A 115,343-nucleotide genomic window follows, 5' to 3' on the forward strand; every position below is an offset into this window, starting at 1 on the left:
CCCTCGTTAAGGAACTCGGCAAAATGTATCCGTAACTTCGGGAAAAGGATAGCCATTTTTGGTGAAGCTACAAGCTAGCAGAGCTGAAGAAGGCGACAGAAGAGAGGCCCAAGCGACTGTTTACCACAAACACAGGTGCATGCGAAAGAGAAATCTGAAGTATATGTGCTGACACCTGCCCGGTGCTGGAAGGTTAAGAGGAGGGTTTAGAAGTAATTCGAAGATCTGAATTGAAGCCCCAGTAAACGGCGGCCGTAACTATAACGGTCCTAAGGTAGCGAAATTCCTTGTCGGGTAAGTTCCGACCCGCACGAAAGGTGTAACGACTTGGGCACTGTCTCAACGAGGGACCCGGTGAAATTGAAATACCTGTGAAGATGCAGGTTACCCGCGACTGGACAGAAAGACCCCATGGAGCTTTACTGCAACCTGACATTGGTTTTTGGTAAATAATGTACAGGATAGGTGGGAGACTGAGAATATGGTACGCTAGTATCATAGGAGTCAATGTTGGGATACCACCCTTTATTTACTGAAAATCTAACTGAATGAATAACAAACATCAAGACAGTGTCAGGCGGGCAGTTTGACTGGGGCGGTCGCCTCCGAAAGAGTAACGGAGGCGCCCAAAGGTTCCCTCAGCGCGGCAAGAAATCGCGCGAAGAGTGTAAAGGCAGAAGGGAGCTTGACTGCGAGACGGACAGGTCGAGCAGGTACGAAAGTAGGGCTTAGTGATCCGGTGGTACCGAGTGGAAGGGCCATCGCTCAACGGATAAAAGCTACCCTGGGGATAACAGGCTAATCTCTCCCAAGAGTCCATATCGACGGGGAGGTTTGGCACCTCGATGTCGGCTCATCACATCCTGGGGCTGAAGTAGGTCCCAAGGGTTGGGCTGTTCGCCCATTAAAGTGGTACGTGAGCTGGGTTCAGAACGTCGTGAGACAGTTCGGTCCCTATCCATCGCGGGCGTAAGAAACTTGAAGGGAGCTGCTCCTAGTACGAGAGGACCGGAGTGGACGAACCAATGGTGTACCAATTATGCCGCCAGGCGTACAGTTGGGTAGCTACGTTCGGAAAGGATAAACGCTGAAAGCATCTAAGCGTGAAACCAGCCTTAAGATGAGGTTTCTCATAGAGTAATCTAGTAAGACCCCTTGAAGAAGACAAGGTAGATAGGCCAGATGTGTAAGTACAGTAATGTATTTAGCTGACTGGTACTAATAGGTCGAGGGCTTGACTTAAACAAGCGAAGCAAAGAAGCGGACTGAAAGGAAAGCTGATTTGAGTAAGACGTTTAGTTCCGAGCGAAAGTGAGGAACATCTTATAAAAATGTAGTTAAGATTAATTTCAATTCTTCTGTATAGTTTTGAAGGAACATATCTAAAAAGAAAGTTCACTTCAAAAGAATCTGGTGTCGATAGCTATAGGGTACCACCTGTTCCCATACCGAACACAGTAGTTAAGCCTATACACGCCGAAAGTACTTGGATGGAAACGTCCTGGGAGGTTAGGTAGATGCCAGTTATATTCCTTGATAGCTCAGTTGGTAGAGCAATCGGCTGTTAACCGATCGGTCGTAGGTTCGAGTCCTACTCAAGGAGCCAAAATTGGGGCATAGCCAAGTTGGTAAGGCACGGGACTTTGACTCCCGCATGCGTTGGTTCGAGTCCAGCTGCCCCAGCCATATGATCCACTAGCTCAGTCGGTAGAGCACCTGACTTTTAATCAGGGTGTCCCGCGTTCGAGTCGCGGGTGGATCACCATTCATGGCGCGTTGGTCAAGTGGTTAAGACACCGCCCTTTCACGGCGGCTTCACGGGTTCGAATCCCGTACGCGTCACCATTTATGGGCGATTAGCTCAGCTGGGAGAGCGCCTGCCTTACAAGCAGGATGTCAGCAGTTCGATCCTGTTATCGCCCACCATATATGGCCCGGTAGTTTAGTTGGTTAGAATGCCGCCCTGTCACGGCGGAGGTCAGGGGTTCAAGTCCCCTTCGGGTCGCCATTATGGCTCTGTAGCTCAGTCGGTAGAGCAGAGGACTGAAAATCCTCGTGTCAGTGGTTCGATTCCACTCGGAGCCACCATTTACTGCTGGTGTAGCTCAATTGGTAGAGCAGCTGACTTGTAATCAGCAGGTTGGGGGTTCAATTCCTCTCGCCAGCTCCATTAGTTTTAATATGCGGGTGTAGCTCAATGGTAGAGCCCTAGCCTTCCAAGCTAGTCACGTGAGTTCGATTCTCATCACCCGCTCCAAAATGTTATGCCGGGGTGGCGGAACTGGCAGACGCACGGGACTTAAAATCCCGCGGATAGAAATATCCGTACCGGTTCGATTCCGGTCCTCGGCACCATTTTTTAAAATGGTGTTTTGTTTTATCTAAAATTAAATATGCGGTTGTGGCGGAATCGGCAGACGCGCTATCTTGAGGGGGTAGTGAGCTACGCTCGTATGGGTTCAAGTCCCATCAACCGCACCACTAGCTAATTCAAAAGGTTCAATGCTTTGAACCTTTTTTTGTTGGGCTAAAAGAAGTCATCTTTGAGTTTGTCTTGAAAAATAAGTTTAAATTATTTTTTAAAATCTTTTAAGGTTACGTTAGGAGCATGATATCTGCGGAAATAATGTGTATGTGAAAATTTACTGAAAAAAATATTAACGATTTTAAAGCGTATTAAATGATGTAAGATTCGATAGGATATATAAATTGATAATATTATATAAATATATTGCAATGAAACCCCTGAGATTAATGGAAAAGAAGAAAGAATACTACTAAATGTGTGTTGGATGAAATAGGTTGAATTTGGAACACTTGCTATATGGTGAAAAATTACTGCTAAAATTGGACTAGATTCAATTGCCAGATGTGGGTAATAATTTATACAAGCCATACAATTGTCACATGAATAGCTTATTTTATACGGCCAATTATATATGTCTTTAAAACTAATTTTTTTAAAGTAACAATACTAGCAATTTCTCTGGTGACCATGTTAATTGCGATTTATATTCAATAGTCATCTGAGTATTTACCTCGAGGCTTTAAGAGGAGTCTATGTTCTTGATATGAAAATTGCCTATGTATTGTTTCATATTGCATTAGAAAGAACTTCCCTTAATATATGGGAATATGATTTTCAAACAAAAAAGATTAATCAAAGTATACATGGGTTTGACCCTATTATTTCTAATGCCCCTGAAAGCCTTATTGAAAATGGTTATCTTCATCTTGAAAGTGTAAAAGAATTTGGGAATATGTATGCTAAGCTTTTTGAAAGACAAAAAATGTTGAGGGAATTTTTAAGCTTATGGATCCCAAAAGAGAGAGGTATTTCTATGAACATATACGTTATATAGTTGTACTAGATAAAAATAATGTGCTATATAAAGCAATTGGTGTTTTCGATGATGTAACAGGGGAAATGCAAATTTGAGCCTGTAGAATCTACAGATAAAACATATAAAGAGAAAATACAAGCTTTGGGACCATAAAATTTTATAAAAGAAATTGCAAATCAGGTTATAGATAATGAGGAGGTGAAAAAAATATTCAATTATTGGATAGACAAACGTTATTAAACTAAAAAAAAGAGGGTACGAGTACTTTAAAATTTAAATATATGTGGCATATGGTAAGTAGCGAATTAAAATGGTTTTTATTCCAATCGATATAACAGAAAATTCAGAAAATTGTCCCTATACATTTTTTTATTTATATGACCTAGATGAAGAAAAACGTAAGAAAAATGAACTAGAGAAAAAAGCCAATACAGATGCATTAATGGGTGTATATAATATCAGTGATGCTAAAGAAAAAATAGATGAATATCTTTATTTAAATGCTAAAGGAAAAATGCATGCTTTTTTTATGGTGGATCTTGATAATTTTAAAACGGTAGATGATACATCGTCAAGCGGATGTTGCTCTGTATAAATCGAAAGAAAAGGTTAAAAATCAACTTAATTTATTTACTAATACTGATTAAGACATTTAAATATTTATTTTGTAGTTAAACTTATTTTAAAAAGTAAAAGTAAAAAAAAGTGTGAAACCTAATTATAAAATATACTAACTATTTATAATAAAAAAACTAAAAAATTTTTGAAAAAATTTTAAATATTTTAAGGAGAGCGCCATGAAAACTAAAAAATATTTTGCAATGGAAGATATTTATTTTAATGATCAACTTTTATTAAAAAAAGGACGAGAAGTTGGAATTCGGGAATACAAATTTTTAAAAGAAAAAAAGTTATTACATTTAGTAAATTCTGGCCGAAGTTATAATGAAGCAATAAAGCAAAGTAAAAATTTTGGGAATGCTTTGACTAATAACTCAAATAGATTTGAGTGTATGCCTAATAGCAATTCGAATAAAATATATTATAAAAACCCATATGAACTTGGTTTAAATAGTAGCAGAAAAAAATTTTTTAATACAATAGAGAGTCAAAATAAAATGATATCAGAAAAAATCCCCAATATAGATTTTGACTTAATAAAAAAATCTAGTGATTGTATTATTGAGGCTTTATTAAAAAGCCGTGAATTAATATGGGGAACACATATATCTGCATTAGCAAATTACATAGATTGGCTTTATTCACATACAATTAATGTGACGATTCTTTCTACCACTATTGGCTATAAAATGAATTTAAGTAATAACGCATTAGAGAATCTAATAGTATCATCGCTACTGCATGATATAGGAAATATTCTTATACCAAAATCTATTTTAAATAAGACTGGATCATTAACAGAAGAAGAATGGAAAATTATTAAGCAGCATCCTCAAATAGGATATGATATGTTACTTGGCACAGATTTGCCAGCAGAAGTTATTATTCCAGTATTACAACATCATAAACGTATTGACCAAAGTGGTTATCCTGAAGGTAAAGTTGCTCATATAAGTTGTGCTTCTCAAATTATAGCAATAGCAGATTCATTTGATAGTATGACATCTACTCGTCCATATAGAAGTGCTATGAGTACAAGTGAAGCTTTAAATGATATGAAAAATAAGGAAGGAATTAGTTATGATAAAAATTTATTGCAGGTATTTTTTAGTTTAATTAAATTTTAAGTTATCTTGTAAAATGGAGCCGAATTTATGAAAAATAATCGTAGTTTATTAATTATTATTATCTTGGTTGTAGTAGTTTCATTTATCTTTGTTGGCTTTGCATATACATCCTTATATATTATGAAGAATATGGTTACCCGCGGAATTGAAATGCAATTAGTAGAAGTGGCAGATCAAGGGGAACAACAATTGCAAAACAAGGTAGAAGGTCATTTTAAAGTTTTACGTACATTGGCTACAGAATATTCGCAAAGAAATGCAGACGAAGATTCCATAAAGTTACTGGATTTTGAAGCAGAAAGAAATCAGTATATTAGAATTGGTTTTATTAATTCTAATGGAGTCGCGAAAACAACAGATGGTGAAGAATTTTATGCAGGAGATAGGCAATATTTCCAAAATTCTCTTGCAGGACAAGAATCAATTTCTAATATATTAGAGGATAGATTAAATAATGATAAGAAAAAAATAGTAGTCTTAAGTGTGCCAGTAGTAAATGGCAATAAAATGCAAGGTGTGTTATTTGCTACATTAGAAAAATCTAGATTTAATAGAATAATTAATATGGATTTTTATAAAGGGAAGGGATATGCATTAATTATTAATAATGATGGAGAAATTGTCTTCAACTCTTCTAAGTCTGAATTTCGAGAAAATTTGTTTAATTACTTAGAAATGGATAATTTAAATAAAATTGACAAAGAAATTGCTAAAAATAAAAATGGAATAATATGTGAGAAAATTGGCGGTGAAGAAAAATTTATTGGATATAAAAATATTCCCAATATGAATAATTGGAATTTCATAACTGTTATTCCTAAAGAAGTAGCTTTAGGCGAAATGGCCATAATTCATAAAAATACGGTAATATTGATATCTCTCCTTATTGTTATATTTTGGTTAATATCATTGTATAATATATATAATAAATATAAAGTTGATAAAATTATTTTTGAGCATGCGTACAAGGATTCTTTAACAGAAATAGGAAATAGAAATTGTTTTTTTAAAAATTTGTCAGAGAATTTAACTTTATGTACATCTAATAGTATTTTAGTCGCTTTTGATATCAGAAACTTCAAAGTTGTAAACAGTGTTGGAGGATATAGTACAGGAAATAAAATATTAGAAATTATTGCAAAGGCTTTAAAGACTTTGTTTTCAAAAGAAGCGACTTATGCTCGTTTTTCTAGTGATAATTTTTATATCTTATTTTATAATTGTTCTTCGCCTAAAGAGATTGAGGAAAAATTAAACATATTTGAATCTTTTGTTTATAATAATTTTAAAGATAATAATATTAAAATAAACGTTTCATTCAACTATGGTATTTATCAAAGATTTAAACCTAAAGAAGATGTTCTTCAGGCGATTGACAAGGCTGACCTAGCACGCAAGCATGGAAAAATAATAAATAGTAAATATATTTTATTTGAGGATTATTTAATTAAAAGTATAAGAGAAGATTATATAATTGAAGAAGAATTAAAAAAAGGTCTTAAATCTAACCAACTAAAGATATATCTACAGCCTAAATATAATTTTTCTGACTTATCATTGAATGGGGCTGAAGCTTTAATTAGATGGAATCATCCTAGCAAGGGATTTATGAGCCCTGAAAAATTTATCCCAGTTGCTGAAAGAACAGGACTAATTATTGATATAGGACGTTTTGTGTTTGAACAGGTTTGTAAATTTCTTTATGAATGTAAAGTTAATGAATTATGTGTTTATCCAATAGCAATTAATTTTTCTTTACCAGAATTGTACCAAAGCGATTTTATAGATTACTTAGATAAGACTATGAAAAAGTATGCGATATCTGGGGAAATGATAGAAATAGAAATAACTGAGTCTACTATTATTTCTGATATTAGTGCAATAAATAATATAATTTTTCAATTAAAAAATTATGGCATAAAAGTTTCTATGGATGATTTCGGAACGGGGTATTCGTCACTTAATCATTTAAAAATTATTCCAATAGACTGCTTAAAATTAGATAAATCTTTTATAGATACTGTTGAAAAAGATAACAATAGTAAAAACATTATTAAAATAATTATTGATTTAGCTAAGTCTTTAAATCTTAAAACGGTAGCAGAAGGGATTGAGACTAAAGATCAAGTTGAATTGTTAAAAAAATTAGGTTGTGATTGTGCACAAGGATACTATTTTGCGAAACCTATGCCATTAAGTGATTATAAGAAAATGTTGTTTAAATTGAAATAAATCAAATTATTTTTAGATATAATCGTAATGCTGATGGTATTGAAGAAAAAACATTATCATTATATGCCTGTGGAATGAGTCAAAGAGATATTGCTGAACAAATCAAAAATCTCTACGATGTAGAAATATCTCCGGACCTTGTAAGTGAAATTAGTGAGAAAAATCATGCCCGATGTAAATGCTTGCCAAACTAAACCTCTTGAATCAATTTATCCGTTCGTTTTTATGGATGCTATACATTATAAAAGAAACCATCAAATCGTAACAAAGGCAGCCTATGTTGTCCTTGGAAGGAAATAAAGATATTCTTGGTTTCTGGATCGGAGAACATGAAAGTCCATCATGTGTGAGAGGTTGAGAAGAAAATTGGGATTTATTATCGGCATTTTATGCATACCCCCAAAGATAAGGCGAATAATATAACAACAAATATAATTGAAGGACTTAATCGGCAATTTAGGCAAATAACAAAAAATAAGCCATCGTTTCCGAATGACGATAGCTTAAAGAAGATATTATATTTAGCATCAAAGAAAATAGTCGAAAGATGGACACAAAGATGTCGAAACTGGGATATGGTGTTAAATCAGTTAAACATCTTGTTTGCAGATAGATTTGCTGGATAAAATGCCTTGAAAATAGTATATTCCAATGGCTATAGACTCTATTCACACTACCGTATGAGAAACATAGCAAGCGAATTTTATATCTGTTTTATATTTAAGAGCATATGTTAGCTTATAGTTGTTGCCTGTTTGGAAAATCAATTTACACAAAATTATTTGGGCCACCTTACATAGTTTTTTTTATAGAATATTCAAAGATGGACAGGAGTTCGATTCTCATCGTCTCACTAAGCATATGTACAAAAAGAACAGGTGCACCTCGACGTGCTCCTCGTAAATTACTACTTTTTCAATATAAGTCTGGATGATCTTTTTTAGGTCATCCGGATTTTTGCTTTTTAATGCGGCGATATCATTTTCGAGATAGGCGATGACCTTTGATTTGTCTAATAACAGAGATTTCAATTGTAAAAGATAGTTTTCGCTTGAGGAAACATTGAGATTGAATGCTGTAAAATCCAACCACGGAATACTGGAAATATTGAAAACATGGAGCGGAATATTATCTTGTGGAAAAAGAACCCCACTCGAACACTGTGATGTATCTTCTTCATAGAATTAAATCATCTTTACTGACCGAGGTCAGTAGTGGGGTAAAAAAAGATGCGTAGTTTCTACGCAATTTTATGGTTGGGCAATAGATAATTTGAATACTCCTTCCTCGATTCCCAGAATTCGTTCCAATATGGATTCAGTAACTTTTACTTTGTTGCTAAAAAAATCGGAAGGTTCTTTGAGATAAGAGGCTTCCCATAAACAATTAATTGTGCTCCAGAAAAAAGCAATGGTTTCGTTTATGAAAAACACTTGCATGTTCCCCTCCAGATTCCCCTGCTGGATTATGTCAGCAAGCAGCGGGTTAAAGACGTTTTCGAGCAACTGTTGCCAGGATTTGTAGAGTAAGTCGAATTGTTTTTCGGCCCATAGTTTGTCAAAAAGAGCATCAAGCGGACTGTTCGGTGGCCCAGCGGGTGCAAATGGTTTCAAGAATACCTTGTACGCTTGCAGTATTGCCCGATAAAGATTTTTATTTAAATTTTTCATCCCATTCTTCAAAAAAGTTGAAAATGGCACTTTAGAATCGAAAGTATTTTGTATGTAGCTTGATTAATACTATTTTCTTTAATTATTTGGTTTTATAATAGTTTCTTTGAGTGTTTAGGGTGTGGCTATTGCCATTTTGCGACGGTTATTTGAATAATATTCATTCGTTGGAACTTGAATTTCATAATATTCGCTTTAATTAATTAGATTTTTTTTATTTGATTGGAATTAATTGATAGGATAGATAACTATAGCCTTTGTATTTTATTACGGTATATGGAATGTGCGTATAAAATTTATCTTTATCATAAGAAATAATCTTAGGAAAAGTTATTTTTAATATCAGATTATATTTTTTATAAAGGCGACGTAGAGTATTTAATAAGTTTTCAAAATTTTCTTCAATATAGTGTTCATCATCATAGGTTAGGGGAATAAAAAGATCTTTTTCAGAAAAGTTATTTGCTATAAAAGCTGTTAATCTTATTTGAGCGCTACGGTTGTTAAGCTTTTTTGTTAAAATAATAAGTTGTCCATATATTACGTTAAATATTTTATTAAGTAATTTATTTGCTTATTGTACAATGATTTTATAATAAATTTGTAATAATTTTCCTGAATTTAAGATAGTTTTACACAAGGTAAAGAAGACATAGGACGAATCAAATTTGCATTGCTTAGTTTTTGGTTAATTAAAATGTTGCTATTTATAAATAAAACCGTGATAAAAATATAAATTATCAATTTAACAATAGTAATAATAATAATTTTTTTTAATAAATTTATAAAAACATTAAAAAGGAGTTTTTTATGAAACATAATGAGTGTGAATTAAACATTCCTTACCCACCTATTGAGGTAGAAGAAAAAAATTTTAGGTATGCTCAACTATTGTTAGAAGATTATGCAGGGCCTAACGGTGAACTTACAGCATTAACTCAGTATTTTTATCAATATCTAATAACCCAGAATCAATACAGCGATTTTGCAGATCAAATGGAATGCATTTCAATTGTTGAAATGAAACATATGGAGATATTGGGAAAATTAATTGTCTTACTTGGTGGTAACCTTTTTTATGGTACCTATGATTGTGGAAAATATACATTTTGGTCCGGATATAATATTTCTACAACTGAAAACATAAGAAATTTTTTAATGGAAAATATCGAAGGTGAAAAGCTAGCTATATAAGCTTATCTAAAACATATATCAGAGATAAAAGATTGTAAAATACGGGAGATATTAAAACGTATAATAAAAGATGAAGAAAACCATATTCGTATTTTTAACAGCTATTTAAAATATTTTGAATAATGAACAACAGAAAATTAAAATATTTATTAGTAGTTGATCTAGAATTTAATTTTAAAAGTTTTTTAATGATGAATATGGTAAAAAGCTTAAAAATAATATATTACTACCAATAATAGAAGGCTATATTAAAAAAATATCCAAAATCAAGATTTAACTTAATTCTTGATTTTGGATATTTTTTTAATAATCTCGCCCGTAGATGTTAATTTTAAATATGTTATTAAATAATTTAATTTACATAAAAACGGCCCTTACTACATGACCTTAAATTACTATACTATGGTAAAAGAAAAATTGATTTAAATTTTATGAATTAATTACGTGATAAAAATTTTATAAAACGGGCGGGTTTTTTATATTAATAACATAATTATAAAAAATAAAATTAAAATAATATTAAATGAAGTGATAAAACTAATAGATTCAATAGAAGTGACCCCATTTTGAAAGGGGTTAGCAATGGCTTCAAAACAGTTTCAAAATCTAATATTAATACTAATGAATATGTGTGTGTTGATAAAAATAATCTACATACAAATAAGGAAATTTTAAAATAGCATAAAAGAATTAAAGAGATATATAGTATAAGTTCCATTTTGGCGGTAGCAATGTAGTGGGCATTATATTAAATAATTTGTAAAAGTTTTTAAATTTAGTTAATGCAGATATATTAATAAACTATAAATTAAAAAAATAGCAAATAATTAAAGCAAATTAGAATTTAAATATATGCTTTTTTTTAATGACCTTTTTACGCATTCTAGAGTGTTGGACATATATATTATTCAAAAAATATATATACTCATTGCTGGATAGAAGATATTATTATATAGTTTTTTCATAGCATAATTAAAAATGGACAGGAGTTCATTTTCTTCGCCTCCACTAGCATAAATGCAATTTTGGAAAATTGATTTAGATATAAGAAAAGGCGTTAAGACTTTTTGGTCTTAACGCCTTTTTGGTGTGTAAACAAAGAATTTGTTTATATAAATATAGGGAAAAGTGAAAAAGAAATTTGAGGCTTTATAGCCAGAAAGAACTTCACTGCAAACCGTCTCTCTTGGCTCCTAGCTCCTTAGAATTATGAAGCTGTAACTGCTCCACCATTCACATGTAATACTTGCCCAGAAACATAGGTAGAATCACAGCTAGCTAAATAAACATAGGCAGCGGCCAGTTCATAAGGTTGACCAGCCCGTCCAAGCGGCGTATCTGCACCGAAGTTTTTTACTTTTTCTTCAGTAAAGGAAGCTGGTATTAGGGGAGTCCAAATAGGTCCTGGTGCAACTGAATTTACACGAATTTTCATCTTTGCCAACGACAAAGCCAATGAACGTGTAAAGCTAACAATTGCCCCTTTACTCGCTGAGTAATCTAGTAATATTTCATCACCTTTATAAGCAGTCACAGAGCTTGTATTAATGATCGAACTATTTTCAGGTAAATGTGGTAAAACTGCTTTAACCATATAAAAAAAAGAAAATAAGTTGCTTTGAAACGTATTTTCCAACTGTTGCGCAGTTATATCCAGAATAGATTGCTGTGGAAATTGAACCGCATGATTATTCACCAAAATATCTATTTTGCTAAAAGCCTGCATTGTGTTTGCAACAACTTGCTGACATTGTGACTCTATTCTCAAATCCCCAGGCAGCAAAATGCACCGTGTACCTAATGTTTCAATTCGCTTTTTTGTTTCCTTAGCATCCTGTTCTTCATCTAAAAATGCAATTGCAATATCAGCGCCTTCTTTAGCATAAGCGTAAGCAACCGCTCGTCCAATTCCACTATCACCACCTGTAATAATAGCCACTTTGCCGCTTAATTTTTCACTACCTACCTGACTTCGGTCCTCAGAAACTGGCCGTGGGTTCATCTCAAATTCAAAGCCCGGCTGTCTACTCTGATGTTGTGCGGGAAAAGCAACGGTACTATTTGAATCATCAACTGACATCCAACACCACTCCTACATATTTTTCAAATAGTATAAGCTATTTCGAACTATCTATACATATTGCTTTGTTTCATTAATATCCAATGAAACAAAGCAATATGTATAGATGAAAGAATTTATCCGTGACGAGCTATGTCATCTAATTGATTGGAAGGGGTCTCCTCTTGGCTTTTAATAATGGAGGAACCTAATTTTGATATTAAATTGATACTGGCATATGATTATCATCAAGAAGTAAAAACATTATTTGCGGAGTATAATTCTAAGTTTAATAAATTGTATCTACTATAATAGTTGTATGAAAACTATGATATAATTATTTCATGTAATGTAAAAGATTCCATCAAAAGGATAGTGGTTTGATTATGAGGCGAAATATGAAGGGGATATTCTTAATATTCGTCATGGCGGTTTTTCTGGTTACTTGTGGACAATCAACTATCAAAGCATCGCAGCATGATGAGGGCGAGATATTAAATCTAACTTTTACTCGCTTGGAAAATGATCATCAAGCGAAAATTGGTGTATATGCGTTGGATACGGAAAGCAATAAAGAGGTGTCTTATCATGCAGATGACAGGTTTGCATATTGTTCCACTAGTAAAGTTTTGATGGTAGGGGCGGTTCTACGACAAGAATCCTTGGAAGGAATCAAAAAAACAGTTTCGTATACGCAGAAAGATGTTTTATCCTATGCACCGATAACTTCGAAGTATGTTGAGACTGGAATGACTCTGGAGGAACTTTGTGTAGCTGCTCTACGAGTTAGTGATAATACAGCAGCAAATTTATTGCTAGCTCATATTGGGGGAACAGAGGGATTTAAAATGTCATTGCGCCAAATTGGCGATATGGTTACTGAGCCCGCAAGAAATGAACCAATGCTGAATGAGGCGGTTCCTGAAGATTTGCGTGACACCAGTACACCACATCAATTAGCAGTGGATTTTCAATCGTATATACTAGGAGATATATTGACTTCAGAAAAGAAAATGATGCTTATTAGTTGGATGGCTGGAAATAAGAATACAGACACATTGATTCGGGCTGGAACGCCAACGGATTGGCTTGTTGCAGATAAAAGTGGTACTGGCGGTTATGGAACAAGAAATGATGTTGCAATAATTACCCCACCGGGGCGTAAACCGATCATCCTTGCAATTCTTACTACGCATAACGATAAAGAGCTAAAAGCGGATGATCAACTGGTTGCTGATATTGCAAAAATCGTATGTGAACAGTTTAAAAAATAGATTTTCGGGTGAAAGTATACAACAAAATTTCATATTGTATTGAATTTAAAATACTTATTTATGCATTAATGCATATTGAAACATGATTGCATAAATAACAAGTGGGTAATCTGGAAAATCAATTTAAATAATATAGGAGAGTACATATTATGGATGGAACAATTCGCAGTAATATAAAAATAGGTGCAAGTGTTATGGTAGTACAGAAACAGGATCAGAGAACAGGCAAGCTTACTATGGGAATCGTTCAAAGGATACTTACAAATTCACCAAACCATCATCGCGGGATTAAAGTAATGCTTGAAGGTGGTATTGTTGGTCGGGTAAAAAGTATTAATTGATATTGGCACAAAGGGGAAGTAATTGTATATGAATGTTCAAATATTTGGAACAGCAAAATGTTTTGATACAAAAAAGGCGCAGCGTTACTTTAAGGAACGGAATATTAAATTTCAGTTCATCAACTTAAAGGAAAAAGCTATGAGTAAGGGTGAATTTAATAGTGTAAAGCAGGCAGTCGGTGGGCTGGATTCTATGATTAATGGGGAGTGTAAAGATCAAGATACGGTAGCATTAATCAAATATATTACCGAAGAAGCAAAAGAAGCAAAAGTATTGGAAAATCAGCAGGTATTAAGGACTCCGATTGTTAGGAATGGCAGAATAGCGACCGTTGGCTATAGACCGGAAGTATGGAAAGAGTGGAAATAAAAATCCTGTCTAAACTTGGTGTGTTAAATTAATATTTCTGATTTTATATTTTTCGAAATATATGCTTCGTCTCCACCGGTAATAAAGTAATTTGGGGAGTTTGCTTTAGAGATAAGATAAGGCGTTAAGAGTTTTTTGCTATTAACGCCTTTTTGTGTGGTTAAAAAGGAGATGTTTTGGTAATATGAAGGATTATTTTGTATAAATATAGAAGGGTAATTATACAAAATAATTAGATATTAGACAAAAAGAACCGTCGCCTTGTCTATATAAAAACGTAGAAATATTAGACTGTATTTTGTCTATAAAATCGAAATATAAGAGTGAAGGTTAGATGAAAACATTATTTGACAAGAACAGTATCGGGAAACTTAAAGAACAGGTTAATCCGGCCGACGACGAACGGAATTTTGGACAAGGAAGGGAATATGTTTGTAAAACTATTTAAAGTCTATGATGATTTGGAACCATTCCACTGGTTTGGCCTATGTTGTTGAAGCAAAGAAACCTTTCCCAAGAATGTTAGGAATTTATGATGATTCTTTCCTTAGAATCATATTTAGCCCTAAAGATGGGAATTATAGGGTATAGCCAGTTTTCAGCAAGTGTTTGCTTACGTCTTCGGAGGATAAATAGCATAATGAAATCATAAAAAGGAGAAATTCTATGAATGATTTAGAAGCAATTACAAAAAGAAAATCTCGTCGTAGTTATTTAGGAACAGCGATAGAGGATAAAAAACTAAATGTTATTCAAAATTTGATAGAGAAATATAATAAGGATGCGAATTTATCAATTCGAATAATAAAGGATGGAAGTGAGGCTTTTAATGGTATCAAAAAAAGTTATGGGTTATTTTCCGGAGTGAAAACTTTAATAGCCTTAATTGGGAAAAAAGATGATATTCATCTAAAAGAAAAAATCGGCTATTATGGAGAACTCTTAGTCGTTGCAGCTACAAAACTCAATTTAGGAACATGTTGGGTGGGCGGTACTTTCGATAATAAGAGTAATATCTTCACAACCATGGAAGATGAATTATTAGTGATTGTCATTACAATTGGGAATGTAGCAAAAGAGACACTAAAAGAAAAACTTGTGCATAAAGTTGCTACACGGAAGACAAAGACACTTAACGAATTTTATACAACTGATCTGCCTGTACCAAAATGGTTTATTAATGGACTTGAAGCTGTGCAAAAAGCCCCATCAGCCCAAAATAGACAACCAGTAAAATTCGAATACAAAGAGGGGGAGATCCAAGCCTTTGTAGAAGATTCCTATAAGTTTGATTTAATAGATTTAGGAATAGCTAAAGCCCATTTTTCAATTGCAACCGGGGGACGTTTTGAACTAGGTAATTGCGGCAAATTTATAGCAGCAAACTCCCAAATGTAATATTTTGATTTGATATATCGTTCTTTATTAATTATGGTATCAACATTTGCGTAGTTGTTATCCCAAAGGAAAAATGGGAATCTTCCGTTTGGTCGTTGTTGCCGCTTCATCAGGCAATAGAATAATATAGTTAAATTTGCGGGATTTAAAAAAATAGATAATAAATAAAACAACACTCTATAAGATTATAGAGTGTTGTTTTATTTATTATCTATTTTTTAGTATCGAAGATATACGGGTAATATATTTTTAGCTATAAATGAAATCATTTACTGCTTGTAAAGATTCTTGTGATCCTACGATAACAAGTCTATCACCAGTTTTTAGAAGTTCATTGGGATCAGGGGCAATATACACTTCCTTTTCTCTTCTTATTGCGATGATTAATGATCCTGTATTTTGCCTAAAGTTAATACTCTTCAAAGATTTACCGACAATTGAACAATTGGATGTTAATTGAATTTCAAAAGGATTATAAGGATTAATGTTTTTAAGACGATCTGAATAATTAATTATATCACTGGTAACTTTACGAAATCGAAGGTCAATTTTTTCTTTTTCTTTTAATAGCATTTCTAATTCTTGTTTTAATGAATAAGTTAACTCCACTTCTTTTTGATTTGTGAGAAATAAAAATGCTTGTTTTTGCGAAATTACTTCTACTTCTTTTCCTTGTGATACTGATAAAACATTTACTTCTTTTAAAATTGCTATCGCTTTGCGTATAGTTTCAGAGGATACTCCATAATGTGCTGATAATAAGGTTCTGCCAGAAATTTTGTCACCAATAGAAAATTCTTTATTTACAATCCGTCTTGCAATATCTATTGCAATAGACTGATATATAGGTAAACTCATTCAAATGCCTCCAGATAGAATAAATAAAAACATTCTAATTATACCTTATTAAAAATTTTATACAATAGTTTTTATATGATTCAGTTATAACTTTGCCTAAAGAAATAATAGAAATAATTAAATAACTTTTTGTTAGATAAAATAAAAGCAATACCTTAAAGAAGGCATTGCATAAATATATTTAAATTAAATTATTTTCTTTTAAAAATTCTTTAGATACGACAGATGGATCTATTTGAAGCTCATCAACTTTATAGTTTAATTCAATCATAACATTATTATTTAAAACTGCTCCTAGCTTTTCAATTAATGGCGTAATTTCGGGATATTTTTCTAATGTATCGTTATTTATAATCGGTACTGCATAATAGGGAGGAAAGAAATTTTTATTATCTTCTAAAATAACTAGGTCGAATTTTTTTATTAAACCATCAGTAGAAAAAGCATCTATGATATCAATCTCATTATTATTTAAAGCAATATATCGTGATGCCCCATCAAGTCCAATTGTTCCAGAAAAATTGAATCCATAAGTTTCCGTTACTCCAAGTAAGCCATCTTTTCGATTTAGGAATTCTAATGTTGCCCCTGCTTTTAAAGAGGACGCTATATTTGATAAATCACTTATAGTTTTTAAATGGTATTTTTGTGCTGTATCTTGGCGAACAGCCATCGTGTAAGTGTTATTGAATCCCAAGTGATTTAATATTGTCATATTGTATTTTTGAAATAAATCTTGTTTAGAAGTCAAATAAACTTTTTCTATATTATTTGTAGGTGTATAGCCTAAAATTTCACCGTATATTGTTCCGGTATAGTCAACGTACATATCTATATTTTTAGATTGTAATGCACCAAAACAAACTTGTGTGCCACCTAAATTAATTTCTCTGCTTACCTTTATGTCAGTATTAGCTTCAATTATATCTGCAAGCATGTTTGCAATGATGTGTTGTTCAGTAAAATCCTTACTCCCAATAGAGAGCGTTTTCTGATGGGAATTATTTGCACTATCTGACGATAAAAAAAATATCCCTACTAAAAAAATAGAGGTAAAGATTAAAATCATCTTATGATACAATCTTTTTTCTTTTAAATTTTTCATTGACTTACTTGGTTGATTCTGTAAATTTATTGGAGTTACGAGTTTTTCTACAATATTGGCAATATAATCAACTGCAAGTGCCAAAAGACAGGCAGGAATTGCTCCAGCTAGAATTTGCAAAGTATTTACAGTACGAATTCCTGAAAAAACAAAATAACCAAGCCCTCCTGCGCCAATAAAAGCTGCAATAGTCATTAACCCTACGGCTGTTACGGATGAGATTCTTACACCAGACATAATTACAGGAAGTGCTAATGGAATTTGAATTTTATATAGTACTTGAAATCTAGTAAGACCGATACCCTTGGCGGACTCTAATACTTGTGGGTTAATATTGATAATACCAGTGTAAGTACTTTTTATAATTGGTAGGAGTGAATATAAAGTAACTGTAATAACAGCAGGAATTGTCCCAATACCAAAGAGTGGTATCGCAAATCCTAATAATGCCATAGAAGGAATTGCTTGAATTATATTTGCTGCGCCTAGGATAGGTTTATCTAATTTTTTTATATAGCAAATTAAAATTCCTGTAGGAATTCCAATGAGCGTAGCTAACATAACTGAAATAAATGTCAACTGTATATGTTCCATTAATAAATTAAATATCTGCGATTGATGATTTATAAAGTATTGGATTAATTCCATATTATATCACCTTCGCTTCTATATATTGCTGACTAAATGTTGTAACCAAACTACTATTAGTAATTATACCAAGCAAAACTTTTTTTTCATTTAAAACAGGAACTGTCTCTAATCGATACTTGTTTACTAATTCCAAGATGTCAACAATTGTATCATGAGGAGATGCATAAACTATATTAGTTTCCATAAATGCACTTGCGGGTTGACTTTTATCTTCTACGGATCTTATACTATTCGCCTTTAAAATGCCAATCAATTTTCGGCAACTATGCTCAACAATCATTAGACTGTCAACATGTGATGAACGCATTCTTTCCATGCATTTAAATAGAGAATTTTCTGGTGTACTAGTAATAGGGTGCTCCAGCATAATATCGGCGGCTTTTATATATTCAGGAGAATTCCAGATTCTATTTTTGCCTACAAATGAAGATACAAAAGAATTTATTGGATTTTTTAAAATATTTTCAGGTGTATCATATTGAATGATGCTTCCTTTTTCTAAAATGCATATTTTATCAGCAATTTTTATTGCTTCGTCCATATCATGAGTAACAAAAACAATAGTTTTCTTAAACTTTGATTGCAATATCAATAACTCATCTTGCAAACTATTTCTTGTAATAGGATCTAATGCAGAAAATGGTTCATCCATTAATACTATTTCTGGATCATTTGCAAATGCGCGAGCTATCCCAATTCGTTGTTGTTGACCGCCACTTAGTTCATTTGGATATCGATCAAGATAACAGTTTGGATCTAGTGCAATCATTTCCATTAAATTTGCTGTTTTATTTATAATTTTCTTTTTTTCTTTTTTCTCTATGTGTGGAATTAATTCAATGTTTTCTCGAATTGTCATGTGTGGAAATAATCCGCCTTGTTGAATGACATATCCTATATTACGACGTAATGTTATTACATCTAGTGTAGAAATATCTTCATTATTAATAAATATCTTTCCATGGGTTGGCTTTATAAGACGATTAATCATTTTTAGCGTAGTAGTTTTTCCACATCCACTACCGCCGATAATCGCAATTAAATTTCCTTTTTGAATGTTAAATGAAAGATTGGATAATACAACAGAGTCTTTAAAAGTTTTATTAACATTTTCAAATTTTATCAAATGGTTACCCCCTTAAAATTAACTAACTAACAATCCAATTATAACATAAAGTTGTTAGTTAATCAATGTAAGCTATTATTAAATAAAGTGATATGTCTTGATTAGGAATAATTATTTTAAAATGATTCAATAATATATATAGTTATGAATTTCCATTATGGGGGGATTTTTATGCTAAAAAAATTTTTAAAAAGTAATAAAAAAGAAAAGTATAGCAATGAAGATTCTGTTGCAATAAATATAAAACAACCTCTTTCTACCTCTTTGGAAAAGAATATTGAAATTTTCAAATCAATTTTTATTGATGATGAGACGATAAACTTTCGTTGGATTACAAACTCTCATAATCAAATTCTTAAATATTGTCTAGTTCAAAATGATGGACTCGTTAGTTCTGTTATTATAAATGAAAATATTATCAAGCCTTTAATGGTATCGGATGTATTACTTACCAAAGGAAAACAAATAGACACTTTGATTCAACAAGTTCTTTTAGTTAATCAGATAAAAAAAACAAAAGATTGGCAAGAAATTATAGAAGCTGTTACTTATGGGGATACAATTTTATTTATGGAAGGCGAGAAAGAAGCACTTCTGTTAAATAGCAAAGGTTTTAGTATACGTTCTATTGATGAGCCTTCTGGTGAAAAAATTATCAGTGGTCCTCGCGAAGGATTTTGTGAATCTTTAATGACGAATCTTTCATTAGTTAAGCGTAGATTAAGAACTAATGAATTAAAAATAAAGTTTCAGAGTCTAGGTGTAAGAACTCATACACAAATCTGCATTTGCTATATTGATAGTATTGTAAATAAAAAAATACTTGATGAACTTGAAAAACGGATTGAAAAGATTAAAATTGATGGGGTGCTAGATAGCAATTATATTACGGAGTATATAAATGATTCTAGATGGTCTCCTTTTAGGAGTACAGGATATACGGAACGACCAGATATTGTGGTTGCAAATCTTTTGGAGGGCCGGATTGCTTTATTTGTTGATGGATCGCCGGTTGTATTAACAATTCCTTATTTCTTTATTGAGAACTTCCAAAGTAATGAAGATTATTATATGAGCTTTTATTATACTTCCTTTGAAAGAATATTAAGAATTGCTGCCTTTATTTTGACGATAACAATTCCATCCTTTTATATTTTACTTGCTGCATATAATCACGAAATATTGCCGACGGTACTATTAACTAATATTGCTAGAGATAGTTTAGATGTCCCTTTACCTGCAGGACTAGAGGCTATTTTGATGTTACTCGTATTTGAAATTTTAAAGGAGGCTGGCATACGAATCCCTTCTAGTATTGGACAAGCACTAAGTATTGTTGGTGCTCTTGTTATTGGGCAGGCAGCTGTAGAAGCTAGATTAGTATCTGCCCCTATGGTTGTGGTAATTGCAACTACAGCAATTACTGGGCTATTAGCTCCAAGACTAAATGCGCCGATTGCATATGTTCGATTGATATTACTTGTTCTGTCATCAACGTTAGGTTTAATAGGCTTTATCTTGGGGCTTTCCGGTTTATTAATTCATTTACTAAATTTGCATTCATTTGGCATTCCACAAATCCATGCTATAGATAAACTCAATTATCAAGAATTAAAAGATATTTTTATAAGGGGACCTTGGTGGAAAATGATCAATCGTCCATTAAACTTATCAAAGAATAAAACACGGTTGAAAAATAGTGATAGAGGTGAGTTCGATTAAAAGGTTATTTAGTATTCTACTTATCGTTATTTTTTGTTTCTTGCTTAGTGGTTGCTGGAACTATAATGGATTAAATGAGATTTCTATTGTTGCAGGAGTTGCGATTGATAGAAATATAGAAAATAATAATTATCTGCTAACTATAGAAATCTTTGATTTATCGGGGAAAGACGGGGTAAGTAAAGCTAAAATTATTGAAACGGAAGGTCAGACGATTTATGAAGCGATTAGAAATGCGAAAAAAAGTTTAACGAAAAAACTATACTTTTCTGATATGCAGCTTCTTGTGATTAGTAATCAGATTGCTAGTGAAGAAGGGATACAATATCTTTTAGACTGGTTTATAAGAAATGAAAAACCGCGGGAGACCTTTTCTATAATTATTTCTCAAGAAAAGACTGCAAAAGAAATTCTTACGGCAAGTGCAGTTGATCATAAAGTTATTTCTGAAGAAGTAGAGAGAATTCTTGATTTGGATAATAAAGTGACAGCTTCGACAAAAAACATTGATATGTATAAAATTGTAAATGAATTAGAAAAAGAAAACTCTGTTTTTGTTTTGCCTGCTATTCACTGCGTGACAAATCAAGATAAAAAAATTGTTGAGGTTAATGGGGTGGCAATTTTTAAAGCAGATCGGTTGCAAGGATATTTATCGCCGGAAGAAACACGTTATTATCTTTTCGCTGTTGACGAAATTAAGGGAGGCATTTTAACGTTTCCGTTAAATGAAAAAAAACAAGATACTATTTCTTTTGAAATATTTAAAAATAAGACGAAAAAATCATATGCTTACGATGGCAACCGACTTAAAGTGTACTTAGATATTAAGACAACAGTATCAATTGGTGAAAATGGTAACGATATAGATCTATCTAAAAAAGAAAATATAGATAAGATAAAAACTGTCGCTACAATGGTATTTTCAGATAAATTAAAAACATTAATCGAAAAAGTAGATAAAGATTTTGCTTGTGATGCATTTGAATTTGGGAAAATGGTTAAAAGAAAGAGTTTAGTATCATGGTCACAATTAAATGAAGATTGGAATGAATATCCGAAAAATATAGAGGTTGAAATAAGACCAGAATTTGAAATCATAAATACAGGATTAATTAAATAATGAAATATTGATAAAGTTAATAGCAAATGAAAGAGGTATTTTTATGCAAAATGATAGAATCTCAATGCATCAAGCGATTTGTATGATTATATTATTTTTATTTGGAAGTAGTGTTTTATTAGGAATGGGAATCGGTACAGGCGGGAATACTTGGATTGCAGTAATGACAGCTGCTATTTTAGGGGGTATACTCGCGCTTATATACGCTAGATTGATTAGATTATTTCCTGAACAGAATTTTTATGATATTGCACAGCTGGTATTTGGAAAATTAATTGGTAAAATTATAACTGTGTTGATGATGTGGTATGCAATTCATCTAGCGTCATTAGTGTTAAGAAATTTTTCGGAATTTATCAATATTGTGACTTTGGAAGAAACGCCACAGATTGTAATAATGATAGCAATCCTTGGTGTCACTGGATATATGGTTGTTAGTGGAATAGAGACCTTTGCCAGATGGGTGATGTTTGCAATAATTTTTGTAGTGATGGTTTTTTTATTTACTGTAGTTTTATCTATTAAGGATGTAGAAATATCTCGTCTTTTGCCTATGCTAACATATGATTTGAGCACTATAGGTTCAACAACGTTAAAACTTTTTATATTTCCCTTTGCTGAAACAGTACTTTTTTTAACATTAGCAGATTCTATTAAAAAAAAGGATAATCCATATAAAATTTATTTATATGGAATTTTTTTAGGAACTTTGCTTTTGGCGGGTACATTTTTACGTAATCTTATAATCTTGGGGCATCCCATGTTAGAAAAATCATATTTTCCTGCCTATATGGCAACGAGAATTCTTAATATAGCTGAAATTTTTTCGAGAATCGAAGTAACGATATTTTATAATTTTTTATTAGCTGGTATAACCAAAATATCAATTTGTTTATTTGCTTCGATAAAAGGAGCTGAAAAGTTATTTAATACATCTAAAAACTGGAAAATGGTATGCTTTATTTCGCTAATTGTTTTATTATTGAGCAGATTTCAATTTAAGAATTTTTTTGAGATGTTGAGTTTTATTGATATTTACCAGTACTATGCAGTTTTTTTTCAAATTATTATTCCTTTGTTTGTATGGATTGGTGCTGAGATAAAGTTCTATAAAAATAATAGAGCAAGTATTCAATAAAATAAGATTTTCATAAATTTCAGAAAATACCAGATGAATAAAGTTTCGTCATGGAGGAAAATTTTATGTTAAGAAAAGGCTTAAATATAAATACAGATGTAATATTTACATCATTAGAACGCAATATTGCTCAACTAAAAAGTATATTTGCTGATGATGCTACAATTGGAATGAGATGGATAACGAATTGCAATGATACTACATTGAAGTATTGTATTGTACAAAATGACGGTCTTGTGGATTCTAAAATAATTAATAATAATATCATAAAACCACTAATATCATCTAAAGTTTCTTTAAAAAAAGGAGAGCAAATAGATGTATTAATGCATCAGGTTATTTCAATCAATCAGATAAAGAAAACAACGCAATGGAAAGAAATTATTGAGTCAGTTACTTATGGAGATTCCATACTTTTTATAGACGGTGAAGCAGGAGCTCTTATTTTAAATAGCAAGAGTTTTAGTACGAGGGGAATCACTGAACCTTCTAATGAAAAGGTTTTACTAGGTCCGAGAGAGGGCTTTTCTGAAGCGTTGATGACTAATCTTTCAATGGTTAAGAGAAAAATACGAAATAATGATTTAAAAATGAAATTTCAAAGTTTTGGTGTGCAGACACATACGCAGATTTGTATTTGTTACCTTGATAATATCGTTAATAAAAAAGTACTTGAAGAGCTTTATCGTAGACTTGAAACAATAAATATTGATGGTGTATTAGATAGCCATTATATAACAGAATTTATTCAAGATTCAAAACTGTCACCGGTTAATACGATTGGATATACGGAAAGACCGGATGTCGTTGTGGGAAAGCTGTTAGAAGGAAGAATTGCTTTATTTGTTGATGGATCGCCGGTTGTATTGACATTGCCCTATTTATTTATTGAAAACTTTCAAAGTAATGAAGATTATTATTTAAACTATTATTATGCATCATTGAGTAGGATATTGAGAATATTTGGATTTATTCTGAGTGTCACTCTTCCTGCATTTTATTTGGTAACCGTTGCATTCAATCAGGAAGTATATCCAACTACTCTTTTGATTAATCTCGTTAGAGAACGTACTGGAGCACCTTTACCAGCGGTGATAGAACTTATTGTTATGCTCATCTTATTCGAAATTTTAAAAGAAACTGGAATACGAATTCCTACCGGAATTGGACAAGCCTTGAGTATTGTTGGAGCAATTGTTGTCGGGCAAGCGGCAGTAGCTGCAAAACTTGTAGCTGCTCCAATGCTTATTGTTGTTGCTCTTACAGCAATTTCTGGATTTTTAGTACCTAAAATGAATGCTTCTATTATTTATGGAAGAACATTGCTGATTTTATTATCATCTACATTTGGATTATTAGGTTTTGTTATCGGCTGTTCAATGATATTAACACATCTTTTAAATTTACATTCCTTTGGAATACCTCAAATAATATCTATGGATAATATGAAGTATCAGGAAGTTAAAGATACTTTTATTAGAGGTCCTTGGTGGAAAATGATTAAGCGTCCTTCAAGTTTAACTGAAAATAAAAAAAGACTGAATGGTGATAAAGGTGAATGTAATTAAAAAATTAATTAGCATTATGTTAATCATTGGGATATGCATTCCTCTCAGTGGCTGCTGGAATTATCGGGGATTGGATACACTATCAGTTTTCACAGGGATAGCCATTGATAGAAACGAGGAAAATAATAATTATAAACTAACGATAGAATTTATAGATTTTTCAGAAACAAGCAAGAAAGAACCCAGTAAATCTCAACTAGTTGAGGTAGAAGGAAGAACGATATTTGAAGCAATTCGAAATGCAAAAAGAAAATTAGCAAAAAAATTATATATGGGTGATATAAAGGTTGTTATTATTAGCAATCAAATTGCAAGAAAAGAGGGGATAAATTCCATTTTAGATTTTTTTGCCAGAGATGCGGAGATGCGGGAAACAATAATACCGGTTCTTTCGCAGGAAAAGACTGCGAAAGAAGTTTTAATGTCAAATGGTGTTGATAATAAAATAGTTTCCGAAGAGCTTGAAAAAATTATAAGGAGTGGATGGAAAACAACAGCCTCAAGTAAAGGTGTTAATATTTGCAAAACTTTTGATATTTTACATGGTAAAGACGAAATTCCATTAGTTTTACCTGCTGTCCGCTGTAAAAACAATAAAGAAAAAAAGATCGTAGAATTAAATGGAACTGCTATTTTTAAAGGAGATAAGCTGAAAGGATATTTATCTCCAGAAGAAACATATACTTATCTTTTGGCTACTAATGAGATAAATAGAGGTATAATCACAGTCCCTTTAAACGATAGTCAAGATAAAATTGTCCTTGAATTAGAGAAAAATAAGACGAAAATGTCATATTCTTATAATGAAAACCGTTTAAAAATTTTTTTGGATATGAGTAGTGTAGCAAAAGTGAGTGAAGTAAATTTTGATATTGACCTTTCAAAGAGAGAGACTATCGAAGAATTTAAATCCGCGGCTAAATTAGATTCTTTGCAAAGGTTAGAGTCACTAATAAACAAAGGAAAAAAAGAATTAAATTGTGACCTTTTAGGAGTTGGAACAATGATTCACAAAAGTGATCCAGAGCTATGGTACAAGTTAAGAGAAGAGTGGGATTACTATATTCAAACCATGGAAGTCGAAATAAGACATGAATTTGTCATAACAAATACAGGGCTAACGAAATAAAGAGGGATCAGAAGTGATGAAAGAGGTATTGTTATGCAGAGTAAAATAACATCAATGAAAACAGAAATTTATATGATGGTATTGTTTTTACTTGGGAGTAATTCTGCTATAGGGATTAGTTGGGGAGTAGGGCAAGACAATTGGATCTCGATAATACTTGCATTAGCATTTGGAAGCATTTTTATTCTTATGTATGCTAGAATTAATAGTTTATTCCCAGGAAAAAATTTATATGATATTACGGAATTGATATTTGGAAAAATAATTGGAAAAATAATTACTGCTTTAATAATAGTGTATGCGATTTATCTTAGCACTATTGTTATTAAACTTATTTCAGAATTTATTAAGATAGTGACCTTAGTAGAGACGCCTGTGATTCCTATTATGATTTTACTTGTTATCGCTGCTACTTATTTAACTTTTAGTGGAATAAACACTTTAAAAAAGTGGAGTATATTTGTTTTTCCAATATATTTTCTTATATTGCTGTATATACTAATCGCATCTATGCCAGAAATGAAATATACCAACCTTTTACCAATTTTTGAACATAGTACAATTGACATTGTAAAGGCAAGTTTAAAGATTCTTTCGACTACTTTTATCGGAACAATATTATTTTTAACATTTGAAGATTTTATTAGAAATCGTGAAAATCCTTATATGATTTATTTTTTTGGCTTTTTTATTGCCATGATAATCTTTATCGCTATATTTTTAATTAGTGCTATGGTTTTAGGTATTCCTATGTTGGAAAGTTCTTATTTCCCAATCTATACTGTAGCGAGATTGATCAGCATTGGTGATTTTCTTTCAAGAATTGAAATGATTATTTTTTTCAATTTTCTATTAGCATGTATTGCTAAAATATCAATTTGTCTATCGGCAGCAGTAAAAGGAGTGAAATGTTTATTTGATAATAGAAATGAGGGATTAATTTTATTCATCCTGAGTATAAGTGTTTTAGTAATAAGTATTTTAGGGTTTAATAGTATAATGGATTTATTAAAATTTTTGGACGTCTATCAAATTTATATTTTGTTCTTTCAGATGCTTATTCCTGTTATGATATGGATTGGTGCCGAGCTAAAAGTAGGAAAATAAAAAGAGGATAAATAAGCATATAACGGGTTGGAGGAGGTTGCTTTTTAGATTACAAATTAATTGTATCGGACTCAGTGACACTCCTAGTATTTTTAAGAACTTCAGATGATTGAGGTTCTTTTTTATTTTGTAAATATAATTTTTACAAAATACATCAAAAATTTTGATCTGAAAAAATATAAATCAGAACAACTTACTCCGTATATGAATATATTACAATATAGTCATATACAGATTGGAAATAAATTAGCGTGTAGCTAATATAAAAAGGAGTTTTTACTATGAGTAAAATTGAAATTTTTGATCCTGCAATGTGTTGTTCAACAGGAGTATGTGGTCCGAGTGTGGATAAAGAATTACTTAGAGTTGCGACAGTCATTCATAATATTGAGAAAAAAGGAATAAAAATTACGCGTTATGGATTAGCAAGCAATCCACAGGCGTTTATCAATCATACTAAAGTAAGCGAGATGCTAACAAAGTACAATGAAAAGGCTTTACCAATTACTATGGTAGATGGCGAAATTGTTAAAAGTGGAAAATATCCGACAAATGAAGAATTTTCTAAATGGACGGGTCTGCCAGAAGAGGAGTTTGCAAAGATGGCAAAGCATAAAAAGTCTAGTGGGTGCTGTGGCGGAAAAGGCTGTTGTTAAAAATTTTTAGGAGGATAAGCGAGTGTATAAGCAATTTGAGATAGATAAAATTTCACTAACAAAATACTTGTTTTTTACCGGTAAAGGTGGCGTAGGAAAAACATCTGTAGCTTGTGCGACAGCATTAACATTAGCCGACCAAGGGAAAAAGATATTTTTAGTGAGTACTGACCCTGCATCAAACTTGCAAGATGTATTTGGAATAGAGTTATCAAGCGAAGGAACACCGATTCAGGAAAATTCGAACCTTGTAGTTGCAAATTTAAATCCAGAGGCAGCAGCGAAAGCATATCGTGAATCAGTTATTGCCCCATATAAAGGAAAGTTGCCAGAAAGTATCATTAAAAATATGGAAGAACAACTTTCTGGTTCTTGTACAGTAGAAATTGCAGCATTTAATGAATTTTCGAACTTTATTACCGATCAAGCAATGCAAAAAGAATACGATTACATTATTTTTGATACAGCACCTACAGGACATACACTTAGGATGTTGCAACTACCATCCGCGTGGAGCAATTTTATTAGTGAAAGTACACATGGTGCTTCTTGTTTAGGTCAATTATCTGGGCTTGAAGAGCGCAAAGAGATTTACAAACAGGCAGTAAAAATGTTAGCAAATCCTGAAATGACAACCTTGATTTTAGTGACAAGACCCGATGATACACCACTAAAAGAGGCAGCTAGAGCATCTATGGAGTTAAAAGAACTTGGTGTTAAAAATCAATGTTTAATTATCAATGGCGTTTATCTGCCTGATATAGAAAATGATAAAGTTGCAGAAGGAGTGTACAGAAAACAAGAAGCAGCATTAGAAATTATTCCAAAGGAAATCTGCGAATTAGCTACGTATATGATTCCACTTAGGTCATATCATTTAACTGGTATCAATAATATTAGAAAAATGTTAAAAGAAGATACTTTAGATTCTGTAAATTATACTTTGCATAAAGAAAATCCATCATCCTTGAAGAATTTTATTGATGATCTGTATCATTCTAAAAAGCGTGTGGTTTTTACTATGGGGAAAGGTGGCGTTGGCAAGACAACGCTAGCGGCTACGATTGCAATGGGGCTTTCTAGCCATGGAGCAAAAGTCCATTTAACAACGACAGATCCAGCGGATCATTTAAAATTTGTTATTCAAGATACAAAACAACTCACAATAAGTAAAATAGATGAAAACTTAGCATTAAAAAAATATCAAGAGGAAGTACTAGGAAAAGCACGGGAAACAATGTCAGAAGATGACCTCGCTTATGTAGAAGAAGATTTACGCTCCCCATGTACACAGGAAATTGCAGTGTTTAGAGCCTTTGCTGAAATAGTGGAAAAAGCAGATGAAGAAATCGTTGTCATAGATACTGCACCAACGGGGCATACCTTATTACTGTTAGATGCATCGCAAAGCTATCACAAGGAAGTAGAAAGGACGCATGGGGATATCCCTGAATCGGTAAGAAACCTCTTGCCGAGATTGAGAGATGAAAAAGAGACTGCCGTTGTCATTGTAACATTAGCAGAGGCAACACCAGTCTATGAAGCGATGCGTTTGCAAGCGGATTTGAAACGTGCAGGAATTCATAATAAATGGTGGATAATCAATCATAGTATGTTAAAAACAGGTACTAAAAGTCCATTATTAAAAACAAAAGCTATGGGAGAAATCCCGTGGATAAATAAAGTAAATGAGATTTCAAAAGGAAATTTTGCAATTATTCCTTGGAAAAGCGAAGAAATTAAAGGGGAACATTTGTTAGATTTATTGAAATAGAAAAAGTAAGGATATAGCTGTAAATGCTATATCCTTACTAGAATTATACACATTGGAAGTGATGAGATGAAATATGTAGATGTCCTAAAAGCGTTGGCAGATCAAAATCGCTTAGCTATTCTATGTTATTTAATGAGTGGGAGTAAATGTGTTTGTGAAATTGAAAATATTTTACCGATTTCTCAGTCTGCCACATCAAAGCAATTAGGAAGACTTAGAATGGTTGGGCTAATTGATGCGGAAAAAAAAGGACAGTGGGTGTATTATCAGCTAGTTTCAAATATATATGAGCTATATCCATTTCTAAAAGAATTATTAGAAGGAGTAGATGCACAATATAAATTTAGTAAAAGAGGAAAACAAATGGATTGTAGTGAGAATTCTTTCCATTAAAACTAAAGGAAACACCTTGAGTGATAAAAAAGTTTTGTGTTAAATTTAACTCCAAGTGATAAGTAGTTTTTGCAAGAGGTTAGTGAAAAAGATGAAGGTGTAGTGTATTTATGTAAGCCAATAAATCAACGGGTATCTTTCATATAATGATTGCAATTCATTTATATTTTGGAATCGTAGTTGGATAAATAAAATATAGAGAGAATAAAAACGCCCAGTATAATAAAATATTTGGGCGTTTTTGTATAGCTACCTTTAGAACGAAGGCAGTTCAGTTAAGATCAATCACGAATAAAATTTGTATAAATGCCGACTTCCTGAGTTGGAAGAGGCACACCCGCTTTTAACCCAGCTTCTTTGCATCTCAAGTAGAATGCCATATTTCTCGCCAAAGTCCGCATGGTTTGTAACCCTTCTAAATCTTTTTTGACATCTTCAGGCTTTGCACCGTGTACCATATTCCAATATTGTGAAGCGATAATTGGCATTTGCATTAAAGTAAAATATTTATTTAATTGGTCAAATGCAGCTGTTGTTCCTGCACGACGAGCAGATACAATAGCTGCGGCGGGTTTAAGATAAAATATTTTTTGCCCAGAACAATTAGCTGCGTAAAATATGCGATCCATAAAAGAGGTTATTGCACCACTTGCAGCTGCCCAATGTACAGGAGAACCAAATATATATCCATCAAAATTATTGGCAATCGCTAAAAATTCATTAACTTTATCATTAAAGACACATTTGCCAATTTTAGCGCAGGTTTTACAAGCAATGCAGCCGGAGAGTGGTTTTATACCAAGCCAGAAAATTTGTGTTTCAATACCTTCACTTTCTAATGTAGTTGCAATTTCTGCTAATGCGGTATAAGTACAACCTTTTTCATGAGGACTTCCATTCACTAATAATACCTTCATTTTAATACCTCCATTATTATCTTATCATTTTATTTAAAAGTATATTACTTAGAGTAAACTATAAGTCAAGAAAATATAATATATATAAATAATTCATCTTAATAATAATTATTAACTTGTAATTCGTATTATTTGGTATTATAGTAAAAGAAGAGTATATAGTAAGGAGGATAAAAAATGGGTGTTTCATATACAGAGGTAAATTATAATCTATTATTAAGGGATATTGAGCAGAATTGTTTAACGGAAGAATTTTGTGGAGTATGTAAGGATAAAAACTGTTTGATTGGCTATACGAAGGCTTGTATTAAGGATTCTTTAAAAACTAAAATGACTTTTGTTCAGAATGGGGTAGAAACTATTCCGCATGATTTGCGTTCATTCGATAATGATGCGGCTTTAGATGCAATAGCCCATATTTTACGACAATGTAAATCGTGTGAAGAAGATCATTTTGAGGATTGTCTAATCAATGTAATTCGCAGTTGCTATGAGATAATTGTATTTGGAGATTCACTGAAGTATCAAGGGAGTATCTTTATGTACCTAAGTGCAATTCAAAATGATTTCCCTGAAGAAGCCGAACATATTTTAAAGACTTTTCAAGCTTATAAAGGATGAAGCTATAGTAGGTTTCTCCTTAATAACTTAATTAATAATAAAATGAATCGAAAGTAAAAGAGCAATTATATTTGATTCGTTATTAATAATATGGTAATAGTATATAAATGACCTGTCGAAATGAATAAAATTGCCACCAACTTAGATTTACCATTTAAGCTGATGGCAATTTTATTTTTATTCAACTATTATTTTTAACTCTATAAAATATTTTACTTTTTTGATACGTAGAAGGTTAATTTTCTGAAAATTTTATCAATTTATCTTGTAATTATGTATTTTTTGAAATTCTCAAGGGAAAAGAAAGAAAAAATGTCGTTTATATGAAAGTTTAGAAGGAATTGTAATAATATTGTAGAATATGAAAAAATAACTTAAGTTTAAGTGTAAAATGAGTAAAGAATTTGTAGATACGATTGTTAGTTTAAAAATGAAAATAAGGGACATCTCAACTTAAAACAAATATGGCAGGCGTACAAATATTTAAATATTTAGAGAGGTAAAGTAGAAATTAATATTTATCTAGAGTAGTCCAGAAGCTAATAAGAAATATTTGTTTTTGTTAGAAAGTTATATGGGGAGATGAAAAAAATGATTATTTTTACTGATTTAACAGGGCGGTGTCTTAATGATACAGATATTTTTCCTAAATTAAAGTTTTGGATAGAATGCAATAAAGCAACAAAGGCTTCAATTATTTGTAAAGATAGTAGCAGCACTGAAAGTATAGTAGAGATTCCTATCGGGAATAGATGGATAACAGCAATATTAGACTCTTTTGAAGAAATAAATAAAGCATTTGAAAAAGAAATATAAAATATTTTATTTTCTGGAATTCTGCATGTACATAACAATTTTCTAATTTATAATACTTAAAGAATACAAGTTGCAAAATTCTAAGGTTTTATGTCTTAAATTTATTTTAAATAATAAAAAGCACCACTAAAAGGTTAGCTATATCATGCCTAACTTTTAGGGTGCTTTTATTAACTTTATTTATTATAGGTTTCTGTTTGGGGAGAAGTAGCTGGATTTTGAGGCGAGGGCTGATTATTTTTGTAATTTATAATTCCTACAGCGATGACAATAGTTAAAATACCAACGATTATACATTGTACAATCTTTTGTAAGATTGGTTTTGGCAGATTCATAGTTAGTCTCCTTTTTCAATATCCGTAGCTTTCAGCAAGGATAATAACTTCAATACGATCTTTGAGTCTTTGTTGCCCGTGGAAAACATAACTGCAACAAATTCTATCTTTAGACATGCAATATAAAATCACCTGCCTTCTATTTAGTATAATTATAAATCCTTATAGAAATAGTTACAAGAATAAAAAAATATATAAAATAGCCTTTACAAAGTAAATGATATATGATAATATAACTGAGCGGTTAAGTTTGCTGGTGTAGCTCAATTGGTAGAGCAGCTGACTTGTAATCAGCAGGTTGGGGGTTCAATTCCTCTCGCCAGCTCCATTAATTTTAATATGCGGGTGTAGCTCAATGGTAGAGCCCTAGCCTTCCAAGCTAGTCACGTGAGTTCGATTCTCATCACCCGCTCCAAAATGTTATGCCGGGGTGGCGGAACTGGCAGACGCACGGGACTTAAAATCCCGCGGATAGAAATATCCGTACCGGTTCGATTCCGGTCCTCGGCACCATTTTACGTTAGTAAGATGGTGTTTTTTATTTATAAATAAATACGTAATGCGGTCGTGGTGGAACGGCAGACACGCTAGCTTCAGGCGCTAGTGAGAGCAATCTCGTGGAGGTTCAAATCCTCTCGGCCGCACCAGATAGAGAATAAAACCTACAATGATGTAGGTTTTTTGTTTTTTAGTAATAAAATGTAGACGATATCGATATGAAAAAAGAGGGAATTTTACAATTAACAACGAAATAAAGAATAGTACTTTGATGCCCCAAATATACATACTTAGTTATATTCGTTTGATAAAGAGTTTCCAGTATATAGAGATGAGGAGAATATGGAGGAGGAATTCAAATGGAGGTAGGAGAGAAAAAGCAGTATTCAAATGAGGAGATTTTGGAGGCGTTTAAGATTGTTCTTCCTTATATGAATAAAATTGTTCGTGAAGATATGGCTGTTGGGTTAACAGACTTAAAGGAATACCTTGGTTATCATCGCGCGAAAAATTTCGAACTTGATTTGCCGGCTGGTAAACCGATTGCGGGGATTCCAACAATTGCGAAATGTATTGATTCAGGAAAAGAAACTTTTGAAGATATACCTAAAGAAGTTTATGGTTATCCTATAAAGACAGTTTTTACTCCGATTTATGGAAAAGATAAAAAGGTTATAGGAACTTTAAGTTCAGGGATTGATACGGGAGACAATAACGATTTGATTAGTACTGTTGAAAACCTTGCAACTTCAACGGAGCAGGCTTATATTGCTGTAGAGCAAGTTGCAATGAGTGCAACTGAATTGGCACAAGCTGGGCAAGAGGCAATCAAATTAGCAAATGAGTTAATGGTAAAAAATAATGAAACGACGCAAGTAATTGATTATATTAATACGATTGCTCAACAAACTAATTTATTGGGTTTAAACGCGGCAATTGAGGCTGCTAGAGCAGGAGAACAAGGTAGAGGCTTTGCTGTAGTTGCAGAAGAAGTGCGTAAATTAGCTGAACAATCGCAGGAAGCAACGAAAAGAATTCAAAAAACTTTGCACGAAATGAGCCAGGCTGTATCTTCGATTGCACGTGCAATTGAAGGAACAGGTGCAATTAGTGAGGAACAAGCTGCATCTACAGAAGAAATTACTTCTAGTTTAGAAACGGTCACAAAGGGCGCAAATGATTTAAAAGAATATGTAGAAAGATTTAGATAGAAATATAAGCAATGTGATATTTTGTAATCACATTGCTTTTTCTTTAGGGATAGCAAAGAAAAATTAAAGAATAATTTTAATAGTATATAGTATTTTTTAAAAGAATTTACAAATAAAGAGAAAAGTAGTGTACAAATAAATATTTTTGTTGTATAATATAGGCGTACCTAAAGTAAATGGGCTATATTGGTATCTCATGATTTATATGATGGGGGGAGCAGTATGGCAATAAAAAGCATTGAAATGGACCGCAAGGATAGCGCCAGCTATCGTAATCTTTTGAAGAGTCATGGATTCATTTCCGCAAGTTATTTATCAGTCAGTGGGTTTGATGCAAGTAGGTTAAAAAAGCTTGCTTTGCAAGGTAAACTGGATGCAGTCCGTTGTGCTATCGGGAAATCGATAAGATGGTATTATTGTGAGAAGCAGGCTGAACTGGCTCATTTACGCGGCGAGGTATAAGGTATAATAAATAAAAAATTATAAAAATAAACATATGTTATTTATAGAATCGGCAGTCGTCGATTCTCTTTTTTTACACTTAATATTAAAAATAAATGATTTGTACATAATATAAAGTAAGACTTGATTCAAGTGGAGTTTTCATTCCATTTGAATCTTAGCAGACCTTATCCAGAAAGTTAGTTATTTGTAGGGTATAGCTCCTATTTATAGAAGTTAGGAGTCGTAGAGCGGGATAGTTATCGGATAAACTGATAATAATATGTTGTAAAAATGGAGGCTATTGTGAACGGACCGTCAATTTATTTCATTGGAATTCTAATTGGGATAGCGCTTGGAATTGCGTATTTATTTATTACTTTATTATGTAAAGTTTTCCCCTGTTATCGGAATAAAACATTAAAGTCGTTTTTTTGGTTAATCAATATTATTGCTGTAGGTGGAATAATATTGACAAGAGGAAAGCTGGATGTATTTCCTTTTCAAGGGTTGCTCAGCCAAATAACGATTCTTTGGTTTATGGGGCAATTAATAGGGCTGTTTATGCTACCTTTTTATCATGGGATAAAGCGAGTTTATTTGCGGAATTTGCTTAAAGAGAATGATGCTATAGATTTAAGTAGACGAAAATTTATACAAGGGGCGGCGGTTTCTTTGCCTATTATATCATTTGGGTTAAGTGGATATGGTACTTTCTTGGGCGGAGAAAAAGTAGAGTTTTTAGAACATGACATTTTAATTAAAAATTTAGACGTTCAAAATGATGGATTAAAGATAGGACAGATTAGTGACGCACATATTGGATTATTTTTTTCTGTTGAAAAATTATCACAGATTCTTGAACTGTTATATAAAAAAGGTGCAGATGTAGTTGTTATTACCGGTGACTTGATTGATGATGTAAAAATGATTGATGCCTTGATTGAAGTTTTAAATGGATATATTTCTAAATTTCGTTACGGAATTTATTTTTCGTGGGGAAATCATGAATATTTTCGCAATTTCCCTAAATTAGAAACAGCATTTCAGCATAGTGAAGTTAAAGTATTGAGGAATAAAAACACACTACTTATTAATAGTAAAAAACCTGTTTATTTATTAGGCATTGATTATCCTTGGAGTGAAACGGCAAATGAACAGATTGTAAAAAGTAAAGAAATGCTAGATTTAGCCTTATTGGGGGTTACGGAAAACTCGACAAAAATATTATTGAGCCATCATCCCGTTGTTATAGACTATGCGTATGAGAAAAATATAGATTTAACGTTAACTGGGCATACCCATGGTGGTCAGGTGGCTATTGGAAGACAACCTCTTTTACCAGTTCGGTATAAGTATATGCGCGGAATGTATCAAAAGGAGCAAATGTATGGGTATGTAAGTACTGGCGCCGGAAGTTGGTTTCCATTTCGCTTAGGTTGTCCAGCTGAAATTAGTTTGTTTACGCTAAAAGTTTTATCTGATAGCTAACGGAGTCTGTTAATTACATTGGTACGTTATCTTATAAAAATAAAAACTGCCTAAAGGCAGTTTTTATTTTTATAAGATGGAGATGTTATGGATAGTATGGGACTGGTTTGCAAACATATTTTGGTGAGCAGGTGTAATAGTCGCGCCAATGATGATGAAACGAAACTGGCCGACAACCAAAATTATTGAATAGCGAAGCGGCAGCAAGTGTACCTAAGGTGAGAGGAAAAAAACCGAAAAATTGACGGTCATTCTCTCTTAAATCGTTTTCATTATAGTCAATGAGTTCTGGATTATCTTTAGATGGCATAGTCATCACTCCTTGTAAAGCTATAAAGTAGACTTGATTCAGGGTGAGTTTTTACTTCATCTGAATTTAGTCGTCCTTATCCAGAGACTTAGTCACTCATTCGCGCCCTGTGGTGTAACTCCAGTTTAGAGAATCTGAGAGTCCTAAAGCGAATTAGTCCTTGGATAAATTCTACTTAGTTACTTTATTTTATGCAGTAGATGATGAATATGGAATTCAAAAAAAGAAAAAAAAGAACTTGTTAAAATTCATATGAAGATAACGAGTTCTTCTGATTTTTGTGATTAAGGGCACTTTTTTATAATGCGGATATAATCAATCTTACCCCTAGAGCAAATACCGCACAAGATAGTAAAATAATAATTACTTTTGATTTTGTTTTGTTTGATAATTTTGCACCGATTTGAGCACCAATCACTGCACCAATGCCGATGCTGAGTGCGGGACCGACTAAAATATGATTTAATATATAATGTGAGATTACGCCAGTAAATGAAGAAACGGCTAAAACGCAGTGTGAGGTAGCTGTTGCGACATGGGTTGGAAAGCCTAAAGCGTAAATCATAAGAGGCACGTGAATAACTCCTCCGCCAATACCTAAAATACTAGATAGAAAACCAACACCTGCACTGATAATGATACCTAGCATACGGTTGTAAGTAAAAGTTTCTTTATCGAAATCCGCCGCCGCTTTTTTTGAGGACGATTTTGTATACATGAGTATAGCCATGAATAATAAGAATACCCCAAAGACCATATTAAAGGTAGTACCTGTAAAATAGTCGGCTAAATAACTGCCAAGAAAGGCGCCGGGAAGAGTTGCTAATGCAAAACGAAAGGCTGCATCATAATATACTTTTTTTTGTTTAATGTAGGCGATAGTTCCCGATAGCGCATTGAAAAATACTACTGTAAGGGATGTACCAATTGCTTGTTGGGCAGGAAAGTGCAAAACTAATAAAAAGATTGGAATGAGAATGAGCCCTCCGCCAATACCGACAAGTGTACCAAAGGTTCCTACCCCTAATCCAAGTAGAAAGAACAATAATAATTCCATAACAAGACTCCTTTCGAAGAGAATAAAATTTAATTTTCTAAGTTAGAACTCTTTAAAATAAATTAACTACATTAGCATACTACTAATCATTTGAAAAGGAAAGAAAGAATGTGGAAAAGAGATAAATATTTTAAATGTAGAAATTTAATTTCAAGAGATTCTTTCTATTTATATATTGTTTTACAGATAATCTAGAGGTATACTTCAATAAGAATTATTTATCATTTTGATATTAAGATAGAATCGGCTAAAAATTTTTAGGTTTATCAGATGGTTAAAATGTGATAAAATTTACATTTTCAGCTAGTGAGAGTTAGTCGTGACGAAGATTTTGAATGTGAGTGACTAGGATTTAGATAAAGTCAAAAAGACAACTTAATCAAGGTTTATTTTATGGAAAAAGGCAGGTTGTTTTATGAAAAATTTATTGGTAGAGATGCAGCAATGGGTCAGGCAGTATATTAAAAGCTTTTATACAGATGATGCGGACATTCAGGAGAATATTATACGTAAAGAGGAACATACGGATTATGTTGTGAAAATTAGCGGAGAATTGGCGAAATATTTAAATTTAAATGAACATGATATATTATTAGCGAAAATGATTGGTCTTTTTCATGATATTGGACGGTTTCATCAATATACCGTTTATCGAACATTTAATGATAGAATTTCAGTAAATCATGCGTTGTATGGGTTAAGTATTATTAAGGATTTACCATTACTTAAACGATTGGATCAAGAGGATTTGCAGGTGTTTAAATTTGCTATTGCAAACCACAATGCAATCAATATTAATGAAAGTGGCAATGAGAGAGAAGTTTTTTTTGCTAAAATCATTCGTGATGCAGATAAGCTTGATATTTATCGCGTACTAGAACCTTTGATTATGCCTGATGATGGTAGTGAATATAGCCCCATCTTTGTGCAAGGTTTTTTAAAAGGAGAGCAATGCGACTTTGCGCATATGAAGACTACGGCTGATCGTAAATTAGTACGTTTGCTATGGATGTATAATATAAATTTTTCGTGGACGATGCAAAAGTTAATAGAGCGGAAGTATGCAGATGAGATTATCAAAAAACTCCCCAATAATGAAATTACTAAAAAAGGTGAGGCTGTTTTAAGGGCCTATATGACGAAAAAAGCAAAAGGGTTTTAGGAATAGAAGGAAATTTACATTTTATCTCGAATATTAACCTTTTATCCGACAGCTAACGGTAGCTAGTTAAATATTATATTTTTGGCTTATGAAGAAAAAACAGCATTGGTAATTCAGGATTGGTTTTTGTCTGATAACTAATGCGCTCATCTAACGAAATAAGCGCTTCATAGATCCCCGCTTTTTAATAAAGGGGAGTTATACTCGCAGAAAACAGATGAGCGGTTAATTTCATAGGTAAGGTCAACTAAAAATTAGATGGAGTAAAAAATCCGATTGAGTTAAGTTTTACTTTATTGGGTTTGCTGCATTTTATATTTTGGATTTATAAATAAAGGAGCAGTTTTTATGGCAGAAAACTATACGATTGCAACAAATTTTGTGCAAAATATTGTTGAGGAAGACTTAAAAAATGGTAAATACAGTGAGGGGATTCATACGCGGTTCCCACCGGAACCAAATGGTTATTTGCATATCGGTCATGCAAAATCTATTTGCCTAAATTTTGGTTTAGCAAAATATAATCAAGGACTATGCAATCTTCGCTTTGATGATACGAATCCAACAAAAGAAGATGTAGAATATGTTGATTCTATTCAAGAAGATGTAAAATGGCTTGGCTTTGATTGGGAAGATCGAATGTTTTATGCTTCCAGTTATTTTGAAAGAATTTTTGAATTGACGATTGGTTTGATTAAAGATGGAAAAGCGTATGTATGTGATTTGTCACCAGAACAAATGCGTGAATATCGTGGGACTTTAACGGAGCCTGGGAAAGAGAGTCCATATCGCAATCGCAGTGTAGAAGAAAATTTGGATTTATTTATGCGGATGAAAAATGGAGAATTTGCCGATGGAGAAAGGGTACTTAGAGCAAAAATTGATATGAGTTCACCAAATATTAATTTGCGTGATCCAATTATTTATCGAATTTCTCATACGAAACATCATCGTACAGGAGATGCTTGGTGCATTTATCCAATGTATGACTATGCACATCCTATTTCTGATGCATTAGAAGGCATTACGCATTCGATTTGTACTTTAGAATTTGAAGATCATAGACCACTCTACGAATGGACGCTAGAAGCTTTAGGCTTTGATGCAAACACTCGTCCAAAACAAATTGAGTTTGCTCGCTTGAATTTAACAAATACCGTAATGAGCAAACGTAAATTAAGAATGCTTGTCGATGGTGGGTATGTAACGGGGTGGGATGATCCTCGCATGCCGACTATTTCAGGACTGCGCCGCCGTGGGTATACACCAGAATCAATTCGCGATTTCTGTGACCGTATTGGCGTTGCAAAAAGTAATAGCCTTGTTGATGTTGCAATGCTTGAGCATTGTATTCGGGAAGATTTAAATAAAACAGCAGATCGTGTAATGGCAGTGGTACGTCCATTAAAATTAGTTATTGAAAACTATCCTGAGGATAAAGTGGAATACATGATGGCTGAGAATAATCCGGAATGCCCTGCAATGGGGAAACGTATGATGCCATTTAGTCGTGAGATTTATATTGAACAAGAAGATTTTATGGAAGAACCGCCAAAGAAATTTTTCCGTTTAAAACCGGGTGGAGAAGTTCGTTTAAAGCATGCGTATATTATCAAATGTGAAGAAGTAATCAAAGATGAAGCTGGCAATATTGTTGAACTTCGTTGTAGCTATGACCCTGATACTAAAAGTGGAAGTCAACATAATAGTGGACGCAAAGTAAAAGGGACACTCCATTGGGTATCTGCTCGTCATGCCTTGCAAGCGGAGGCACGTTTATATGATTACTTATTAATGAGTGATGATGAAGAAAATACATCAGATTTCTTGGCGCAATTAAACGAGAAATCAGTTGAAGTAATAGAAAACTGTATGGTTGAACCAAGTTTAGCTTATACTGCTCCAGGTAATCGTTATCAATTTTTACGCCAAGGCTATTTTTGTGTAGATAAAGACTCTACAAAAGATAAACTTGTATTTAACCGCATTGTTGGGTTACGTGATTCTTGGGCAAAGGCAAAGAAAAGCTAAACCAGATGCCACAGGAAAGAGTGTGATAATATAAATGGCAAAGATACCAAGAAATTTAACTGATAAGGCAATGTTTGCAGATTACAAAGAAGTAGAAACTTTTGAAACAATGTTTTCTACCGAGGAAGAGCCTCAAGCTAAGCCTAAAGTTAAAGGTAAAGACAAAGAGGATTTGTCAATGGCTTTTTTAACGAAAGAGTTGCAAGAGAAGATTGGCAAAGCTTTATTAGAATTAAAATTAGAGTTGTACAAAGAAGGTATTGTAGAATACGATATAAAAGTAGTGCGTGAAGGGAAAAAGATTCTCTTAAATGCAGTACCACTTAAGAAAAAGAAGAAATAACTATGATGCTGACTATTTTAGCTCTAAATTGCTTAAGATAGTCAGCTTTTTATTTGATGATTTTTACTTATTTATTTAATGGAATAAATGGGTAGATTCACACAAAAATAAAAATTTTATTTCTTTGGTTATAAGATACTTTCTTTTATAGAGGGAACCTAAAATCGGCTAAGTTTCCCAATAAGTGTGGCTAAGGTTTAGATGGGGCAACAGTTCCACCTGAATCAAGTCTACTTTATAGATAAGGTGACAATGAAATAATTTATTAGGAAGTGGGTAGTTTGGAAAACAATGCATTATTAGCAGTGGTAATATTTGTTACTGCATATACATTGATTGTATCGGAAAAGGTACATCGTACTGTTGTAGCTTTAACTGGTGCAGTAGCTATGATACTCTTAGGAATTTTGAATCAAGATATGGCAATTCATCATATTGATTTTAACACCATTGGCTTATTGATTGGCATGATGATCATTGTAAATATTACGAGTGAGACTGGTTTATTTAATTATTTAGCGATATGGGCGGCGAAAAAAGTAAAGGGGGAACCTATTCGAATTTTAGTCGTCCTAAGTCTGTTGACTGCGCTCTGTTCTGCGTTTTTAGATAATGTAACGACGGTGCTTTTAACTGTCCCGGTTACGTTTAGTATAACTTCACAATTGAAAGTTTCACCTAAACCATTTTTAATTGCTCAGATTCTTTCCGCAAATATTGGTGGGGCGGCGACCTTAATTGGAGATCCGCCGAATATTATGATTGGTAGTGCGGTAAAGGAATTGGACTTTTTATCGTTTATCGTCAATTTAGGTACTGTATGTACGGTTATTTTAATTGTTACATTGTTTCTTTTAATGATTCTTTATCGGAAAGATTTACATACGACAGATGAGTTAAAAGCAAAGGTTTTACGTTTGAATGAGAAGAGTCAAATTAATAATCCTAAATTATTAAAGAAATGTTTGTTTGTCTTAGCTATTACGATTATGCTGTTTGCTTTGCATAGCCAGTTGCATTTAGAAACGGCAACAGCAGCTTTAACTGGTGCAAGTGTATTAATGGCGATTACGATTTCGCGTGATGAAGGTTTGCTTGCAAAAGTTTTTAGCAAAATAGAATGGTTAGCGATTTTCTTTTTTGCAGGTTTGTTTATTCTTGTTGGGGCTTTGGTTGAAACCGGTGTAATCGCGATGTTGGCGCGTGAAGCAATGCAAGTGACAAATGGTGATGTTAGCGCTACAGCGATGCTAATTTTATGGATGAGTGCAATTGCATCTGCTTTTATTGATAATATTCCATTCGTAGCAACGATGATACCGATGATTAAAGAAATGAGTACAATGGGACTTACGAATCTTGAACCTTTATGGTGGAGTTTATCTTTAGGCGCTTGCTTAGGTGGAAATGGTACCCTAGTTGGTGCAAGTGCGAATGTTGTAGTTGCTAGTATGGCAGCGCAAAAAGGACATCAGCTATCATTTGTAAAGTATTTGTTGATTGGCTTTCCGATGATGATTATTTCCATTATTATTTCGAGTATTTATATCTATTTTTGGCACTTATAAAATAAGGCTTGATTCAAATGGAAGTTTACTTTTATCGGATAAATAAAAAAGCTACGCTAATAAAAAAGCTACGCTAATAAATTAGCGTAGCTTTTAATTTTATAAGTAGTAGTATTTATTTTATGGAGTCGAAAATTCGAAGTGTTTTTTCATTTGGAGCTTTGTCTATAAGTGAAACCGCATAGATTGCAAGCATGGAGAAGAAAAAGCCAGGAACGATTTCATATAGTCCAAACCAACTAAATTGTTTCCAGATTAGAACAGTTAATCCACCGACGATGATACCAGCGAGGGCACCATTACGTGTAATCTTACGCCAAAATAATGACAATAAAATTACTGGACCGAACGCGGCGCCAAAGCCTGCCCAAGCGTAAGCAACCATATCTAAAACAAGATTATCAGGGTTTAAGCCAAGACTGATTGCAATAATTGAAATTACGATTACAGAGGTACGACTTGTCCATACTAATTCTTTATCTGATGCTTCTTTGTGAATTAATGATTTATAAAAATCTTGTGCAAAAGCGGATGCTGCAACGAGCAATTGTGAAGATGCAGTACTCATAATTGCAGCAAGTACGGCTGAAAGAACAAGACCAGCAACAAATGGTGAGAATAATTGATGTGTCATTACCATAAATACTGTTTCTACATCAGTACCCTCTAAAACAGTTGGTAGAAATACTCTACCAACTAAGCCAACAAGCACGGAAGCTATAAGCGATAGAACGACCCAAGTCATGGCAATTTTTGTTGCCTGTTTGATTTCGTCTGATGAACGAATTGCCATAAAGCGTACGAGAATATGTGGTTGACCGAAATAGCCAAGACCCCAAGCTAATAATGAGATAATTTCAATTACACTAAACATTGAACCGTCTGGCTTAGAAAACGGGTTGAAATATTCGGGGTTAAGTATGTAAATTGCTTCATAAGTTGGACTAATGCCACCTAACATATATGCGCCAGCTAACGGAACCATAATAATAGCAAAAAACATCATTACGCCTTGAACGAAGTCCGTCCAACATACAGCCATAAAACCACCGACAAACGTATAAAAGACGACTACGAATGCGCCTAATAGCAAAGCGTATTCATAAGGTATACCAAATACGGTGTTAAAGAGTTTACCTCCCGCAACAAATCCGGAAGATGTGTAAATAATAAAGAAGATAAGAATAAAAACTGCGGAAATCACTCTGAGAATACTCGATGTGTCATGAAAACGATTTTGTAAATAGTCTGGCATTGTTAAGGAATCATTCGCAGCTTCGGTGTATTTACGTAACCTTTTTGCAATGAATCTCCAGTTTGCATATGTCCCCAGTGCTAAACCCAAAGCAATCCATCCTGCGCCTAAACCGGCAACGTAGGCATAGCCAGGAAGTCCCATGAGCATCCAACCGCTCATATCGGATGCTTCTGCACTTAAAGAAGTAACCCATGCGCCGAGTTGTCGGCTTCCTAATATGTAATCGGACATTTTCTGTGTACGGCGATAAAAGTATACGCCAATTGACATCATTACAGCCAAATAGAGGATGAATGATAGGATTACATGAATATTTTGATTTTCCATAAAAAGAACGTCCCCCTTAAAAACATTGACATAAAGATTATTGCAAAGAACATGAAGTAGAGTTTTGACCCGATGACTAGGATTCAGATGCAGTCAAAATGCCACCTGAATCAAGTCTACTTTATTATCTTGGCAATAAAATTTATGAAACATAGTAAATATTATATGTAATTTGATTACATAATGCAATGGGAGAAAACACTTGTCGCGCTTACAAGAATAAAGTAAGTTTTAATTCAAGTTAAATTTTAATTCCAGTATAAAATGAAATGCAGAGATACTTAGTCAGAGAAAAGGGATTTTTTTTACTGGTATGTCATAAAGAATTTTTCTTATGCTATAATGAAAAATAGTAGATAGTTAAATGATGAAAGAGTTTGAGGTGAATTTATGAAACGATTACTTTTTGGTGGCGAATCTTTTGTTACAGGAAAAGACTCATTAGAATATTTAAAAAATATAACAGCGAAAAAGGCTTTTATTGTAGCGGGAAGTAATTCGATGATGAAAAATGGTGTTATCGGAAGGATTGAAGCTCTTTTACAAAAAAATGGAGCAGAAACATTGGTGCATTCGGGAATTAGCAAAAATCCCGATACCTTTTGTGTTTTAGAAGGCGTTGAAAAAATGCGGCAATTTTCACCTGATTTGGTCATTGCGATTGGCGGTGGATCACCGATGGACGCGGCAAAAGTGATGACGGTTTTTTATGAGAATGATGAATTAAACTTTGATAATGTACTAGAAAAAGGGCTACCAGATAAACGCAAAAAAGTAAAATTGATTGCGATTCCGACGACCTCTGGAACAGCAAGTGAAGTAACAAGAGCTGCGGTAGTAACCTTTAAAGAAAAAAATATCAAAATTGGGTTAAAGACAGATGCATTTATTCCTGATCTTGCAATTTTAGATCCAGTACTTACGTTATCCATGCCTAAGCACATTGTTGCTCAAACGGGGATGGATGCGATGACCCATGCGGTTGAAGCGTATTGTAATGAAAACCTTGATGATTTTACCGAAGTAATGGCACGCGGAGCAGTGGAAGGGCTCTATCGTTATTTGCCGATTTCCTATCAGGAAGGAACCGTAGAAAGCCGGGAAAAGGTACATAATTATCAATCTCTAGCCGGCTTTGCATTTACGAATGTGGGATTAGGGATGGTGCATGGAATTGCGCATGCGATTGGTGGACAATTTAATGAAGGGCATGGATTAATTAATGCTGTTGCGTTGCCTTATGTTCTTGAATATAATCGTCAGCATAGCAAAAAGGTTGCTGACAAATTAAATATATTGGCCAGGGCGATTGGCGTAGAGGATTTTGTTATGGCAATTCGTCAATTGAATAAAGTGCTGAATATTCCAAATTCATTTAAGGAAATGGGAATTAAACAAGAGGACTATTATGATAATTTTACACTATTATTGGGCAATGCACTGCAAGGTTCAACGAAATCTAATCCTGTAAAAATAAGTGAAGCAGATATGAAGGAACTTTTAAAAGAAATTTATGCAGGTATACACTATTGAAAAGTTATTTAACGGAATCTCAAAAAAAGTGTAAATCTCTTATTGACAATAGATGAATTAGTGAATATAATAATCACATCAACAAGATATTTGATGGCAATGAAGCCTTCTTACAAGTTACAGAGTATGATTTGTGACTGGTGAGAAGGCTTTTTCTTGTTTGTGAGATTTTGTTGATGGTAAAGGAGGCTGATAGTTATCATTATTTTTTACAAAGGAATATGTGTAGACAATGGCGTCTGGTAAATTAAACGGAAAGTTTAATTTATCAGACGTTTATTTATTTTAAGAAAAGAGGGAATGAAGATGAAAAAGTTATGGTCAACGATATTTAACACTTTGGTGTTATTTGTGATGACAGTTTCAGTTACATTTGCTGCCGACGGTGAGGCTGTGATTGATACAGGAGACACCGCGTGGGTATTGATTAGTGCAGCATTGGTATTCATCATGACTCCAGGTCTTGGTTTTTTCTATGGTGGTATGGTAAGAAATAAGAATGTATTGAGTACAATTATGCAAAGCTTTTTTATTGTTGGACTTATATCAGTTGAATGGGTTTTAATTGGCTATACATTAACTTTTGGCGATGATATTTCTGGATTTATTGGTGATTTATCTAAAATTGGTTTAAGTGGGATTGATGTTCATACAGTGATGGGAACAATCCCTGAGTTTGCTTTTGTTGCATTTCAATGTATGTTTGCAGTAATTACGCCAGCATTAATTACTGGTGCATTTGCAGAAAGAATGAAATTCTCCGCTTTTGTGACATTTATTTTGCTATGGGCTATACTTATTTATAACCCAATGGCACATTGGGTATGGGGCGGCGGTTGGCTTGCCGAATTAGGTGCGCTAGACTTCGCAGGTGGGTTAGTAATTCACATTCTTTCCGGTGTATCTGGCTTAGTTATTTGTTTAATGATTGGTAAAAGACGTGGCTATGGTAAGAGTCCAATTCTTCCGCACAATATTCCAATGGTTGTTTTAGGCGCGACTTTACTTTGGTTTGGTTGGTTTGGGTTTAATGTAGGTAGTGCTTTAGGCGCGAATGGTCTTGCTGCAAATGCATTTATTGTTACGCAAGCGGCAGCAGCAGCAGCGACAGTATCTTGGGTTTTTGCAGAGTGGATGCATAATGGAAAGCCTACTGTATTTGGTGCAGCCAGCGGATGTGTTGCGGGTCTTGTAGCGATTACTCCGGCAGCAGGTTTTGTAACTCCGATGCCAGCGATTTTAATTGGCCTTATCGGTGGTGTGATTTGTTACTTCTCTGTAGCAGTAGTAAAAGCAAAATTTGGTTATGATGATTCTTTGGATGCATTCGGGGTTCATGGTATTGGTGGTACTTGGGGTGCAATTGCAACTGGTCTTTGGGCAACAACTAGTGTAAATGAATCTGGCGCAGATGGATTATTCTACGGTAATCAAGATTTATTGTTTATTCAAATTCTTTCTGTTGTTGCTGCATGGGTGTTAGCAATTGTTGGGACAGTACTTTTAATTAAAATTATTGGTGCATTTATGAAAATTAGAGTGGATGAAAGTGATGAAATCGCTGGCGTGGATATTAGCGAGCATGGCGAACGTGCTTATGGTCAAAGTTTCGTTGCAGGTAATCCGTTGTTTGGAAATAAAGAATAGTTACTTTTAAGAGTCAATAGATTAAATTAAAAGGAGGAGTTTTTATGAGGAAGATTACGAAAATCGATATAATAACGAGACCTGGAAAATTAGAAGAGTTAAAAGAAGCTCTAAATGCAATCGGTGTTGCTGGTATGACGGTAAGTCAGGTATATGGCTGTGGATTGCAAAAAGGTCATAAGGAAATTTATCGTGGTACGGAATATACAATTAATCTTGTACCAAAGGTAAAGATAGAAACGGTAGTTTGTGAGATCCCAGTAGAAAAAGTATTAGAAGTTGCTAAACGTGTTTTAAATACAGGTCATATTGGCGATGGAAAAATATTTGTATACGATGTCGAAAATGCTGTAAGAATTCGTACTGGTGAAGAAGGCGATTTAGCAATTATAGACCAAAAATAATATTTAAATAAAAGAAAGCATTAAAGCTGATGATAAAGCTTTAATGCTTTTCTTTTGTTTAGATTTTTCATCTAAATCGAGCTTTTTCGGCAGGATTTTTTAGAAAAAAGTTTAACTTTTATAAATAGGAAATTAGTCATAGGAAGTTTATTGAATTGAAACTATATAAAAAATAAAGCATTTGTTAAAAATTTAATAAGAAATAATGGATAAAGTCATTTATGGCTGACTTAGCCCATCGAAAATGTTGACTATTCTATCTATGATTTTAATAAAAGATATCTAACTGGAAAGTCTAAGATTTGAAATGGACTGGTTGTAATTTTAATGAATGCAGAGTATTTTTTAGAAAAGTATGTTTAGTTTATTAAAAGTTAACATTAGAAAAGCAGGTGATAAAGTTGCGTAAGATTCGTTTATTAGTGGTAGATGACTCTCGGATTAGTCATGCAATGATAGAAGGTGTATTGGCGAGAACTAATTTTGAAATATGCGGCTCTGCTAAAAACTGTGCAGAAGCGGTAGAACTGTATAAGGAACTAAAACCTGATGCGGTAACTATGGATATGAATCTACCTGATGCAGATGGGTTAGAGTGTAGCAGGCGGATATTGGAGATTAATCCCAAAGCAAAAATTATAATGATTAGCGCAATGCGGGATGCGAAACTTATGATGCGAGGAAGAACAGTAGGAATTTCATCTTTTTTACAAAAACCGTTAAATGCAACTGAACTTATTGATACGTTAAAAATTGCGTGTGGATTTACTGATGGTGATATGAGTATTTTACAAGAAACTTACGTGAAGCCTTTTGTAAAAGTATTGCAACAAAATCTATTCAGTCTCGCTGGGGTACATAGCAAAGTTTCTGTAGAACAAGACACGTCTTCAAGAATTTTAGCAGATGGAATTGCTATTATTATTGGAATTACCGGGAAACCGATAGGTAGAATGATTTTACATTCTGATTTTGATACGATGTATAACTTTGCGCAGATGGTGTTGGGGGAAGTTGAAAATGTAACGGAAGAGGAGGCAAACGATAGCATGGAAGAACTTGCAAATATTATTGCTGGTAGAAGTGTCTCAATTATCAATGATATTTGCAAAGACAAAGAAATCCGCATCACACCGCCAGGAACGATTTGTGGAAACAATTTAGGTATAGTTAATCCAAAACTAACATCATTTAATGTTGAGGCTGTAACGAGATTAGGTGTATTTAAAATGAATATTGGCTTTGCTGGAGGAGAGTAATTGTGGATGTTAAATTAATAAACCCATTCATCGATGCTGTTACTACAGTCATGCCACAAATGGGATTCCAAGACATCGCAAAGGGAAAGGTTTCTGTCAGAGAAAAATCTGCGATGAGTTTGGGCGTTACTGTTTTAGTTGGTGTGACACAGGCAGTTCGAGGGAATGTAGCATATAATATGACAGACGATACAGCGAAATTCATCGCTTCAACAATGATGTGTGGTATGCCGGTAGAAAATTTTGATGATATGGCACAAAGTGCTATTTCAGAAATGGCAAATATGCTCACTGCAACAGCGGCAACAAATTTGACGACAATGGGATATGCTGTAGATATATCTACGCCAACATTGACAGTTGGTGATGGTTTTAATGTAAAAATCAGCAATTCCCAATATCTTGTCATTGAATTATTAATTAGTTCTAAACCATTTGAAATTAATATTGCGTTAGAATAAAGAAAAACACCTTGGAATCCAAGGTGTTTTTTTATAAATGTGTATATTAGCGGATATGTTTTTTTACAAAATTTTCGATGCGGTTTAATGCTTCTGAAATTTTACTTACTGATGTAGCATAAGAGCAACGAACAAATCCTTCACCACTTTCTCCAAATGCGTTTCCAGGTACTAAAGCAACGCGCTCACTGCGAAGCAGTTGTTCTGCGAATTCTTCAGAAGAAAGACCGGTGTTTTTGATGCAAGGGAAAATATAGAATGCGCCTTTCGGTTCAAAACACTCTAAGCCCATATTACGCATTCCATCAAGAATTAGGTGGCGGCGGCGATCATATTCAGCTACCATCTTTTTCATATTGGATTCGCCATGGCGAAGTGCTTCTACTGCGGCAATTTGTGCGGTAATTGGTGCGCAGAGCATTGTATATTGGTGAATTTTGGTCATTGCAGATATAAATTCTGGATTTGCTAATGCATACCCAATGCGCCAGCCAGTCATGGCATAAGATTTTGAAAAACCATTCAATAAGATGGTACGGTCTTGCATATTAGGAAGTGCTGAAAAGCATGTATGAACTGCATCACCATAGACTAAGTTTGAATAGATTTCATCGGAAATAACGATAAGATCGTGTGCTTCAGCAAATTTAGCTATTTCGAGCAATCCTTCTTTCGTCATAACTGCGCCAGTTGGATTATTGGGATATCCGATAAGTAAAACCTTTGTTTTGGGTGTAAGATGTTTTTCTAAATCTTCAACTGTTATACGAAATTCATTTTCAATACTTGTTGGCACGCCAATAGGATTTCCTCCAGCAAGTGTCACACAAGCTTTATAAGAAACGTAGCAAGGCTCGGGAATCAGAACTTCATCTCCAGGTGAAACTACAGTACGGAGTGCTAGATCAAGAGCTTCACTTACGCCAACGGTAATCAGAACTTCTTTTTTGGGATCATAAGAGACCTGATGATCTCTTAATAATAAACGGACAATTTCCTCACGAAGCTCTAATAATCCACGGTTTGCGGTATATGCGGTATATCCTTGTTCTAAACCGTAAACACAGCTCTCGCGAATGTGCCAAGGTGTAATAAAATCAGGTTCTCCTACACCTAAAGAGATAACGTCTTCCATTTCAGCGGCAATATCAAAAAAACGACGAATTCCAGAGGGAGCAATTGCATTTACCGAAGGGGAAATACGTTTTGACCAACTCATGGTGACACCACCAATCTACGATCTTTTTCTTGGTCGTTGATAATAACGCCATCTTTTTTGTACGCTTTTAACATAAAGTTGCTATGTGTACTGATAACACCATCAATTGTTGCAAGGCGAGTAGATACGAAATTGGAGACATCTTTTAAAGTTTTACCTTCAATCATAACAAGTAAGTCAAAACCACCAGACATAAGATATACTGAACGAACTTCGGCAAATCGATAAATACGTTCAGCGATTGCGTCAAATCCAACTTCGCGCTGTGGCGTCACTTTTACTTCAATCGTTGCTGTTACACTGTCTATGCCAAATTTCTCCCAGTTGATTAAAGTATTGTACTTTAAGATAACTTTATCTTTTTCTAACTGTTTGATTTGTTCGCTTACTTCATATACAGATCTATTTAACATGGCAGCTAGTTCTTCAACCGGTCGTTTCGCATCATGCTCTAAAAGTTCAAGTAATTGTTTCATAGTATCACTCCTATTTTTTAATATAAAAAAAGCCCCCATCCTAAAAAGGACGAGAACTACTCCCGCGGTACCACCTTGATTAGCTAAAAGCTCACCTTCACCTCGTTAACGCCGAGCTACGGTACATCCTACTAAAATTTTTTATTTGTTCGGATAACAGCTCATGGGCAGCTTTCCAAATTCATACTCCTACCGATTTACAGCACCATCGGCTCTCTGAAAAGATTTATGAAATGTACTCTTCCAATCATTGCTTATCATTTTATATTTGTATAAAATAATAACATAAGCCAAAAGAGGAATGCAATAGAATTTTTATAATAAATTTTAAGGAGTTGTTTTTATGATCGTAGGTCATATTCGTAATTTAGAAAATGAGAAGTATCGTTTTCCAGCAAGTATTAAAAAAGCTTTACATTTTTTAAAAGAACAGAATCTTTCAAAATTAAACGATGGAAAATATGAAATTGATGGTGAAAAAATTTTTGCTATGGTTTCTAGTTATATGAGTAAAGAACGCAGTGAGTGTAGGGCTGAAACACATCGAAAATATATTGATGTGCAGTTTATTGTAGAGGGAGAGGAGCTGATGGGGTATTGTGCATTGAATCCTGTGCTGGAAATTGAAGAAGACTGCGCTGAGGAACGCGATGCTATCTTCTATAAGGCTCTCATTCCAGAAAGTGATATTATCTTAAGTCAGGGAATGTACGCAGTAATTTATCCTCATGATGTGCATCGTCCTTGTTGTTTTCTTGATCAACCACAGAGGGTAAAAAAGGTTGTTATTAAAGTTAGTATTGACACTTTGGAAAAATAATATATAATACAATTGCCTTTATAAAGCAGACTTGATTTAGTGGAGTATTTACTCTATACGAATCCTAGTCGCTGAATAAAAAAAGGTTTTTGGTGGTTTATGTAGAATTGTAAATGAGCTATTGGCAGATTGGAAATACTAATTGAAAAGTAAGGTGATTAAATGGATATTAGGGAAATAAATAAATTGAAATTATATGGGTTTAATAATTTAACGAAAAGTTTGAGCTTTAATATGTATGACATTTGTTATGCAAAAACAGCTGAGCATAAAAAAGAATATATTGAGTATATTGACGAAGAATATAATGCTGAAAGACTCACTAATATCCTCACTGAGGTTGCGCATATCATTGGTGCTAACATTTTAAATATTGCGAAACAAGATTATGAACCGCAAGGTGCCAGCGTAACGATGTTGATTTCTGAAGAGCCAGTAGAACCAGTATCAGAAGCAGTAGTTTGTCATTTAGATAAAAGTCATATTACTGTTCACACGTATCCGGAAAGTCACCCTGATCAAGGAATTTCGACGTTTCGTGCCGATATTGACGTATCGACCTGTGGAAAAATTTCACCGCTTAAAGCATTAAACTATCTTTTAAAGTCTTTTTGCTCTGATATTGCGATTGTTGATTATCGGGTGAGAGGTTTTACACGTGATGTAAATGGTAAGAAATTCTTCATTGACCATAAAATTAACTCAATCCAAAATTATATTGATCAAGAAATTAGAAACAAGTATCAGATGATTGATGTTAATGTATATCAAGAGCATATTTTCCATACGAAAATGCTTTTACGTGAATTTGATCTTGATAATTATTTATTTGGGACACCAAAGAATGAATTGACCATTGGTGAAAAGAAAAAAATTAAACAACGCTTGAAAAAGGAAATGGCAGAAATTTTCTATGGGCGTAATATTCCAAAAGTAAGAGGAACTTTATCCGAGGGCTCATAACATTTGTTGTAGTCCTTAATTTCTTACCTGTTTTTATAGGCAAGCTATGTTTATAAGCAGATAAGTTTCATAAGGTTCCTCTTACTTGCTGGAATTGATTTATTGGAGAGAATTTGCAATAATAAGTATTTAAGTTTGTAATTTTAGAGGGAGGTCTGACATTGGGAGTAAAAAGAATTTATGTAGAAAAACGTCAAGGTTTTGATATACCGGCACAAGCTTTATTTGCTGACTTAGTAGAAAGTTTCAGTTTAGATAAATTAAAGCGAGTTCGTATGATTAATCGTTATGATATCGAAGGCATCAGTGATGAAGAATACGCAAAGGCTCGCAATATTGTTTTTTCTGAACCTCCAGTTGATTTAGTATATGATGAAGAATTGCCACAAATGAATAATACTCGAATATTTGCTGTAGAATATTTACCAGGTCAATATGATCAGACGGCAGACTCTGCAGCGCAATGTGTACAATTACTAACACAAAAAGAACGCCCTGTAATTTCTACGGCTAGAGTAATTGCGCTTGTAGGTGATATTACGGATGAAGAGTTTGTGAAAATTAAGAGCTATTGCATTAATGCAATTGAAAGTCGTGAAGCATCACTTGAAAAACCACAAACTTTGAATTTGCAAGTGGAAATTCCTGCTGATGTTAAAATATTAACTGGTTTTGTTAAGAAAAATGATGCACAGTTAAAAGCTTTTATGGAAGAGCAAGGTTTTGCGATGAGTTTTGAAGATTTGAAATTCTGTCAAAGCTATTTCCGTGATACGGAAAAGCGTGATCCTAGCATTACTGAAATTAAAGTGATTGATACTTATTGGTCCGACCATTGCCGTCATACAACTTTTATGACAAAAGTGGAAGCGGTTGAGTTCGAAGATGGGTATTTTTCTGAACCAATTAAAGAAGCTTATCGTTTATACTTAAAAGATCGCGAATTTGTTTATGGTGATACAGATCGCGATATTACGTTGATGGACATTGCCGTAATTGGGATGAAACAATTACGTAAATTAGGAAAAATTCAAGATTTAGATATTTCAGAAGAAATTAATGCATGTAGTATTGTGGTCAATGCGGATATAGATGGGAAAAATGAAGATTGGCTGGTTATGTTTAAAAATGAAACACATAATCATCCGACGGAAATTGAACCATTTGGTGGTGCGGCGACTTGCTTAGGTGGTGCAATTCGCGATCCACTTTCTGGCCGTTCTTATGTTTATCAAGCAATGCGTGTTACAGGTTGTGCCGATCCGCGTACGACTGTTGCCGATACGATGGCAGGAAAATTGCCACAAAAGAAAATTACATTAGGTGCAGCGACTGGGTATAGTTCTTATGGTAACCAAATTGGCTTGGCGACTGGACAAGTTGCTGAAGTATATCATGAAAACTTTGTTGCAAAACGTCTTGAAGTTGGTGCAGTTATTGCTGCAGCGCCAAAATGTAACGTTGTACGTGAAGTACCAGCCGTTGGTGATGTTGTTGTTTTAGTTGGTGGAAAAACTGGACGTGATGGTTGTGGCGGTGCAACTGGTTCATCAAAAGAGCATACGGAAGAATCATTAACAAGTTGTGGTGCTGAAGTACAAAAAGGAAATGCGCCAACGGAAAGAAAAATTCAACGGTTATTTAGAAACCCAGAAGTTAGCCGAATGATTAAGCGTTGTAATGATTTTGGTGCAGGCGGAGTTGCCGTTGCAATTGGTGAGTTAACAGACGGACTTGTCATTAACCTTGATGCTGTGCCGAAAAAATATGAGGGGCTCGATGGTACTGAACTTGCGATTTCCGAGTCCCAAGAGCGTATGGCTGTCGTAATAAAAAAAGCAGATGTAGAAAGATTTGTTCGTTACGCAGATGAAGAAAATTTAGAGGCAACGCTTGTTGCTGAAGTGACCGATAATGAACGTTTAACGATGAATTGGCGTGGAAAACCTATTGTAAGTTTAAGTCGTGATTTCTTAAATACAAATGGTGTAAAACAAGTGGTTGATGTAAAAGTAGCTGCACCGGTAGAAAAGGAAAACTACTTACGTAAGATACCAGTTGCAGTAGAAGATCAGATGGATGATTTAGAGAAAGCATGGCTTGCCAACTTATCGCAACTAAACGTATGCGGTCAAAAAGGATTAGTGGAACGATTTGATGCAACAATAGGTGCAAATACTGTACTGATGCCATTTGGGGGTAAATATCAAAAAACTCCTGCGGAAGGTATGGTTGCGAAACTTCCAGTTTTGGGTGGCGAAACGAATACGGCTACAGCAATGACGTTTGGTTTTGATCCATATTTATTAGAATGGAGTCCGTTCCATGGTGCAATGTATGCTGTTGTTGAGTCAGTTGCAAAAATTGTTGCTTTAGGTGGACATTATGATAGCATTCGTTTAACTTTCCAGGAATATTTTGAACGTCTTGGCAAAGAAAGTATTCGTTGGGGAAAACCATTTAGTGCGTTGTTAGGTGCGTTAAAAGCGCAACATGAATTTGCTATTCCGGCAATTGGTGGTAAAGACAGCATGTCCGGAACATTTAAAGATATTAATGTCCCTCCATCCTTGATTTCTTTTGCTGTCGATGTAGTAGAAGCAGATAAAGTTATTTCTCCAGAATTTAAAAAGGGAAATAGTAGAGTCGTTGTTGTTCCAGCAAAACGTGATGAGTATGATTTACCAGACTTTACGCAGCTGAAGAAAAACTTTACAAAAATCAGTCAATTAATCGCAGACGGTAAAGTATTTGCGGCGCATAGTGTACGTGTGGGTGGTATAGCTGCTGCAATCAGTAAGATGTCATTAGGTAATGAAATTGGTTTTGCTTTCAGTCGTCAGCTAGAAGCAAAAGATTTATTTATGAGTGATTATGGCTCTATTATTTTAGAAATTGCAGATTATGTAGATATTGAAGTAGATTTAGCTGGAACTAATGCTTATCTATTAGGGACGACAACAGAAAAAGCGGATATTCGTTTAAGTGGTACAATGGTATCTTTAGCAAAAGTAGAAAAAGCTTATATGGGTACGTTAGAGAAAATATTCCCAACCCAAACGAAAACAAGTGCGAAAAAAGTTCACTTTACTCCACATACTGCGGGAGGGAAAATTGCATCTCGTACAACTGTTGCTAAACCGCGTATTTTTATTCCTGTATTTCCGGGAACGAATTGTGAATATGATTCAGCGAAGGCTTTTGAAAGAGTTGGCGGCATTGCCGATACGTTAGTGATTCGTAATTTAACTGCAAGTGCAGTTGAAGAATCTGTAGAAGCGATTGTAAAAGGAATTAATGAAGCGCAAATTGTAATGCTTCCAGGTGGATTTAGCGCAGGAGATGAGCCAGACGGTTCTGGTAAATTTATTGCTGCAATGTTTAGAAATCCTCGTATAAAAGAGGCGATAACTTCATTATTAAAGCAACGTGATGGCTTGATGCTTGGTATTTGTAATGGTTTCCAAGCACTTATTAAATTAGGACTTGTGCCATATGGTGAGATTACAGATTTAACAATAGAAAGTCCAACGTTAACACATAATAATATTGGACGCCATGTATCTTGCATGGTACAAACGAAGGTCGTATCTAATTTATCTCCTTGGTTCAATAATGTCCAAGTAGGCGATATTCATACAATTGCAGTCTCACATGGCGAAGGTCGTTTTGCTGCGGATGCGGAAGTTGTTGCTAAACTTCGTGTGAAAGGGCAAATTGCAACGCAATATGTTGATTATGCAGGTGCTCCAAGTATGAATATTCCATTTAATCCGAATGGTTCAATAGAGGCAATTGAAGGGATTACAAGCCCTGATGGACGTGTATTAGGTAAAATGGGGCATTCGGAGCGTATCGGTACATCAGTTTGTATGAACGTTCCAGGAACGAAAGATCAGCAGTTATTTGCAGCCGGCGTTCGTTACTACAAATAAAAAATGTATTTTTGAATAGTTTTAAGATGTATTTCACATCTTAAAACTATTCTTTTTTTCTTAATCAATTACTAATCCGATTGATTTAATAAGAATTAGTTGTATAAAAAGTCTTAGATTGTTATAATAAGAAACGAGGAGTGATTATTATTAAATTTAAATTATTAGAACAAACAGATAAAGCGATTTTTGATTCGTTTTTTCACGATAGATATTATGAAAATTCACATTGTAATTTTACGAATTTATTTATGTGGCGCAATCCTTATCAAATTGCATGGGCAGTAAAAGATGAAGTTCTTTATTTAAAAGGAAGTTGGCAAGGTAAAGAATTTGCAATGCAACCTTTTGGCCCTAAAGAAAAAATGCCCAAAGCAATTGGTTTTTGGCTGAACTATTTTAAAGAGAAAAATACGGATTTTATTATGTCGGGGCTGGAAAAAAGTATGGTAGAAGAAATGGACAAGCATTATCCGAAACGATTTCATATTAGTGAAGATAGAGATAACTTTGATTATGTTTATGAGACAGCAGCTTTAATTTCTTTGTCAGGACGAAAATATCATAGTAAAAAGAATCACCTAAATAGTTTTAAGAAAACTTATCCTGAGGCCATTTATCAACCGATTACAAGTGAAATTAGTTTGCGATGTAAGCTGAGTATCAATACGTGGTATAAACAACATGGAACTTTTGATGATCCGATATTAACAGAAGAAAGAAAAGCCATTATTGAGGTTTTGAATAATTTTGAGTACTTGAATCTAAAAGGTGGTGCAATTTTTATTGGTGAAAGAGTTGTGGCATTTACTTTCGGCGAGCAATTAAATGAAAATACTGCAGTTATCCATGTAGAAAAAGCTGATCCAGAAATTCGTGGCGCATATACAGCGATTAACCAAGCTTTTTGTCAGCGGGAATGGGCTCATTTACAATATGTAAATAGAGAAGAGGATATGGGAATCGAAGGACTTAGAAAAGCAAAACTAAGTTATAAGCCGGTAAAAATGGTTGAAAAATTTGTTGCAGTTTTAAAAGATGATTTAAATCCAATTGATCCAAATCTGTCTATTTAAAAATAAATCTTGGAAAGTGTATTATTTTTTTTTTAAAGCATATACTAGGAGTGAGAAAGCAAGCGATTACTTTCTCATGTGGAGGCACCGTCAGTTTAGCAATAAACTGGCGGTGCTACGGTTTTTTTATAGAGGAAAAAGGAAGTTTATTGTTTAATAAACTTTTTTAGTTTGTAAATATAACCAATGAAAGAACTTAAATTGTGGCTTGAAAAATTTTTATTTAAAGATTATAATGTAGACTTTGTATGGATAATTATTTTCAATTTACATACTTTTGTTGTTGGCAATGGTGATGCATTACGCTATAATATTCTATAGTATTATAGAGGAGATTTTGATGAATAAGGTAGTAGTTACAGTTATTGGAATACAAAAAGATGCTATGGGGGAAGAAAATCGTATAGAATTCGTTACTACAGGTACACATTACTTTAAGAACGGAATTCATTATGTACTTTATGAAGATAGTGAAGTAAGTGGAATGGAAGGGACTTCGAATCTGTTAAAAATTTCCGATCATCATGTTACTTTAGTAAGAAAAGGTGCTGTATCACAAGAACAGCATTTTGAATTGGCAAAAAAGAGTTCAAGTGTTTATCGTACTCCCTATGGTAAACTTACCTTAACGGTATTGACAAATAAATTAGATATTTGTTATGGTTCAATTTCTGGAAATATCGATATTGTTTATGAGTTATCGATTGATGGACATTGGCAGAGTGAAAACCAACTTCAAATCAGTGTCTGTGCAGATGCTGAAACTTATAGTCATATGAATTGAGTTTTACAGGAGGACGTTATATTTTGGATATTAAAGAAATTCTAATTGATGCAATTTGTCGCGCCGCACAGCAATCTATTGTTGATGGGGCGTTTCATGCTGAGAAATTACCTCAGATTATCTTAGAAGTACCACCGCAAAAAGAATTTGGTGATTATGCCACAAACTTTGCATTACAAGCAGCGCGTGCAGCGAAAACGAATCCGAGAACAATTGCCGAAGCGATTGTTCAGCGTTTAAGTGAAAGCTGGTTAGAAAAAGCGGAAATTGCTGGACCAGGCTTTATTAATTTTTATCTAAAATCGGATATAATCTATGACCGTTTAGCGGCTATTATTGAAAAAGGTGAAACCTATGGTGATTTAGCAGCGAGAAATGATGGAAAAATTCAGGTTGAATATGTAAGTGCAAATCCGACGGGGCCATTACATGTTGGACATGGACGCGGGGCAGCCATGGGGAGTGCTTTAGTAAACTTACTTAGAGCTGCTGGTTATCATGTAGCAAGTGAGTACTATATTAATGATGCTGGAAATCAAATTGATAATTTAGCAGCATCAGTGAATGCAAGATATTTAGAATTGCTAGGTCAAACGGTTGATTTCCCGGAAAATGGATATCATGGTCATGACATTATTGATACTGCAAAACGCATTATCGATGGACATCAAGACGAATACTTAGCAATGAGTGCTGAAGAACGGTTAACAATTTTTAAAGAGTTAGCATTAAAAGAAAAATTAGCGGCGCTGAAGGAAGATTTAGCAGCATTCAATGTACATTTTGATCAGTGGTTTAGTGAACGCAGTTTACATCAAGCAGATGCAATTCATGAAACTTGTGAGTTTCTTAAAGGAAACGGGAATATTTATGAAAAAGATGGTGCATTATGGCTGAAATCAACAGCTTATGGTGATGATAAAGATCGTGTAGTTATTCGTGATAATGGCGTACCTACGTATTTAGCAGCGGATATTGCTTATCATCGTGATAAGTTAGAACGTGGTTTTGATACATTAATTAATATTTGGGGCGCAGATCATCATGGCTATATTTGTCGGGTTAGAGCTGCCATTGAAGCTATGGGGTATAAAGGGGATGCGCTTGAGGTTCTAATTTTGCAGATGGTTAGCTTGTATCGTGATGGTGCGTTAGTAAAAATGTCAAAACGCACTGGACAAAGTGTAACTTTAGCAGAATTAATCGAGGAAGTTGGAACAGATGCAGCAAGATTCTTCTTTATTATGCGTTCTATTGATAGCCAATTAGATTTTGATTTAGATTTAGCTAAGTCTAAATCTAATGAAAATCCAGTTTATTATATTCAATACGCATATGCCCGCATTTGTAGTATATTTAGACAAGCCGAAGAAAATGGATTAGCATTTACTAGTCAAGCAAAATTAAATCTGCTTACCACTGAATCTGAAATTGATTTAATTAAAAAGATGGCAGATTATGAAGAAGAAATTGCTTTTGCCGCAAAAGATCGTGCGCCCCATCGCATTGCAAGATATGTGCATGAATTAGCAGGGGATTTTCATAGTTTTTATAATCAATGCCGTATTATGGGTGTTGAAAAAGATTTGGCTGAGGCTAGACTTAGTTTAGTGAAAGCTGTACAAAATACGATTCGTCATGCATTAAATATTTTAGGCGTTAGTGCACCGGAAAAAATGTAGAAAATTAATTTGTGAAATGTTCGTTTAAATATGAGGGGAGTTTTTTGTTTTGGATATGACAAAAATGGCAGAAGTAGATATTGCTTATCAAATTTTAAGTGCAGCAGGGCAGCCAATTTATTTTAAAGATTTAATTATGGAAATCATTGATAAAAAACAAAAACCAGTGCAATCATTATCTCTAGCTATTTCTGAGGTATACACACTAATTAATATGGATAGCAGATTTCATCATGTAGGAAAAGGAATGTGGGGTTTAGCTGAGCTTACACCACAAGAGGTGAAACGTTCTAGTAGCTCCAGTTCGAGTACAAAATCGAATACAAAACGCAGAGAAAAACTTCTTGAAGAGATTCAAGATTTAGATCCAGTTTCCAAAAAGCGTGATGAAGAGTAACGCTTGACAGCAGATATAAATACAGGATACAATTGTTGGCGTATTTTTAGGTCAATATAAAAATGAATATAGATTCATTTAAGATTTTTATAGAATAATGCAAGGGCAAAAATAGGAGGATTTTTCGCATGGCAAAGTATGTTTTTGTTACCGGAGGGGTTGTTTCCTCATTAGGTAAAGGCATCACAGCGGCTTCATTAGGACGGTTATTAAAGACTCGCGGGATAAAAGTGACGATTCAGAAGTTTGATCCATATATCAATATTGACCCGGGGACGATGAGCCCGTACCAACATGGGGAAGTTTTTGTTACTGAAGATGGAGCAGAAACAGATTTAGATCTAGGACACTATGAGCGTTTTATTGATATTAATCTAAGTAAAGGGTCTAACGTTACTGCCGGTAAAATTTATTGGTCTGTATTAAATAAAGAGCGTAAAGGAGAATACTTAGGCAGTACAGTTCAAGTGATTCCGCATATAACAAATGAAATTAAACAACGAATTTATAGTGTTGCTGATGAAAGTGATGCAGAAGTTGTTATTACGGAAATTGGCGGTACAGTTGGTGATATCGAAAGCTTACCGTTTATGGAAGCAATTCGCCAAGTCAAAAAAGAAGTTGGAAGAAATGATGTACTTTATATTCACGTAACTTTAGTTCCTTACATTTCTGCGGCAGGTGAGTTAAAAACTAAACCTACACAGCATAGTGTAAAAGAATTGAGAAGTATTGGAATCCAACCTGACATTTTAGTGTGTCGCACGGAAAAAGAAATTTCACCGGAAATGAAAGAAAAATTGGCTTTATTCTGTGATGTTGATGCAGATGCGGTCATTCAAAATAGAACAGCTTCTACAATTTATCAAGTGCCTTTGATGATGCAGGAAGAAGGATTAGATAAAATTGTTTTAGAAAAATTAAAAATGGATTATGGCCCCGCTGATATGACTGAGTGGGCAAAAATGGTAGATAAAATAAATCATCCGTCTCGTGATGTAACAATTGCTATGGTTGGGAAATATGTTGAATTGCAAGATGCATATATCAGTGTTTCCGAATCACTGCACCATGCAGGGATTGCAAATGATGCAGATATAAAAATAAAATGGGTGAATGCAGAAGAAATTGAAACTAATGGGATAAACTATGATGAAGTATTTGCTGGCTGTCAAGGTATCCTTGTTCCTGGTGGTTTTGGTGATCGTGGTGTTGAAGGCAAGATTCTCGCAATTCAATATGCACGTGAAAATAAAATTCCATTTTTGGGTCTGTGCTTAGGCATGCAATGTGCGGTAATTGAATATGCGCGCAATGTTTGCAATATGCAAGGTGCAAATAGTACGGAAATGGATGCTGATACGAAATATCCAGTGATTGATTTAATGTCAGATCAAGTGGATATTGAAGATAAAGGTGGAACGATGCGCTTAGGTTCTTATCCATGTAAAGTTAGAAAAGATACAAAAACATATGAAGCTTATGGTAGTGAATTAATTCATGAACGTCATCGCCATCGTTTAGAGTTCAATAATAAATATCGTGAAGAGTTAGAAAGCGCAGGCTTGACGATTGCTGGTACCTTACCAGATGATAGTTTGGTAGAAATTATTGAAGTGAAAGATCATCCATGGTTTGTTGCTTCGCAATTTCATCCTGAACTAAAATCCCGTCCGAATAATCCTCATCCATTATTTAGAGAGTTTGTTGGAGCGGCATTAAAATTTAAATAATGGTCTTAATTAAAATTTTAAGATTAAAGGTCATGATAACATTGCATGGTATCTATGGGCACAATAACAGAAACTGTTGGTTATCCAACAGTTTTCTTTTTAAGGAGAATAGATGATGAATAAGAAAAAAACTATGTTAATTATTGCTTTAGTTATTCTTTTTTCCGTTGTTTTGTTAAACTTAAGTGGTAAAAAATCTGAAGATAATACAAATGGTGATTCAAGAGGAAGTAAAGAACAAATTGCTGTCATTTATGTTGATGGTGTCATTAAGAGTGAACGAAATACAGCCAACGTATTTTCAGAGGACGGTGGTAGTGAAGGGTTAATCAAACAGCTCCATAAAGCTAGTGATGATCCTTCGATTAAAGCAATTATTCTTAGAATTAATAGCCCTGGTGGTGCGGTTACGGCTACACAAGAAGTAGGAGATGAAATTAAGAAAATTAGAGCAAAAGGAAAATTGGTTGTTACTTCTATGGGTGATATTGCTGCCTCAGGTGGTTATTGGTTAGCCGCTTGTACAGATAAAATTTATGCAAATTCGACAACGCTTACAGGCAGTATAGGCGTTTATATTTCCTATTCTAATTGGGAAGAACTTTATCAAAAAATTGGTATTAAGTCAGATAAAATTAAAAGTGGTGAGCATAAGGATATCTTAGCAAATGATCGTCCAATGACACCTGAGGAGCGACAGTTAATTCAAAATATTGTAGACGAAAATTATAATGAATTTGTGAGGGTTGTTGCTGAAGGGCGTAAGCTGGATATAGAGAAAGTAAAATCCTTGGCCGATGGCAGAATTTATAGTGGAAAACAGGCAAAAGAACTTGGGTTAGTGGATGAGTTAGGTAATCTTTATGATGTAATAGATAAAACGGCAAAAGAAGTCGGCATTCAAGGAAAAGTTAAAATTAAAGAATATGGAAATAATAATCCTTTCTCTGCACTTTTAGAAAGCAATAGCAAGGCAAATTTATTGGAACTTTTTCTTTCTCAGACAAAAGCAGAAAATGAAGTAAAATCAATTGTGCCGATGGCTATACCGGCAAGAGGATAGGTGAGTAACATGGGAGAATTTTTAGAAACAATTTATGATGTGATATTTAAACCTAAAGAGGCTTTTCAAAAATTTGCACAAACGCCGCAAATTTTGCAAGCTTGTCTAGTCGTATTTATTACGACGACTTTATCGTTTATTGCAATCTCTGCTGGCAGTGGCGGGGTATCGCATCGAGGTGGACTGATTGCTTTACAGCTTATCGGAAATTTTACTACTCTATTTATTATGGTTGCAATTTGGCATTTAATTGCTGAATTAATGGCAGGTACAGGTCAGGTAAAGTCATTACTAACTGTTGTAGGTTTTTCCTATTTTCCTCAATTATTAATTACGCCAATTTATTTAATTGCAAGTTTTTTATCTGCTGATATTGCAGCTACATTAATTTTAGTAGCTACTTTTGTTGTTGTTATATGGATTTTCTATTTGAACTTTACAGGGATAAAAATCGTATATCAAGTGACTGGTGCTAAAGCTTTTTTGGTGATGATTTTGCCAATGCTTGTTGTGGCTGTGATTCTATTTTTATCATTCATCTTACTTGGGACGATGTTTATGTCAATTTTTAATGGCACTATCCCTGTACCACCGACGTTATGATGAGATATCTTCTTTTGTTAGTCAGTATTGCATTATGCATTACGGGATGTATGGTAAATCAGGAAAATCAGAGTCAAAAGCAAGGTACGTTAATTGAGTCTGTAATGGAAGAAGATGCACTTAAAGAGCATATAATTACTGAAGGAGAAGGAAGTTCATACCGTCTCCTTCAGAATGGTAATGAGGAAGTGCCATTATTAGAGCTTGCTGCTGGTCAGGATGGTAGGATTATTTATAGAGATCAAATGTTTGCAGATATATCGAGTACGGTTAATTTTAAGTTGCAATTTTTATCTACACAGGGAACAGGTCGCTTTGTAGTTGATGGGGTGGACGCTGACGGTAATGTTATAGCTGGTATAGGATGGGTAGTTACAGGAGATTTGCCTAAAAACACGAAAACGATGAAATGGGTAGATTCTAGATATAGTATTAATTTTATTGGCTCTTGGATTGATACCTATTACAATGTAAAAGTTATGTTTGATAAAGAGCTTGGGCATGTAGATTATTCGAAAATTGCAAATTTTCGATTTTATGTAGAGGCTAGTGACGGACAACACGCATTAATTGCAAGAAGAGATTTATTTGATGATCATTCTAAATCTTTGCATATGATACCACTACAAAATTTTTATCAGGTAGACAAAGATGAATGGATTACTATTCAAGCAATTTTACAAAATCGAAGTCAACAAGTCATAGATAGTGCTGGTGTAGAGCTTGTTATGCCATACGGTTATGGACTTGTAACCATAGAGGATACACAAAGGATAAATGAGTACCTTCAACCGGGAGAAAAGCGGGTATTAACTTGGAAGGTAAAAGCGAATCGCGCCGATATTGTAAACTTAAATAAACCGTGGCAGATTTTTTTCAAAATTAATGGAGTCGTTGAAGAGGAAAGTCCTGTAGAGGTATCTATTAACGATAGGGAAGATGGACGAGTATATTATGTATTAACGGAAGATTTAGAACCTGCTGACAGCGCTGGATATTCTATTGCATGGGGAAATCAAGATGGATGGTTAAATCCAGAAGAATTAACAGTTCAAATGATAAGCAAAGCAGAAAAAATGAATCAAATTGCAGATCGATATGGTGCAAAATGGACGCATTATATTGCCCTACCGATTTTGAAAGCAGCTGCATGGGCAGAAGAAAAGGCACCGAAGCAAGGCTGGAAAGAGACTATAGAGAAAGTTAAAAATTCGGTACACGAGCAAACTAAATTAGGACATGCATACGCTTTGCATATGCATATGGATTATGATCCATATATAAGTGTGAATCTATTATCTTTTAATAAAGAGCGTAATGGCTTCTGGGGAAATCATTTGTTGCATGGATGGGCGAATTTATTACCAGAAGAAGGGGAGTATGACATTTATCAAAGTAGAGTAGGTTCTTTATATGCATATCAATCTATGCTGGAAGAAATGATTGGTAATGCCACTATGGGGCAAAGTTTAACGGCTAGAGCAGGTTCATTTGATTTCGGGGATGGTGCACAAGAAGAAATGATAAGTACACGTGCATATCAAAAAGCCGGGTATTTAGCTTCAAGTGATGCGGATGGCAATATTCAGGGGTATACTTCGGCTGACTATGGAAACGAGATTTATTTTGCTTCGAAGTCAGATATCAATGCACCTACGAAAGATTTACAGGATGTCGGTTTAGTGGAATTTCGATTAACACCAAAAGAGTTTATTGCCTATGAAAAAGGCAATGAATTGGATTGGAATCAGAAAGTTGATCAGGGCATGAACTATTTTGTTGGGAGTGGTAAAGTTATGCCAGGCGTTCATGCAATTGTTGGTTTCACGCATGCCTTTTTTATGATGGGAAATGGTGATTGGCGAAGTTTAGAAGGTGGACATTTTGATTTGCTTAATAACCATTTGTCTTATGTGGAAAAGCGTTATGTAAAGCCGGGTTTACTGCGTTTTGCTACTGCTGATGAATTGGTAGAAGCGTATCTTGATTATTATACACCGCAACTTTTGGCTGTTTATGGACGGATCCTTGATGAAAATCTATTAACTACACATTATGAAATTAAATTGTTAGGTAAAGATATTCCGGTCAACCAAGGTAATCCATTGATGGTAAAAGTGAAGTATCCTTTATGGCTGCGTGAAAAAGCGTATAAAATTATTGTACTTAAAGAGGGGAAGCCAATTAAGATTCAAGACTTTTTGCCGACTGAAAGTAATGAAATTGAATTTTTGGTCGATGATAAAAATGCAACATACAGCATGCGAATCTATCATAATGAATGGATATACAGATTATTTCAGTTGTTTTAATAGGACTGTAACTTATTTTAAACAGAAAATTTTACCACTATTTACTTAATTTTAGCAGGAGATTAAGGGAAAAAAGCGAAATGTAAAAAGATAGAAAATTTAATACTATACTGAAAGAGAGCAAGGTGAAAAAATGACATTATCTAAGAGTACAGTATTAGTGGTAGACGACCAACCGGGAATTCGGAGACTATTAGTAGAAGTGCTGACGGATGAAGGTTATGAAGTAAATGTTGCTGCAAATGGTTATGAAGGCTTAGAGACTGTAAAAAAGTTAAAACCTAGTTTGATTTTAATGGATATGAAAATGCCTGGTATGGATGGGATTGCAACTCTACAAGAGTTGAAAGAGATAGGTATGGCAAGTAGAGTTATCATGATGACTGCTTATGGTGAGCTTGATTTAGTTACAAAAGCCAAAGAACTTGGTGCATATGCGTATATTACAAAACCATTTGATATTATTACATTATGTGAAATGGTTGCCAGTTATCTTGATGGTCATAAAGAAGAATTGATGATAGGGTAATGTTGTTTACTAATTTCACACTAAAAATAGGAGAATGATGAGAAGCATTCTCCTATTTTTATGAATTATTTTCAAGAAGGAATTCTTTGCTATATGGCGAATCTATCAATCAAGAAAGGAGTGAGTTGCATGCTGATTCATGCTGCTTTGTCGATTGCATTATATTGTCAACGTTGTGGAAAAATTGAGATTCATGATATTTCTTATTTTTTATCACGGAATAAGGTCAGTATGTTGAAATGTAGCTGTAACCATATTCAAGCGACATTAGTGCGTGATGATTCTAATAGATTTAGATTAAGAATTCCTTGTGGTGTTTGTGAAAATGTACATGAACATTTAATAAAGTTGAAAGATATAAAGAACTTTACAATTCGAAAAATTTATTGTGAAAAGGATTATTTTGAACTTGGGTATATTGGTAAGCGAAAATATATTGAAGAGATATTAACTTTTAATAAATTGGCCTTTGAAAAAACTTCTTGTAATGAAGTTCCAGAAAAAATTGAAAAACAACAGTTGGTTTTAGACGTGCTAAATAAAGTACATGATATGGTCGAACAGGGAAATGTGATATGCCCATGTGGAAAAGAAGAATTCAGAGCCGATATTATGGGGGATAATCTGGTTTTGGAATGTATGCATTGTGACAGTTATCATATTATCTCTATGCGTAGTGAATCAGATTTAACTTTTTTAAATAAAACGGAAACTATAACTTTAAAACATGCCTCAAATTATGTAAGAAATATTGATTTAGATTAAAAATGAGTCGATATATTTATTTGAAAGTAGTACTGTTTTTTGTACAATAAAGTTACTAAAAAATTTTCATTAAGATATAATTTTTTAGTTACTTTATAGAGGAGGCGCGATATCATGTTTTTTGATTCGCAATAAGCAGCAAAGCAAATTTTTTAGAAATAATGAATTTGTTCTGCTGCTTATTTTTATTTGGAAATACAAAGAAATTGATAAGATAAAGTAAGAAGGTTTAAGAAAAAATGAAAAGTTTTATATAATTAATGAAAAAGCTAAATCACTATTGAGGATATTTATGAACAAACGCATCAAACAAGCAAAGCGGCGACAAAAACAAAAAATGCAACTGCCTTGATTACATCCATTGTGGAGGAAACGAATTTATTATCTTTGTATGCTTCAATTTAGGCAGTACCTGCAGGGGAACAAGGCAGAGCATTTGCCGTAGTAGCATTACAAATTCAAAAATTAGTGGAGAAATCGAATAATTCAGCGCATTTAATCGAAGAGATTAGTGCAACGTTGCTTATGGATTACAGAAGAAACTTCTGCTTCGACAACAGAAATCAATGATACCATTGGTGATATTTCAGAAGATGCAACGAAGCTGAAAACGATATCAGATGCATTAGAGGAAAATATAAATATATTTAAAACAAAATAATTTATTGTAAATATGAGGTTGTTACAATCTATATGAATTAGATACGATTAAAAGGAGTCATTAATGATTATGATGATTGACGAACAGGTATTACAAGAACCCTACGCTGAAATTGAGCGAAAAATGCATCTTTTGTTACAAACGGGGCAGATGCTTATGGAAAGTGGGGCGGACACAAATCGCATTGTGCGGGATATGAAACGCGTAGCTGCCTATATGGGAATTCCAAAGCGGAAAATTCACTTACATATTACGTGTACGACGATTATGCTTAATATAAGTGACGGAGATCATTCTTACACACAGTTTCGTAAATGTCAGCACCATAGTGTGAATATGACAGTTATCTCTGCACTTATAAAACTTTCTTGGCATGCGTTGGAGAGAAACTATACGTTGGATGAATACGAAGCTGAACTTATGAGAATTAGAAAACTTAGACGAAATTATTCGCCACTTTTATCTGTCTTAGGAGCAGGTCTTGCTTGTGGAAGTTTCGGTAAGTTATTTGGCTGTGATTGGGCGGCATTTTTTTGGACAATGATTTGTGCTTCTAGCGGATTTTGGGTGAGAAGCCTTTGTAATAAATGGGGTGTGAATCCCTATGCAGGAATTTCTATTGCTGCATTTGTAGCCACTTTTCTTGCTTATCTTACGCAATTTATTTCAGGATCAGTTACGCCTTGGTATCCAATGATTGCTTGTACGTTATTTATTATCCCAGGGATTCCACTTATCAATGCTGTCGATGATATGCTCAATAATTATATAGCGGCAGGAACAACGCGTAGTATCAATACATTGCTTATTGTCGCAAGTATGACTTTTGGAATTATTCTTGCAATTCGCATTGCAAATGTTGCTGATTTTACAACACTCAACGTTGTACCGGACAGTATTTATCTTTCTCATGCAATTTTTGCTGCGATTGCAGCAGCTGGTTTCTCCATTATTTTCAATGTGCCACCTCGCTTATTAATCATGACAGTGATTGGTGGGATTATTTCCGTATGTCTACGTAATTTTTTTGCTTTTGAACTTGGAATGAGTCAAGTAGCAGGATCATTTATTGGTGCAGTTGTAGTAGGTCTTATTACGATGAAATCTACGCATTGGCTAAATACGTCAGCCTATGTACTTTCGATACCATCCGTTATTCCGCTTATTCCAGGCGTGTTACTTTATCGCTTACTTTTTGCTATTATTAATATAAAAGAATTGGATACGGTGGCACTACTGGTTGCGATTCAAAATGGTGTTACTGCTGTACTTATTATTATTAGTGTTGCTGTTGGCATTACAATTCCAAATCTTATTGCTCAGCGTTATCTTGACAAAACTAAGGATGAATATATAGAAGAATTGATTGAAGAGCGTCGTCAAAATATCGAAAGGGATTTATTTTAGGTAGTGATTTAAGGTGGGAGTAAAAACTTTCCCTGAGTCAGTGGTTGTATATTATTATAAGATGAAAATCTACTGTAGCTAAACATGGTGAGTGTTTAGTGCAGTAGATTTTTTTTGCATAAAATTTCTTTTTCCCGTTAAGGATAATTATAGTATCTAAAATTTGTAAAAAAATAGGTGGGCGATTCTATGACATTAAAAAAAGTTAACTATAAAAAATTTTTATGTGTTTTACTTGCGTTTAGTTTTCTTGCAGGTATTACTTGGTGTTTATTGCAACAAGCGCCAGAGTCAAAACAGTTGCATGAACCGCTTATGGAAGTTGAAGCAGTAGAAGAACTTGCTCCTGAGGAGCCTGCATTGCCTGCGAATGCAGAAATGGAGCAGTATAAGAATAAGCATGATGAAGAGAAAGTTCCAGTATCACGGGCGAATATATCACAGTTTATTGCACCTACACATGGGGTAGTAACGTCAGAGTTTGGAGCACGTGGAGGAAGAAATCATAATGGCGTTGATATAGCAAATGACTTAGGAACACCAATTTTAGCGGCAAAAGATGGAAAAGTAAGTTTTACTGGGTGGATCTCTGGTTATGGTAACACAATTATAATTGAACATAAACAAGGGTATACTACGTTATATGGACATTTACAATCTATTTTGGTCGAAACAGATAGTATTGTAAAAGCGGGGGAAACGATTGCTACGATGGGAAGTACGGGAAATTCTACAGGTCCGCATCTACATTTTGAAGTAGAGCGTGATGGTGTATTGATGAATCCTGCAATAATCTTAAATAATTGAGGAGAGTACAATGAAAATATGTTATCATTGTGAAATTTGTGGCGCGGATATTGATGAAATTGAACTAGCGGTAGTGGATGAAAAAAAGCTTGGCTTTGATTGCTTGACTGGTGATGAACGGAAAGCTATAATTAGTGTTGATACATTATCCGATACGATGGATGTACAGTCGTTATGCGATGCATGTATTAAAGAACTGGGGTTGGATGATGTACAGGATCAGGCTACTTCATTTCCGGTAAACGGACTAAACTTATTACATTGAGATAGTTCTAAAAAAAGAGAAATTTGCATATATATGATAGGGCTTTAGCGATAGCTAAAGCCCCTTTTGGCATGGGTGAGGTGTAAAAATGGAAAAGCTGTTTGAGCTAGTTAAGCGAGACAAATCAATTGCTAAAGTGGTAAATTGCTTTGCAAAGGATCATGCAGAAAGTTTAATTTATGGATTGTCAGGCTCGCAGAAAAGTATGGTTTTAGCAAGTTGCTTTAAAGAAAACCAACGCACGACGATTATTTTAACAAATACGAAAGAATCTATAGAAGCTTTGCAGGCTGATTTATCTATGTTGCTTCCTGATACCGCAGTTTTAGAATTGCCAGCACTTGATATGGTTACTTTTTCTGCTGCAGCAAAGAGCATGGCACTGGCAGCAAAACGAATGGATGTTTTAGGGCGACTAATTCGTAAGGAAAAGATTATTGTCTTAGCAAGTGCAGCCGCTGCTGTACAAAAAGGTTTGTCAAAACAAGAATTTGAAAAATCAAGTTTATCGCTTTTTATTGGTTTATTAATAGAGCGAGAGAGGGTATTAAAAAAGCTTGTTGAACTAGGATACGAACGTGTGGAGCAAGTAGATAGTATTGGTCAATTTAGTGCGCGAGGCGGCATTGTTGATATTTTTCCGATTAATCGTCAACTGCCGATTCGTATGGAGTTTTTTGGTGATGAGATAGATTCTTTGCGAGAATTTGATTTAACGACGCAACGTTCCTTGCAAAACATTACGAATGCTGATGTTTTGCCATTGATGCAGACAGATAATACAGGCAAGCCAGAAATGTTTCTGGCATATTTAGAGGAGCAAGTGACGGTTATATTTGATGAACCATCACGTATTCGGGAACAAATTACTTCTTTAGTGAAAGAAAATCCTGAATTAAAGAAGCATATGTTTAACTGGCATGAAATTATTGCTTTAGCGAAGCAACATAATGTCATGTATTTATCTTTATTATTACAGAAAACACCAAATGCAGAGCCAAGCGAAATTATCAGTGTCCTTGCAAAAGCAGCAACACCGTATCATAAGCAGATGGATTTATTGGTAAGTGAGCTTAATGGCTGGCTTGAACGCAAGATGAAACCGATTTTATTTATGACAAGTGCACAGAAAGTAGAATCTATGCGTGCTTCTTTAAATGAGCAGAAGATACCATCTATCGTATTTGATGGGAAATCTGATTTTGTTGATTCGGCTGTGTATATCTGTTTAGGAACGTTAAATAATGGTTTTGAATTGCCACAAGCAAATTTAGTTGTTCTTACGGAAAAAGATATTTTCGGCAGGCAGAAAAAACGTGCGTTGCCACGCGCGGCAAAAGGAGAGAAAATAACCTATTTCCGTGACATTAATATTGGTGATTATGTTGTTCATGTAAATCATGGAATCGGCAAATATATCGGTGTAGAAACAATTGAAGTTGGCGGAATGAATCGCGATTATTTGCATATACGTTATGGCGGCGATGATAAATTATTTGTGCCAACGGATCAAGTACATTTGTTGCAAAAATATATTGGTTCAGAAGGAGAAGTGCCACGTCTGCATAAAATGGGTGGTACGGAGTGGACAAAAGCCAAAGCTAAAGCAAAAGCTTGCGTTGTAGATATGGCAAAGGAATTAATTCAGCTCTATGCAAAACGAAAAACGGAGACTGGTTTTGCCTTTGAAGCTGATACGCCATGGCAAAGAGAGTTTGAAGAGGCTTTTCCCTATCAAGAAACGCCGGATCAATTGGCGGCGATTGAAGAGATTAAAGCTGATATGGAAAAACCTCGACCAATGGATCGATTGCTTTGTGGTGACGTTGGTTTTGGAAAAACGGAAGTGGCAATTCGGGCGGCGTTTAAAGCGGTCATGAGTGGAAAGCAAGTTGCGGTTTTAGTACCAACTACAGTTCTAGCGCAGCAACATTTTAAGACTTTTCAAAATCGCTTTGCTGGTTTTGGTCCTGTAGTTGATGTTGTATGTAGATTTAGAACGGCGAAAGAGCAAAAAGAAACGCTGGCGAAACTGGAGACTGGTCAAGTCGATGTTTTAATCGGTACCCATCGAATTTTAAATCAAGAAGTAAGGTTTAAAGATTTGGGGTTACTCATTGTTGATGAAGAACAGAGATTTGGTGTTGCTCAAAAAGAAAAACTGAAAAAGTGGAGTCATGGAATAGATGTGTTAACGTTGAGTGCGACTCCAATTCCTAGAACACTCCATATGTCACTTGTCGGGGCAAGGGATATGAGTATCATTGAAACGCCGCCGGAAGAACGTTACCCAGTTCAAACGTATGTGGTTGAGAATAATGATACGATTATTCGCGATGCAATCAAGCGAGAACTAAAGCGTGGTGGACAGGTATATTTTGTTTATAACCGTGTGGAAACCATTGATAAGATGAGTAATTATCTTGCGAATATGCTTCCTGATGCAAAAATTCAAGTTGGACACGGACAAATGGCAGAAGAACTATTGGAGCAAGTTATGTTAGATTTTTATGAAGGGCAAGATGATATCTTAGTTGCAACGAGTATTATCGAAAATGGACTTGATGTCCCGAATGCGAATACAATTATTATTTACGATGCGGATCGTTTTGGTCTTTCGCAGCTTTATCAGATGCGCGGGCGTGTTGGCAGATCGAATCATATGGCATTTGCATACTTTGTTTATCAAGCGGATAAAGTATTAACCGAAGTTGCAGAAAAAAGATTACAGGCGATTAAAGAGTTTGCTGAACTTGGGGCAGGGTTTAAAATTGCGATGCGTGATTTGGAAATCCGTGGTGCTGGGAATCTGCTTGGGGCACAACAACATGGGCATATTGCTAGTGTTGGTTTTGAAATGTATTGTCGATTATTAGAAGAGGCAATTCAAGAGGAGAAAACAGGTGAACCGGTGAAAGGCTATGAAGAGCCTATGATTGATTTAAAGATAGAAGCATATTTACCGGGGGATTATATTGCTGATGCGATGCATAAGATAGAAATATATCAGCGTATTGCAGCAATTCGAAATAAACAGCATTTAGAACAGTTGTTAGATGAATTGATTGACCGATTTGGAGAACCGCCAGAAGAGGTAATGAATTTATTGACTGTTGCGCGCATAAAAAATATTGCGCGGCATTTAGGTTTAAAATCTATTATTCAGCAACCGATGCAGATTGAGTTTATTTTTAGCGATGTGCCGAACGTAGAGATGGAAAATATAATAAAATTAAAAGCTTTATTTGCAGCATTTATAAAAGTTGTTCCTGGGCCGCCAGAAATTATTCGTATGCGGCTAACGCAAAATTATGCAAAAAATATTTTGAAATATGTGACGAAAATATTGATTACTTTAGCCGTAACAGAGAAGAAAAAGTAACAGGATCTCTTTTCAATACGATGAATAAATTTCAATATGCAGATATATACTATTATTGGAATCGAATGTCAGAAGGTGTTGAAAAGGGGGGATAATATTTGAAAGCAACAGGCATTGTAAGAAGAATTGATGATTTGGGAAGGGTGGTTATTCCGAAGGAAATTCGCCGTACCCTAAGGATTCGTGAAGGTGATCCATTAGAGATTTATGTGGATCGAGATGGCGAAGTAATTTTAAAGAAATACTCTCCAGTAAATGAACTAGGTGACTTTGCAAAAGAATATTGTGATTCTTTATACGAATCAATTGGACACATCGTTTTAATTGCTGACCGCGATGAAATTGTAGCAGTGGCGGGGACGGCAAAAAAGGAATTTTTAAATAAAGGATTAAGTACGTTGGTCGAAAAAATCATGGAAGACCGTAAAGCCGTACTTATCAATAATCCAATTGAATATAAAGGCAGAATTTGCCCAATTGACATTGATGATGATGAAATAGAAAATTTTAAATTGTCATCCGAAGTAATTGCACCGATCATTGTAGAAGGAGATGCAATTGGCGCGGTAATCATTTGTACAAAGCAGCCAAATGTCAAAATGGGAGATGTTGAATTAAAGTTAGCGGAAACAGCCGCAGGATTTTTGGGAAAACAAATGGCAATGTAAAAGTTGTAGCAGGGATATTGTGAAATTAGAAATGAAAATCTATTTTACAGTATCCCTTTTTAGTTGTTGGCGAAAAGAGGGTGATATTGTGTGAAACATAGATTTATTCAAGGGGCATTAATATTAACGATTGCAGGGATCGTTGTTAAGATTATTGGTTCGGTAAATCGAATCATTCTATCGAGAATGCTCGGTGGTGAAGGTATAGGTTTATATCAGATGGCTTATCCAATTTACCAATTGGCACTAAGTGTATCTTCTGCAGGAATTCCTGTAGCTATTTCGATCTTAACAGCGGAAAAATTAGCATTAAAAGATTACATAGGAGCAAATAGAATATTTCGCTTATCATTAAAATTGATGATGGTAACAGGCTTGTTCTTTAGCTGGTTATTGTATTATGGAGCGGGATGGCTGGTTGATGCACAGATTGTACGTGATGAACGCGCCTATTATGCAATTGCTGCACTTGCACCAGCAATTTTTTTCGTTACGATTTTATCAAGTTATCGTGGCTATTTTCAGGGAATGCAGATGATGACACCAACGGCCATATCGCAAATTGTTGAACAAGCGATTCGCGTCGTTGTGATGATAGCTTTGGCAATTGTACTTTTGCCCTATGGATTAGCGTATGCTTCAGCTGGGGCAAGTTTTGGAGCAGCACCAGGCGCAGCAGCAGGCGTAATCGTACTTCTTTACTATTATTGGCGACACAGAATTATACATAAAGAACAGTTGAAAATGCAAAATCGCGAGATTGTGCAAGAGTCTAGTTATTCTATTATTAAGAGGATGGTCATTCTTGCACTCCCTGTATCATTAGCAAATATTATGTTGCCGCTTACGGCGAGTATTGATTTATTTATCGTTCCAGCAAGATTGGAGAATGCTGGTTATAGTGTTGAAGTTGCAACAGAACTCTTTGGGTATTTAACAGGTATGGCAGTTTCATTAGTCAATCTGCCGACAATTTTAACTGCATCTCTTGCCGCCAGTCTTGTGCCGGCAATTTCAGAAGCTGTGGCGCTTAAAGATCGGTATGGGATTACGCTGCGAACGGTAACAGCGCTTCGGATGGCAATTTTATTGATGATTCCAAGCTTTGCTGGTTTATATTTATTAGCGATGCCAATTTCTGAAATGTTATATGCTACGCCAAATGCTAGCAGTTGTATAGCTGTACTTTCATTCGGCGTTGTTTTATTAGGAATTGGGCAAGTAACAACAGGAATATTACAAGGTTTAGGTCATACGACGATTCCTTTAATTAATATGATTATTGCAGCATTTGTAAAAGTGATTTTAAGCTGGACGCTAACGGCAAATTCATCATGGGGAATTGAAGGTGCTGCTTGGGCGACAAATGCAGATTTTGGTACAGCGGCACTGTTAAATTTATTTTTTATTTATCGTTATGTTGGTAAAGCTCTTGAATTAAAATCTATTTTTAAAGTGATGGTGGCAACGGTGATGATGAGTATAGCAGTATTTGTTTCCTATGATGCATTGATGAGAGAGTTTTGGGGAAATACAATATCGACTATGGGAGCAATCATAAGTGGCGGAGTTATTTATACAATTTTTATTTTGTTAATTGGTGGAGTTACAAAAAATGAGATTGAAAGCATCCCTAAAGTTGGGAAAAGTGTTAGTAGAGTATTAGAAAAAATGCGCTTAATTTGATAGAAGAGATAAATAAGGCTGTTATAAGGGATTATCCCGTTTAACAGCCTTATTTAATTCTAATTGACAAAAAATTGGTTATATCATAATGCGAAAAATCTATTACGTTAAACAATGCAGAATTAAAAAAAGCAGTAAATTTGGCAAAGGAGAAAGGGGTAATTTTAGCTGAAGCTATGACAATTTATCATATGCCGCTTTATAAAAAGCTAAAGGAATTTATAGCTTCAGGGATGCTTGGAGCAGTAAGAATGATACAATTAAATTTTGGCAGTTATTGAGAGTATGATATGACAAGTCGTTTTTTAAATAAAAATTTAGCAGGTGGGGCATTACTTGATATTGGCGTGTATGCAATTTCATTAGCGAGATATTTTATGTCTATTAAACCTAAGCAAATTCTTTCTCAAATAAGATTTGCTGAAAGTGGAGTGGATGAACGAGCCGAGATGGCAACGATTGCATTAACATTGCATAAAAGAGCGGTGATTGCTTTTGAAAAGGGATATATTGAAATCATGGAATATCCAAGAGCTGATGAAGAGAAAATTGTATATACATCGTCGGGAACCATAGAAACAATAGTTGCTGGAAAGCGCTCAGATGCATTGCAGTATGAAATGGAGGACATGGAAGAAGCAATCATTTCAAGAAAAAAAGATATGCTGCTTACCAATACGCTTGATGTAATGGATATTATGACGGAGATTAGGCACAGATGGGGAATGTATTATGACTCGGAAAAAAATCTTTAGTTTAATATTTTTAATCTTGATCATTGTATAATTTGATTTTTTAACTATATAGAATATAATGAAATATGCATTTATTTTGGTTAGGAGGATGAATTACTTTTGTAATTCAAGATTTAGAAATGGGAGAAATAACGATTGTTGGACTTGGACCGGGATCATTTGGGTATATTACGATGGAAACGTGGGATAAAATAACATCGGCTGAAACGCTTTTGCTTAGAACTGCGAAACATCCAACCGTGGAGGAAATGCAAGCTAGAGGTGTTCAGTTTAACTCATATGATTATGTGTATAATACAAAAGAGACCTTTGAAGAGGTCTATCAAACGATTGCAAATGATTGCATAAGTCGTGCACAATGCGGAGAAAATATTGTATACGCTGTTCCAGGCAGTCCGCTGGTTGCTGAAAAAACAGTAGTTTTGATTCGCGAATTAGGTAAAAAACTAAAGGTAAAAGTTAATATTTTAGCTGGAATGAGTTTTATTGAAGTCTTGTATGTTAGATTAGGAATTGATCCGATTGAAGGTCTTACCGTAATTGATAGCAAGGACATTGATCGATTGGTTTGTAGTACAGAAAATGGGATTGTGATTACGCAGGTGTATAACAGTCAAGTTGCATCGGATACAAAATTAAGCTTAATGGAAATTTATCCAGATGATTTTAAAGTCACATTAATTCAAAATTTAGGGTTGCCAAATGAAAAAATAATAGAGATAGCATTGTATGAATTAGATCGGCAAACAGGAATTGATCACTTGACAAGCCTTTATATTCCTCCGTATAAACAATCGCAAGAATGTTTTGATTTAGCTCCGCTTACGGATGTAATGGCAAGACTTCGCTCACCCGGCGGATGTGTATGGGATATTGAGCAAACACATCGTTCGTTAAGGCGAAATCTAATTGAAGAGGTATATGAAGTAGTAGAGGCAATTGATTTTGAAAATGCGGAGCTCTTATGTGAAGAGTTGGGGGATTTGCTTTTACAAATTGTGTTTCATGCACGTATGGCAGAAGAAACAGGGGTTTTTTCGATGCAAGATGTGATTGATGGAATTACAGAAAAATTAATTCGTCGTCATCCCCATGTTTTTGGTGATGTTACAGTACGTGATGCTGGTGAAGTTGTATTGAACTGGGAAGAAATTAAACGCAAAGAAAAAGCAAAAGAACGTACGCATATTCTTGATGGTGTGCCAAAAGATTTACCATCATTAATGCGTGCATATAAATTACAACATAAAGCTGCAAAAGTTGGCTTTGATTGGGATAATATTACCCCAGTTTGGGATAAAATAGAGGAAGAAATTAAAGAATTAAAAGAAGCTATCGCGTTGTCTGATCCAAAAAAAGTAGAAGAAGAATTGGGTGATGTGATATTCTCAATTGTAAATTTATCAAGATTTCTAAAAGTAGATGCTGAAATTGCATTAAATTCGACAAATAATAAATTTGTTAAAAGATTTTCTTATATTGAAAATAAGTTGAAAGATGAAGGAAAATCATGGAAGGAAACAGCGTTAGAAGAGCTTGATAAGTACTGGAATGAGGCGAAAGTCACATTTTTGATGTAATATCACGGTTTTTTTTGTAAAATTTTTTAAAAGAAAGAGGAATAGGCAAATAAACAGCGAATAAAGCTAATCGTAATCATTTCATGAGGAGGATATGTTTGTGAATAAAACTGAATTAGTAGCTAGCGTTGCTGAAAAAGCTGGCTTAACGAAAAAAGATGCTGAAAAAGCGGTGAATGCGCTATTTGCTAGCGTAGAAGAAGCTTTAGTAGCAAATGACAAAGTTCAAGTAATTGGTTTCGGTACTTTCGAAGTTAAAGAACGTGAAGAAAGAAAAGGCCGCAATCCACAAACTGGTGCTGAAATTACAATTCCTGCATCGAAAAACCCTGTTTTCAAAGCAGGTAAAGGTCTTAAAGACGCTGTAAATGCATAATTTATGATAAAAGTCAGGTCGCGAGATCTGGCTTTTATTGTGTATTGGGATAATAATATCATGAGGGGTCGTGTAAGATGAAGCAAGAAATCCTTATTGTCGATGATGAACAATCGATTCGTGAATTATTAAAATTTAATTTAGAGAAAGCCGGTTATATTATAAGACTTGCGGATAATGGAAAAAGTGCATTAGAAGAAGTTGGCTTAAAGACGGATTTAATCCTTTTAGATTTAATGTTGCCTGAATTGGATGGACTGGAAGTATGCCGTAGATTAAAGGGAGATGTAAAGACATCCAGTATTCCGATTATTATGCTGACAGCAAAAAATGAAGAAATTGATAAAATTCTTGGTTTAGAATTAGGAGCGGATGATTACTTAACGAAACCTTTTAGCCCAAGAGAGTTAATTGCGCGAATTAAAGCAGTACTCAGAAGGAGTAATAAAGATACGACAGTTGTTGGTGAATTTAAAGTCGGCAATTTAAAAATGAATTTTAGCACATATAAAACATTTATTGGAAGAACACAGATAGAATTGACCCCAAAAGAATATGAATTACTGAAGTTGTTTATTACGAATATTGATCGGGCATATTCTCGTGAAGAACTACTGGATAAAATATGGGGATATGAATATTATGGAGATACGAGAACTGTAGATGTACATGTGCGTCATTTACGTGCAAAGCTTAGTATTGAATCTCAGTTAGCAGAAGCAATTGAAACAGTACGTGGTGTTGGCTATAGATTTACAGATTTGAAAGGCAGTCAATGATGGAAAAAAAAGTTGCGGTAATCACAGGGGGAACTTCAGGAATTGGGCTTGCTGCTGCAAAATGCTTATTGCGCGACGGATATCAAATCGTTCTCATTGGTCGGTCAGAGACGAGGGGAAAGCTGGCAGTAAAATTGCTTGGGGAAAACGCTGCATTCTTTTCTGGTGATGTTAGTAAAGTCAGCGAATGCAAGCGGTTAGCTAAAAAAATAGATGCAAGTTATGGACAGATACATACATTGGTGAACAGTGCGGGCATTTATCTTGAAAAATCTATTGGCGATATGACGGAAGAAGATTTTTTAGCTGTCATGGATACGAATGTAAAAGGAACATATTTTATGTGTAAGGAATGTTTGCCGTTACTTGCGAAAGATGGCACTGCCTCTATTGTTAATGTGTCTTCAGATGCAGGCTTAAAAGGGAATTATCTTTGTAGTGCTTATTGTGCTTCAAAGGGAGCTGTAACACTATTTACAAAGGCTTTAGCGTTAGAAGTTGCGGCAGAAGGTATTCGGGTAAACTGTGTATGTCCGGCTGATATTGATACGCCAATGACGCGAGCACAATTTATTCAAAATGTAGATGAATCTATGCAGTTAAAAGCGATGTGTGATGTGTATCCACTGGGGCGGATTGGAACTCCAGAAGAGGTGGCAGAAACTATCGCTTTTTTAGTATCTGAAAAAGCTGCTTTTGTAACAGGTGCAGCCTGGAGTATTGATGGTGGAATAACAGCATAAAAGAAAAGGTGTGAGGACTGATGAAGAAGGTTTTATCAGAAGAGATAGCACTATTTGCGATATGCGCTTCATTTTTTGCAACAGAAGTTGAGGCAGGTACATTGTTAGATAAAAGTGATCAAATTGTATTAGTGCGGGCAAAAGAGACGCTGGCTAAAGTAGGTTTTTATGAAAAAAATAATAAAAGTCATTGGATTGAAAAATGGCAGACGAGCGGTTACATTGGAAGAAATGGGCTAACGACGGATAAACATGAAGGCGATGGGAAAACGCCAATTGGTGTATATGATCTTGGTTTAGCTTTTGGCGTAGAAAAAAATCCTGGAACAAAAATTCCCTATAAAGAACTCGATGAAAAAGATGTGTGGGTCGATGATATAAATTCTAAGTATTATAATCGATATGTGAGAAGTGATATTGCTGATAAAGATTGGATTTCAGAGGAACATTTATGCAATTATAAAGAAAGTTATACTTATGCAATTGTAATTGAATATAATACTCAGCCGATTGTGAGAGGAGCTGGTTCAGCAGTTTTTTTACATGTTGAAACTAAGGAACCTACAGCGGGATGTGTGAGTATTCCAAAAAAATATATGAAAAAGTTTTTGCAACTATTAAAACCAGGTGCTAAAATTATTATTACCAGGTACTAAATTTTGCTTGACAATATTATTAGCTATATGTATAATCAAAATTGTTATAATAAATAATTCATATGACAGGCAATATAGGACTGACGGATAAGTGGAGCACCACATGGACTATATTGTAAAATAGAAGCCGACCGTCTGGGCATTTTTCGTTTATGCTTAGATGGTTTTTTTGTACCATGAGTCAATTTTAATAAAGAGTTTTTAAGTGAAATGGAATATGGATTGGCGGATATAGCGTGGTAGATGATCACGTGAACTATATGGTGAGAGAATTCGACCGCCTGGGCATGGAGTTTTATATTTTGCTCAGGGGGTCTTTCTATATGATAAACAAGGTATTCTAAATATAGCTAAGATTGGAAAGGGTGGTTTTCATGGATTTTGAATATTGGCAAGGTTTTAATGAGGGTAGATGGCAACAAATTATTGATGTAAGAAATTTTATTCAAGCAAATTATAAGCCTTATGATGGCAACGCAGATTTCTTAGCAGGGATTACTGATAAAACAAAAAGAGTATGGGATAAATGTCTGGATTTATTAGCACTTGAACACGAAAAAGGTGGTGTTCTTGATGTAGATACAACGAAAGTTTCTAAGATTGTATCGCATAAAGCTGGATACATTGACAAAGAGAATGAAGTGATTTTGGGACTTCAGACGGAAAAACCATTATGCCGTGGTGTTGTTGTAAACGGTGGAGAACGTATGGCTGAGCAGGCTTGTAGTGAATATGGCTATACACTAAGCCCTGAAATTAAAGAGATTTACACGAATCATGCAACTACGCATAATAGTGCAGTATTTAGTGTTTATACTCCAGAGATGCGCAAGGCTCGTAAATTAGGAATTATTACAGGTCTTCCTGATGCGTATGGTAGAGGGAGAATTATTGGCGATTATCGTCGTATTGCTCTCTATGGAATTGATGTTCTTATTGAAAAAAAACAACGTGATTTGGATGTTTTATTTGATAAACCTATGGATGAAGAAACGTTGCGTAGCCGTAGTGAAATTGCTCAGCAAATAAAAGCGCTTAAAGATATGATTGCTATGGCAAAAGAATATGGCTGTGATATTGCAAGGCCAGCAAGAAATGCAAAAGAAGCAGTCCAAGCTGTATACTTTGGTTATTTAGCCGCAATTAAAGAACAAAATGGAGCGGCAATGTCGATTGGCCGTGTTTCTACGTTCTTAGATATCTATATTGAACGCGACTTGAAAAAGGGTATTTTAACAGAAGAAACAGCACAAGAATTGATGGATCAATTTGTCATTAAACTTCGTTTGGCAAGAATGCTTAGAACCCCAGAATACAACGAATTATTTGCTGGTGATCCGTTATGGGTAACCGAATCTATCGGTGGAATTGGTCAAGATGGCCGTAGCATGGTAACAAAAAGTTCTTACCGTATTTTGCATACGTTATATAACCTTGGCCCAGCACCAGAACCGAATCTAACTGTATTATGGTCAGATAAATTACCGGAAAATTTTAAGAAGTTTTGTGCGCAGGTTTCGATTGATACAAGTGCAATTCAATATGAGAATGATGAAATTATGCGTCCAATTTACGGCGATGATTATGGAATTGCCTGCTGTGTATCTGCAATGCAAATTGGCGGACAAATGCAATTCTTTGGCGCACGGGCAAATTTAGCAAAATCTTTATTATTAGCAATCAATGGTGGTAAAGATGAAAATACAGCTGAACAATTATCACCATCGATGCCAATCTTGACAGATGAATATTTGGATTACGATAAAGTGCGTAAAAATTATTCTGAGGTATTAGAATGGTTGGCAGAGTTATATGTAAACACGATGAATTTAATTCATTTCATGCATGATCGTCATGCATATGAAGCGGGACAAATGGCGCTTCATCATAGCGAAGTAAAACGTTTGATGGCGTTTGGTGTAGCAGGATTATCCGTTGCAGTAGATTCTTTAAGTGCGATTCGCTACGCGAAAGTAAAAGCAATTCGTGATGAAAATGGAATTGCAAAAGATTTTGCAATTGAGGGTGATTTCCCTAAGTATGGGAACAATGATGAACGCGTTGATAGTATGGTAAAAGAATTAACGCATGAATTTATTACAAAACTTAGAAAGCATCCTGCATATCGTAATGCAGAGCATACTTTATCTGTGCTTACGATTACTTCGAATGTTATGTATGGCAAGAAAACGGGAGCTACTCCAGACGGGCGTAAAGCTGGTGAAGCTTTTGCACCTGGGGCAAATCCTATGCATGGACGTGATCAACATGGAGCATTGGCGGCGATGAAATCGGTAACAAATATTTCTTATAGCGATTGCCGTGACGGTATTTCTTATACTTTCTCCATCGTACCAGGAGCCTTGGGCAAGACTGCTGAAGAACGCAGGAAAAACCTCGTTGCTTTGCTAGACGGTTATTCCTTATTAAAAGGACACCATATCAATATCAATGTATTTGATCGTTCGTTGTTAGAAGCGGCAATGCAAGAGCCGGAAAAATATCCACAACTTACGATTCGCGTTTCTGGTTATGCGGTTAATTTCGTGAAATTGAGTAAAGCACATCAATTAGAAGTGATTCGCAGGACTTTCTATGACGCAGTCTAATCTTGTTGGGTATTATCACTCAAAGGAAACCTTTGGTACAGTAGATGGCAGAGGTATTCGTTATGTATTATTTTTAACAAAATGCGGACTAGGCTGTGCGTTTTGTCATAATCCAGATACCTGGCAAGCGGGTGAAAAGACGATAACCGTGGATGAAGTCATTAGTGATTACAAGCAGTATGAATCTTTTTATCAGTCCACTAATGGCGGCATTACCATTAGTGGTGGTGAGCCGCTTTTACAGGCAGAGTTTGTAGCTGAACTTTTAAGAAAATGTAAACAAGCAGGAATTCATACAACGCTTGATACGGCTGGATTTTATTCGAAGGAAGCACTTGAAAAGGTTTTGCCCTATTGCGATCAGATTCTATTTTCTTTAAAGGCTGCGAACATAGATACGCATAAATATTTAACGGTAACAGATAATGTGACGATATTAGAAAACTTGCAATATGCCGCTTTACATGCTCCAGTTATCGTAAGATATGTCGTTGTACCAACGGTGAATGATTCATTGTCAGAAATAAAAACGTTGGCACAGATATTGAAAAGGTTTGCTCCCAATGCTAAAGTGGAATTGCTAGGCTATCATATTATGGGAAAATATAAATGGGATAACTTGCAGTTGGAGTATAAATTGTCAGAGGTAAATCCAGCGGGCAAAAAGGATTTAGCAAAAGTTCGTGAAATTCTTGAAAATGAAAATATTTCAATGTTAATTGCCTATGAATAAAAAAATCCGCGTGTTTTCACGCGGATTTTTTATTTAAACGGAGATACCACTCGTTGTACTATCGGTTGAAATTGATTCTGATGTTGTTAATATATTGACATTGCCTCCGCTCGCTGACTGAGTATCAAGAGCTGATAGAGTTGGAAGAGATACTGGGGCTATACCATTACTATCACCGCTGGTATCAGCGTTTTTTACATCGGATAGTTCTTTGGTTTTGCGATTGGTTTTGCGCAGTCTTAATTCCTCTTCTTGCTGTTTTGCTTTTTCGATTTCTTGTTGCCTTTTTGCAAGAGCTATTTGTTTTGCTTTCTTTTCTTCAATTTTAAGATTTTTAATTTTTTCTGAGCCTTTTTCCATAACAACTTTAATTTGACGTGCGGTATTAGAATTGCTGGAATTTTTTTTCGCTTGGTTAAGTTTGATTCCCAGACGTCCAATAATGTGTTTGACTTGCGCCTGATTATGGGCGGAAGCTATTGCTAAAAGTTCTTGTCTAGCGTTAAAACTAGGAGGATTTTTTGATGCGCTTTGCGCATTGATTTGATTCTTATTCAATCCATCCTTTTGATTGAAATAAGAGGAATATAAAGAAGCAGATTGAACAATTCCATCCATGGGATTTTCACTCCTTTTATATTTAATTCATGGTCTATGTATTTTATTAAATTCATTGTAATATATTGTATGGGAAAATACAACTATCGTAAAAATTGCGAAATTTACTCTAGCAAAGGAGAAAAATATTTGGGTTGCTCGCTTTGACAAAAAAGAAAAACTTTACTATACTCATAGTTAGTTGACTAACTATTTTACCGGAGGTTTCCATCATGACAAGATCAATTCCATCCAAAAAAGTTTTAGAAAAACATGCTCAGATTATGCCGGAAATTAATCCTTCGGCGGTAATTGCAATGCTAGAAGTGTTGCAGGCTGCGGATGAAATTCAGCATGCAGTTATTGATGTTTTAGAGAAAAACTATCAATTGTCTAAAGGAAAATTACATGTGATGATCATTCTACATCAGTCGCAGAAAGAAGGAATAACACCATCGAGTTTAGCAGAAAAAGTTGGTGTGACTCGTGCTACGATTAGTGCAATGCTGCGTCGAATGAAACGAGATGGACTAACCTATTCTTTTTCTGATATAGAGGACGGAAGAGGAAAGAAAGTTTGTTTAACTGAGAAGGGGTGGAATTTCATGAATGAGATTTTACCTGGACATTATTTAAGAATAACAAAATTAATGGGAAAACTCTCGGAAACTGAGCGAGAAAATTTAATTGAGCTATTAAAAAAAATTGTGAAAAATTGATATGATAGGTCCTATAATTATTATTTAATGACTAGAATTCAAATGGAGTGGAAACGACATTTGAATCAAAACTACTTTATTATCTATAGATAGTTAGTTAGCTAATTATTTATATAGATTTTTTATATTATATTGGAGCAATTTTATTTAATTGATTAGTCGGCTAATTATATAAAAAAGGGGATAGCTATGGATTTAAAGAAAAAATCATTTCGTATGGGTATTGTACTTTTGTCTTTATTTTTTATTGGAGGAATCATTTTACTTTATAAAGGAAATGATGCGATTGCTTTAGCTGTAGAAAAAAAAGCTGGAATTTTAACAGCAGAACAAGTAAAAGTCGCTTTTGATTCGGTAGGCGGGCGTTTAACTTGTGAAGCAGTAAAGGAAGCGCAAAATGTAAAGAAAGGAGATATTCTAATGGTGCTAGATAGTACGGATATCGATCTTTCTATTGCAAAAATAAAAGCACAAATTGCACAAATTGATGCGCAAATAAATGCTTTAAATGGTTCAATTAAAATTGGCTATGCAAAAACGGATACGAATGAGAAGCAAAGTTTTCGTCAAATTGATCAACAAAGGGAAGCCTTAAATTCTGCTAGAGCAACTTATGAAAATAAACTATTGGACTATAATCGAAAAGTTGAGCTGGCTTCAGTTGGTGCGATTGCCCAATCAGAATTAGATAATGCACAGATGAATTTAAATGTTGCACAGGCTAATGTTGCACGCGAAGAGCAATCACTGGCAACTTTACTTGCTGGTGTGAATGATACAGGAAATACCGACGAATTAAATTTACCACTTATTACCCAAGCGAGAAGTGAATTGGATAATAAACAGTATGATGTTCAAAGTCTTATTGGACAAAAACAATTTCTAGAGGCTGAATTAAGAGAATTAGAAGTAAATAAAGAACGGTTAATTCTTAGGGCATCAGAAGATGGAAAGATATTAAAAGTATTGGCGAAAGAAGGTGAAATGGTTGCAGCGAATGTTCCCGTAATTTTATTAGAAAGCAAACGTTGCTATTATGATATTTACTTAAGTGAAGAACAGGCAGTAAAGCTTGCCGAAGGGGATACTGTTATTGGAAAAACTGTAGCCGATAAAAAAGATATTGAAGGTACTGTACGCTTTATTACGCCAGCTCCTGGTTTTGCTGATCTTAAAATGACGCGCGAAAAAGGACAAGCGGATTTATCTGCATTCCAAGTTAGAATTTATACAGAGCGAGAAAATGGAATTTTGCCGGGCATGACAGTTGAGGTGACAAAAGATGAATTCACTAAAAGATGAGTTGGGATTTTTCTTTTCCGGACGAGGAATGCCTTATGAAAAAGTATCGTTGATGGTTGCTATTGTCGTAGCAATTGTTTTTTCTATGGTTTTTTCCAATAATTACATCAAAGATGCAAGCGTTTCAGTAATTGACTTAGATAATTCAAAATATAGTCGAGAGTTGATTAAGCGGTTAGATGCATCTCCCTATATTGGTATTCAACATGTTGTCAATGTGCCTGTGGAACCTAAAAGTTTATTTTATCGCGATAAAAGTGTAGCGGTTATTTATTTACCAAATGATTTAGAAAAAAATCGTTATACCTATTCGTCAGGAAGTATTGGAGTATTTTATGACCAAAGTAATGCTGCACAGACTGGAAATTTAAAAGCTGCATTAAATGAATTTATTGCAATGGAAAATCAAAAAAATATAGAAGAATTTGCGACTGTAAATGGGACTATGATGCAAGATAGCAGTATTCTTTTGCATGATAGAGAACTTTTTAATCCGGCTGATTCAGCGGCGAATGGTGAAAATCTTGGCTTTTTAATGTTCTTTTCACTAATGTTTTTTGTTTTTGCAACGATTGGGCTTGTGCCAAGGCTTCGCTTAGAGAAAAAGTGGGAGCATCAACTTTATGAAGAAACTCCCTTTTCTTTAATATTGAGAATTGTTCCTTATGGATGCTGCTTTATTACAGCAATTATCGTCGGTCTGGCAATTTTGAGAGTTGTGGGGGATTTAACGATCGCGGGAAACTTTTTTCTTTTTCTTTTATCACTTGTTTTATTAGTTATTTCTACAGGGATGATGAGTCTGCTTTTTGGTTGGAATGCTGCAAATCCTGGAGTTGCAGCAAGTCGGATGATTCTTTTTATTCCTGGAGGTTTTATTCTCGGTGGGATGACAGGCCCGATTCCGATTCTTCCAGAGTGGGCGCAGCTTTTATCTAACTTTTTTCCCTTAGTTTGGGTATATCGTTTTACACGAGATGTTTTATTGCGGGGCGCGTCGTTTATGGATTGTGCACAAGATTTTGGTGGGTTTATGATTTATACAGCAATTATTGCTATGTTTTTTTGCATTCGATTTTATCGGGAACAAAATCTAAATGTTTTGCCTGTTGAAGAATAGATATGAATATATCTGTTTCAGTATGTCTTTTCCCATGCCCTTATCCAGTGCTGATTGTTCGATAAAGTTAAACAAAAAAATAGGCAATGGTCAGCAGAAGTTTTCGCGACCATTGCCTATTTTACGTTCTTGTAGATTTTGAAATCTTATATAAATTTTTTTATTTTGGATATAGCAAAGACTTGAGGATAATATAAATTTTAACAAAAAATTAACATCCTAATAACAAATACAATTGTTATTTTGTGATATAGTGCAAGTAGAATTTACTTAGGAGGTTTCCTAAATGGAATATACGATAGCAGCAAAAAATTTAAAATTATATTATGGCGAGAGTCTTGCATTAAAGGGCGTTTCTTTAAACGTTGAGAAGAATACAGTTGTTGCGCTCATTGGGCCATCTGGTTGTGGAAAATCTACTTTTCTTAAAACTTTAAATAGAATGAATGATTTAGTTGAAAGCGTTCGAATTGAAGGCGAAGTTAAACTTGATGGGGTGAACATTTATCAGCCAAATACAGATGTTGTAGAATTAAGAAAACGAGTTGGCATGGTATTTCAGCGCCCAAACCCGTTTCCAATGTCTATTTACGACAATATCGCTTATGGGCCGCGAATTCATGGAACGAATAACAAAAAGGTATTAGATGAATTAGTAGAAAAAAGTTTGCGTGGTGCGGCACTTTGGGATGAGGTGAAAGATCGGTTAAATGCTTCTGCAATGGGCATGTCAGGGGGTCAGCAACAAAGACTTTGTATTGCTAGATTGCTTGCTGTAGAACCAGAGGTTTTGTTAATGGATGAACCGTGTTCTGCGCTCGATCCGATTTCAACGATGAAAATCGAGGAACTAGTTACGGAATTAAAAGAAAAATATACGATTGTCATGGTTACTCATAACATGCAACAAGCGGCTCGAGTATCTGATTATACGGCGTTCTTTTTATCGGGCGAATTAATTGAGCATGATAAAACTGATGTTATTTTTACTAGACCATCCAATCAGAAAACTGAAGATTATATAACGGGTAGATTTGGTTAATTGACTACAGAGGAGATGAATTTAATGCCAGAGAGTGTGACAAGATTAGCTTATATTGAAGAGCTGGAAAGTTTAAGGCAGGAAATATCCAAAATGGGTGCGATGGTTGCAGAAGCCGTGAATAATTCAATGAAAGCGCTATTGGAAAAAGATAATATGCTGGCCGAACGAGTAATGTCCGGTGATGACTTTATTGATAATATTAATGTTGTTGTCGAAGATAAATGTATGCTATTAATTGCTAGGCAACAGCCAATTGCTCGCGATTTACGAATCATAGCGACGGGACTGAAAATATCAACAGATTTAGAACGTATTGGTGATCATGCAGCTGATATTGCGAAAATAGCTACAGAACTAGACAGTCGTCCATTTATAAAGAAAATTGTAGATCTTCCTAAAATGGCAGAAATGGCAAGTCAGATGCTATTAGAATCTATTGAAGCATATCGGAATTTTGATATTAAGCTTGCAGAAAAAGTTTGCAATGACGATGATGTCGTAGATGAATTATATGCAAAAACTTTTCGGGAACTATCAAAGTTTGCAGTAGATGATACAGCAGATATGAAGCAAGCGACACAACTTATTTTTGTATCAAGATATCTAGAGCGTGTTGCAGATCATGCGACAAATATCGCAGAGTGGGTTATCTACTTAGTCACAGCACAAAGAATTCGAAAATAAAAATGGTACGGTAGAATAAAGTTTCTACCGTACCATTTTTATTTTCGAAATGAGAGTATAAATGTTGTACCTTTATTTACTTCACTTGTTACGTCTATTTTCCCACCGAGAATTTCAACGATGAAACGAACTAAGGATAGTCCAAGCCCAGAACCTCCTGCATTTCGAGACCGCGCTTTATCTACACGATAAAAACGTTCAAAAATAAAAGGTAAGTGGCTAGCAGCAATTCCAATACCATTATCTTTTATAGAGATGTAAATAGTTCGATCTTCTTCCCAAGCATTTAAAATGATTTCACCGTCATTTGGTGTATATTTTATTGCGTTTTCTCCCAAATTAATGATAACCTGAAGTATCCAATCGTAATTTGCGTGAAGGGTTAGGTCTGTATTTATTGGCAATAAAAGAAATGTTTGATTTTTTGCTTGAAATTGAGGTGATAGTTTATATTTAACTGAGTTTAAAATTTCATATAGGGAAAGAGGTTCTTTTTTCACTTGACTTCGATATTCTGCAGAATCAAGCTTGGCTAACAATAATAAGTCTTTAATTAAACGATTCATTCGCTGGGCTTCAGTATGGATAATATCGACGAATTTATAACTTAGTTCTGGGTCTTCTAAGGCACCATCCAGTAATGTTTCCGTAAAGCCTTGAATAGAAGTAAGCGGTGTAGCTAGTTCGTGTGAAGCATTGGAAACGAAGTCAACTTGTCGTTCATAATTTTCTTGAATTGTCGTAATATCATGAAATACGCTGAGTACACCTGTTAATTTTTGATCGTTATTAATAAATGGTGCGAGAAAAACTTGATAGGTTTGTTTAATATTATTCAATTTTGTGGTAATATTAATATTCTGTGGTTGTAGTGAATGGAGGACTTCATTGGCAGCTTGAGTAAGTAGACTGCTACCGATGACACTGATGCTATGTTTTCCAAATAAATCCGATTTTATCTGGAAAATTAATTTTGCTTGTTTATTTGCGTCGATCACATTTCCGCTTGCATCAAGCAGGATTACTGCATTGTCCATATTTTCTAAAATTAAAGAAAGCTTCTTGGCTTCGGTATTTATTTGATGAAGTTTTTCTTCTAAACTAGAGGTAAGCTGATTGATGGTATTAGCAAGCAATCCGAGCTCATCTTTTGAATGGAGTTCGATACGTGTGGAAAGATCCCCATTGGCAATCTTTTTTGCTTGTGTAGTCATGTAAAGAATAGGCTTCGTGTTTTTATGAGTAAGCCATATGCCAAGTAAAATAGATAGTAAACTAGTACAAAGTAAAGCGGATAGGATTACTTGTTTAATTGTTTCATAATTGTTTTCAATCGGTGTAAGTGTTGTTGCAGTGCGGACGATTCCGATAAATTCATTGTTTTTATAGACGGGAATCGCAACGTAAAGCATATTTTGCCCCAGTGTATCACTGTAACGAGTACTGGTAGCATATTCATTGGATAAAGCACCTTGAATTTCGGTGCGATTTAAATGGTTATCAAGTGTTGGAGGAGATTCCCAAGAATCAGCTAATACATACCCTTGAGCATCTAAAATAGTTATGCGCAGATTTACAGTGTTGCTTATACGCCTAATTTCTGTTTCAATATAAGAGCGTTTATCTTGATTATATAAATCTTGTTCGAGGGTTAATTCGATAATTTTAGCATTTGTAATTAAATGTTGTGTTTTATTTTCAAGATTTTGTGTATAAAAATAATGTAATAAATAGAATCCTAATAATGTAAGTGATGTTATAACGAGAAGGAGAAAAGAATAGGTAATACGATTCTTTATCCCGATATTTATCATAAAAATCTCCTTTTATTTGAAAATATAAATCTGTATGGTTAATTATAGATTTATTTTTTCAAATGAGCAATGAAAATATGATATTTTTCCTTTTAATTTCCAATTATCTCTTAACAAAATGATAAGTTTATATTATATTAGAGTAGAGATTAAGAAAGACTTGATTCAGGCAGATTTTTCAATGCAGCAGAATCTTAGTCACACTTATCTATGGACTGAGTCGATTTTAACTTCCATTTACAGAAACTGGGGATTTTATATTGAATTAGTCATCGGATAAATGAAAGGGAGTAACCTATGTATGCAAACAAGAAAAACTTTCTAATCGTTACTGCATCTATTGGTTCTGGTCATAACCGAGCAGCCCAAGCGATTGGCAAGGAAATACGAAGTAAATATCCACAAGCAAATATACATATTGTAGATTTTATGTCTACAAAGACAGCATATTTGAATATGTTATTAAAAGAGGCATACTTGGCTATGCTAAATTTACTTCCTGATCTGTATAAGCTGTTATATAGCTGGAGTGGTGGTAGATTGAAGGGAGTATCCATTCAAACGCTACTAGCATTAGCGATGAAAAATGATATGATGCATTTAATTAAACATTATCAAGCAGATGTTGTTATATGTACGCATCCGTTTCCGTGTGCAGCGGCAGCCTATATTAAGAAAAATAATAAAGCGAATATATTACTCGCTGGAGTTATTACTGATTTTGCGATACATCAAGTATGGGTATATAAAGAAGTCGATATGTATTTTCTTTGTAATGCGTCAATGGGCGCTCTTTTAGCGGAAAAGGGAGTAGAATCTTGGCGAATTTTTGATACGGGAATACCTATTGATACTTCATTTACAATGAAGTATGATAAGCATCAGCTTGCTAAAGAAATGAATTTAGATTTAAATATCCCAATTGTACTCGTTATGGGCGGCGGTTTAGGAATGGGTGGCGTAAAAATGGCGCTGACAGCACTTGAAACTTTGAAAATGAAATTGCAGGTTCTCGTGGTAGCAGGTGAGAATCATAATCTTCGTGCAGAGTTAAGAAAAATTGCTGAGTCGTCAAAGCATTTAGTTAGAGTGTGGGGATTTTCCGATAATATTCAAGAGTTAATGGCAGTGGCTACTTTATTAATTACGAAGCCAGGAGCGTTAACAATCAGTGAAGCCTTAGCAATGGAATTGCCGATGGTATTAAGTGAACCAATCCCAGGCCAGGAAAAAGAAAATGCGGAATATATAGAAGCCACAGGAACTGCTTTGTGGGTAAAAAATACAAATGAGTTGGCGAAAATCATCGAACAAGTTATATTAGATAATGAAATTTTAACAAAAATGCGCATAAATGCACGCTTCTATAAAAGACCATATGCTGCTAAAACCATCGTGGAAGAAATTGAGAGATATTTAACAAATTCGCAAAATCAAGTATCCGGGATGTAATGAGTTTAGATAAAAAATTAGCTTTTTATTAAAGATGAGAAATATTTTTAGGTAGTTAAGCATAGAATTAAATGTATTTCGAATATTTTTAATAAAATTAGCTTCGTTTTTTTCCTACAATTATTGCAATTCAATGCTAGATAGATTAAAATAATTATAGGTAATAGGGTCTATGAATTAATAAGAATTGTTTTTTAGAAAGCTGTGGTGATTTTATGCAACCTGTGAAATTAAGGAAGAATGAAAATGGCGATTGTTTATGCCCTTTATGTAAAACTGTTTTAAAATTTTCACCACGAGAACCGGTACAAGTTGTGGATGGTAAATTAAAACAAGGTACAGAGGCACATTATATATGCGAGTCTTGTAAAATGGTTTATCGGCCATTAGTAAATACAGAGTATTATCAATGTTATTCAGAGTAAGGGATAACCTCCATCAACGAATGTTGATGGAGGTTTATTTTTTTTTGTTGATTGGGAAAGCATATCAAAATAAAATTAACAATTCCATAACATTTCTGTAACAAATTTTTTGCTGTTTTATTTTAGAATAAGACCATAGAAAGAAACAAATTCAGGAGGCAGAAAATGAAAAGCTTTGGCAAATCGAAATTATTAACAACATTATTGGTCCTAATGATAGGTTTAATGATGGTTGCAGGATGTGGTTCAAATAGTGGTGACAAAACTGCAAATCAAGCAGCAGAAGTATCAGGAAAAGTAAGTGCTTCAGGGTCTACCGCATTATTACCTTTATTAAAGCCAGCGCAAGAAGAATTTCATAAGATGTATGATAAAGTTACGGTAAATATTGCTGGCGGCGGATCTTTTACAGGAATGAATCAAGTATCTGAAGGTACTGTGAATATTGGAAATTCTGATGTAGCATTACCGACAGAATTTAAAGACAAAGGGATTGTAGATCATAAAGTGGTAGTTTTACCATTTGTATTTATTACCAATAAAGACGTAACAGTAGATAATTTAACAGAGCAGCAAACAGTTGATATTTTAACTGGCAAAATAACAAACTGGAAGGAAGTAGGCGGACAGGATAAAGCGATTACAATTATTCATCGTGCTAAATCTTCCGGTTCCAGAGCAACGATTACAGAAACAGTGCTAAAAGGTGCAGCATTTACTGATCAAGCAGTAATCCAAGATTCAAATGGTGCGGTAAAAGCAGCAATCGCCAATACACCAGGTGCAATTGGTTATGTAGATGCACCTTATGCAGATGGAAGTGTGAAAACATTAGATTATAATGGTGTGAAATATTCACCTGAAGCAGTGACTAGTGGCAAATATCCTGTATACTCTTATGGACATATGTATACGAAAGGTGAAGCAACGGGAGCTACGAAAGCATTTATTGATTATGTAATGAGCGCTGATTTCCAAAATACCTACGTGGAAAAAACAGGCTTCATTCCAATCACCAAAATGCCGAAATAAAATGTTTCATATAGAATGGCTGCACGATTAAATTTGCAGCCATTCTTATCATTTCAGAAAAATGAAGGAGAACACCTATGGATAATCACAATCTGAAATTGATGTACGATAAATATGTCAAATATTTATTTATTACCTGTGCAGGATTAATGGCGGTAATCATTTTTTCAATCATTTTTTTTGTTGGAAAACAAGGGCTTTTAACGTTTACGGAGGTAAGTCCATTCGAATTCTTTAGTAGTGCTAAATGGGATCCGTGGGAACATCAATTTGGTGCATTTAGCTTTATTTTTGGCTCGGTAGTTGTAACTTTGCTTGCCATTGTTTTTGGAGCTCCATTGGGATTGACAGGGGCGGTATTTATGGCAAAGATTGCTCCTAAATGGCTTCGCGATTTAATGAGACCAGCAACGGATTTGTATGTGGCAATTCCTTCAGTTGTTTACGGTTACTTGGGACTTATGCTTCTTGTACCGTTTTTACGTGACTTTTTTCAAGTAAATACGGGTTTTGGGCTTATGGCAGCAGCGATGATTTTAGCAATTATGATTTTGCCAACGATTATTAGCATATGTGAAGATGCAATACGTGCAGTTCCAAAACCGCTGGAGGAAGCTTCCTTGGCTTTAGGCGCAACGCGCTGGCAGACGTTGTGGAAAGTTGTAATTCCAGCAGCGCTACCTGGAATATTAACTGCGATTATCCTCGCAATGGCGAGAGCGATTGGGGAAACGATGGCAGTACAAATGCTAATTGGTAATACACCAGTAGTAGCAACGAATTTATTTACGCCGACGTCTACATTGACAAGTAATATCGTTGTCGAAATGGGGAATACTCCATTTGGTTCGGCTTGGGGAAATTCACTATTTTTAATGGCACTTGTCTTACTGGTAATTTCATTGGGAATGATTTTATTAATTAGAAAAATTGGTGCAAGGAGGCTAGCTTAGATGAATGCGAAGATAGTAGATAAAATTGCCACTGTTTGTATGTGGTTTGCAGGTGTTGTCATCCTTGGCATCTTAGTAGCTTTTTTAGGGTATATTTTATATAAAGGGTTACCTGTTTTATCATTTGATTTTATTTTAGGTAAACCGAGTGATATTGAATCTGGTGGTGGTGTTGGACCGCAGTTGTTCAATTCTTTCTATATTTTGTTTTTATCTATGATAGTTTCTGTTCCTATAGCGGTTGGGGCTGGAATTTATCTTGCAGAATATGCAAAAGAAAACAAATTAACGTATTTTATTCGCTTGAGTACGGAAAGTTTAGCTACAGTTCCCTCAATTGTTTTAGGTTTGTTTGGAATGATCATTTTTGTTAATTTCTTAGGTTTTGGATTTAGTATTATTGGTGGTGCATTAACGCTGCTTTTGTTAAATTTGCCTGTACTAGTAAGGGTAACGGAAGAATCTATCAATACCGTTCCTAATCATTATAGAGAAGCTAGTTTAGCTTTAGGTGCAACAAAGTGGCAAACGATTTGGAAAGTAGTACTACCAAATGCGCTTCCGGGGATTATTACAGGAATTACGCTTACTGCTGGTAGAGCATTAGGGGAAACCGCGATTCTTATTTTTACCGCAGGTACCACAGTATCGAGACATATGTTTGATACTGATGTGTTCGCTGCGGGAGAAACCTTAGCAGTGCACATGTGGTATTTGATGTCTACTGGACTTGTTCCAGATCGGGATATTATTGCGGACGGTATAGGTGCACTCCTTATTATCACAATTTTATTATTTAATCTTGTATTCACAATTCCAATGCGAATTATGCAAAAACGGGCAGGCGCGATTCGCCATTAATTGATAAATTTATGTATAAAAATCAGCCGTTTTCATAAGCTAAATATGATGAGAAATCATTTTTGATTAATGCATAATTTAGTGATGAAAGGGGCTGATTTTTTGCAAAGGCTGTTTCTCATTGTATTCTTGATTTTAAGTGTTTTGCTTGGTGGATGTAATAATGATATGCAGAAAAATGATAATTTGCAGCAAAATAAAAAAGTTAGTGACGAACCTACAATTAGTGTTTATATGCACAAGACTGGCGAAACAAAACAGATGAAATTAGAAGAGTATTTATGTGGTGTTGTTGCAGGAGAGATGCATAATGATTGGGAATTGGAAGCTTTAGCTGCGCAAGCGATTATTGCACGTACTTTTACGTTGCAAGCTTTGGAGAAAGGTCAACTAACATCAAAAGGAACACAAGCATCTACTGATATCGAAGAATTTCAAGCATATAATGCAGATGCAATAAATGATCGGGTAAAGCAAGCAGTCGAATTGACTCGTGGCAAAGTTGCAACTTATGCTGGAAGTCCGATTATTGGATGGTTCCATGCATCTGCAGGTGGAAAAACTGCAATGGCAAAAGAAGGTTTAGCATATAAATATGATGAACCTCCGTATATTCAAAGTGTAGATTCACCAGATGATTTGGCGCCTGCTGATGTACAAAACTGGCAAGTAGCATTTTCTCAAGCTGATGTTTTAAAAGCTTTAAATAATCCGGCACTTGTGGAGATAAAAAGTGCTAGAATAGGACAAAAAGGCCCATCTGGCAGAGCAATTAGTTTAGTTTTTAATGATGCAATGGAAATTTCTGCTTCATCGTTTCGTTTAGCCATTGGTAGTACCAAATTAAAGTCAACTTTGCTTGATAAAATTGAAGTGCAGGGAGATCAAATTATATTTAGCGGTAAGGGATATGGACATGGTGTTGGTTTGTCACAATGGGGTGCGAGAAAAATGGCGGTGGAAGGGAAAAAGGCCGAAGATATTGTTTCACACTATTTTAAGGGAATTAAAATTGAAAAACGGTGGTAGTAAGAAAATGGTGCTTAATTTAAGCACCATTTTCTTATGTGACTGGAGTTCTATTTTTTTTGCCTGTGCATATAGTTAAATAGTAATAGCTATAGGAGGTAGGGCGATGAATACAGATAAAACACCCGTATGGCGCCATCAGGTAACGTTAGTTGATAGAAATGAATTGATAATTGATGGTGCAACGAGCTTAGGCAGCTATGATGAAAAAGAGATTTCTATGGATACAGAGTCCGGTATGCTAAATGTGCGTGGTGAAGGTATGACGGTAAAGGAATTAAATTTGGAAGAAGGAAAAATTGTTGTAGAGGGTAAGATTAAAAGTATAGGATATGAAGAAAATAATAAAGAGCGGAGAGGTTTACTCAATCGATTATTAAAATAAAATATTAAAGGGCGGAAATAGAAGTGGAAATGCAGGTGAGCAGCTTTCTCACAGCGCTCTGTATCGGCCTTATTCTAGGAATTATTTTTGATCTTTTTCGTGTTATTCGTACAACTTTTCATTTACATATAATTGCAACGAGTATACTTGATATATTATATTGGATTATTGCATTGGTAATCGCATTTACTTTGCTGATTATGAGTAATTGGGGAGAGTTTAGATTTTATATATTTATAGGAATTACATTAGGCGGAGGACTTTACTATAAATTTATTAGTCGTTATATGATGCAGTTATTTTTTCAAGTGGTACATGTAGGAAATGTTTTTGTTTTTTATACGAATAAGGTGGTAAATAATATTTTAATAAAACCTATCTTATCTTTGACAAAAATTTTTCTATGGCTTCTTAGAAAAGTAAAAAAATGCTGTAATTTTCAGAAAACTAAAGATGAATTATGACTAATTTTGGTTATAAAGTATTGCAATAAACAAAAAATGTATGTATCATAAATATTATAGATGATTTAATCATATGGACTTATAAAAGATAAATAACATGGGGTTATTAGATAATAATTGTTATTTAAAATTTGGACTTGATTAGGATGGTGCAATATGCGGGTTAAGCCGAAAGTAACATGGTTTCGTTTAGTATTAGTAGGAATTATAGTATATTTTGGTTCTATTTTAGTTAATCAACAGAGTCATTTGAATGAAATTAGTAAAGAACAGTCGCTTGCTGATACAAAATTACAGCAAGTAACTGATTTACATAAGAGTTTAGAAGAAGAAAAACATAATTTAAATGATCTTGCTTACATAGAGAAAATTGCAAGAGAAGAATTAGGTTTAGTGAAGAAAGGGGAAATGCCGTTTATATTATCAAATAAAAGCTAACATTTAGAGTCTCTTTTCTTGACACTTTTTATATCACGAGGTTATAATATTTTTGTGTAATGTTTCATTTAATAAGGAGGAAATTTGAATAGTATGTCCATCGAAGTTGGCAGTGTGGTAGAGGGCGTTGTTACCGGAATTACAAATTTTGGTGCATTTGTTGAACTACCGGGAGGAAAAGTAGGTCTTATCCATATCTCGGAGGTTGCAGATGTATATGTCCGCGACGTAAAGGATTTCTTAAAGGAACAAGATAAAGTAAAAGTAAAAGTATTAACAGTTGATGAACGTGGAAAGATAGGTTTATCTATAAAACAACTTCAAGAACCCAAATCTCCTAGTATATCACCTGATACAGCAAATGCTGCATCAAGTTATAGACCGGCACCAAGAAGAGCTCCGGCTAATGATTTTAAACGTCCGAACCGTTTAAATAGTGCAACTTCTTTTGAAGATAAATTGTCAAAATTTTTAAAAGACAGCGATGAACGTCTACTGGATTTGAAAAAGAATACTGATTCAAAACGTGGTGGACGCGGCGCACGTAGAGCTGAATAGTTAAAAAGCACTCTAAATAGAGTGCTTTTGTTTTTTTTTTACCAATCGTCTGTTTTTGGCGTATTCGCAGGCGTTATGTCGGTATATTTTTTTTTATTACTCTCTTATTTAGACAAGAATTAAACTTGAATATATGTAAAATATAACCAATCAGATTATGGGAGTGGTAATATGCAAAAAACGCCGGTTATGACTTTTCCGAAAGAATTCATTGCTTTTATGACGGAAACGAAGAGAGAGACAAGGAATATTTCTAAAAATATCTTTTCATTGGAATCACTAAAAGGACAAGCTGTACATTTATTGTCATATCGTGATCATATTTTACTCAATTTATTGGCTGTGCTATTGGGTAGGCTTACGATTCTTGGTGATTTATCTCCATTTGGTTTAGCATTTTTTGCTGCCGTATTACAAGTAGAAAAAAATAAAGCAATCACTGTTGGATTTTGGTCCCTTATGGGCGTGCTTAGTGCAGGAAGGTATCAAGAGGCGATTATGTATTTAATTGTTATTGTCGGGGTTTTAAAATGTCGTATGCAATTAAATCGCCTTCAGCGCAAGGTGGTTGCTTTACCATTGATGGTATTTTCCTTTATTTTTATTAGTGGAATTATTGTTAATTTTTGTTTAGATGCAGCATTGTATGATAATCTTGTCGTTTTATTTAATGCGTTTCTCTGTGTAATTGCAATTTACTTATTTAAATATGGTTTGCCGTTAATTTTGAATCGCTCTTTAGTTGTCGAAGCATATCATAAAGCTGCAAATGAAGCGATGATTGGTTTTGTATTTATTCTTGCATTAGGAGTAGCTGGTATTGGTGATATTAGAATTGCTGATTATCAGATGCAAGTCATTGTAGGAAATATGATGATTATTGCGTTGGCTCTAGCAGGAGGGGCTGGACTTGGTGCTTCAGTAGGTGTTGTACTTGGAATAGTAATTGGGCTTAGCTCTGGAGGTAATGCAATGGCAACAGTTGCTTTATATGCAGTTAGTGGTACTGTTGCAGGATTATTTAGGGGATTAGGAAAGTATGCGGTAATTCTTGGTTTTATTTTAGGAAATTTGTTCATGCAGTTGGGCTTTACCCAATTGCCGCTACTATTAAAATCTTTGACAGAAGCTTTAATTGCAATTGTAATTTTGTTCTTTTTGCCACTTGGAAAGATTATGTCACTACAAGATAATCTGAATGTTTCTGTTGAGGGAGTTTCTGTTAAGTCAAAAATCCTTGATGAAAATAATGAAAAATTAAATCGAATCTCTACAATGTTTTATGAACTTGGTAGTATATTTAGTTTGTCACATGAACAGGAAAAAGAATCTATAGAAGAAATTGATATAGAGGTATTACTAAGTTCTGTTAGCCGTTATGTTTGCGAAAGCTGCCCTTGTCGCCAGGAATGTTGGGATGATAATTATTATAAAACATATCAATCTTTTATGGATTTATTTAGATTAAACAATGCAAAGAAAAAAACGTTACAGTATTTGCCCGACTTGTTTGAAAATACATGTGTAAATACAAAAGAAATTTTACGAATTATTGAACAAACCGTAAGTAAAAACCAAATGAGTCGTTATTGGCAGTATCAATTTTTACAGCAGAAAGAAATGGTAAGCGAACAAATGAAAGCTACAGGAAATATTTTATCGAATTTGGCTGAAGAATTAAGACGTTTACCTCATGATAGAGGGAATAGAAAGCAAAGGATAGCTACACAATATAAAGTAAAACCGGCCATTGCTTCTATTGCAAAAGAAAATCAAATTATTTGTGGCGATAATACATCTATAACAAAACTCAATCATAATCGTGTAGGCATTCTAATTAGTGATGGTATGGGAAGCGGTGATGGTGCAGCCCGCGAGAGTAAAATGACGGTGGATTGCTTAGGAAAGTTATTACAAGCAGGATTTTCTATTGATGTATCAGTAAAAACGGTAAATTCACTGCTAGCACTTCGGAGTGCAGGGGAAAATTTTGCAACTGTAGATATGGCGATTATTGATCAATATAATGGTGAAGTAGAATTTTTAAAGATTTCCGCAGCCGTAAGCTATATTAAACGCGTGCGTGAAATTATTCCAATTCGAGCCGCAGCTTTGCCAATTGGAATTTTAAATCATATCGAAATTGTGCCTACGCAAGCGCGAATGGTTGCAAATGACTTTTTAATTATGCTAAGTGATGGTATTGATGATATTAAAGAGTTGAAACAACGTTATGATGATAAAGATGGATGGTTGATTAATTTTTTGCGGCGCGCTGATTATGATGATCCACAAGATTTCGCTAATGGAATCTTAAATGAAGCAATGCGTCTATCTGATGGTAAAGCAAAAGACGATATGACAGTTATTGTTGTAAAGTTAATTGAGAGATAAAGTAAGAATGAAATTTAATATTTTGGAAATAAATATTTAAAAATGGGGCGGTGGATAACGCCTCATTTTATTTTTTCGTGGTATAATAATTTGGTGACTCAAAGTGGAAAGGGATTTTTATGCTAGAAAGAATTAGAAAATATTGCAGGGAAAATTCAATATTATCTTATGGCGATAAAATCGTAATTGCTTGCTCAGGTGGGGCGGATTCACTTACTTTAGTAGATGTTTTATTAAAACTAAAAGAAGAATATGCTCTTACTCTAGTTGTTGCGCATTTAGATCATATGTTTCGAGGTGACGCTTCGGCCGCTGATGCAAAGTTCGTTCAAGAATTTTGTTTAGCTAAAGGTATTCCTTGTCATATGCAGCAGACGGATGTAAATGTATTTGCTGCTTTGCACGGACTCGGAAGTGAAGAAGCAGCTCGGATTGTTCGATATCAATTTTTGCGTAAAGTAGCAAGTGATTTAGGCGGCGCGAAAATTGCAACAGGACATCATAAGGATGATCAGGCAGAAACGATACTTTTGCATTTGTTAAGAGGGGCAGGAAGTGCAGGAATTTCTGGCATTCGCCCAATAAATCATGATATAATAAGACCGTTATTGTCGGTAACGCGCAAAGAGATTGATTTATATTGTGAGCAAAATCATTTTTTACCACGGATTGATCAAACGAATTTTGAAGATTGTTATACACGCAATCGTATAAGATTGTCATTATTGCCCAAACTTAAGGAAGAGTTTAATCCTTCAATTACAGATGCGTTGTGTAAGACTGCGCAACTTGTTGGCGACGAACATGATTATGTTGTCGAAAGTGCAAAGTTACATATTAAAAAATTACTACAGAAATCACAGAAAAATAGTGTGATTGAAAAAAAAGATTTTTTAAGATTGCATATAGCATTGAAAAGAGAAGTTATTAGGCAGATTATCATAATGAAGCAAGGTGATTTGAAAGGTGTCACTTTTCAGCATATTGAAAAAATGATTGAGATTGCTGAATTTGGACAAGTTGGTGCTGTTTTTATTTTACCTAGTGAAATAATGATGAAAGTAAGTTATAATACATTAGTGTTTTGCTTAGATGAGGGAGATCATACGAGTCAAGAAATGAATCAATTTAGTGAAATTGTTTTAGATGAGACAATGAGGAATGATTTCTTTAATATTACAATTACGGCGCAGTTATTGGAGGAGTATCCACAAGAGACAGGGGAATATTCTGCTGTTTTTGATGCAGAGAAAATTTACCTGCCTTTATTTGTGCGAGCAAGAGAAAATGGCGATAGATTTAAGCCGTTGGGAATGAAGGGGAGTAAAAAATTAAAGGAATATTTTATTGATCAAAAAATTGAGAGAAGTGACAGGGGTAAAATTCCATTAATTTGCGATCAGCAAGGGATTTTGTGGGTTGTTGGTCATCGTCTAAGTGAAGTGGGGAAGGTAACAGCTTCAACAAAAAAATTTTTACAAGTGATAATCTCTGGGAGGAAATGAAGAAAGATGAGGAAAGATATTCAAGAAGTATTGTTAGACGAAGAAACTTTAGCAAAGCGTATTAAAGAGATGGGCGAACAAATTAGTAAAGATTACGAGGGCAAAGAAGTTATTGTTATTGGTATCTTAAAAGGTTCGGTTATTTTTGTTGCGGACTTAGTTAGAGAGGTTACAGTTCCAGTGTCATTTGACTTTATGGCAGTATCTAGCTATGGAAATAGAACAACGACAACTGGAACCGTACGTATTTTAAAAGATTTAGACTACGATATCGAAGGAAAACATGTACTGATTGTTGAAGATATTATTGATTCAGGTGTTACACTTAGTTATTTAATTGAGCATTTAGCAGGTCGTAAGCCAGCAAGCTTAAAGTTATGTACATTATTAAATAAACCTGAAAGACGTAAAGTAGAAGTAAAAGTTGACTATATAGGATTTACTGTACCAGATGCATTCTTAGTTGGTTTTGGTTTAGATTATGCAGAAAAATATCGTAACTTACCTTTCATTGGGATATTAAAAGAAGAGATATATGCTTAGATAATCTATTTTAAGTATGGCATAAATGAAACGAAAACTAGTTATACTGTTAGTATGAAAATCTTTAGATTTATCAATAGGAAGAATTGTGGAAATTTAGATTTGATGATATAATATTTTTCTATGGAGACTCTCGTATAAAAGGTAGACTCCGCGAAGAGGGAGGGCGAATTATTGAATAAGTTTTTACGTAATGTTGGCTTCTATCTATTAATTATATTAATAGCTATATCCATCATTGACTATTTCTCTACAAAGAATAACAGCAAGCAAGAAATTGATTATACGGAATTCTTGCGTCAAATTGAAACGCAGAATGTTGAAAAAGTAACAATTGTTGATGATGTTATTCGTGGGAAGTTAACAGATGGAACAGAGTTTACTACAATTACACCGAATGATCCAGCATTAATTGGAAATCTTCGTGAAAAAGGAATTGAGATTAAAGCGGAACAAACGCCGCAGCCACCTTGGTGGACGACGATTTTCTCTTCTATTTTGCCAATGATTTTATTAATTGGTGTATGGTTTTTCATTATGCAACAGACACAAGGCGGTGGAAACCGTGTAATGTCTTTTGGAAAAAGTCGTGCGAAATTAAATAATGATGATAAAATTAAAGTTACTTTTTCTGATGTAGCTGGGGCTGATGAAGCAAAGCAAGAATTAGAAGAGGTTGTCGAGTTTTTAAAACATCCGAAAAAGTTTAATGATTTAGGGGCGAGAATTCCTAAAGGCGTACTTTTATTTGGACCTCCAGGGACAGGAAAAACTTTATTGGCAAAAGCTGTTGCTGGTGAAGCTGGGGTACCGTTTTTCAGTATTAGTGGTTCTGATTTCGTAGAAATGTTCGTTGGTGTTGGTGCATCTAGAGTACGTGATTTGTTTGAACAAGCAAAGAAAAATGCGCCTTGTATTGTTTTTATTGATGAGATTGATGCTGTTGGTCGTCAGCGTGGTGCCGGTGTAGGCGGCGGACATGACGAACGTGAACAGACACTAAATCAATTATTAGTTGAAATGGATGGATTTGCAGCGAATGAAGGAATCATTATTATTGCAGCTACGAATCGTCCAGATATTTTAGACCCTGCACTGCTTAGACCAGGTCGTTTTGATCGACAAATTGTCGTTGATAAGCCAGACGTGAAAGGGCGCGCGGCAATCTTGAAAGTACATACAAAAGGCAAACCTATTGCTGAGGATGCAAATATTGATGTACTGGCAAGACGTACTCCTGGATTTACTGGTGCTGATTTAAGTAATCTAGTTAATGAAGCGGCGCTTTTATCTGCTAGACGCAATAAGAAAAAAATTGCGATGTCTGAAATGGAAGAATCTATTGAACGTGTAATTGCTGGACCAGAGCGAAAAAGCAAAGTAATTAGTGATAAAGAAAAACGTCTAACTGCATATCATGAAGGTGGTCATACCCTTGTAGGGATGTTATTACCTAATGCAGATCCGGTTCATAAGGTAACGATTATTCCACGGGGTAGAGCCGGTGGTTACACATTAATGTTACCGAAAGAAGATCGTTCTTATGCTACGCGTAGCGAACTTTTAGATCAATTGCAAACATTACTTGCTGGACGCGTAGCGGAAGAAGTTGTACTAAAAGAAATTAGTACAGGTGCGCAAAATGATATTGAGAGAGCTTCCGCCTTGGTGCGCAATATGATTACGCAATATGGAATGAGTGATGTATTAGGTCCAATTGCGTTTGGCAAAGGGCAAAATCACCAAGTGTTTCTTGGAAGGGATATCAATCATGAACGTAATTACAGTGAAGAAGTAGCTTGTCAAATTGATAAAGAAGTTCGTCAATATATTGAAACGGCGTATGAAAATTGCCGTAAGCTCTTGACTGATAATATTGATAAGTTGCACTTGATTGCAAAGTATCTAATCGAAAGAGAAACTTTAGAAGCGGTTGAATTAGAAAAATTAATGAAAGATGGCACATTGGACGATCTTGATAAAGTGAAAGCCAATGATGAGGATAATCAACCGAAGAAAAGTGTTGACATTTTAGTAGATGATGAAACGAATAAGCAAGAATCTACTGAACCAAAAGTTGTTTATATTACGCGAAATTTTAATAAACTCTAAAAGTACAAGAAAAGCACTTAGGTGCTTTTCTTGCTATTATGATAGATTGGCAAGGAGTAGAGGAATAAAATGAGTGAAGTGTTACTGCACTATACGCGCGCAGGTAAAGTGGAAAGTATTCATAGAGGGGATATTGTAGCCGTTGATACAAAAGGTAAAATTGTAGATGTTGTTGGTGACGCTCACAAAGATATGTTTTGGCGCTCGGCGGCGAAACCGTTTCAAGCATTACCTTTTGTTTATGAAGGTGGTTTAGAAAAATTTAATATTACAGAGGCAGAACTAGCATTATTGGTATCTTCACATAGTGGAGAACCCGTTCATGTGAATTTAGTAAAAAGTATTTTAGAAAAAGTACATGTTGAATTAAACGTATTAGATTGTGGATCGGCTCGCCCAATGAGTAGTAAAGCAGCAAAAATATTAGCAGAAAATAAGGAAAAGCCTCAGGCAGTACATAATGCCTGTTCAGGTAAACATTCTGGAATGCTTGCACTTTGCCAAATGCTTGGAATTCCAGTGGAAGGGTATACGAAGCCAGACCATCAAGTACAAAAAATTATGCATCAGTCTGTTGCAGAATGTGCAAAAATTTCTCCCGAAAAGTTGGAAATTGGAATTGATGGTTGTGGTGTACCAGTGTTTTATTTACCTTTATATAATATGTCTCTTGCTTATGCTAGACTTGCAAAACCGAGTGATGGCGATTGGAGAGAAAAAGAAGCAGCAGTTACGAAGATTCGCAATGCAATGATTGCACATCCTTTAGTTGTTTCTGGGACAGGCAGAATAGATGAGGCAGTTTCAGCAATTACTAAAGGGAGAATTATTGCGAAAATCGGAGCAGAGGCAGTATATTGTTTAGCTTCAACGACAGATGGAATTGGGATTACGTTTAAAATTGAAGATGGCAGCTATAGAGCAATTAATCCTGTTGTTATTGGTACATTAAAACGCATGGATTTAATTTCAAAATCAGAATATGACCAACTTATTGAAAAGTATCCACCAATCTTAAAAAATCATCGCGGGGATATTATCGGAACAATTGAAACGATGTTTTAAAAAAGAATATCAAGTATAAAAAATCCGCTATTTATTTTAGCAGATTTTTTATGTTAAGATTGAGCATTAAGTATAATAATTTATTAAAATGGACTTAGTTTATAGTGCTTTGTCGATTAATTATGTATTTAATACATAATGTTTTTTAAAAGAAAAATGAAAAACGGTTATAGATAACGATATGGAATTTGTTAACTATAACCGTTTTTAAATTATTTTTTTATGTTTGTTTTCCATAAGTTATGAAGGTTACAATAAGCATAAACATCAACATCAATTTCATCACCGACATAGAATGTTACTTCAGGTGCTTGGTCTGGTTCTAATTCAAGTCGTTCTACTCTATCACCACTAACAACTGCAATCCATTTGATATAATGGCCTTCGATCATTGGATGTGCGACCTTTACGGAAATTTTTCCTCCCTCAATAAATTTTACAGTAGGAAGATGTTTTTCACTGGATGCTTCCGTGGTATTAGGTACTAAAAGTTCCATTTCTTTAGAACAACAAACTAATACTGCATCTGCAATCGTAGTTGTTTTGGCGAAAGAAGTACCTTTTGTAATTACTTGTCTTTTACCGAAATCGATAACATCAACAACGTATCCGCAATCAAGGCATCTGTAAATTTTTAAGTCTCTAGCCATAAAGATAACCTCCTAAAAATAAAAAGTGGATTTGAATTCTAATATTTACTTATAGCAAAAAAGCTTATCAATAGTGTATAATATGTAGGTATAGGACTAGTTATGCAAATTTAGCATGATTTAGCAGACAATATGATTGATTAGAGGAGATGAAAAAAATGAAGAAAAAGATTGTTGCGGCAATGCTTGCTTTATCTGTAGTTTCAGCTGTATCGGCTCCGAATGTAACGAATGCTGGCTGGACAGACCTTTTAAAAGTTGGTGGAATTTCAATTCTGGTTGATAAATTTTCTGAACCATTAAATAACTTTATCAATACTTTGACAGCAAAACATGCTGTAAGTAGTGATTATGCAACGAAGGTTGTACCGATTATTGTTGTTGGTAGTGGTACATATACAGGAGCAGCTCAGGTAACTGGCCCTCAGGCGTTAGTTGACCAGACAAAAGCAGTTCTTCAAATAGAAGGGAATTTCAGTGGAAATCAATTTAGAGTAAAAGCATTGATCCCAATTGATAGTAAAAATGTTACAAATTTTTCAAGAGTTCAAGGTGTTGGGGTTTCTGCACAAATTGATGTGAAAATTTAATAAAGTATAGGTAGAAAAGTAAGTAAAATGGAATCAAGCCGTCTATCGTATTTAAGCGATAGACGGCTTTTTATCTTATTGAAAATGATAATTTTTCTCAATTTATATTGACATGGAGATATTTTTGTATTAATATAAAAACGAAGTTAGAGAATGAGAATCATAATCGATTAAGTGAGTGATATGATGAAATGGGGGATTCGTAATGAAGTTAAGTGAGATAAAAGCTGGGCAGACAGTTAGAATAGAAAAATTAGAAGCATCTACATTAAAGTCGCGCTTGATGAGTATGGGGATGATTAAAGGAACAAAGGTGAAAGTTTTGCAATCGGCACCATTTGGTGATCCAATGGCAGTATCTGTACGTTCTTATGTTTTATCTCTTAGACTGGCAGATGCAGAAAACATTCAAGTTAGTTCAATAACAGAGTAGAGGTGATCAATATGTCAACTATTTCAGTGGCGTTAACCGGGAATCCTAATACAGGGAAAACAACGCTGTTTAATGCTTTAACAGGTGCGCGTCAAAAAATTGGGAATTGGCCAGGAGTAACAGTAGATAAAAAAGTAGGGTATTTCAATCATAAGGATCGAATTGTTTCAGTTGTTGATTTACCTGGGACATATAGTATGAATGCGCGTTCGGCAGAAGAAATGATTGTTTCAGACTATTTGTTAAATGAAAAACCAGATGTTGTTGTTAACGTTTTAGATGCAACAAATTTAGAAAGAAATCTATTTTTAACTCTGCAATTATTAGAATCTGGAATTCCTGTAATCTTAGACTTAAATATGGTAGATGAAGCAAAAAAACAAAATATACATATTCAAGTAAAAACTTTGGAAGAACAAATTGGTATGCCAGTAGTAGAAACTGTTGCAAAAGATACAAAAAGTATTCAGCACCTTATGGATGTATTTACTCAGCCATCCTTACAAAGATATGAGCCAAGTGCACTGATTCAGGCACATATTGAAAAAGTAAAAACATTGACTTTATTGGATAATGAGGATTATGAAGAAAAAATCATTGAATTACGTTATGCATTAATTGATGAGATTTTAGAAAAGAGTGTAAAGCGCAATTCAACTCATACGACTTTTACAACAAAACTGGATCGGATTTTTGCTAATGGGGTTTTAGCGTTACCAATTTTATTAGCAATGATGTATGGGGTATTTGAAATTACTTTTAGCTGGATTGGTCAGCCTTTAGCCGATTGGGTTGATGGATTCATTGCTGATGGTATTACCCCATGGGCAGAGGAAACGTTGGCAAGTTTAGAAGTAGCGGATTGGATGCAATCTTTAGTTCTTGATGGAATTATTGCTGGTGTAGGTGGAGTTTTGACCTTTGTACCATTGATTTTTACGTTATTCTTTTGTTTGAGTTTTCTTGATGGAACAGGATATATGTCGCGTGTTGCGTTTATCATGGATCCGATTATGCGCCGTGTTGGACTTACAGGTAAGGGTGTTATGCCACTCATTATGGGATTTGGCTGTGCTGTTCCTGCGATTATGGGAGCGAGGGCTTTAGATTCGGAAAAGGATAGAAAAATTGCAATTTTAGTTACACCGTTTTTAACTTGTGGTGCGAAATTGCCGATTATGGCATTATTCGCTGCTGTTTTCTTTCCACAGCAAGCAACAAATGTAGTATTTTCAATTTATATTGCAGGAATTCTTGCAGTAATGCTTATGGCGAAATTGTTGAATCGTGTGATGTTTAAAAAGGAAGAAAGTACGTTTTTATTGGAGTTACCACCGTATAGATTTCCAGATATGCGAACAGTTTTATTAGAAACTTGGGATAAAGGTAAGGGATTCTTGATAAAAGCCGGTACGATTATTTTTGCAATGTCTATCGTTATTTGGTTTTTAAGCAATTATAATTTTAGTGGTATGGTAGATATGGAAGATAGCTTCTTGGCTAGTATTGGCGGAGTAGTTGCACATTTATTTGCATGGCATGGATTTGCAACTTGGGAAGCCGGTGCAGCAGTCATTACAGGAATCTTAGCAAAAGAGGCTGTGGTATCAACACTTGGAGTTTTATATGGAGTTGCAGAGGTATCAGAAGAAGCGATGGAAGCTGCAGGGCAGATGCAAGGAAGTTTAGGTATAGCATTTACTTCATTATCTGCTTATGCATTTATGATTTTTGCTGCTCTATATACACCATGTATGACTGCATTAGGAACGATTAAGAAGGAAATTGCAACTTGGAAGTGGACGCTTTTTTCTGCAGTTTATACGTTTATGGTTGCTTGGGTGATTTCTTTACTAGTTTATCAAATTGGACTTTTACTTGGATTTGGAAACTAACCATCGTTAGTTATCGGATAAAATAATTTAGGATATAGGAGTTGAAAAAAGATGTCGGGAAGCATTGTAACAGGAGTACTTGCCATCGGTATTGGCATTGTATTCTTTATAGGATTTAGGAAGATTGTCCGCAAATTTACAAAAGGCGAAAGTGATTGCTGCAGTACATCAGCATGCGGAAGTTGTTCATGTCAATGTGCAAGTAAAAAATAAATAAAGGTTAAGGACAGTATAAATTTTATACTGTCCTTAACTTTTTATTAAAAACTTTTGATTTATATTGCTTCTGTTTCTCTTATAATCGAAAGATAGATGATAAGAAATAAAAAAAGAAAAAACTTGCACGAAAAATTTATAACTGTTATGCTAATGTCCAGAACAAAAAATTAAGTTAGTCTAGATTTGTAATTAAGTTGGGGAGAGATATTTATCATGGACTTTATTTCAACATTTCAATCGGGTGGTTTCTCGATGTATATTTTACTTATTTGCTTTATTATGGTTTTAGTAATTGCAGGTGAACGATATAAGTATTATAAATCTGTAAAAGTGAATAATGAAGATTTTATTGAGCAATTAAAAATTATCCTTAAACAAAAAAATTGGAAATATGCGATGGAACTTTGTAAAAGCGACGAAAGTTTAATTTCCGCAGTTGCTGAAACTGGAATTGAATCATTGATAAATAAAAAGGCAAATATTTCTGCCGCTATAGAAGCAAGATCGGCAGTTGTTATTGCAAATTTAAAACGTAATTTAAATTTTTTGGATACAATGGTGATGATTGCTCCTATCATTGGATTATTGGGAACTGTATTAAATATTATGGCTTCATTAAATGAAAAAGTGGAACAAACTTCGGGAATTGGTGTTATCATTGCTGGGGCCTTAAGCTCTACAGCTTTTGGTTTGTTTATTGCGGCTTCATCGATAGTGATTTTGAGTTATTTTAATTATCGTTTAGAGAAAATGACAAATGAGATTGGAGAAATTTCTAATATGCTTAATTCACAGACTTTAAAAAATGATGAAAAATAAGATTTTTATCCAAGAATAATTTGTTCATGTTTTATAATAAAAAGTGTTGACATGAATAATCTACTGTGATATTATATAGAAGTCGGTTAACGAACATGTTAATCCACGCGGGAGTGGCGGAATTGGCAGACGCACCAGACTTAGGATCTGGCGGGGTGACTCGTGGGGGTTCAAGTCCCTTCTCCCGCACCATTAAGAATTTATTACCCTTGCAATTGCAAGGGTTTTTTTGTATACATTTATATGAAATAAAAGCTAAAGAGGCGATTGGAATGCAGAGTAATATCACTAGACAAAAGGCTTTAGAATTGTTACAAAAGTATAATCAGGAATCTTTTCATCTTTTACACGCATTAACGGTGGAAGGTGTAATGAAATGGTATGCTAATGAACTTGGATTTCATGATGAAATTGAATACTGGGGGATTGTTGGTCTGTTGCATGATATTGATTTTGAGCTTTATCCACGGGAGCATTGCAAAAAAGCAGCAGAGCTTTTGCGTGAGGCGAGTGTTGATGAAGCAATGATTTCTTCTATTTGTTCACATGGTTATGGGATTTGTGTAGATATAGAACCGAAGCATCAAATGGAAAAAATCCTATTTGCAACAGATGAGCTTACGGGACTTATTGGAGCGGCTGCAAGAATGCGTCCATCGAAAAGTGTTTTGGATATGGAAGTGTCAAGTTTAAAGAAAAAATATAAAGATAAAAAGTTTGCCGCAGGATGTTCTAGGGAAGTAATCAATAAAGGTGCAGCGATGCTGAGTTGGGAATTAAATACGTTATTTGAAAAAACAATTTTAGCGATGCGTTCTTGTGAGTCAGCAGTAGAGCAAGAGATTAAAGAAATGAGTAAATAAAGTAGACTTTTTACGCTATCTGAATCTAGACATCGGATAAAAAGACTTTTGAGTAGAGGGTGAAGAAATGTCGCTTGAAAAAGTGAAAGATTATTTTAGACAGTTTGGACTAGAAGATAGAATTTTAGAATTTGCAACATCGAGTGCTACTGTTGAACTGGCAGCTGAGGCCGCAGGGTGTGAGCCTAAACGCATTGCAAAAACTTTATCGTTTAAAGTGAATGATACATGTGTTTTAATTGTTGCGGCTGGGGATGCGAAGGTTGATAATGCAAAATATAAGGCTGAGTTTTCTACTAAAGCGAAAATGTTGTCTCCAGAAGAAGCTTTCATGATGATTGGACATGCAGTTGGAGGAATTTGCCCGTTTGCTGTTAATGAGGGCGTTAAAGTTTATCTTGATTGTTCTTTAAAAAGATTTTCTACGGTGTTTCCCGCATGTGGTAGTAGCAATAGTGCAATTGAATTGACGCTCGATGAACTTGAAAAGTATTCAAATTACATAACATGGATTGATGTTTGTAAAGCATGGCAGGAAGAATAGTTACTAAATATTGCATAAATAAATGGTAATAGTTGAATACTAAGGTTGGATAAGGAAAGTTTTTGCAGTAAAATTTGCTAGACTTTACTTTGCGTAATGGTGTATGATGGTGTAGAATGTTAACAGATTTAGCTTGTAGGTGATAAATTTGGTAAAGAACTCAATGTTTGATGTGGTAAAAAAAGATTTAGAGGAATTAGAGAAAGAAATGCTCTCTGTTGTATCTTCTCCAGTAGATTTAATAACAGAAATTAGCACGCATTTGGTAGAAGCAGGAGGAAAAAGATTACGTCCTGCACTTTATTTCTTAGGAGTAAGAGCGAGAAAAGAAGTTAGTAAATATGCTACTGATTTAGCAATTGCCCTTGAATTGATTCATATGGCAACATTAGTGCATGATGACGTTATTGATAGTGCGGCTACTAGACGTGGTATTCCAACGGCGAATTCAAAGTGGGGAAATCAGATGTCTGTTTTGACTGGGGATTATTTGTTTGCTAAGGCATTTTCGTTAGTTGCACTTAGTAAGTATGACCAACGAGTGTTACTGGCATTAACAAATATTATCTGTGCAATGAGTGAGGGCGAGATCGTTCAAAATCGTCAGACTTTTATACCATCCACAGATGAACAGGAGTATTTCAGCAGGATTGCAAAGAAAACAGCAGATTTTATTGCAGCTAGCTGTCAGTTGGGCGGAATTATAGCTGAGCTAAATGATGATGAAATTGCGGCTTTATATGAATACGGCTATTCGATTGGTATGGCTTTCCAGGTTACAGATGATATTCTTGATATTACGGCGACTTCTGAACAGCTTGGAAAACCAGCGGGAAATGATATTTTGCAGGGAATTGTAACATTGCCAGTCATTCGCGCATTAACGGTAAGTTCAGATAAAGAGGAATTGACGAAAATTGTTTCGACTAAAGGTATGGACCAGGAAATGTTGAAACGAGGGCTAGAGATTGTACATGCCACAGATGCGGTTGAATATTCTTATCGTGCGGTTGATGAATTTTTGGATCGAGCAAGAACTGTTTTACCAAGCTCACTTCCACAAGAAATTCGTGATACGTATATTTATGTAGCTGACTTTATTGCAAAGCGTAAATTTTAGTAAACAGAATCAGGGACAGGTTCTTTGTACGGGATAAAATATTTATTCTATGTGCAGATTAACTTTGTCCCTTTTTTACTCTTTAGATGTTTTTTGTTCAAGAAAGAATGTATTTTTTAAATTACCTTTGAGTTACATTGTCTTTTTTTTGTGTAAATTGTATAATAAAATTATTATTATTTTGAGGAGGATTTTTTTATGTTTGGTATTGGTATGCCGGAATTAATTTTAATTTTAATTATTGGATTAGTGGTCTTTGGACCGGGAAAATTGCCGGAAGTTGGCCGTGCAATAGGGAAAAGTTTACAAGAGTTCAAAAAAGCTACAAATGGAATTAATGAAGATGAAAAACCGATTCGTAAAGTAGATGCAAGTGTAGATACGATTGAGCAAAAGACTAAAGAACAAGATAAATCAGATGCTACAAAGTGAGGTTTGATTTATGGAACATGAATCGGTAGAGCATAATGAGCAGATCAAGCAAGTAGTAAATGAAAATCATGATACAGCAATGCCAATCATTAATCATCTAGAAGAATTTCGCAAACGATTAATTATTTCGTTAATTACAGTTGGTTT

General features: G+C 34.5%; 106 protein-coding genes, 16 tRNA genes, 2 rRNA genes, 1 pseudogene, 1 riboswitch and 1 other annotated feature (2 of these 127 cut by a window edge). Of the genes and pseudogenes, 109 read left to right on the plus strand and 16 right to left on the minus strand.

What is annotated here, in order from left to right; all coding sequences use genetic code 11:
* The 18 genes and pseudogenes from P3F81_RS02730 to P3F81_RS12920 all read left to right on the plus strand — a co-directional run.
* Window positions 1-1,242, plus strand: a 23S ribosomal RNA gene (locus P3F81_RS02730); it begins 1,683 nt to the left of the window's first position.
* 167 nt (window positions 1,243-1,409) lie between these two features.
* Window positions 1,410-1,526: ribosomal RNA gene (gene rrf, locus P3F81_RS02735) — 5S ribosomal RNA — on the plus strand.
* Window positions 1,527-1,530: 4 nt separating this feature from the next.
* Window positions 1,531-1,606, plus strand: a tRNA-Asn gene (locus tag P3F81_RS02740).
* Between the two features lie 4 nt (window positions 1,607-1,610).
* A tRNA-Gln gene (locus P3F81_RS02745) sits at window positions 1,611-1,686 on the plus strand.
* A gap of 3 nt (window positions 1,687-1,689) precedes the next feature.
* Window positions 1,690-1,765: transfer RNA gene (locus P3F81_RS02750), tRNA-Lys, on the plus strand.
* Window positions 1,766-1,770: 5 nt separating this feature from the next.
* A tRNA-Glu gene (locus tag P3F81_RS02755) sits at window positions 1,771-1,845 on the plus strand.
* A 5-nt stretch (window positions 1,846-1,850) separates the two neighbouring features.
* Window positions 1,851-1,926, plus strand: a tRNA-Val gene (locus P3F81_RS02760).
* 5 nt (window positions 1,927-1,931) lie between these two features.
* Window positions 1,932-2,008, plus strand: a tRNA-Asp gene (locus P3F81_RS02765).
* A gap of 4 nt (window positions 2,009-2,012) precedes the next feature.
* Window positions 2,013-2,088, plus strand: a tRNA-Phe gene (locus P3F81_RS02770).
* 6 nt (window positions 2,089-2,094) lie between these two features.
* Window positions 2,095-2,170, plus strand: a tRNA-Thr gene (locus P3F81_RS02775).
* Window positions 2,171-2,183: 13 nt separating this feature from the next.
* A tRNA-Gly gene (locus P3F81_RS02780) sits at window positions 2,184-2,257 on the plus strand.
* Between the two features lie 9 nt (window positions 2,258-2,266).
* A tRNA-Leu gene (locus P3F81_RS02785) sits at window positions 2,267-2,355 on the plus strand.
* Window positions 2,356-2,395: 40 nt separating this feature from the next.
* Window positions 2,396-2,481 (plus strand) — tRNA-Leu (locus P3F81_RS02790).
* Window positions 2,482-3,071: 590 nt separating this feature from the next.
* Window positions 3,072-3,362: a hypothetical protein gene (locus P3F81_RS02795; RefSeq protein WP_147667525.1), complete on the plus strand. Its 291-nt coding sequence runs from the start codon at window positions 3,072-3,074 to the stop codon at window positions 3,360-3,362.
* A gap of 292 nt (window positions 3,363-3,654) precedes the next feature.
* Window positions 3,655-3,939: a GGDEF domain-containing protein gene (locus P3F81_RS02800; protein ID WP_147667528.1), complete on the plus strand. Its 285-nt coding sequence runs from the start codon at window positions 3,655-3,657 to the stop codon at window positions 3,937-3,939.
* A gap of 202 nt (window positions 3,940-4,141) precedes the next feature.
* Window positions 4,142-5,092 (plus strand): HD-GYP domain-containing protein, encoded by a 951-nt coding sequence (locus P3F81_RS02805; RefSeq protein ID WP_147667531.1) that lies wholly within the window; start codon window positions 4,142-4,144, stop codon window positions 5,090-5,092.
* Between the two features lie 27 nt (window positions 5,093-5,119).
* Entirely contained in the window at window positions 5,120-7,324 is a 2,205-nt protein-coding gene (locus P3F81_RS02810; protein ID WP_147667535.1) for a bifunctional diguanylate cyclase/phosphodiesterase, read from the plus strand.
* Between the two features lie 2 nt (window positions 7,325-7,326).
* Window positions 7,327-7,950, plus strand: a pseudogene (locus P3F81_RS12920) (transposase); the annotation flags it as partial.
* Between the two features lie 216 nt (window positions 7,951-8,166).
* On the opposite strand, the gene P3F81_RS12895 reads toward P3F81_RS12920, so the two are convergent.
* Both P3F81_RS12895 and P3F81_RS02815 read right to left on the minus strand, forming a co-directional pair.
* Entirely contained in the window at window positions 8,167-8,451 is a 285-nt protein-coding gene (locus P3F81_RS12895; RefSeq protein WP_147668178.1) for a CatA-like O-acetyltransferase, read from the minus strand.
* Window positions 8,452-8,574: 123 nt separating this feature from the next.
* Window positions 8,575-8,994 carry a hypothetical protein gene (locus tag P3F81_RS02815; RefSeq protein WP_147667544.1) on the minus strand — a complete coding sequence of 140 codons (420 nt, stop codon included), beginning with the start codon at window positions 8,992-8,994 and terminating at the stop codon, window positions 8,575-8,577.
* 810 nt (window positions 8,995-9,804) lie between these two features.
* On the opposite strand from P3F81_RS02815, the gene P3F81_RS02820 reads away from it, so the two are divergent.
* The gene (locus P3F81_RS02820; protein ID WP_147667547.1) at window positions 9,805-10,188 is read left to right on the plus strand and encodes a manganese catalase family protein; all 384 of its coding nucleotides are present in this window, start codon (window positions 9,805-9,807) and stop codon (window positions 10,186-10,188) included.
* 1,207 nt (window positions 10,189-11,395) lie between these two features.
* Here the strand turns inward: P3F81_RS02820 and P3F81_RS02825 are convergent.
* Window positions 11,396-12,268, minus strand: coding sequence for an SDR family oxidoreductase (locus P3F81_RS02825; protein WP_147667550.1), 873 nt, complete (start codon window positions 12,266-12,268; stop codon window positions 11,396-11,398).
* Window positions 12,269-12,645: 377 nt separating this feature from the next.
* On the opposite strand from P3F81_RS02825, the gene bla reads away from it, so the two are divergent.
* The 4 genes from bla to P3F81_RS02845 all read left to right on the plus strand — a co-directional run bounded on the left by bla (window position 12,646) and on the right by P3F81_RS02845 (window position 15,630).
* On the plus strand, window positions 12,646-13,521 hold the full coding sequence (gene bla, locus P3F81_RS02830; protein ID WP_309320603.1) for a class A beta-lactamase: 876 nt from the start codon (window positions 12,646-12,648) through the stop codon (window positions 13,519-13,521).
* Window positions 13,522-13,670: 149 nt separating this feature from the next.
* Window positions 13,671-13,862, plus strand: a complete 192-nt coding sequence (locus P3F81_RS02835) for a YwbE family protein (RefSeq protein WP_147667556.1) — start codon at window positions 13,671-13,673, stop codon at window positions 13,860-13,862.
* 28 nt (window positions 13,863-13,890) lie between these two features.
* Window positions 13,891-14,232, plus strand: coding sequence for an arsenate reductase family protein (locus tag P3F81_RS02840; RefSeq protein ID WP_147667559.1), 342 nt, complete (start codon window positions 13,891-13,893; stop codon window positions 14,230-14,232).
* 666 nt (window positions 14,233-14,898) lie between these two features.
* Window positions 14,899-15,630: a nitroreductase family protein gene (locus tag P3F81_RS02845; RefSeq protein ID WP_147667562.1), complete on the plus strand. Its 732-nt coding sequence runs from the start codon at window positions 14,899-14,901 to the stop codon at window positions 15,628-15,630.
* 249 nt (window positions 15,631-15,879) lie between these two features.
* On the opposite strand, the gene P3F81_RS02850 is transcribed toward P3F81_RS02845, so the two are convergent.
* The 3 genes from P3F81_RS02850 to P3F81_RS02860 all read right to left on the minus strand — a co-directional run bounded on the left by P3F81_RS02850 (window position 15,880) and on the right by P3F81_RS02860 (window position 19,370).
* Complete coding sequence (locus tag P3F81_RS02850; protein WP_147667566.1) at window positions 15,880-16,488, minus strand: GntR family transcriptional regulator; 609 nt, start codon at window positions 16,486-16,488, stop codon at window positions 15,880-15,882.
* 181 nt (window positions 16,489-16,669) lie between these two features.
* A complete protein-coding gene (locus tag P3F81_RS02855; protein WP_147667569.1) occupies window positions 16,670-18,241 on the minus strand; it encodes an ABC transporter permease/substrate-binding protein in 1,572 nt (523 codons plus the stop codon).
* A 1-nt stretch (window position 18,242) separates the two neighbouring features.
* Window positions 18,243-19,370: an ABC transporter ATP-binding protein gene (locus P3F81_RS02860; RefSeq protein ID WP_147667572.1), complete on the minus strand. Its 1,128-nt coding sequence runs from the start codon at window positions 19,368-19,370 to the stop codon at window positions 18,243-18,245.
* Window positions 19,371-19,541: 171 nt separating this feature from the next.
* Here P3F81_RS02860 and P3F81_RS02865 point away from each other — a divergent pair, with 171 nt between their 5' ends.
* From P3F81_RS02865 to P3F81_RS02905, 9 genes are all read left to right on the plus strand, one after another.
* Window positions 19,542-21,092, plus strand: coding sequence for a spore germination protein (locus P3F81_RS02865; protein WP_147667575.1), 1,551 nt, complete (start codon window positions 19,542-19,544; stop codon window positions 21,090-21,092).
* Complete coding sequence (locus tag P3F81_RS02870) at window positions 21,070-22,215, plus strand: Ger(x)C family spore germination protein (RefSeq protein WP_309320604.1); 1,146 nt, start codon at window positions 21,070-21,072, stop codon at window positions 22,213-22,215. Before P3F81_RS02865 ends, P3F81_RS02870 begins: the two co-directional genes overlap by 23 nt.
* Window positions 22,216-22,258: 43 nt before the next feature.
* On the plus strand, window positions 22,259-23,353 hold the full coding sequence (locus tag P3F81_RS02875) for a GerAB/ArcD/ProY family transporter (protein ID WP_147667580.1): 1,095 nt from the start codon (window positions 22,259-22,261) through the stop codon (window positions 23,351-23,353).
* A gap of 65 nt (window positions 23,354-23,418) precedes the next feature.
* Complete coding sequence (locus P3F81_RS02880; protein WP_309320605.1) at window positions 23,419-24,921, plus strand: spore germination protein; 1,503 nt, start codon at window positions 23,419-23,421, stop codon at window positions 24,919-24,921.
* The gene (locus P3F81_RS02885) at window positions 24,908-26,050 is read left to right on the plus strand and encodes a Ger(x)C family spore germination protein (protein WP_309320607.1); all 1,143 of its coding nucleotides are present in this window, start codon (window positions 24,908-24,910) and stop codon (window positions 26,048-26,050) included. Before P3F81_RS02880 ends, P3F81_RS02885 begins: the two co-directional genes overlap by 14 nt.
* A gap of 33 nt (window positions 26,051-26,083) precedes the next feature.
* Window positions 26,084-27,157 (plus strand): GerAB/ArcD/ProY family transporter, encoded by a 1,074-nt coding sequence (locus tag P3F81_RS02890; RefSeq protein WP_147667590.1) that lies wholly within the window; start codon window positions 26,084-26,086, stop codon window positions 27,155-27,157.
* Between the two features lie 281 nt (window positions 27,158-27,438).
* On the plus strand, window positions 27,439-27,813 hold the full coding sequence (gene arsD, locus P3F81_RS02895; protein WP_147667593.1) for an arsenite efflux transporter metallochaperone ArsD: 375 nt from the start codon (window positions 27,439-27,441) through the stop codon (window positions 27,811-27,813).
* A 22-nt stretch (window positions 27,814-27,835) separates the two neighbouring features.
* A complete protein-coding gene (arsA, locus tag P3F81_RS02900) occupies window positions 27,836-29,587 on the plus strand; it encodes an arsenical pump-driving ATPase (RefSeq protein ID WP_147667596.1) in 1,752 nt (583 codons plus the stop codon).
* A gap of 66 nt (window positions 29,588-29,653) precedes the next feature.
* Entirely contained in the window at window positions 29,654-29,980 is a 327-nt protein-coding gene (locus P3F81_RS02905) for an ArsR/SmtB family transcription factor (protein WP_147667599.1), read from the plus strand.
* Window positions 29,981-30,261: 281 nt separating this feature from the next.
* Here the strand turns inward: P3F81_RS02905 and P3F81_RS02910 are convergent, their stop codons facing one another.
* Window positions 30,262-30,897, minus strand: coding sequence for a flavodoxin family protein (locus P3F81_RS02910; protein ID WP_147667603.1), 636 nt, complete (start codon window positions 30,895-30,897; stop codon window positions 30,262-30,264).
* A 177-nt stretch (window positions 30,898-31,074) separates the two neighbouring features.
* Between P3F81_RS02910 and P3F81_RS02915 the strand changes: the two genes are divergently transcribed.
* Window positions 31,075-31,518: a hypothetical protein gene (locus P3F81_RS02915; protein ID WP_147667607.1), complete on the plus strand. Its 444-nt coding sequence runs from the start codon at window positions 31,075-31,077 to the stop codon at window positions 31,516-31,518.
* A 591-nt stretch (window positions 31,519-32,109) separates the two neighbouring features.
* Window positions 32,110-32,334 carry a hypothetical protein gene (locus tag P3F81_RS02920; RefSeq protein ID WP_147667610.1) on the plus strand — a complete coding sequence of 75 codons (225 nt, stop codon included), beginning with the start codon at window positions 32,110-32,112 and terminating at the stop codon, window positions 32,332-32,334.
* A gap of 176 nt (window positions 32,335-32,510) precedes the next feature.
* On the opposite strand, the gene P3F81_RS02925 is transcribed toward P3F81_RS02920, so the two are convergent.
* Window positions 32,511-32,669, minus strand: coding sequence for a hypothetical protein (locus P3F81_RS02925; RefSeq protein ID WP_309320609.1), 159 nt, complete (start codon window positions 32,667-32,669; stop codon window positions 32,511-32,513).
* Between the two features lie 252 nt (window positions 32,670-32,921).
* Between P3F81_RS02925 and P3F81_RS02930 the strand changes: the two genes are divergently transcribed.
* From P3F81_RS02930 to P3F81_RS02960, 7 genes are all read left to right on the plus strand, one after another.
* Window positions 32,922-32,997 (plus strand) — tRNA-Thr (locus tag P3F81_RS02930).
* Between the two features lie 13 nt (window positions 32,998-33,010).
* Window positions 33,011-33,084, plus strand: a tRNA-Gly gene (locus P3F81_RS02935).
* 9 nt (window positions 33,085-33,093) lie between these two features.
* Window positions 33,094-33,182: transfer RNA gene (locus P3F81_RS02940), tRNA-Leu, on the plus strand.
* Between the two features lie 48 nt (window positions 33,183-33,230).
* A tRNA-Leu gene (locus tag P3F81_RS02945) sits at window positions 33,231-33,316 on the plus strand.
* Window positions 33,317-33,526: 210 nt separating this feature from the next.
* A complete protein-coding gene (locus tag P3F81_RS12935) occupies window positions 33,527-34,378 on the plus strand; it encodes a methyl-accepting chemotaxis protein (RefSeq protein WP_147667612.1) in 852 nt (283 codons plus the stop codon).
* Between the two features lie 222 nt (window positions 34,379-34,600).
* On the plus strand, window positions 34,601-34,840 hold the full coding sequence (locus tag P3F81_RS02955) for a hypothetical protein (protein ID WP_147667614.1): 240 nt from the start codon (window positions 34,601-34,603) through the stop codon (window positions 34,838-34,840).
* 285 nt (window positions 34,841-35,125) lie between these two features.
* On the plus strand, window positions 35,126-36,310 hold the full coding sequence (locus P3F81_RS02960) for a metallophosphoesterase (RefSeq protein WP_309320610.1): 1,185 nt from the start codon (window positions 35,126-35,128) through the stop codon (window positions 36,308-36,310).
* 85 nt (window positions 36,311-36,395) lie between these two features.
* Here P3F81_RS02960 and P3F81_RS02965 read toward each other — a convergent pair whose 3' ends face one another.
* Together P3F81_RS02965 and P3F81_RS02970 are read right to left on the minus strand one after the other, a co-directional pair.
* On the minus strand, window positions 36,396-36,620 hold the full coding sequence (locus P3F81_RS02965) for a hypothetical protein (RefSeq protein WP_147667617.1): 225 nt from the start codon (window positions 36,618-36,620) through the stop codon (window positions 36,396-36,398).
* A gap of 298 nt (window positions 36,621-36,918) precedes the next feature.
* Window positions 36,919-37,677: a sulfite exporter TauE/SafE family protein gene (locus tag P3F81_RS02970; protein WP_147667618.1), complete on the minus strand. Its 759-nt coding sequence runs from the start codon at window positions 37,675-37,677 to the stop codon at window positions 36,919-36,921.
* 415 nt (window positions 37,678-38,092) lie between these two features.
* Here P3F81_RS02970 and P3F81_RS02975 point away from each other — a divergent pair, with 415 nt between their 5' ends.
* The 4 genes from P3F81_RS02975 to P3F81_RS02990 all read left to right on the plus strand — a co-directional run bounded on the left by P3F81_RS02975 (window position 38,093) and on the right by P3F81_RS02990 (window position 42,781).
* Complete coding sequence (locus tag P3F81_RS02975; protein ID WP_147667619.1) at window positions 38,093-38,839, plus strand: HD domain-containing protein; 747 nt, start codon at window positions 38,093-38,095, stop codon at window positions 38,837-38,839.
* Window positions 38,840-39,187: 348 nt separating this feature from the next.
* Window positions 39,188-40,870, plus strand: a complete 1,683-nt coding sequence (locus P3F81_RS02980; protein WP_147667620.1) for a glutamine--tRNA ligase/YqeY domain fusion protein — start codon at window positions 39,188-39,190, stop codon at window positions 40,868-40,870.
* Between the two features lie 34 nt (window positions 40,871-40,904).
* The gene (locus tag P3F81_RS02985) at window positions 40,905-41,213 is read left to right on the plus strand and encodes a hypothetical protein (protein WP_147667621.1); all 309 of its coding nucleotides are present in this window, start codon (window positions 40,905-40,907) and stop codon (window positions 41,211-41,213) included.
* A gap of 281 nt (window positions 41,214-41,494) precedes the next feature.
* The gene (locus P3F81_RS02990) at window positions 41,495-42,781 is read left to right on the plus strand and encodes an ArsB/NhaD family transporter (protein ID WP_147667622.1); all 1,287 of its coding nucleotides are present in this window, start codon (window positions 41,495-41,497) and stop codon (window positions 42,779-42,781) included.
* Window positions 42,782-42,896: 115 nt separating this feature from the next.
* Here P3F81_RS02990 and putP read toward each other — a convergent pair whose 3' ends face one another.
* The gene (gene putP, locus P3F81_RS02995; RefSeq protein ID WP_147667623.1) at window positions 42,897-44,366 is read right to left on the minus strand and encodes a sodium/proline symporter PutP; all 1,470 of its coding nucleotides are present in this window, start codon (window positions 44,364-44,366) and stop codon (window positions 42,897-42,899) included.
* A 390-nt stretch (window positions 44,367-44,756) separates the two neighbouring features.
* Between putP and P3F81_RS03000 the strand changes: the two genes are divergently transcribed.
* The 5 genes from P3F81_RS03000 to P3F81_RS03020 all read left to right on the plus strand — a co-directional run bounded on the left by P3F81_RS03000 (window position 44,757) and on the right by P3F81_RS03020 (window position 49,670).
* Window positions 44,757-45,899: an iron-containing alcohol dehydrogenase gene (locus tag P3F81_RS03000; protein WP_147667624.1), complete on the plus strand. Its 1,143-nt coding sequence runs from the start codon at window positions 44,757-44,759 to the stop codon at window positions 45,897-45,899.
* Window positions 45,900-46,205: 306 nt separating this feature from the next.
* Complete coding sequence (locus P3F81_RS03005) at window positions 46,206-47,546, plus strand: ammonium transporter (protein WP_147667625.1); 1,341 nt, start codon at window positions 46,206-46,208, stop codon at window positions 47,544-47,546.
* 44 nt (window positions 47,547-47,590) lie between these two features.
* The gene (locus tag P3F81_RS03010; RefSeq protein WP_147667626.1) at window positions 47,591-47,950 is read left to right on the plus strand and encodes a P-II family nitrogen regulator; all 360 of its coding nucleotides are present in this window, start codon (window positions 47,591-47,593) and stop codon (window positions 47,948-47,950) included.
* 392 nt (window positions 47,951-48,342) lie between these two features.
* Window positions 48,343-49,209, plus strand: a complete 867-nt coding sequence (locus P3F81_RS03015) for a response regulator (protein ID WP_309320611.1) — start codon at window positions 48,343-48,345, stop codon at window positions 49,207-49,209.
* Window positions 49,210-49,211: 2 nt separating this feature from the next.
* A complete protein-coding gene (locus tag P3F81_RS03020; protein WP_147667627.1) occupies window positions 49,212-49,670 on the plus strand; it encodes a chemotaxis protein CheX in 459 nt (152 codons plus the stop codon).
* Window positions 49,671-49,716: 46 nt separating this feature from the next.
* Here the strand turns inward: P3F81_RS03020 and P3F81_RS03025 are convergent, their stop codons facing one another.
* The gene (locus P3F81_RS03025; RefSeq protein WP_147667628.1) at window positions 49,717-50,889 is read right to left on the minus strand and encodes an aminotransferase class I/II-fold pyridoxal phosphate-dependent enzyme; all 1,173 of its coding nucleotides are present in this window, start codon (window positions 50,887-50,889) and stop codon (window positions 49,717-49,719) included.
* Window positions 50,886-51,365 (minus strand): Lrp/AsnC family transcriptional regulator, encoded by a 480-nt coding sequence (locus tag P3F81_RS03030; protein ID WP_147668182.1) that lies wholly within the window; start codon window positions 51,363-51,365, stop codon window positions 50,886-50,888. Before P3F81_RS03030 ends, P3F81_RS03025 begins: the two co-directional genes overlap by 4 nt.
* Window positions 51,366-51,407: 42 nt before the next feature.
* Window positions 51,408-51,625, minus strand: a binding site (T-box leader).
* Window positions 51,626-51,708: 83 nt separating this feature from the next.
* Between P3F81_RS03030 and P3F81_RS03035 the strand changes: the two genes are divergently transcribed.
* The 29 genes from P3F81_RS03035 to pflA all read left to right on the plus strand — a co-directional run bounded on the left by P3F81_RS03035 (window position 51,709) and on the right by pflA (window position 85,134).
* Window positions 51,709-52,185 carry a NanQ anomerase/TabA/YiaL family protein gene (locus P3F81_RS03035; protein WP_147667629.1) on the plus strand — a complete coding sequence of 159 codons (477 nt, stop codon included), beginning with the start codon at window positions 51,709-51,711 and terminating at the stop codon, window positions 52,183-52,185.
* 162 nt (window positions 52,186-52,347) lie between these two features.
* Window positions 52,348-53,148: an adenosylmethionine decarboxylase gene (speD, locus tag P3F81_RS03040; RefSeq protein ID WP_147667630.1), complete on the plus strand. Its 801-nt coding sequence runs from the start codon at window positions 52,348-52,350 to the stop codon at window positions 53,146-53,148.
* Window positions 53,149-53,309: 161 nt separating this feature from the next.
* A complete protein-coding gene (locus P3F81_RS03045; RefSeq protein ID WP_147667631.1) occupies window positions 53,310-57,083 on the plus strand; it encodes a phosphoribosylformylglycinamidine synthase in 3,774 nt (1,257 codons plus the stop codon).
* 140 nt (window positions 57,084-57,223) lie between these two features.
* Window positions 57,224-58,159 carry a DUF2156 domain-containing protein gene (locus P3F81_RS03050; RefSeq protein WP_147667632.1) on the plus strand — a complete coding sequence of 312 codons (936 nt, stop codon included), beginning with the start codon at window positions 57,224-57,226 and terminating at the stop codon, window positions 58,157-58,159.
* 340 nt (window positions 58,160-58,499) lie between these two features.
* Window positions 58,500-58,943, plus strand: coding sequence for a YwiB family protein (locus P3F81_RS03055; protein WP_147667633.1), 444 nt, complete (start codon window positions 58,500-58,502; stop codon window positions 58,941-58,943).
* Between the two features lie 23 nt (window positions 58,944-58,966).
* Entirely contained in the window at window positions 58,967-60,625 is a 1,659-nt protein-coding gene (argS, locus tag P3F81_RS03060) for an arginine--tRNA ligase (protein ID WP_147667634.1), read from the plus strand.
* Window positions 60,626-60,680: 55 nt separating this feature from the next.
* Complete coding sequence (gene rpoE / locus P3F81_RS03065) at window positions 60,681-61,022, plus strand: DNA-directed RNA polymerase subunit delta (RefSeq protein ID WP_147668184.1); 342 nt, start codon at window positions 60,681-60,683, stop codon at window positions 61,020-61,022.
* Window positions 61,023-61,150: 128 nt separating this feature from the next.
* Window positions 61,151-62,755, plus strand: a complete 1,605-nt coding sequence (pyrG, locus tag P3F81_RS03070) for a CTP synthase (RefSeq protein WP_147667635.1) — start codon at window positions 61,151-61,153, stop codon at window positions 62,753-62,755.
* A gap of 115 nt (window positions 62,756-62,870) precedes the next feature.
* Complete coding sequence (gene sppA / locus P3F81_RS03075; RefSeq protein ID WP_147667636.1) at window positions 62,871-63,818, plus strand: signal peptide peptidase SppA; 948 nt, start codon at window positions 62,871-62,873, stop codon at window positions 63,816-63,818.
* 9 nt (window positions 63,819-63,827) lie between these two features.
* Window positions 63,828-64,421: a Yip1 family protein gene (locus P3F81_RS03080; RefSeq protein ID WP_309320612.1), complete on the plus strand. Its 594-nt coding sequence runs from the start codon at window positions 63,828-63,830 to the stop codon at window positions 64,419-64,421.
* Between the two features lie 14 nt (window positions 64,422-64,435).
* Complete coding sequence (locus P3F81_RS03085) at window positions 64,436-66,733, plus strand: polysaccharide deacetylase family protein (RefSeq protein ID WP_147667638.1); 2,298 nt, start codon at window positions 64,436-64,438, stop codon at window positions 66,731-66,733.
* Between the two features lie 133 nt (window positions 66,734-66,866).
* Complete coding sequence (locus P3F81_RS03090; protein WP_147667639.1) at window positions 66,867-67,262, plus strand: response regulator; 396 nt, start codon at window positions 66,867-66,869, stop codon at window positions 67,260-67,262.
* A 129-nt stretch (window positions 67,263-67,391) separates the two neighbouring features.
* Entirely contained in the window at window positions 67,392-68,027 is a 636-nt protein-coding gene (locus P3F81_RS03095) for a hypothetical protein (protein ID WP_147667640.1), read from the plus strand.
* 511 nt (window positions 68,028-68,538) lie between these two features.
* Window positions 68,539-68,688: a hypothetical protein gene (locus tag P3F81_RS03100; RefSeq protein WP_309320613.1), complete on the plus strand. Its 150-nt coding sequence runs from the start codon at window positions 68,539-68,541 to the stop codon at window positions 68,686-68,688.
* A 63-nt stretch (window positions 68,689-68,751) separates the two neighbouring features.
* Window positions 68,752-70,095 carry a threonine/serine exporter family protein gene (locus P3F81_RS03105; protein ID WP_309320614.1) on the plus strand — a complete coding sequence of 448 codons (1,344 nt, stop codon included), beginning with the start codon at window positions 68,752-68,754 and terminating at the stop codon, window positions 70,093-70,095.
* 189 nt (window positions 70,096-70,284) lie between these two features.
* A complete protein-coding gene (locus P3F81_RS03110) occupies window positions 70,285-70,902 on the plus strand; it encodes a M23 family metallopeptidase (RefSeq protein ID WP_147667641.1) in 618 nt (205 codons plus the stop codon).
* 10 nt (window positions 70,903-70,912) lie between these two features.
* On the plus strand, window positions 70,913-71,167 hold the full coding sequence (locus P3F81_RS03115; protein WP_147667642.1) for an anti-sigma-F factor Fin: 255 nt from the start codon (window positions 70,913-70,915) through the stop codon (window positions 71,165-71,167).
* An 88-nt stretch (window positions 71,168-71,255) separates the two neighbouring features.
* Window positions 71,256-74,549 (plus strand): transcription-repair coupling factor, encoded by a 3,294-nt coding sequence (gene mfd / locus P3F81_RS03120; RefSeq protein ID WP_147667643.1) that lies wholly within the window; start codon window positions 71,256-71,258, stop codon window positions 74,547-74,549.
* Window positions 74,550-74,647: 98 nt separating this feature from the next.
* On the plus strand, window positions 74,648-75,217 hold the full coding sequence (gene spoVT, locus P3F81_RS03125; protein WP_147667644.1) for a stage V sporulation protein T: 570 nt from the start codon (window positions 74,648-74,650) through the stop codon (window positions 75,215-75,217).
* A 90-nt stretch (window positions 75,218-75,307) separates the two neighbouring features.
* On the plus strand, window positions 75,308-76,903 hold the full coding sequence (locus P3F81_RS03130; RefSeq protein ID WP_147667645.1) for a putative polysaccharide biosynthesis protein: 1,596 nt from the start codon (window positions 75,308-75,310) through the stop codon (window positions 76,901-76,903).
* A 140-nt stretch (window positions 76,904-77,043) separates the two neighbouring features.
* Window positions 77,044-77,184: a hypothetical protein gene (locus P3F81_RS03135; RefSeq protein ID WP_309320615.1), complete on the plus strand. Its 141-nt coding sequence runs from the start codon at window positions 77,044-77,046 to the stop codon at window positions 77,182-77,184.
* Between the two features lie 9 nt (window positions 77,185-77,193).
* Window positions 77,194-77,658 carry a Gfo/Idh/MocA family protein gene (locus P3F81_RS03140; RefSeq protein WP_147667646.1) on the plus strand — a complete coding sequence of 155 codons (465 nt, stop codon included), beginning with the start codon at window positions 77,194-77,196 and terminating at the stop codon, window positions 77,656-77,658.
* A 119-nt stretch (window positions 77,659-77,777) separates the two neighbouring features.
* Window positions 77,778-79,238 (plus strand): bifunctional methyltransferase/pyrophosphohydrolase YabN, encoded by a 1,461-nt coding sequence (gene yabN / locus P3F81_RS03145; RefSeq protein ID WP_147667647.1) that lies wholly within the window; start codon window positions 77,778-77,780, stop codon window positions 79,236-79,238.
* Between the two features lie 100 nt (window positions 79,239-79,338).
* On the plus strand, window positions 79,339-79,614 hold the full coding sequence (locus P3F81_RS03150) for an HU family DNA-binding protein (RefSeq protein WP_177505240.1): 276 nt from the start codon (window positions 79,339-79,341) through the stop codon (window positions 79,612-79,614).
* Window positions 79,615-79,691: 77 nt separating this feature from the next.
* The gene (locus P3F81_RS03155; protein ID WP_147667649.1) at window positions 79,692-80,393 is read left to right on the plus strand and encodes a response regulator; all 702 of its coding nucleotides are present in this window, start codon (window positions 79,692-79,694) and stop codon (window positions 80,391-80,393) included.
* A complete protein-coding gene (locus P3F81_RS03160) occupies window positions 80,393-81,136 on the plus strand; it encodes an SDR family NAD(P)-dependent oxidoreductase (RefSeq protein ID WP_147667650.1) in 744 nt (247 codons plus the stop codon). The genes P3F81_RS03155 and P3F81_RS03160 overlap by 1 nt, the downstream gene beginning before the upstream one ends.
* 20 nt (window positions 81,137-81,156) lie before the next feature.
* The gene (locus P3F81_RS03165; RefSeq protein WP_147667651.1) at window positions 81,157-81,792 is read left to right on the plus strand and encodes a L,D-transpeptidase family protein; all 636 of its coding nucleotides are present in this window, start codon (window positions 81,157-81,159) and stop codon (window positions 81,790-81,792) included.
* Window positions 81,793-81,858: 66 nt separating this feature from the next.
* A riboswitch (ZMP/ZTP riboswitch) is annotated at window positions 81,859-81,940 on the plus strand.
* Window positions 81,941-82,166: 226 nt separating this feature from the next.
* Window positions 82,167-84,401, plus strand: a complete 2,235-nt coding sequence (pflB, locus tag P3F81_RS03170) for a formate C-acetyltransferase (RefSeq protein ID WP_147667652.1) — start codon at window positions 82,167-82,169, stop codon at window positions 84,399-84,401.
* On the plus strand, window positions 84,388-85,134 hold the full coding sequence (pflA, locus tag P3F81_RS03175) for a pyruvate formate-lyase-activating protein (protein ID WP_147667653.1): 747 nt from the start codon (window positions 84,388-84,390) through the stop codon (window positions 85,132-85,134). Before pflB ends, pflA begins: the two co-directional genes overlap by 14 nt.
* 33 nt (window positions 85,135-85,167) lie before the next feature.
* On the opposite strand, the gene P3F81_RS03180 is transcribed toward pflA, so the two are convergent.
* Window positions 85,168-85,752: a hypothetical protein gene (locus tag P3F81_RS03180; RefSeq protein WP_309320616.1), complete on the minus strand. Its 585-nt coding sequence runs from the start codon at window positions 85,750-85,752 to the stop codon at window positions 85,168-85,170.
* Between the two features lie 212 nt (window positions 85,753-85,964).
* On the opposite strand from P3F81_RS03180, the gene P3F81_RS03185 reads away from it, so the two are divergent.
* The 5 genes from P3F81_RS03185 (at window position 85,965) to phoU (ending at window position 90,601) form a co-directional block, all read left to right on the plus strand.
* On the plus strand, window positions 85,965-86,450 hold the full coding sequence (locus tag P3F81_RS03185; RefSeq protein WP_309320617.1) for a MarR family winged helix-turn-helix transcriptional regulator: 486 nt from the start codon (window positions 85,965-85,967) through the stop codon (window positions 86,448-86,450).
* Between the two features lie 189 nt (window positions 86,451-86,639).
* Window positions 86,640-87,752: an HlyD family secretion protein gene (locus P3F81_RS03190; RefSeq protein ID WP_147667655.1), complete on the plus strand. Its 1,113-nt coding sequence runs from the start codon at window positions 86,640-86,642 to the stop codon at window positions 87,750-87,752.
* On the plus strand, window positions 87,733-88,872 hold the full coding sequence (locus P3F81_RS03195) for an ABC transporter permease (protein WP_147667656.1): 1,140 nt from the start codon (window positions 87,733-87,735) through the stop codon (window positions 88,870-88,872). Before P3F81_RS03190 ends, P3F81_RS03195 begins: the two co-directional genes overlap by 20 nt.
* A gap of 286 nt (window positions 88,873-89,158) precedes the next feature.
* Window positions 89,159-89,914, plus strand: a complete 756-nt coding sequence (gene pstB, locus P3F81_RS03200; RefSeq protein WP_147667657.1) for a phosphate ABC transporter ATP-binding protein PstB — start codon at window positions 89,159-89,161, stop codon at window positions 89,912-89,914.
* Window positions 89,915-89,938: 24 nt separating this feature from the next.
* Window positions 89,939-90,601, plus strand: coding sequence for a phosphate signaling complex protein PhoU (gene phoU, locus P3F81_RS03205; protein WP_147667658.1), 663 nt, complete (start codon window positions 89,939-89,941; stop codon window positions 90,599-90,601).
* A 38-nt stretch (window positions 90,602-90,639) separates the two neighbouring features.
* On the opposite strand, the gene P3F81_RS03210 is transcribed toward phoU, so the two are convergent.
* On the minus strand, window positions 90,640-92,415 hold the full coding sequence (locus tag P3F81_RS03210; RefSeq protein WP_147667659.1) for a sensor histidine kinase: 1,776 nt from the start codon (window positions 92,413-92,415) through the stop codon (window positions 90,640-90,642).
* Between the two features lie 297 nt (window positions 92,416-92,712).
* On the opposite strand from P3F81_RS03210, the gene P3F81_RS03215 reads away from it, so the two are divergent.
* The 15 genes from P3F81_RS03215 to P3F81_RS03285 all read left to right on the plus strand — a co-directional run bounded on the left by P3F81_RS03215 (window position 92,713) and on the right by P3F81_RS03285 (window position 107,631).
* Window positions 92,713-93,867 (plus strand): MGDG synthase family glycosyltransferase, encoded by a 1,155-nt coding sequence (locus tag P3F81_RS03215; protein WP_147667660.1) that lies wholly within the window; start codon window positions 92,713-92,715, stop codon window positions 93,865-93,867.
* A gap of 215 nt (window positions 93,868-94,082) precedes the next feature.
* The gene (locus tag P3F81_RS03220; RefSeq protein WP_147667661.1) at window positions 94,083-94,292 is read left to right on the plus strand and encodes a hypothetical protein; all 210 of its coding nucleotides are present in this window, start codon (window positions 94,083-94,085) and stop codon (window positions 94,290-94,292) included.
* Window positions 94,293-94,457: 165 nt separating this feature from the next.
* Window positions 94,458-95,324 (plus strand): phosphate ABC transporter substrate-binding protein, encoded by an 867-nt coding sequence (locus P3F81_RS03225; RefSeq protein WP_147667662.1) that lies wholly within the window; start codon window positions 94,458-94,460, stop codon window positions 95,322-95,324.
* Between the two features lie 77 nt (window positions 95,325-95,401).
* Window positions 95,402-96,277: a phosphate ABC transporter permease subunit PstC gene (pstC, locus tag P3F81_RS03230; RefSeq protein ID WP_147667663.1), complete on the plus strand. Its 876-nt coding sequence runs from the start codon at window positions 95,402-95,404 to the stop codon at window positions 96,275-96,277.
* Window positions 96,278-97,138 (plus strand): phosphate ABC transporter permease PstA, encoded by an 861-nt coding sequence (gene pstA / locus P3F81_RS03235; RefSeq protein ID WP_147667664.1) that lies wholly within the window; start codon window positions 96,278-96,280, stop codon window positions 97,136-97,138.
* 102 nt (window positions 97,139-97,240) lie between these two features.
* Window positions 97,241-98,167, plus strand: coding sequence for a SpoIID/LytB domain-containing protein (locus P3F81_RS03240; protein ID WP_309320618.1), 927 nt, complete (start codon window positions 97,241-97,243; stop codon window positions 98,165-98,167).
* 106 nt (window positions 98,168-98,273) lie between these two features.
* The gene (locus P3F81_RS03245) at window positions 98,274-98,552 is read left to right on the plus strand and encodes a YabP/YqfC family sporulation protein (RefSeq protein WP_147667666.1); all 279 of its coding nucleotides are present in this window, start codon (window positions 98,274-98,276) and stop codon (window positions 98,550-98,552) included.
* Window positions 98,553-98,581: 29 nt separating this feature from the next.
* Entirely contained in the window at window positions 98,582-99,016 is a 435-nt protein-coding gene (yabQ, locus tag P3F81_RS03250; protein ID WP_309320783.1) for a spore cortex biosynthesis protein YabQ, read from the plus strand.
* Between the two features lie 156 nt (window positions 99,017-99,172).
* Window positions 99,173-99,454, plus strand: a complete 282-nt coding sequence (locus tag P3F81_RS03255; protein ID WP_147667668.1) for an FtsB family cell division protein — start codon at window positions 99,173-99,175, stop codon at window positions 99,452-99,454.
* Between the two features lie 93 nt (window positions 99,455-99,547).
* Window positions 99,548-100,012: a S1 domain-containing RNA-binding protein gene (locus P3F81_RS03260; RefSeq protein ID WP_147668188.1), complete on the plus strand. Its 465-nt coding sequence runs from the start codon at window positions 99,548-99,550 to the stop codon at window positions 100,010-100,012.
* Window positions 100,013-100,183: 171 nt separating this feature from the next.
* Window positions 100,184-102,406, plus strand: a complete 2,223-nt coding sequence (locus P3F81_RS03265) for a SpoIIE family protein phosphatase (protein WP_147667669.1) — start codon at window positions 100,184-100,186, stop codon at window positions 102,404-102,406.
* Window positions 102,407-102,525: 119 nt separating this feature from the next.
* The gene (tilS, locus tag P3F81_RS03270) at window positions 102,526-103,911 is read left to right on the plus strand and encodes a tRNA lysidine(34) synthetase TilS (RefSeq protein WP_147667670.1); all 1,386 of its coding nucleotides are present in this window, start codon (window positions 102,526-102,528) and stop codon (window positions 103,909-103,911) included.
* Window positions 103,912-103,917: 6 nt separating this feature from the next.
* Window positions 103,918-104,454: a hypoxanthine phosphoribosyltransferase gene (gene hpt, locus P3F81_RS03275; RefSeq protein WP_147667671.1), complete on the plus strand. Its 537-nt coding sequence runs from the start codon at window positions 103,918-103,920 to the stop codon at window positions 104,452-104,454.
* A 174-nt stretch (window positions 104,455-104,628) separates the two neighbouring features.
* On the plus strand, window positions 104,629-106,566 hold the full coding sequence (gene ftsH, locus P3F81_RS03280) for an ATP-dependent zinc metalloprotease FtsH (RefSeq protein WP_147667672.1): 1,938 nt from the start codon (window positions 104,629-104,631) through the stop codon (window positions 106,564-106,566).
* Window positions 106,567-106,635: 69 nt separating this feature from the next.
* Entirely contained in the window at window positions 106,636-107,631 is a 996-nt protein-coding gene (locus tag P3F81_RS03285) for an asparaginase (RefSeq protein WP_147667673.1), read from the plus strand.
* Window positions 107,632-107,843: 212 nt separating this feature from the next.
* Here the strand turns inward: P3F81_RS03285 and P3F81_RS03290 are convergent, their stop codons facing one another.
* The gene (locus P3F81_RS03290) at window positions 107,844-108,281 is read right to left on the minus strand and encodes a desulfoferrodoxin family protein (protein ID WP_147667674.1); all 438 of its coding nucleotides are present in this window, start codon (window positions 108,279-108,281) and stop codon (window positions 107,844-107,846) included.
* A 158-nt stretch (window positions 108,282-108,439) separates the two neighbouring features.
* Between P3F81_RS03290 and P3F81_RS03295 the strand changes: the two genes are divergently transcribed.
* The 10 genes from P3F81_RS03295 to tatC all read left to right on the plus strand — a co-directional run.
* Window positions 108,440-108,871 (plus strand): hypothetical protein, encoded by a 432-nt coding sequence (locus tag P3F81_RS03295; protein WP_147667675.1) that lies wholly within the window; start codon window positions 108,440-108,442, stop codon window positions 108,869-108,871.
* Between the two features lie 205 nt (window positions 108,872-109,076).
* Complete coding sequence (locus tag P3F81_RS03300; RefSeq protein ID WP_147667676.1) at window positions 109,077-109,304, plus strand: FeoA family protein; 228 nt, start codon at window positions 109,077-109,079, stop codon at window positions 109,302-109,304.
* 11 nt (window positions 109,305-109,315) lie between these two features.
* Window positions 109,316-111,199 carry a ferrous iron transport protein B gene (feoB, locus tag P3F81_RS03305; RefSeq protein WP_147667677.1) on the plus strand — a complete coding sequence of 628 codons (1,884 nt, stop codon included), beginning with the start codon at window positions 109,316-109,318 and terminating at the stop codon, window positions 111,197-111,199.
* Between the two features lie 432 nt (window positions 111,200-111,631).
* Window positions 111,632-112,237 carry a MotA/TolQ/ExbB proton channel family protein gene (locus P3F81_RS03310; RefSeq protein WP_147667678.1) on the plus strand — a complete coding sequence of 202 codons (606 nt, stop codon included), beginning with the start codon at window positions 111,632-111,634 and terminating at the stop codon, window positions 112,235-112,237.
* 107 nt (window positions 112,238-112,344) lie between these two features.
* Window positions 112,345-112,429, plus strand: a tRNA-Leu gene (locus tag P3F81_RS03315).
* An 80-nt stretch (window positions 112,430-112,509) separates the two neighbouring features.
* Window positions 112,510-113,100 (plus strand): hydrolase, encoded by a 591-nt coding sequence (locus P3F81_RS03320; protein ID WP_147667679.1) that lies wholly within the window; start codon window positions 112,510-112,512, stop codon window positions 113,098-113,100.
* Between the two features lie 67 nt (window positions 113,101-113,167).
* Window positions 113,168-113,644, plus strand: a complete 477-nt coding sequence (locus P3F81_RS03325) for a YbaK/EbsC family protein (protein ID WP_147667680.1) — start codon at window positions 113,168-113,170, stop codon at window positions 113,642-113,644.
* Window positions 113,645-113,807: 163 nt separating this feature from the next.
* The gene (locus tag P3F81_RS03330) at window positions 113,808-114,764 is read left to right on the plus strand and encodes a polyprenyl synthetase family protein (protein ID WP_147668190.1); all 957 of its coding nucleotides are present in this window, start codon (window positions 113,808-113,810) and stop codon (window positions 114,762-114,764) included.
* Between the two features lie 198 nt (window positions 114,765-114,962).
* Entirely contained in the window at window positions 114,963-115,196 is a 234-nt protein-coding gene (gene tatA / locus P3F81_RS03335) for a twin-arginine translocase TatA/TatE family subunit (RefSeq protein ID WP_147667681.1), read from the plus strand.
* Between the two features lie 10 nt (window positions 115,197-115,206).
* Window positions 115,207-115,343, plus strand: partial view of a twin-arginine translocase subunit TatC gene (tatC, locus tag P3F81_RS03340; RefSeq protein ID WP_309320620.1) — the beginning only. 613 nt of this gene lie beyond the right edge of the window; 137 of the gene's 750 nt are visible here — the first part of the coding sequence; it begins with the start codon at window positions 115,207-115,209; its stop codon lies beyond the right edge, outside the window.

Source organism: Selenobaculum gibii (assembly GCF_030273445.1).
GTDB classification, from domain to species: Bacteria; Bacillota; Negativicutes; order ICN-92133; family ICN-92133; genus Selenobaculum; species Selenobaculum gibii.

Coding starts and splice junctions, on each gene's coding strand:
- pstB (WP_147667657.1), top strand. CDS start 89,159: ATGGAATATACGATAGCAGCAAAAAATTTAAAATTATATTATGGCGAG.
- P3F81_RS03330 (WP_147668190.1), top strand. CDS start 113,808: ATGTTTGATGTGGTAAAAAAAGATTTAGAGGAATTAGAGAAAGAAATG.
- P3F81_RS03285 (WP_147667673.1), top strand. CDS start 106,636: ATGAGTGAAGTGTTACTGCACTATACGCGCGCAGGTAAAGTGGAAAGT.
- P3F81_RS02890 (WP_147667590.1), top strand. CDS start 26,084: ATGCAGAGTAAAATAACATCAATGAAAACAGAAATTTATATGATGGTA.
- P3F81_RS03310 (WP_147667678.1), top strand. CDS start 111,632: ATGGACTTTATTTCAACATTTCAATCGGGTGGTTTCTCGATGTATATT.
- rpoE (WP_147668184.1), top strand. CDS start 60,681: ATGACAAAAATGGCAGAAGTAGATATTGCTTATCAAATTTTAAGTGCA.
- speD (WP_147667630.1), top strand. CDS start 52,348: ATGGATATTAGGGAAATAAATAAATTGAAATTATATGGGTTTAATAAT.
- P3F81_RS03320 (WP_147667679.1), top strand. CDS start 112,510: ATGCAGAGTAATATCACTAGACAAAAGGCTTTAGAATTGTTACAAAAG.
- P3F81_RS03185 (WP_309320617.1), top strand. CDS start 85,965: ATGACAAGATCAATTCCATCCAAAAAAGTTTTAGAAAAACATGCTCAG.
- pstC (WP_147667663.1), top strand. CDS start 95,402: ATGGATAATCACAATCTGAAATTGATGTACGATAAATATGTCAAATAT.
- P3F81_RS02835 (WP_147667556.1), top strand. CDS start 13,671: ATGGATGGAACAATTCGCAGTAATATAAAAATAGGTGCAAGTGTTATG.
- P3F81_RS03210 (WP_147667659.1), bottom strand. CDS start 92,415: ATGATAAATATCGGGATAAAGAATCGTATTACCTATTCTTTTCTCCTT.
- yabQ (WP_309320783.1), top strand. CDS start 98,582: ATGCAGGTGAGCAGCTTTCTCACAGCGCTCTGTATCGGCCTTATTCTA.
- P3F81_RS02795 (WP_147667525.1), top strand. CDS start 3,072: ATGAAAATTGCCTATGTATTGTTTCATATTGCATTAGAAAGAACTTCC.
- pstA (WP_147667664.1), top strand. CDS start 96,278: ATGAATGCGAAGATAGTAGATAAAATTGCCACTGTTTGTATGTGGTTT.
- P3F81_RS02910 (WP_147667603.1), bottom strand. CDS start 30,897: ATGAAGGTATTATTAGTGAATGGAAGTCCTCATGAAAAAGGTTGTACT.
- P3F81_RS03180 (WP_309320616.1), bottom strand. CDS start 85,752: ATGGATGGAATTGTTCAATCTGCTTCTTTATATTCCTCTTATTTCAAT.
- P3F81_RS03110 (WP_147667641.1), top strand. CDS start 70,285: ATGACATTAAAAAAAGTTAACTATAAAAAATTTTTATGTGTTTTACTT.
- P3F81_RS02865 (WP_147667575.1), top strand. CDS start 19,542: ATGCTAAAAAAATTTTTAAAAAGTAATAAAAAAGAAAAGTATAGCAAT.
- P3F81_RS02985 (WP_147667621.1), top strand. CDS start 40,905: ATGGCAAAGATACCAAGAAATTTAACTGATAAGGCAATGTTTGCAGAT.
- arsD (WP_147667593.1), top strand. CDS start 27,439: ATGAGTAAAATTGAAATTTTTGATCCTGCAATGTGTTGTTCAACAGGA.
- P3F81_RS03160 (WP_147667650.1), top strand. CDS start 80,393: ATGGAAAAAAAAGTTGCGGTAATCACAGGGGGAACTTCAGGAATTGGG.
- P3F81_RS03140 (WP_147667646.1), top strand. CDS start 77,194: ATGACAAGTCGTTTTTTAAATAAAAATTTAGCAGGTGGGGCATTACTT.
- bla (WP_309320603.1), top strand. CDS start 12,646: ATGAAGGGGATATTCTTAATATTCGTCATGGCGGTTTTTCTGGTTACT.
- P3F81_RS02925 (WP_309320609.1), bottom strand. CDS start 32,669: ATGAATCTGCCAAAACCAATCTTACAAAAGATTGTACAATGTATAATC.
- pflA (WP_147667653.1), top strand. CDS start 84,388: ATGACGCAGTCTAATCTTGTTGGGTATTATCACTCAAAGGAAACCTTT.
- P3F81_RS03190 (WP_147667655.1), top strand. CDS start 86,640: ATGGATTTAAAGAAAAAATCATTTCGTATGGGTATTGTACTTTTGTCT.
- P3F81_RS03215 (WP_147667660.1), top strand. CDS start 92,713: ATGTATGCAAACAAGAAAAACTTTCTAATCGTTACTGCATCTATTGGT.
- P3F81_RS02815 (WP_147667544.1), bottom strand. CDS start 8,994: ATGAAAAATTTAAATAAAAATCTTTATCGGGCAATACTGCAAGCGTAC.
- P3F81_RS03260 (WP_147668188.1), top strand. CDS start 99,548: ATGTCCATCGAAGTTGGCAGTGTGGTAGAGGGCGTTGTTACCGGAATT.
- P3F81_RS03030 (WP_147668182.1), bottom strand. CDS start 51,365: ATGAAACAATTACTTGAACTTTTAGAGCATGATGCGAAACGACCGGTT.
- P3F81_RS02810 (WP_147667535.1), top strand. CDS start 5,120: ATGAAAAATAATCGTAGTTTATTAATTATTATTATCTTGGTTGTAGTA.
- P3F81_RS03290 (WP_147667674.1), bottom strand. CDS start 108,281: ATGGCTAGAGACTTAAAAATTTACAGATGCCTTGATTGCGGATACGTT.
- tatA (WP_147667681.1), top strand. CDS start 114,963: ATGTTTGGTATTGGTATGCCGGAATTAATTTTAATTTTAATTATTGGA.
- P3F81_RS03300 (WP_147667676.1), top strand. CDS start 109,077: ATGAAGTTAAGTGAGATAAAAGCTGGGCAGACAGTTAGAATAGAAAAA.
- P3F81_RS03080 (WP_309320612.1), top strand. CDS start 63,828: ATGGGAGAATTTTTAGAAACAATTTATGATGTGATATTTAAACCTAAA.
- tilS (WP_147667670.1), top strand. CDS start 102,526: ATGCTAGAAAGAATTAGAAAATATTGCAGGGAAAATTCAATATTATCT.
- P3F81_RS03090 (WP_147667639.1), top strand. CDS start 66,867: ATGACATTATCTAAGAGTACAGTATTAGTGGTAGACGACCAACCGGGA.
- P3F81_RS02845 (WP_147667562.1), top strand. CDS start 14,899: ATGAATGATTTAGAAGCAATTACAAAAAGAAAATCTCGTCGTAGTTAT.
- P3F81_RS02825 (WP_147667550.1), bottom strand. CDS start 12,268: ATGTCAGTTGATGATTCAAATAGTACCGTTGCTTTTCCCGCACAACAT.
- P3F81_RS03295 (WP_147667675.1), top strand. CDS start 108,440: ATGAAGAAAAAGATTGTTGCGGCAATGCTTGCTTTATCTGTAGTTTCA.
- pyrG (WP_147667635.1), top strand. CDS start 61,151: ATGGCAAAGTATGTTTTTGTTACCGGAGGGGTTGTTTCCTCATTAGGT.
- pflB (WP_147667652.1), top strand. CDS start 82,167: ATGGATTTTGAATATTGGCAAGGTTTTAATGAGGGTAGATGGCAACAA.
- P3F81_RS03245 (WP_147667666.1), top strand. CDS start 98,274: ATGAATACAGATAAAACACCCGTATGGCGCCATCAGGTAACGTTAGTT.
- P3F81_RS02875 (WP_147667580.1), top strand. CDS start 22,259: ATGCAAAATGATAGAATCTCAATGCATCAAGCGATTTGTATGATTATA.
- P3F81_RS02850 (WP_147667566.1), bottom strand. CDS start 16,488: ATGAGTTTACCTATATATCAGTCTATTGCAATAGATATTGCAAGACGG.
- P3F81_RS02905 (WP_147667599.1), top strand. CDS start 29,654: ATGAAATATGTAGATGTCCTAAAAGCGTTGGCAGATCAAAATCGCTTA.
- P3F81_RS02880 (WP_309320605.1), top strand. CDS start 23,419: ATGTTAAGAAAAGGCTTAAATATAAATACAGATGTAATATTTACATCA.
- P3F81_RS03095 (WP_147667640.1), top strand. CDS start 67,392: ATGCTGATTCATGCTGCTTTGTCGATTGCATTATATTGTCAACGTTGT.
- P3F81_RS02955 (WP_147667614.1), top strand. CDS start 34,601: ATGGCAATAAAAAGCATTGAAATGGACCGCAAGGATAGCGCCAGCTAT.
- P3F81_RS03010 (WP_147667626.1), top strand. CDS start 47,591: ATGAGGAAGATTACGAAAATCGATATAATAACGAGACCTGGAAAATTA.
- P3F81_RS03105 (WP_309320614.1), top strand. CDS start 68,752: ATGATTATGATGATTGACGAACAGGTATTACAAGAACCCTACGCTGAA.
- P3F81_RS02980 (WP_147667620.1), top strand. CDS start 39,188: ATGGCAGAAAACTATACGATTGCAACAAATTTTGTGCAAAATATTGTT.
- P3F81_RS02975 (WP_147667619.1), top strand. CDS start 38,093: ATGAAAAATTTATTGGTAGAGATGCAGCAATGGGTCAGGCAGTATATT.
- P3F81_RS03255 (WP_147667668.1), top strand. CDS start 99,173: ATGCGGGTTAAGCCGAAAGTAACATGGTTTCGTTTAGTATTAGTAGGA.
- P3F81_RS03155 (WP_147667649.1), top strand. CDS start 79,692: ATGAAGCAAGAAATCCTTATTGTCGATGATGAACAATCGATTCGTGAA.
- P3F81_RS03035 (WP_147667629.1), top strand. CDS start 51,709: ATGATCGTAGGTCATATTCGTAATTTAGAAAATGAGAAGTATCGTTTT.
- P3F81_RS02805 (WP_147667531.1), top strand. CDS start 4,142: ATGAAAACTAAAAAATATTTTGCAATGGAAGATATTTATTTTAATGAT.
- hpt (WP_147667671.1), top strand. CDS start 103,918: ATGAGGAAAGATATTCAAGAAGTATTGTTAGACGAAGAAACTTTAGCA.
- P3F81_RS03115 (WP_147667642.1), top strand. CDS start 70,913: ATGAAAATATGTTATCATTGTGAAATTTGTGGCGCGGATATTGATGAA.
- P3F81_RS03325 (WP_147667680.1), top strand. CDS start 113,168: ATGTCGCTTGAAAAAGTGAAAGATTATTTTAGACAGTTTGGACTAGAA.
- P3F81_RS02820 (WP_147667547.1), top strand. CDS start 9,805: ATGAAACATAATGAGTGTGAATTAAACATTCCTTACCCACCTATTGAG.
- P3F81_RS02800 (WP_147667528.1), top strand. CDS start 3,655: ATGGTTTTTATTCCAATCGATATAACAGAAAATTCAGAAAATTGTCCC.
- P3F81_RS02840 (WP_147667559.1), top strand. CDS start 13,891: ATGAATGTTCAAATATTTGGAACAGCAAAATGTTTTGATACAAAAAAG.
- P3F81_RS03000 (WP_147667624.1), top strand. CDS start 44,757: ATGAAACGATTACTTTTTGGTGGCGAATCTTTTGTTACAGGAAAAGAC.
- P3F81_RS03195 (WP_147667656.1), top strand. CDS start 87,733: ATGAATTCACTAAAAGATGAGTTGGGATTTTTCTTTTCCGGACGAGGA.
- P3F81_RS12935 (WP_147667612.1), top strand. CDS start 33,527: ATGGAGGTAGGAGAGAAAAAGCAGTATTCAAATGAGGAGATTTTGGAG.
- P3F81_RS02965 (WP_147667617.1), bottom strand. CDS start 36,620: ATGCCATCTAAAGATAATCCAGAACTCATTGACTATAATGAAAACGAT.
- P3F81_RS02920 (WP_147667610.1), top strand. CDS start 32,110: ATGATTATTTTTACTGATTTAACAGGGCGGTGTCTTAATGATACAGAT.
- P3F81_RS03055 (WP_147667633.1), top strand. CDS start 58,500: ATGAATAAGGTAGTAGTTACAGTTATTGGAATACAAAAAGATGCTATG.
- feoB (WP_147667677.1), top strand. CDS start 109,316: ATGTCAACTATTTCAGTGGCGTTAACCGGGAATCCTAATACAGGGAAA.
- mfd (WP_147667643.1), top strand. CDS start 71,256: ATGGAAAAGCTGTTTGAGCTAGTTAAGCGAGACAAATCAATTGCTAAA.
- sppA (WP_147667636.1), top strand. CDS start 62,871: ATGAATAAGAAAAAAACTATGTTAATTATTGCTTTAGTTATTCTTTTT.
- P3F81_RS02915 (WP_147667607.1), top strand. CDS start 31,075: ATGGGTGTTTCATATACAGAGGTAAATTATAATCTATTATTAAGGGAT.
- putP (WP_147667623.1), bottom strand. CDS start 44,366: ATGGAAAATCAAAATATTCATGTAATCCTATCATTCATCCTCTATTTG.
- phoU (WP_147667658.1), top strand. CDS start 89,939: ATGCCAGAGAGTGTGACAAGATTAGCTTATATTGAAGAGCTGGAAAGT.
- P3F81_RS03225 (WP_147667662.1), top strand. CDS start 94,458: ATGAAAAGCTTTGGCAAATCGAAATTATTAACAACATTATTGGTCCTA.
- P3F81_RS03265 (WP_147667669.1), top strand. CDS start 100,184: ATGCAAAAAACGCCGGTTATGACTTTTCCGAAAGAATTCATTGCTTTT.
- P3F81_RS03220 (WP_147667661.1), top strand. CDS start 94,083: ATGCAACCTGTGAAATTAAGGAAGAATGAAAATGGCGATTGTTTATGC.
- P3F81_RS03005 (WP_147667625.1), top strand. CDS start 46,206: ATGAAAAAGTTATGGTCAACGATATTTAACACTTTGGTGTTATTTGTG.
- P3F81_RS02855 (WP_147667569.1), bottom strand. CDS start 18,241: ATGGAATTAATCCAATACTTTATAAATCATCAATCGCAGATATTTAAT.
- yabN (WP_147667647.1), top strand. CDS start 77,778: ATGGGAGAAATAACGATTGTTGGACTTGGACCGGGATCATTTGGGTAT.
- P3F81_RS02970 (WP_147667618.1), bottom strand. CDS start 37,677: ATGGAATTATTATTGTTCTTTCTACTTGGATTAGGGGTAGGAACCTTT.
- P3F81_RS03165 (WP_147667651.1), top strand. CDS start 81,157: ATGAAGAAGGTTTTATCAGAAGAGATAGCACTATTTGCGATATGCGCT.
- P3F81_RS03025 (WP_147667628.1), bottom strand. CDS start 50,889: ATGAGTTGGTCAAAACGTATTTCCCCTTCGGTAAATGCAATTGCTCCC.